Source organism: Saccharothrix isguenensis (genome assembly GCF_052936305.1).
On record NZ_CP193626.1, the window covers coordinates 2,971,755 to 3,086,740 of the forward strand.

Sequence of the window (114,986 nt, forward strand, 5' to 3'; positions counted from 1 at the left end):
CCCACAGTCTGCAACAGGATTTTGACGTCCAGCCACAACGACCAGTTGGCTATGTAGTAGTTGTCATATCGAGACCTGTCGACAATCGAGGTGTCCCCCCGCAGCCCGTGCACCTGTGCGAGCCCGGTGAGTCCCGTCGGAACCCGGTGCCTGGCCCAGTACAACTCGTGGATAGCCGAGAACTCGCGGACGAAACCCGGTCGTTCGGGTCGCGGCCCGACGATGGACATGTCTCCCCGGAGGATGTTCCACAACTGGGGGAGTTCGTCCAGCGAACTGCTACGCAGAAATCGTCCTACTGGCCCGACCCGGCGATCCCCGACCACCGACCAGGTGACTTGGGAATCGTCTTCGCCACTCATTCTCACGCTGCGCAGTTTGTAGAGCACGAATGGCTGATCATCCATCCCGACCCGGACCTGGCGGAAGATCACCGGTCGGCCGCTCTCCAGCAGCACGGCCAGCGCGCACAGCGCGATCACCGGCGCGAGCACGACCAGCGCCACGGCGGCCAGCAGCACGTCCATGCCGCGCTTGACCCACCAGCTCGGCCTGCTGGTCGGCGCGGTGCCCAGCCGCATCAGCGGGTAGCTGCGCAGCCGTTCGATGTCCGGCCCGTCCTGGTAGAGCTCGAACATCCGGGGCACGACCAGGGTGGTGCAGCCCAGCCGGTGCGCGGTGATGGCCGAGTCGACCACGGACGACTCGCGGGCGTGCGAGAACGCCAGCACCACCGTGCCGACACCCAACCGGGTGATCGCGTCGGCCAGGTCCTCGTCCAGCAGGTCGACCGGCAGGGCGGCGCGGTCGAGGGCGGGCTCCGGGTCGACGAACCCGACCGGGCGCAGGCCGAACTCCGGGTGCGCGATCATCGCGCCGACGAGGTCGCCCCCGACCTTCCCGGCGCCGACCACGATCGTGCGGTCGCAGCGGTGGAACTTGCGCCGGCACCAGCGGCCGAAGGCGAACACGCCGAGCCGGGCCGGTTCGCTCAGCGCGGCGAAGGCCAGCACCGACCACTGGGCCCTCGCGGTGGCGTCCGACGGTGCCTGGCCGATCAGCCCGACCAGCGTGACCAGGGCGAACGCCACGGCCGTCGCGCCGATCGAGCGCGGCAGGTCGTGGAACCACGACAGCCACAGCCGCCGCCGGTAGAGGCCGCACGCGCCTCGCACGCCGAGCAGCGCCGCCGCGACCACCGCGATCCACCGGGGGTCCGGTGAGAACCGGAGGGCCACCGCGACCACCGCCGTCACGTCGACGGCGACCAGCAGCACCGCCACCGCGTTCACCCGCCGGAGGAGGTCCGGCCGCGACACCGTCCGCGGCCTCGCGCGCCGCCACTCCGACTCCAGCGGCGAGGTCGTCGCCGATCCCACCCCGTTCACCTCGGACCGCCCTTGCCAGGGCCCGAGCTCGTCCCGTCCACGCCACACCACATTCGGACGACGTCCTTCCCAACCGCGAACTCGATATTGGTCACCCGTTCGAGACCATGCGAACGGGAATCTCTGCGCACTTCGTGTGCACCAAGCGTGATTCTTCGGTGTTTAGTTCACTCTTTCGATGAACAACATTCCTCCTTCCGGTGATCGTCGGGTCTGTTCTCCGTTCGAATTCATCCTGCCGTGCAGCCAGATACCGGCGGGGGTGGTCGAATCTAGTACCGGTGCACAGGCGAATAATTCTGGCCCGCCATCCACCATCCAGTGAAATGGGGTCCTTTGACCGTCGACGAAGGCGCTCTGCGCACCGCGTCGGAACAGGGCGGACCGGCCCTTTCCGACAGCACGCGCACACAGGCCCGAGCCCACATCGTGCTGCCCGCCTACAACGAGGCCGCCTCCCTGCCGCCGCTGCTGCGCCGGCTCGCGGAGGTCGCGCTCACCGAACAGCTCACCGCCTGGGTCGTGGACGACGGCTCGTCCGACGGCACCGCGGAGGTCGCCATCGCCGGGGTGCCGGGCCTCGACGTCCGGCTGGTCAGCCACCCCGTCAACCTCGGCCTCGGCCAGGCCGTCCAATCAGGACTGCGCGCCGTGCTGGCCGAAGCGGGGAAGGAGGACGTGGTCGTGGTGATGGACGCCGACGACACCCACGACCCCGACCTGATCCGGCAGCTGGAGAGCGAGATCGCGGCCGGCGCGGACGTGGTGATCTGCTCCCGGTTCGTGGCCGGCGGGGACGACGCGACCGCGCCCGTCCTGCGCCGCCTGCTGTCGCGCGGGGCCGCGGTGCTGTTCCGCCGCGTGCTGAGGGTGGACGGCGTCCGCGACTTCACCAGCGGCTTCCGCGCCTACCGGGTCAGCCTGCTGACGCGTGCCGCGGACCACTGGGGCGAGCGGCTGATCGAGGAACGCGGGTTCGCCTGCATGGTGGAGCTGCTGCTCAAGCTCCGGCACTGCCGCCCGGTGGTCACCGAGGTCCCGCTGACCCTGCGCTACGACCGCAAGCAGGGTCCGAGCAAGATCAGGATCGCCCGCACGGTCGGGCAGTACGTGAAGCTGCTGGTCCGCGACCGGCTCTCGCCCGCGCCGTACCGGGCGCTGTGATGGGACCGGTGGGCCACGGGCACGTGGTGGTGGTCGGGGGCGGCATCTGCGGCCTGGCCGCCGCCCACCGGCTGGTGCGCGCCGGCGTCCCGGTGACGCTGCTGGAGGGCAGCGACCAGCTCGGCGGTCTCGGCACGTTCTTCCCGTGGCGCGACCGCTGGGTCGAGCGCTTCTACCACTGCGTGATGCCGACCGACGACCACCTGCTCGACCTGCTGGCAGAACTGGGCCTGCGTGACTCGATCGGGTGGCGTCGGACCCGGATGGGCATGGTCGTGGACGGCCGGAGCTTCCCGTTCAACACGGCGCTGGACCTGCTCAGGTTCACCCCGTTGGGCGTCCTCGACCGGCTGCGGTTCGGCGCGGTCTCCCTGCTGCTGCGCCGGTTGGGCAAGGGCAAGGACCTGGACGGCACGCGCACCGAGGACTGGCTGCGCGGCCTCTACGGCGACCGGGTGTGGGAACTGCTGCTCGCGCCGCTGTTCGGCGCGAAGTTCGGCGCGCGCTTCGGCGACGTGCCCGCGCTGTACCTGTGGCAGCGCCTGGGGCGCGAGGGGGCCGTGGCGGTCCGCGGGTACCCCGAGGGTGGCTACCGGGCCGTCATCGACGCGTTGCGGGAGTCGATCGAGGACGGCGGCGGCGTGGTGCGGCTCGGCGCGCCGGTGCGGCGGATCGGGGTGGCCGACGGCGTGCGGGTCGAGCTGGACGGCGGCGAGGTCGTGTCGGCGGACCGGGTCGTGTCCACGCTGCCGCTTCCGTTGCTGCGGGAACTCGCGGACGACGACCTGGCCGACCGGCTGCCCGAGGTGCGGTTGCCGTACCAGGGGGTGGTGAACGCGCTGTTCTTCCTGCGCCGCCCGCTGTCCGGGCACTACTGGACGCCCGTGGTGCGGTCCGGCACGGAGTTCGACGGCCTGATCCAGATGACCCCGCTGGCGGGCGTGCAGCCCTACGGCGGGTGGCACCTGGTCTACGCGATGCGGTACACCGACCGGGAGTCCTCGCTGTTCCGGGAGGACGACGCGGCGATCGCGGCGCGGTGGACGGCGCAGCTGCGCGCGCTGCACCCGTCGCTGAGCGCCGCGGACGTGGACGACGTGCGGGTGTTCAAGGCGCCGTTCGTGGAGCCGGTGTACCCGCTCGGGTACCTGGCCCAGCGCCCGCCCGTGGTGGTCGACGGCACCCCGCTGCTGCTGGCGACCACCGCGCACGTCTACCCGGACGTCACGAGCTGGAATTCGAGTGTGGGACTCGCACGGCGGGTCGTCGCGATGCTGGAGGAGGCACCACAACGGGTTCCGCGCCCGGGGATCCCGAGCTGAGGGCCTCCGCACCGACGGCTTCCGCACCGACGGCTTCCACACCAAGGGGTTCGGCACCAAGGGATTCCGCGTCGAGCCGGACGTCCGGCCGACCGTGGACCGGCTCGCCGCCGACCAGCTGCCGCAGCGCGGCGGCGATCCGGACCGACGGCGAGCCGGTGCCGTACGGGGACGGGATGTGCTCCAGGCGCTCCCGGTGGCCGGGCACGTCGTCCAGCCACCGCAGCACTTCCGCGCCCATCCTCGGGCCGGGCGGGACGAGGGTGCCGAACGTGCCCTCGATCTCCGGCCGCTCGGTGCTGCGGCGCACCACGACCACCGGCCGCTTGAGCACGCTCACCTCCTCCTGGATGCCGCCGGAGTCTGACACGACCACGGCGGCGCACCGGGCCAGCGCCAGGAACGCCGGGTACGCCTGCGGTTCCACCACCCGGAGCCGGACGAGCAGGTTCGTCAGCCCGAAGCCGGACACCCGCTTGGCCGTGCGCGGGTGCAGCGGGAGCACCACGGGCAGCGGCAGCCGGTTCAGCTCGCGCAGGATCGTCTCCAGGTTGGCCGGGTCGTCCACGTTCTCCGGCCGGTGGATGGTGGCCAGCACGTAGCCGTCGCGCTCGAGCCGGTGCGAGGCCAGCACCTCGGCTTCCGCGTCCCGCCCCGGCAGCGCGGCGACGAGGGCTTCGACCACCGTGTTGCCGGTGATCGCGATCCGCTCCTCGGGGACGCTCTCGGCGAGCAGGTTGGTGCGGTTGAGCGGGGTCGCGGCGCAGCACAGGTCGGCCAGGTGGTCGATCGCCACCCGGTTGTGCTCCTCGGGCATCGCCCGGTCGAAGCTGCGCAGGCCCGCTTCGACGTGCACCAGCGGGACGTCGTTCGCGTTGGCGGCCAACGCGCCGGCGAGCGCGGACGTCGTGTCGCCCTGCACGATCACCGCCCGCGTCGGGTGCTGCGCCAGCACCTCGTCCACGGCGGCCACGGCCGCGCCCAGCTGCGCACCACGACGGCCACCGCCCACGTTCAGCTCGTGGAACCGGCCCGGACGGCCGATGTCCTGCCGGATCCGGTGGTACATGGCGGTGTCGTAGTGCTGTCCGGTGTAGACGACGGTCGCGTTCGCCCCGATGAGCCGGATCAGCGGAGCCAGCTTGATCAGCTCCGGCCTGGTGCCGCACACCATCGTCACGGCACCGTGAACTCCCTGGTCGATCGGACCCACCTCCAGTAGCGGATGACGCGCGCCCGGGCGCGATCGCGGTGAAGGCTAGAGCCAGCGCGGTCGATTTCCCTTGTCCCTCAATCGATCGAGTGAACTTGGCGGTCGACGTGCCGGTGTTGTCGGTGTCCTTGAGTAGGTTCGTCGGTGGATCACTCCGGCACTCGGCCGCCGTCACCCGACGACCGCCCGGGGATCGCACGGATTCGCAGGGCACATCACACGGCACACCACACGACACATCGGACGGACTGAGAACAATGGTGCGGAGATACGCGGCCCTGGTCGGCACGGCAATGCTCGTCGCGGTGTCGGTGGGGCCGTCGCACGCGCTCGCGGGGGAGACGGGCCTGCTGCCCGACCTCCGGCAGGCGCCGGTGGGGTGCCCGGGAGGTCACACCGCCAACCCGTCGCAGTGCGTCGCCTGGGACGTGTGCCTGGTCAACGACGCGTCGTCGCCCAGCAGCCCGTGCGTGGCGAGGGGGCCGGCCGGCGCGGTCCGGCTGCGCTTCACCACGTCGGTGGACAACGTCGGCGACGGCCCGCTGCTGATCTACGGCACCCGGAGTGACACGGGTCAGCAGCAGATGACGTCGCGGCAGGCGTTCCAGTCCGCCGTGGACGGTTCGATCCCGGCGTCGTACGAGCAGGCGCAGCACCAGTTGCCGGCGACGATGTACTACGAGTCGGCTCCCGCGCACCAGCACTGGCACATGCTCGACTTCGAGTACTTCCAGCTCCGCACCCCCTCGGGGGACACCGTGGTCACCGACCGGAAGAACGGCTTCTGCCTGGGCGACCGCTACCCGACGGCGGACCGGCTCAAGAACCGGCCCGCGAGGGACGGCAGCCCGGCCGCGGAGCTGGCGGAGGCGCTGCGGTCGAACCGGTGCGGCCACCACGCGCCGGACGCGCTGAGCGTGGTGCAGGGCATCTCGGTCGGATACGGGGACGACTACGTGCACACGGTCGACTTCCAGTGGCTGGACATCACCGGCGTGCGGTCGGGCGTGTACGACGTGGTGAACGTCGTCAACGGCGACCGGAGCCTGGTGGAGAGGTCGTACTCGAACAACGCCTCGTCGATGGCGATCTCCGTGCGGTGGCCGAGCGCCGACGGCAGCCCGCCCTCGCAGGTCATCGAGCCGCCGCAGGTGCGGCTGCTGAGGAGCTGCCCGGGGCAGGAGCGCTGCGCCGGCCGGATCTTCGGCTGACCGCCGTTCCCCCTGCTCCACGCAGTCGGCCCGCTTCGGCCGGGGGTTTGTCGACGCCCGACCGGGGGAATTCGGTGGCGTCCCGATCGGTGACACGAAGGGCGTGGCCATGTCGTTGACCACTGAGAACCGGGTGCTCGCCGGTCGCTACCGACTGGACGGCAAGCTCGGTCAGGGCGGCACGGCCGAAGTCCACCGGGGCTGGGACGTGCTGCTCCGGCGGTTCGTCGCGGTCAAGCTGTTCGACTTCCAGGACGACCCGGTGGGCGGCAGGCGGTTCGACAACGAGATCCGCACCCTGGCCGCCCTGTCGCACCCTGGCCTGCTGTCCGTCTACGACGCGGGCACGTGCGACGGCCGGTCGTTCGTCGTGCTCCAGCTGGTCGATGGAATCACCCTCCGCGATCGGCTGGTTCGAGGCGCGCTGGCGGCCGCGCACGTCCGCGCCCTGGGCCACCGGCTGGCCGACACCCTCGCCCACGTGCACGAACAGGGTGTCGTGCACCGGGACGTGAAGCCGTCGAACGTCCTCCTCGACCGGACCGGCGCCCCCTACCTGGCCGATTTCGGCCTCGCCCGCTCGCTCGGCGCGACCAGGCTGACCAACGCGAGGCAGGTCGTCGGCACCGCCGCCTACCTGGCCCCCGAGCAGGTCCGCGGCGACGAGGTGGGCCCGGCCGCGGACGTCTACGCGCTGGGCCTGGTCCTGCTGGAGTGCCTGACGGGCTACCGCGAGTACCGGGGCAACCGGCTCGACGCCGCGGTGGCCCGCCTGCACCGCCCGCCGGAGATCCCGCGTGACCTGCCCGGCGACCTGGTCCGGCTCCTGTCGCTGATGACGTCGCTGCCCGCCCGCCGCCGCCCCGCGGCCGCGCGGTGCGCCGAGCTGCTGCGCGCGGCCGGCCGCCCGGCGCCCGTGCGGCTGGAGAGCCGGATCCACCTCAGAGAGCGCTCAGGAACCGTTCCACCGCGTCGGTGAACTCGTCCGGCCGTTCGAGGTTCGGCATGTGCGCCGCGCCGGGGATCACGGTGAGCGTCGACCCCGGGATGGTCCGGTGCATCCGCTCGGCCACCGCGACCGGCGTGTACTCGTCCTCCTCGCCGACCACGACCAGCGTCGGCACGGTGACGCGGGACAGGGAGTCGACGTAGTCCGGCCGTTCCGCCCGCCCCCGGACAGCGGCGGCGGCGCCTTCCGGTGACGTGCCGCGCATCATCCGCAGCACGTGGGCGGCGACGGCGGGCAGGGCGCGGACGTTGGCCGGGGAGATCATCTTGTCCAGCACCTCGTCGGCGTAGGGCCCCATGCCCTCACGGAGGAAGCGCTCCGCCACCGAGTACCGGAACTCCCGCCCGGCGGGCGTCTCGGCCTCGGGCGACGTGTCCACCAGGATCAGCGCACGGACGCGTTCCGGGCGGGCGCGGTGCGCTTCCATGACGATCTGGCCGCCCATGGACAGCCCGCACAGGACCACTTGGTCCAGGTCGAGGCGGTCGAGGAGGCCGAACAGGTCGTCGGCGAACACGCTCAGCGGCGTCTTGCCTGGTACCACCGTCGTGTCGCCGTACCCCCGCAGGTCGGGCGCGATGACCCGGTAGCGGGAGCTGAGGCGTTCGACCTGGGGACGCCACATCGAGCGGTCGAACGGGTGGCCGTGCACGAAGACGACCGGCAGGCCGCCGCCCTTGTCGTCGTACGCGGTGTCGATCTCGTTCATCGTCCCCCCAGAGTCGTTGACCCGGGAATCCTATGTCGGGTGACGTGGCCCGGTTCCCCCAGGTCAGCGCTCCTCCTCCACGTACATCGCCTCGTGCTCCGGTCCCGCCGGGTAGCTCGTCCCGGCCTCGTCGGCGATGGCCGTCGGCTCCTCGTCCGTGAGGTCCCCGCCGCCGTCGTGCGCGGTGTACTGGGGTGCGGCGGCCTCGGCGGCGCGGTGCAGGTGGTGGTCCTGGCCGGTGTCGCGCCGGAGGTCCAGCTCTTCCTGCTGTTCGGACACCGCTCGTTCGTCAGCCATGGGTGACTCCTTCCGCTCGGACACCGACGGGTTACCCATCGCGCGGTCGGTATCCGCGTTCGGGCCCCGGTCGTTTGCCGCCGTGCGTGCCGGTCAACCCGGAAGGCATGGCGAGGAGCGGCACGATGGCGGTGTCGGTCGACGCGTGGGGAGTCGACCTGGCCGCTGACCTGGGTGTGCCCGACGAGCCCGCGGGCGTGGTGGTGTTCGCGCACGGTTCGGGCAGTTCGCGGCACAGCGGCCGGAACCGGGCGGTGGCCGGGTCGCTGCGCCGGGAGGGGTTCGCGACGCTGCTGCTGGACCTGCTGAACGAGCGCGAGGAGCGCGAGGACCGCGTCACGGGTCACCTGCGGTTCGACATCGGGCTGCTGGCGGAGCGGGTGGCGGGGGCCGTGGAGTGGACCTCGCGGCGCGAGGTGACGCGGGGGCTGCCGATCGGGCTGTTCGGCGCGAGCACCGGTGCGGCGGCGGCCCTGGTGGCGGCGGCGGGGACGTACCTGGTCGAAGCGGTGGTGTCGCGTGGCGGGAGGCCTGATCTCGCCGGCCGTGCGCTGGGCCGGGTGCGCGCGCCGACGCTGCTGGTGGTGGGCGGCCGGGATGAGCAGGTGCTGGACCTGAACGTGGCGGCGGCGGAGCAGCTGACGGCAACGCACCGGATCGAGGTGGTCGAGGGCGCCACGCACCTGTTCGAAGAGCCGGGCGCGCTGGAGGAAGTAGCCCACCTGGCCGGCTCGTGGTTCCGCGAACACCTGTGACGATCACGCCGGCCTTGTTTGTCCACCGTGGACTCGCACTTGGTCCTGACACCCCCGGTTGAGCCCTCGGTCGGACCTGGCACGGGTGCCGAGCAACCGCACGATCGGCGCATCCAGGAGGCGTGCACCTCTGACGTCCGGTTCGCAGCGCCGGAGGTGGCGGTCGAAATCCGGTGGAGCAGCACCGCTGTGCGCCGCTACCGTGCCGCTGAACCAAGTCGTCGAGGCAAAGGCGTGCCGTTGTACACCAAGTGAGACCTCCAAGCGCTGTTCAGTAGCGCGTCGCACCTGTGCGCCGCGCTACTCCTGCTGCAAACATCTCACTGGAACCGGTGTACTCCTGTGCTCAAGAACTGGATGGTCGTGCCCACCTGCCTGCCCCTTGTCCGGCGCCGTTGCCACGTGTGCGCGTCGGAGCGCTTCCGGGCGAGCGGCAAGTTCCGCGTCAACGCGAACCACAAGGTCCTCGACGCCTGGCTCCTCGTGCTCTGCACCGCTTGCGAGGACACGGTGAAGCTCGCGGTCCTGGAACGGGTGAACGTGCGTTCCGTGCGGCCTGAACTGCTCGACCGGCTGCACGACAACGACCCCGGCCTGACCGCCGAGCTGCTCCGGGACCCGGTCGTGCAGCACCGCAACCGCATCGCCCTCGACTGGGACGACGCCTGGCGGCTCGACACCGGTGGATCGGACCACCTGGACCGTGAGGTGATCGACATCGCGGTCCGCTTCGCGGCACGGATCCCGGTCCGGCCGGTGCGGTTGATCGCCGAAGGGTGCGGTCTTCCGCGGGCCGGGGTCGAGCGCCTGATCACGGCGGGGAAGGTCGTTTCGGCAGTCCGGCTGAGCGGCAAGCTCTCCGGCGACTTCACCTTCACGCTCAAGCGCTGAGCCTCCTCCGCCGAAGGGCCTGTCCGGCGTGGTTCGCCGGACAGGCCCTTGGCATTCGATCCGACGGGAGGCTAGCCGCGCCGCCACTTCTGGTTCGCCGTGCCGGCGCAGTCCCACAGCTGGAGCACCGCGTCGTTGTTCGGGTTCCAGTCCGCGATGTCCACGCACTTGTTCGACTGCGGGTTGACGAGGTCGCCCGCCGCGGTCAGGACGAACTGCTGCGCGGGGTTGCCGCTGCAGCGCGCGACCTGGACGGCCGCGCCGTTCGCGGTCGAGCCCCACGCCACGTCCATGCACATGTTGTTCTGCGTGCGGAACGTCCCGCCGGTCGACTCCCACTGCTGGTTCGTGCCGCCCGTGCAGTTCCACACGATCAGCCGCTGGCCGTCGGTGAAGTTCCAGTTCGGCACGTCGACGCACTTGCCGTGCCACGCGCTGACGATGCTGCGCGCGGGCGGGGGCGGGGGAGGGCCGCCCGCGCCGAACGGGGTCAGGATGATGCCCGCCGCGCGCGGGTCGCCGTCGTGCACCAACGACTCCTGCGCCTGCACGTCGTCGAACGCGAACCCGTAGGCCTTGCCGTCGACCATGTTCTGGTGGACCAACCGGGAGTAGTGGTTGGTGATCGCACCCTTGTAGAAGTCGGCCGGACCGCCACCCGGCTGGGTGTCGATCGTGCCGAGCGTGGAGCGGTGCAGCGCCGCGCACAGGGTGCGGGCGATCGGGCCGACCACCTGGTCGTTGGGCGCGTGCAGGGCGCCGTCGCAGCCCCACACGTTCGGCGTGGTCGGCTTGGCGAACGACGCGACGCGCTGGCCGGCGGAGTTGGTGAAGTTCATGGTGGTGCCCGAGGTGCGGCCGAAGTAGCGCACGTCGGGGCGGTCGGTGAACGGCACCACGGTCAACGTCTTGGTGGCGTAGGCGTTCCACGCCTGCGTGATGTACGGGTCGAGGTAGGCCCGGTCGAACAGGCCCACGTCGGCCGCCTTGCCCGGCGCGAGCACGCGCAGCACCGTGCCGTCGGACCGGGTGCGGACCGCGTTCGCCCAGCCGGCCTGGTTGCGCACGCCGTTGATCACGTTCTCTCGGCCGTTGTTGACCAGCTCGCCGGTCTTCTTCGTCACGCCGCTCGCACCCGTCACGGTGACGGCGTGCGGCACGGCGAACATGTCCACCTGGGAGCTGTTCAGCCACAGGCCCGAGTCGTTGTAGGTGAACTCGCTCCAGTCGAACAGGATGTTGTGGTTCGGGTCGCCGGAGGCCCACGGCGCGGGCTGCACCAGGCCGTCGGGCGTCAAGAAGAACTTGAGCTTCTCGCCGAACGACATGTAGACGCGGCCGGAGATGAACCGGGGGATGCGCAGGGTGACGTTGCCGCCGTTGCCCGGGCCGGCGATCGACACGTCCGGTGCGGGCACGGGCGGGTTGGAGCCGGGCGACCACGGGCTGAAGGCGCCCGCCTGGTTGACGTACCCGAGCCGCCCGTTGCGGATGTCGGTGCCCAGGACGTAGAGGTGGACGGCCTCCGAACGCCCGCTGTTGTTGGTGATGGTCATCGGCAGCAGGTCGGGGCCGATGGCCGCGGCCGGTGTGACGGCGGCGAGTGACACTGATGTGGCCAGCGCCAGGAAGGCGCTGAGCCATTTCGTTCGGGTGCGCATGGGTGCTCCTCGGTGCAGGGCAGTCTGATCCGTCCTCCCGGCCGGGTTCAGGGCGGCCGGAAGGCGAGCGCCACGGGCGGGCCGTGCCGGACGCGTCCGTGAGAGCGCTTCCACAAGAGTTGTCCGGTGGTCCGACCGATGTCAAGGGGGAACGTGGTCCGGACCACTGCGGTCCCACGGCGTCGATCAACGCCGACGCGGCCCGAACCTCATCCTCAGGTTCCGGACGCCGACGCTGATCAGCGGCCGGTGGGGCCGCAGCCACGACAGCGGACCGGCGGGGCCGACGCTCCACGTCGCCCGCAGCGGCGCTACGGAACCGGTGGCGCGCAACGGTGTCCGCGCCAGCCCGCGACCGAAGGCCTGCCACGTGGACGTCATCACCGGCAACCGCAGTCCGAACCGCCGGGGCTTCGCACGCACCGACGCGATCACGCCGTCCACGTTCCGCGCCGACGCGGTGAGCCCCGGATCCCAGTCGAACTCCGCCAGTTCCTTCGGGATGCCCCACAGCTCGCGCCCGCCGGCCCGCGAGGACGGGCTGTCCACCCAGATCCGCGCGATCGACACCCCGAGCCGCGCCCCGTGCCGCACCAGCACCGCCGCCGCCAGCTCCCGGTAGGCCATGCCGGGCGGCTGGTAGTCGACGAACACCGTGCCGACCAGCGCCCGTCCGAACAACTTCACCGGACGCACCGGCAGCGGTGGCAGCGCTGCCACCGGAACCGACCACACGGACAGGCACGCACGGCCGTGGAGCACCCACGGTTCGGGCGGATAGCTCACCATGGTCACCTATTGTCGGCCCGCGCACCGCATCCGGCCGGATGGGTCAGTGCCTCGCGCCCAGCCCTCGGCGTGGACGTGCGGGCGGCGGTGTCGGCGGTTCGGCGGTGGTGTTCAGGGTGGTGTAGGCGTCCAGCCAGCCGGTGGCGCGGTAGTCGCCGCGTCGGGTGAACACGGCGACCCCGGTCTCGGTCGGGTCGTCGTCCTCCGACGCCGGGTACGCGATGCTCGCCGACGTCGTGGGCGCCGTCCAGGTCCGGCCGCGCCAGGCGATCGCCGCGCCGCCGGTGCCGCCGGTGGCGGTGGCCTCGTCGTCGTGGGCGCCGAGGGTGTAGTTGGTGGTTCGTTCGCGTAGCAGTGCCGTGTAGCCGGCGTGGTCGAGCACGCAACCCGCCGGTGAGCGCCCCGGCTGCCAGTCCGGCGCGCGGACACCCCGTGCGACGGCCGAGCGCCACAGGTCCGGCACCACGTCCTTCAGGTGGGCACGGGTGGCCATCTCCTCGCACATCCACAGCAGCCGGCCCGCGCCACGGGGTGGCGCCAAAGCCCGCCAGCGGACGCGGTGGTCCAGGTCGGCGGCCACCACGGCGATCCACGGGTGGACCGTGCCCAGCACGCCCTGGGCGGCCAGCCACGCGAGGAACCGGGGCGCCTGCTCGTACACCGGGTGCAGGGTGGCCATCGGGATACCCCCGGCCACGCGCCGACCCCTGCCAGGTTTGCCCGGGTCGAACAGGTGCGGCGACCGGGCGGCCAGCAGCAACGCCGCCCAGGCCAGGTCACCGGGCGCGGTGGTCGTCTGCGAGCCCAGGCCCTTGACCGACGTCGTGCTGGTGATCTGCGACGTCTTGCCGCCCGCCTTGATCACGGTCGCCACCGCCGGCCGCACCGGCTCCGGCACCGGGATGCCCGCCAGGTCCCGCACCGCCACCGACAGCACGAGGCTCAGCGCGTTCTCCGCCTCGTCCGGGTCGTGCGGCACGGGCAGCAGGCCGAGCGTGCGGCGCAGCCGGTGCCCGGTGTGGGTGGACACCATCATCCGCGCGGTCAGCCGACCCAGCTCGGTGATCGCCAACCGGCCGTCGGTCAGGGTCAGGTGGCCCTCGTCCACCAGGAACTCCGCCGCTTCCTGCACCGGTTCCACGTCGTCGTCGCCCTGCGCGTGCGCCAGCGTCTCGACCCACCACGCCTGCGCGTCGTCCATCGTCCCGATCCGGCCTTGCAGCACCTCGGCCAGCACGTGGTCGGGCAGCGAGTCGCGGATCCGCGAGTACACCGAGTACCCGGCCACCAGCCGGGTCTGCCAGTCGGCGCGCTGCGTCTCGTCCACGACGAGGTACGACCAGCCCTCGGTCTCACCGGCCCCGATGCGGCCCGCCCGGCCGAACATCTGGAGCACGGTCGACGTGTCGATCGGTTCACCGCCGATCGAGACGTCCCTGACGATCACGGCGCGCGCGGGCAGGTTCACACCGGCCGCGACGGTGGACGTGGCCACCAGCACGTCCGCCTCACGTGCGCGGAACGCCCGTTCAGCGGCGTGCTTGTGCTCGTAGTCGGCGTAGTGGAGGCGCACGCCGACCTCCGCGCACACCTTGGTCAGGCCGTCGACGTCGTCGGCTGCGACGGTGTGCACGGGCGCGCCCCGATCGGCCGCGATCGCCATCGCGGTGGAGCGGACGTTGCGCTTGGAACCGCAGAACACCAGCACGCTGCCGCCCTCGGCGGTGTGCCGGTGGGTCAGGTCGAGCACGACCTGTTCGCGCAGGCGGTTGTTCGCGGCGAACCCGGAGGCGGCCGGGATGGTCGGCAGCTGCCACGTGACGCGGGACGGCCGCCACGTCGTGGCCACCAGCTCCGCTTCCAGCCACTCCGCGACCTCGGCCGCGTTCGACACGGTGGCGGAGAGCCCGACGATCCGGACCGGCGAGTCGGTGCCCCGGACCCTGGCCAGCAGCGCTTCCAGCAGCGCGCCGCGCCCCGGGCTGCCGAGCAGGTGGATCTCGTCCACGACCAGGCAGCCGACCTCGCCGAGGGCCGCCTGGAGCGAGCCGGCGCGGCAGATCGCCTCGAACTTCTCCGTGGTGGCGACCCACAGGTCAGCCGCTTTGACCGCTTCGACGTCGACGGAGTACTCGCCGGACAGCCGTTCGACCCGCAGCCCCTGGGTGCGCCACGTCTCGAGTTCGCGGTCGAGTTCGTCGGTGAGGGAGCGTTGCGGGACGAGCCAGGCGGCCTTGCGGCCCTCGTCCAGGATCGACTTCAGCACGGCGAGCATGCCCATCGCCGTCTTGCCCGCGCCGGTCGGTGCGGTGATCAGCACGTGGGAGTCGCCGTCCACCAGGTGGGGCGCGGCCTGCGCCTGCGCGGGGTTGAGCACGGGGAACGGCAGGAATCGCGCCCAGTCGGACGGGACGAAGCGGGTGACCGGCACCGGGTCGGGGACGTTGCCGGGGTCGACCGGTTCGTGCAGGTCCCACAGCACCTCGAAGGCCAGCCGGGCGGCACGCGCACCGTCACCGACCACCGCCTCGCAAAGCTCCGGCACCACCCCGCCGACCTCGGACAGCCAGGCCGACACGGCGCTCGTCGTCACTTCCTCCTGCTCCAGCCAGTGCCGAACGGCTCGGAACGGCACCCCGGCCCGATCGAGCCGTGCGCGCAACCCGTCGAACTCCGGCCGATCAGGCAACACCACCCGCGCGTCCACGTTCGGCGGCAGGTCCGGCACGTCCAGCGCCGGGTCCACCGTCTTGCACCACCACACGGGCCGCGACTCCAGCGCGGCCAGCGCCGGTGGCAGCACGGGCGCGCCCGCCGAGCGGGTAGCCGGGGCGACCTCCGAGCCGCTGAGGATCGACCGGATCCGCGCCGCCATCGCTACGGTCGACACCCGCCGCACTGCCCGCGCCGGCACCACCCCGGCCGCAGCCGCCCCGGGCACCACCTCAACGCCTGCCGGCCCGGCTGCCGGCACGGACTCGCGCTCCGGCACGGGCACAGGCGGGGTCGGATCCGACGGCGGCAAGTCCCGTTCGGGTTCGGGGGTGACGGGCTCGGTGCCCGTGGCACGTGCGGGGCGGGTGCGAGGCTCGCGAGTCGGCGGATCTCGGCGAGGCTGCCGGGGTGAGCCCTGGCCGGAGTCCTGAGTGGGGCGTTCGGGCCGCTCCGGCGACTGCGGCGGTCGCTGGGGCGGCTTCGCGGCCATCGGGCGGAGGGGGTCGGAGCGGCGGGCCAGGGCTTCCAGCTGGGCGTCCTCGGCCAAGCGCCGGGTCACGGCGTCGGGGCGCAGCTCGCCCAACACCGACCGCTGCGACAGCTTCAACTCCCGCAGCGTGAACGACGCGGGACACGCGGGGCACACGACGGCGGCTTGCAGCTGCTGCCGGCCACGGTCGGGATGGGCCCGGTACAGGCCGTGCAGCTCACCCTCGCAGGTCGGGCACCGGCGGTCGACGGGCACGGGGGACAGCTGCCAGCCCGGCTCGGCGTACCGCGCGATCGCGGGCTCCGGGCGGACGCCCCACCTGACTTCCGCGACCCCGGCGACCGACGTGTCCACGACGGGCGAGCCGTGCTCCACTCATCGCCTCCGTCCCGGTCGCCGGCCGTCGACCCCACTGGCGGGCCGACACGTGATGCTATGCGGAAGTGGGCGGATCAGGTGGCGACCAGCACCGGGATGTGCTGCTCCTCCTCCGTCAGCGAACCGTGGTGGCCCACGAACGTCGTGGCGTGCGCCTCGACCGTCGAGCGCACCACTGCCAGCGAACCCTTCGCCGCCACCACCACGTCCCCGATCCGGGGCAGCACGTGGTCCGCCACCCGAGGCCCGAACCAGCCCGCCGCGACCGCCTCCGAACGCGACACCACCCACGCCCGGTCACCCAGGCGCTCGGTCCACCGGTCGCGCACCCCCTCCGCGTCCGGCGTGTAGACGTGCCGGATCCGGGGCTCGCCACCGAGCACCCGCACACCGTCCCGCAACCCGGCGTCCGCGTCGAAATCCACCCGGTCGTCGGCGGTCACCATCCCGTGGTCGGCCGTCACCACCAGCGCGCCCCCGGGCGGCAACCCGTCCGCCAGCGCCGCCGCCAACCGGTCGACGAACCGCAGCTGCCACCGCCACGGGTCGCTCCCCGTCCCGTACACGTGCCCGAGGGCGTCCAGGTCGCCGTGGTACGCGTAGCAGAGGACCCGGTCCTCCGAGCGCATCGCCTCCGCAACCCGCGCCACCAGGTCGCCGAACCCGAGCACCGGCTGGAACCGCCCACCCCGCAGCACCGCCCGCGACAGCCCGCTGCCCTCGTGGTCGCGCGGCAGCACGAACCGCACCGCCACCCCCGCGTCGGACGCCGCCTCGAACGCCGTCCGCCGGGGCTGCACCTCCTCCGGCACCAGCACCGAGCGCAGGTCGACGTGCTCCGGCACCCCGTACCGGCTCCACCGCAACGCGTTCAGCACCTCGTCGCCGTCCTCGAACGAGTACCCGACCAGCCCGTGCTCACCGGTCGTCAGCCCGGTGCCCAGCGCCGCCAGGCTGGTCGCCGTGGTCGACGGGAACCCCGCGGTGATCGGCGACCCGGCCAACGAGGCCAGGAACGGCGCGTCCGAGGCGTGCTCCCGCAGCAACCGCCACCCGAGACCGTCCACCAGCAGGACGCACACCCGCGTCGAGCCGGAGATGCCCAGCACGTCCACCATCCCCGGCACCCCCAGCCCGGCGAGCAACGACGGCACGACGTCAGCGAGCGAACCGCCCCCGTACCGGGGCACCAGCGGATCCATGGGGAACGACCCTAGTCGGCACGAGGACCTGCGGGCCGTTCGAGTTTCGGACCGAGGTGATCAGAGCTAGCGTCGGGTGCATGGCGTCGATCAAGACGGACGACCTCGACCTGCTGGACGCCTACTGGCGTGCGGCCAACTACCTCTCCGTCGGGCAGATCTACCTGCTCGACAACCCGCTGCTGCGCGAGCCCCTGCGCCCGGAGCACGTCAAGCCGCGCCTGCTCGGCCACTGGGGGACCACCCCCGGGCTGAACCTGCTCTACGCGCACATGAACCGCGCGATCCGGCAGCGCGACCTGAACGCCCTGTACGTCACCGGCCCTGGTCACGGCGGTCCTGGGCTGGTCGCGAACGCCTACCTGGAGGGCACCTACAGCGAGGTGTACTCCGGCATCAGCGAGGACGTCGACGGCCTGCGCGCGCTGTTCCGGCAGTTCTCGTTCCCCGGCGGCATCCCGAGCCACGTCGCGCCCGAGACGCCCGGTTCGATCCACGAGGGCGGCGAACTCGGCTACGCCCTCCTGCACGCCTACGGCGCGGTTTTCGACAACCCGGACCTGCTGGCGTTGTGCGTGGTCGGGGACGGTGAGGCGGAGACCGGGCCGCTGGCGGCGAGCTGGCACTCGAACAAGTTCCTCGACCCGGCCCGTGACGGCGTGGTGCTGCCCGTGCTGCACCTCAACGGGTACAAGATCGCCAACCCGACGGTGCTGGCGCGCATCCCGGACGACGAGCTGGCGTCCTTGCTGCGCGGCTACGGCCACACGCCGCACTTCGTCGTCGGTGACGAGCCCAAGGACGTGCACGAGCAGCTCGCGTCCACTTTGGACCGGGTGCTGGACGACATCGCCGAGATGAAGCAGGCGAAGCAACGCCCGCCATGGCCGATGATCGTGCTGCGCACCCCGAAGGGCTGGACCGGGCCGAAAGAGGTGGACGGCCGACCGGTGGAGGGCACGTTCCGCGCGCACCAGGTGCCGCTCTCCGCCACCCGCACCGACGAGGGCCACCGCGCGCAGCTGGAGGAGTGGTTGCGCAGCTACCGGCCGGAGGAGCTGTTCGACGAGAACGGCCGGCTCGTGCCCGAACTGCGCGCCCTCGCGCCGACCGGTGACCGGCGGATGAGCGCCAACCCGCACACCAACGGCGGCCGGCTGCTGCGCGACCTCCGGATGCCCGACTTCCGCGAGCACGCCGTCGCGGTCGACCGGCCCGCCGCCGCGAGCAGCGAGGCGACGAAGGTGCTCGGCGCGTTCCTGCGGGACGTGATGCGCCGCAACCCGGACAACTTCCTGCTCCTGGGCCCGGACGAGGTGGCGTCCAACCGGCTGTCCGAGGTGTTCGACGTGACGGACCGCAAGTGGCAGGCGGCGACCGCGCCCGGCGACGACCACCTCGCGCCGGACGGCCGGGTGCTCGAAGTGCTGTCCGAGCACCTGTGCCAGGGCTGGCTGGAGGGCTACCTGCTGACCGGCAGGCACGGCCTGTTCACCAGCTACGAGGCGTTCATCCACATCGTCGACTCGATGCTCAACCAGCACGCGAAGTGGCTCAAGACGACCCGGGGGATCCCGTGGCGCGCGCCGCTCGCGTCGCTGAACTACCTGCTGTCGTCGCACGTGTGGCGGCAGGACCACAACGGGTTCAGCCACCAGGACCCCGGCTTCCTCGACCACGTGGTCAACAAGAAGGCCGAGATCGTCCGCGTGTACCTGCCGCCGGACACCAACACGCTGCTGTCGGTGGCGGACCACTGCCTGCGCAGCAAGCACTACGTCAACGTGATCGTGGCGGGCAAGCAGCCCGCGCTGACCTACCTGGACATGCCCGACGCGATCGCGCACTGCGAGCGCGGCGTGGGCATCTGGGACTGGGCCGGCACCACCGAGGGCGAGCCGGACGTGGTGCTGGCCTGCGCCGGGGACATCCCGACGCTGGAGACCCTGGCCGCCGCCAAACTGCTGCGCGAGCACCTGCCGCAGCTCAAGGTGCGCGTGGTCAACGTCGTGGACCTCATGCGCCTGGAACCGGACACCGAGCACCCGCACGGCCTGTCCGACCGTGATTTCGACGCCCTGTTCACCACCGACAAGCCGGTGGTCTTCGCCTTCCACGGCTACCCGTGGCTCATCCACCGCCTCACGTACCGCCGCACGAACCACGTCAACCTGCACGTTCGCGGCTACAAGGAGGAAGGCACCACGACCACCCCGTTCGACATGGTGATGCTCAACGACCTCGACCGGTTCCACCTGGTCATGGACGTGATCGACCGGGTGCCGTCGCTGGGCGGGGCGGCGGCGTCGTTGCGCCGGCGCATGTCGGACGCCCGGCTGTCGGCGCGCCAGTACACGCGTGAGCACGGCGAGGACGACCCGGCGATCGCCGACTGGACGTGGAGCTGACGTGCGGGTGCTGGTGGTCAACGCGGGCTCGTCCAGCCTGAAGCTGCGGTTGCTCGGTCCGGAAGACGAGGTGGAGCGCACCGCCGACGTCGAACCCGACCCCGCGCGCCTCGGTGACGTCCTGGAGGACTGGCCGACGCCGGACGCCGTGGGGCACCGCGTGGTGCACGGCGGCACCAGGTTCACCGATCCGGTCGTGGTCGACGACCTCGTCCGCCGGGCGCTGGTCGACCTGACGTCGCTCGCGCCCCTGCACCAGCCGAAGTCGCTGGCCGGTCTGGACGCGGTGCGCCGGCTGCTGCCGGACGTCCCGGCGGTCGCGTGCTTCGACACCGCTTTCCACGCCACCATCCCGGCTGCGGCTGCCACGTACGCCGTGCCCAAGGAGTGGCGGGAGCGGTACGCCATCCGCCGGTACGGCTTCCACGGCCTGTCCCACGCCTACTGCGCGCGCCGGGTGGCCGACCTGCGGGCGCCGCGTCGGCTCGTCACCTGCCACCTGGGTGCGGGCGCGTCCCTGGCGGCCATCGCCGACGGTCGGAGCGTCGACACCACCATGGGCTTCACGCCGCTGGAGGGCCTGGTCATGGCCACCAGGTCGGGCACGGTCGACCCCGGCCTGGTGCTCTGGCTGGAGGAGCACGAGAACCTGTCACCGCACGAGGTGGCGACCGCGTTGGAGGAGCGGTCGGGCCTCACCGCGCTGGCCGGCACCGGTGACATGCGGGAGGTCGACGCCCGTGCGGCGGCAGGCGACCGCGATGCCGTGCTGGCGCTGGACGTCTACACGCATCGGCTGGTGGCCGGCGTCGCGGCGATGACCGCCGCGCTGGGCGGTCTGGACGCGCTGGCGTTCACCGGCGGCGTGGGCGAGAAGTCCGCCACCGTCCGCCGCCGTGCCGCCGAACGCCTGGGCTTCCTCGGCGTCGACCTCGACCCCGACCGGAACGACCAGGCAGACGGCGACGCCGACATCAGCAGCCGGGACGCCGTCGTCCGGACGCTCGTCGTCACCGCCCGGGAGGACCTGGAGATAGCGCACGGCACGCGCGCCGCCTTGCGGCTCACTCGCTGATCGGCTTCCCGGAGCCGATGAACGGGTCGCGCCGGAAGACGAACCACGCGTACCAGAGCATCACCAGGAACAGGCCCGCGCCGCCGAACACCAACGCCTGCAACCCGCCGGCCGGCCCTCTCGGCACCTGGCTCAGCACCACGGACAGCACCGTCGTGTCGAGACCCGTGCCGCACAGCAGCCCGGTGGTGAGGTGGTAGGCCGGGCGGGAGTGCAGGTTCGTGCGCCCGGCCCAACCGGTGCACCTCGCCGAACCAGACGAACCACACGAAGGGCAGCAGCACCGGCGCCAGGCTGACGATGCCGGTCCGCACCGGCACGTTCGACCACGACGCCAGGAGACCCGAGCGGATGACCGCGATCGCGGCCGGCCCGTACGTCATCACGGTCTGCTGCGTCGCCACCGCCGCCACCAGCTCGGCCCGGATGGCGTTGTGCTCGCCGAGCAAGGGCGAATGCGAGAGCTCGGACGCGGGCACTCATGCGCGCGCGACCGGCCTCTACCTCGGCGTGATGCCGTTCAGCACGGCCGCCACCAGCTTCTCCACGTAGCCCGGCGGCACGTCGGCGGGCGTCGTCGTGCCGCGGTACAGGCGGGGGAGGAGGAGTTCGTGGCACGCGCCGATGACGAGCGTGGCCACGGCGTCGGGATCGGTGTCCGCCGCGACCCGGCCCCGTTTCTGCTCGCCGCGCAGGTAGTCGGCGAGCGCCGCGTGCAGCCCGCGCCCGTCCGCCGTCGGCTTCGGCAGCGCTTCGAACCGGGCGAACACCTCCGGCTGACCCACCAGACCGGCGAACGCGGGCAGGAACGCGGTGTGCACGGCCAGCGCGTGCGTGATGAACGCGTGCAGGTTCTCCGCGAGCGTCCCGTCCACCGCCGGGCGCCCCACCCGCTGCTCCACCGCGCGGACGTGCGCGTGCAGGGCCAGCGCGAGCAGCTCTTCCTTGTCCGCGAAGTGGTTGTAGAGCACGCCGACCGCGACGTCCGCCGCACGGGCGATGTCGCGGACGGTGAGCCCGGCGGTGCCGCGTTCGGCGATGAGGCGGGTGGCCGCCGCGATCAGGTGGTCGCGCAGGCTCACGTCGCCGTCACGCAGTGCTGCTGCTCGTCGCGGTGCCATCGCGGTGCATCGTAGGCGGTGCGTCGCGGCGGGGAGGGTCCGCGTCGTGTCAGGCCGTCGCCGTGACGAGTCGGGCGGTACCTCGCAGCCGCACCGCGTCCGGGCCGACGTGCGGCGTGAGCGCCCGCGCGACCGACTCCCGGATCTCGTCCTGAGTGGACGGTGAGGCGTCGCGCAGGGCGAACCGGACCGGCCCCCAGCCCATGATGAACTCGGTGGCGTCGGCGACGTCCCGGCCCCACACCCCCTGCGCGTCCACCGCCTCGGTCTCGACGTCCGTGAACCCGGCCCCGGTGAGCACGCGGTCGATCACGGCCGGGTCGGACAGCGACAACGGGCCTGCATCGGTGGACGCCGGTCCCGCGCCCAGCGCGGCGAACACCGGGGCGAACACGGGGGCGAGGTCACCGAGGTCGCGCATCGACAGGAACGCCAGCCGCCCGCCGGGCCGCAGCGCGCCCCGGACGTTGCCGAACGCCGCCACCGGATCGGCGAAGAACATGATCCCGAACCGGCTCAGCGCGACGTCGAACGTGCCCGGAGGGAACGGGAAGACCTGCGCGTCGCCCTGCTCGAACGTGACGTTGTCGACGCCCTCCTCGTCGGCCGACGCCCGTGCGCGGGCCAGCATCGGGCCGGACAGGTCGAGGCCGGTCGCGTGCGCGGCACGCCGGGCCGCCAGCCGGGTCACCTGCCCGTTGCCGCAGCCGACGTCGAGCACCCGGTGGCCCGGCCCGACACCGGCGGCGTTCAGCAGCACGTCGTTGAAACCGCTGTTCACGGCGTCGTAGCGGCTCTGGTTGTCGGCCCAGTGACCGCCTTCGTAGCCGTTCCACGCCTCGGCCTGGTGGGTGTTGACGATGGTCGCCACGGCTTTCCCCTCTCCTTATGAACATGCGTTCATGAACAACTGTTCACAACGAGGCCGGGTGTTGTCAAGGGATTCGGGGGTTTATCGTCGCGATCATGACCGTGGTCCGCTCGCTGGTGTTGTTCGCGCTGGCCGCGCTCGCCGAGATCGGCGGCGCGTGGCTCATCTGGCAGGGCGTGCGCGAGCACCGCGGCCTGCTGTGGATCGGGGCGGGCGTGGTGGCGCTCGGCCTCTACGGGTTCGTGGCCACGTTGCAGCCCGACCCGCACTTCGGCCGCATCCTGGCCGCGTACGGCGGGATCTTCGTGGCCGGATCGCTCGCCTGGGGCGTGGTCGTGGACAAGTTCCGGCCCGACCGGTGGGACTACGTCGGCGCGGCGATCTGCCTGGTCGGCGTGGCCGTGATCATGTACGCCCCGCGCCCGTAGGGGTCAGCGCCTGGTGCGTGGCCGGAGGCGCGCGGTCGGCATGGGCGGGGCGGGCAGGCGGTCACCGGCGTAGCCCTCGACCCGGCCGAACCGCTCCGACTCCTGCTGCCACTGCTCGCGGTACCGGACGATCTCGTCGTGGCCGCGGCCGACGAAGTTCCACCACATCACCAGGTCCTCACCGAGCGGCTCACCGCCGAGCAGGACCACCCGTGCGGGCGCGTCGGTGACGTTGACCAGGTCCAGCCCGGCCGCGCCGACACCGACGTGACCGAGCGTGCCGCGGGCGAGCGGTGTGCCCGCCAGCTCCACCTCGCCCACGTCGACCAGCACGCCGTGCTCGAACGAGGTGTCGACGTCGAGCGTCAACCGTGCGTCCGGTTCGAGCAGGACCTCGGCGCCCAGCAACGGCGTGAAGGTGCGCACCGGTGACGTCTCGCCCGCGACCGTGCCCAGGAACACCCGCGCAGTCGCGTTCGTCAACGCCACCACACCGGGCACGTGGTGCTCGAACGCCGGCGGCGTGTCGCGGTGGGCGTCGGGCAGCGCGATCCACAGCTGCACGCCGTGCAGCACGGTCGTGGTCGGGGTCGACACCTCCGAGTGGCAGATGCCGTGACCGGCCGTCATCAGGTTCAGCTCGCCCGGCCGCACCAGCGCGTGCGTGCCCAGGCTGTCGCGGTGCTCGATCTCGCCGCTGAACAGCCAGCTCGCGGTCTGGAGGCCGGTGTGCGGGTGCGGCGCGACGTCCATGCCGCCGCTGACCGAGACGTCGTCCGGCCCGTAGTGGTCGGCGAAGCACCACGCGCCGACCATGGACCGCTGCCGTCTCGGCAGGGTGCGCCGCACGGTCATCGCCCGCGGTCCACCCAGCGGGACGTCACGCGGGTCGAGCACCTCGACCGCGGCGACACCGGACGTGTTCTCGCAGATCAGCTCGGACGGGTCCGTCTCCACGTTGCTCATCGCGACCCCGATCGAACGGCCATCGGGCCATCGTAGGACCCGGCGGCGGTGGTCCGCGCTAGCGCGAACGCAGGTATTCCTCCCACGTCGGCTTCGGCGTGACCACCGGCCCGTCGTCGGGCGCGCGGTTGGCCAGCCCGTTGAAGCCGAGGTAGTAGTCGCCCGCCTGGTGCTGTGCGCCGGAGGACTGGTCCGGGTCGCCGAGCGCGATGGCGTGGATGTGGTAGCCCCAGTCGCCCTGCGCCGGCGTGCGGACCCAGGCCGCGAAGCCCACCTGCCGCAGCGCCCTCGCCACCGCGTTCCGGGTGGTCGCCGTCATGCCCGACACGGAGATGTCCAGCGCGCCGCCGCCGTCGTGCGTACCGGCCGAACCGGGCACGCCGCCGGGGTTGTAGCTGCCCTGGGTGATGCCCAGCGACCGGCCCAGCAGGCGTTCGGCCTCGACCAGCATCGCCCTGGTCCGGGTGTTCATCAGCGCGCTGTGGTACGTCACCCGGCTGCCCGCCGACACCGCGCGGACGACGCTGTACCCGGTCTCGCCGAGCAGTCGCAACGACGTGGGTCCGGGCAGGCCCGAAGCGTCGATCCCGGTGTAGCCGAGGGACCGCTGGTACGCCGCGTAGGCGTCGATGGTCTTGGTGCCGAAGTGGCCGTCCACGTACGTCGCCGCCAGGAACCCCTTCGCGTCCAGCGCACGTTCGACCCGCAGCACGCTGTCACCGCTGCCCGGCGTGATGGCCGAGTCGGCGCGGCGCGGGTCGATCTGCGCGGCCTTCAGCACGGCTTCCATGTCGACCGTCGGCAGTGCCACGGCCTGCGGTGGGGCCTGCGGCGCGGCAGTCGTGGGGGCGGCGAGGCCGACCGACGCGATCAGCGCAGCGGCCAGTGCGGCGATCCTGACGTTGACCACGTCCACCTCCGGTCGACACGCGGACGAACCGGGGGTCAGTCAAGCGTGAACCGGCCGTTTGTGGCAATGGTTCACTGCGGACGCTCGCAGTTGGTCAACGGGTGACGCCCCGCGGCGGTTCGGCTCCGCGGTGGGGGCCGGCGGGCGAAGTCGGCGGTTCGGCTCGGCGATCGGAGCGTCAGCGGTTCGAGGACGGGAACCGGTTGCCGGCGCTGCCCAGGGCGATCAGGTCGGTGTACTGGTCCTGCCACGACCGCTCGGTGGCCAGCAGGTCGGCCAGCCGCTGCACCCAGTCCACGTCGAGCGGCGGCGTCCCCGCGGCCAGGTGGAGCGCGGTCTCGTCGCGCGCCTTGAGCCACCCCGCCAGCGTGGGCGCGAGCGCCGGTCCACCCTCTTGTTCCGCCATACCGGGAACCGTACTTCGTGCGCGGGGGTGTCGGGGAGTAGAGTCCCCCTGGTTGGGGTACGAGTTGTCGGCATGAGGTCGGCACGGTCCCCTGCACAGTCCGGCCCGCGGTTCGCGGCCGGGGACGGGAGCACCGGCTTGTCGCCGGACCATCCGTTCACATCAGCTATCCCCACAGCCCGCGGGCACGCCGGACCGAACGATCACGCCTCCGACGCGCGGGATGATCTCCGCCGTCAGCGTGGTACGGCCCTGCCGGCAGGGGAGACGGGGTCGTCATGACGCAGACCAGACCTGGCCGTACACAAGGTGCCGCAGTGGGTTTCGCCGACGCGCGGGCCGCGGCCGACAGGGCCGAGACCGTCCAGCGCAGCCAGGCCGCCCGCACCGTCGCGGACAACTCGGTCGACGCGAACGACTGCCGAGAGCTGCTGCTCATGCTCGGCCTGCCGGACCCGCCCGCTGACGGCGCACCCGTGCGCACGCAGAACGAGCGGGCGCAGGACCAGCGTGCGGCCGAGCAGCGCGTGCCGGACTACGCGTACCCCGACCCGTCGTCCCAGACCTCCCCGTCGGACCCGCCCCACCGTCCTGGGATCTGATCCGACGCGGATGTGGCGCGCGTGTCGTGTCCGGACGGTCGTCCGACGTCGTCCCTGCTCAGCGGGCTGACTCGACCGGGTGAGTTGACGGTCGAATGGCTTCGGGGGCACCGGCCTCCGGGTAGCCCTCGCACAGGGTGTCCACGAGGGACACCTGTGTAGGAGGTCGAGCGCAGATGGGCATTGGCGACAAGTTCGACGACATCAAGAGCAAGGCCAAGGACGCTCTCGGGCAGCACGGCGACAAGGCCGACGAGGGCATCGACCGAGTCGGGCAGTTCGCCGACGAGCGGACCGGTGGCCGGCACTCCGATCGCATCCAGCAGGGCACGGATCGGGCCAAGGAGGGGCTGGGGACGTTCCGCGACCGGGACCAGTCCCTCGAACAGGACGAACCCCTGGGCCAGGGCCAGTACGTCGACCCGGACCAGCGGTAACCCCTCGGCGCGACGTACGGCTCAGCACGACGTGCGGCACGTACGAGAAGCATGACGGCAGATCAAGGGCCGCCCTCGCTCGAGAGGGCGGCCCTTCCCGTCTCGCGCGCGTCGCCCTAGGACCTGGCGAGGCGCGAGGCGAGCAGCTGCTTGCCCTGTTCTGCGCCCTTGCGGCTCTCGCCCTGGGCGCGGCGGAAGAACTCCGCCAGCTCGCTGTCGCCCGCGCGCTCGGCGTCCGCGATGTAGTTCTCCAGGCGTAGAGCGTTGCTCAAGCACGCTTCTACGAACCAGATGATGTTGTAGTCCTTGTCCTGCGTACCGGTCACCTGACCGGTTTCGGTCGTGGACACGTGACCTCCTCACTAGTCGGCGCACAGGGGATACCCGTTTTCCGGGCGCTGAACGTCGCCGGGCGGGTGAAGGTCGGGTGCGGCGGGTGCGGTCGGTGGAGCCATGGGCCGGCCATGGCTCCCGCCGCGGGTGCAGCCCCGTTGGGTGCAGCCGGTGGGTGCAGCCCGGTGGTGCAGCCGGTTCAGGCGGCGAGTTCGGCCCAGACGACCTTGCCGTCGGACGTCGGCTCGGAACCCCACGTCCGGCTCAGCGCGGCCACGATGATCAGCCCGCGACCGCGTGCGGAGTCGACCTGCACGGGTCTCGGCTGGGGCAGCGCGGGCGACCGGTCGGCCACCTCGATCCGCAAGCCGGACTCCGTACGGGTCACCGTCAGCCCCACCGGGCCGGCCGCGTGGTCCACCGCGTTCGACACCAGTTCGGTCACCACCAGGGCGGCGTCGTCCGCGACGTCCTCCGAAAGACCCCAGGCTGACGCCACCTCACCCACTACCCGCCTGGCACGCGCCGATGAGCCCGCCGAAGCGGGCAGCGTCACGGCCACCGGCGCCGCTGGCTCGTTGCGCACATCCGCTCCCGTTGATCGGCCGTTACCGCATCGTCGCACATCCTCCGTTCGCGGTACCGAGTGGTGGCGCTCACCGGTGCCGTGGCGGCGACGGACGGCGACGCGGTGACCAGCCCGGCTGTGGGGTATTTGTCTGATTGTTGTGCTTTGGGCAGCGGCGTGGCGGACGACGGGTGGCGGCATGAGCCGCATCGGGTGGCTAGGCTCGGGCACCATGGAGTTGCAGGTGCGCAGTGAGGTGCGGGGCGACTGGACGGTTGTCGCGGTGTCGGGCGAGCTCGACGCCGATACCGTCCCCGTGCTGTCCGACCGCCTCGAAGAGGGCACGGGCGCCCAGGTGGTGGTGGATCTGAGCGGGGTGCCGTTCATGGACACCACGGGTCTGTCCTTGATGCTCGACTGGCACCGGCGCCTGGACGGCGCGGGCGGCGAGTTCAGGATGGCGTCCATGCAACCGGCGGTGCACAAGCTGTTCCGGTTGACCGAGTTGACCGAGGTCATGCACATCCACGAGACCGTCGAGTCGGCAACCACGACCGCGCGGTGATCCGGAGAGCTCCGGGACACGCAAACTTCAGTGATCACTGTCACGCGGACCTGCCGCCGATCGAGACGACGTCGGTGCTGTCCGTGACGGCCTGATGACTCACCGTGCCCGCCTCGGCTCGCGCGCGTTCGACCACCGACCCGGCCCCGTCCACAACGCGTGAGTCCTATGTCCGGAACGGAGGACTCACGCGGGGTCAGTCCTGTTCCACGCCGAGGTAGAAGGCGATCAGGCGGAGCAGGTGTTCGGTGTCGACCGGCTTGGTGACGTAGTCGGTGGCTCCGGAGGCCAGGGACTTCTCCCGGTCGCCCTTCATCGCCTTCGCCGTCACGGCGATCACCGGCAGGTCGGCGTACCGGGACATGGCGCGGATCGCGGCCATGGTGGCGTTGCCGTCCAGCTCCGGCATCATGATGTCCATCAGCACCAGCGTGACGTCGTCGTACTGCTCCAACGCCCGCACGCCGGTGATCCCGTTGTCCGCGTAGATCACCTGCAACCCGTGCAGCTCCAGCACGCTGGTCAACGCGAACACGTTCCGCAGGTCGTCGTCGACGATCAGCACCTTCTCGCCGTGGAACCGCATGGGCGCGGGCGGCAGCTCGGACGGCGCCACCAGCGACTGCGGCGCCGAGTCGGCGGGCGTCAGCAGCTCCGGCAACGCGCCCTGCTCCACCGCGGCCGGCGGCACGAGACCCTGGTCGCCCAACGGCAGGTACAGCGTGAACGTCGACCCGATGCCCGGCTCCGACCGCACGTCCAGCCGCCCGTCCAGCAACGCCGCCAACTCCCGGCTGATCGACAGCCCGAGCCCCGTCCCGCCGTACTTGCGCGACGTGGTGCCGTCCGCCTGCTGGAACGCCTCGAAGATCACCGACAGCTTGTCGGACGGGATGCCTATACCGGTGTCCTGCACGTCGAACGCCACCGAGCCCTCGTCCACCCTGATCCGCAGCTTGATCTCACCGTCGTGGGTGAACTTCACCGCGTTCGACAGCAGGTTCCGCAGGATCTGCTGCAACCGGTGCTCGTCGGTGTGCAGGGTCGGCGGCACGTCCGGGTCCACGACGACCTCGAACGCCAACCCCTTCTCCGCCGCCAACGGCGAGGTCATCGCCTCGACGTAGCCGACCACGTCCGACACCCGCACCGGGTCCGTCTGCACCTGCATGTGCCCGGCCTCGACCTTGGTCAGGTCCAGGATGTCGTCGATCAGCTGCAACAGGTCCGTGCCGGACGAGTGGATGGTCCGGGCGAACTCCACCTGCTTCGGGTTCAGGTTGCCGTCCAGGTTGTCCGCCAACAGCTTCGCCAGGATCAGCAGGCTGTTCAACGGCGTCCGCAGCTCGTGCGACATGTTCGCCATGAACTCGGACTTGTACTTCGACGCCGACGACAGCTGCCGCGCGCGCGCCTCCAGCTCCACCGAACCGGCCCGCAGCTCCTCGGTCAGCCGCTGCGACTCCACCAGCAGCGTGTCCGTCCGGGCGTTGGCCAGCATGGTGTTCAGGTTGACGCCGATGTTCTCCTTCAGCTGGTCCAACAGGTCCAGGTGCACCTCGGTGAACTCGCCGAACGACCCCAGCTCGATCACGCCCAGCGTCTCGCCCTGGAACACGATCGGCAGGATCACCAGGTTGGAGGGCGGCGCGGACCCGAGCCCGGACCCGATCTCCAGGTACCCCGGCGGCACGTCGGTCACCAGCACCGTCTTCTTCTCCACCGCGACCTGCCCGACCAGCGACTCGCCGCGCACGAACCGCTTGGGCCGCTTCCCCCGCGGCGTGTAGCCGTACGACGCGGTCAGGTCCAGGGTGTGCGACTCCGGGTCCACCAGGAAGAACGCGCCGTGCTGCGCCGACACCAGCGGCGTCAGCTCGCTGATCACCAGCGACGCCATGGCGTTGAGGTCCCGGTGGCCCTGCATCTGACCGGACAGCCGGGCCAGGTTCGTCTTCAGCCAGTCCTGTTCCTGGTTGGCCCTGGTGGACGCGCGCAGGTTGCCGATCATCCGGTTGATGTTGTCCTTGAGGTCGGCGACCTCCCCGGACGCGTCCACGGTGATCTGCCGGGTCAGGTCGCCCGCCGTCACGGCGGTGGCCACCACGGCGATCGCGCGGACCTGCCGGGTCAGGTTCCCGGCCAGCTCGTTCACGTTCTCGGTCAGCCGCTTCCAGGTGCCGGAGACGCCCTCCACCTCGGCCTGGCCGCCCAGCTTGCCCTCGGTGCCGACCTCGCGGGCGACGCGGGTGACCTCCTGCGCGAACGACGACAGCTGGTCGACCATCGTGTTGATGGTGGTCTTCAGCTCCAGGATCTCGCCCCGCGCGTCCACGTCGATCTTCTTGGACAGGTCGCCGAGCGCGACGGCCGTGGTGACCTGGGCGATGTTGCGGACCTGGGAGGTCAGGTTGTTCGCCATGAAGTTGACGTTCTCGGTGAGGTCCTTCCAGGTGCCGGCCACGTTCGGCACCCGCGCCTGGCCGCCGAGGATGCCTTCGGTTCCGACCTCGCGGGACACCCGGGTGACCTCGTCGGCGAACGCGCGCAGCGTGTCCACCATGCCGTTGATGGTGTCCGCCAGCGCGGCGACCTCGCCCTTGGCCTCGACCGCGATCTTCTTGGACAGGTCGCCGCCCGCCACCGCCGTGGCCACCGCCGCGATCGACCGGACCTGGGTGGACAGGTTGTCGGCCATGACGTTGACGTTGTCGGTGAGGTCCTTCCAGGTGCCCGCGACCCCCGGCACCCGCGCTTGGCCGCCGAGTCGTCCGTCCGTGCCGACTTCTCGGGCGACGCGGGTCACTTCGTCGGCGAACGACGAGAGCTGGTCGACCATGGTGTTGATGGTCGACTTGAGCTCCAGGATCTCGCCGCGCGCGTCCACGGTGATCTTCTGGGACAGGTCGCCGCCCGCGACGGCCGTGGTGACCTGGGCGATCGACCGCACCTGCGCGGTCAGGTTGTTCGCCATGAAGTTGACGGAGTCGGTGAGGTCGCGCCAGGTTCCGGCGACGCCGGGCACTTGGGCTTGGCCGCCGAGTCGTCCGTCGGTGCCGACTTCTCGGGCGACGCGGGTCACTTCGTCGGCGAACGAGGACAGCTGGTCGACCATGGTGTTGATGGTGTCCTTCAACTCCTGGATCTCGCCGCGCGCGTTGACCGTGATCTTCTGCGACAGGTCTCCCCGTGCGACCGCCGTCGCGACCTGGGCGATGTTGCGGACCTGGGAGGTGAGGTTGCCGGCCATGAAGTTGACGGAGTCGGTGAGGTCGCGCCAGGTTCCGGCGACGCCGGGCACCTGGGCTTGGCCGCCGAGTCGTCCGTCGCTGCCGACTTCCCGGGCGACGCGCGTGACCTCGGCCGCGAACGAGGACAGCTGGTCGACCATCGTGTTGATCGTGGTCTTGAGCTGGAGGATCTCGCCGCGCGCGTCCACGTCGATCTTCTGCGACAGGTCCCCCTGCGCGACCGCGGTGGTGACCTGGGCGATGTTGCGGACCTGGGAGGTGAGGTTGCCGGCCATGAAGTTGACGGAGTCGGTGAGGTCGCGCCAGGTTCCGGCGACGCCGGGCACTTGGGCTTGGCCGCCGAGTCGTCCGTCGGTGCCGACTTCTCGGGCGACGCGGGTCACTTCGTCGGCGAACGACGAGAGCTGGTCGACCATGGTGTTGATGGTCGACTTGAGCTCCAGGATCTCGCCGCGCGCGTCGACCGTGATCTTCTGCGACAGGTCGCCCTGCGCCACGGCGGTCGCGACCTGGGCGATGTTGCGGACCTGCGAGGTCAGGTTGTTCGCCATGAAGTTGACGTTGTCGGTGAGGTCGCGCCAGGTTCCGGCGACGCCGGGCACTTGGGCCTGGCCGCCGAGTCGTCCGTCCGTGCCGACCTCGCGCGCGACGCGGGTCACTTCGTCGGCGAACGACGAGAGCTGGTCGACCATCGTGTTGACGGTGTCCTTGAGCTCCAGCATCTCGCCCGCCACCGTGACGGTGATCTGCTGGGACAGGTCGCCCTGCGCCACCGCCGTCGCCACCTGGGCGATGTCACGGACCTGCTTGGTCAGGTTGTCGGACATGAAGTTGACCGAGTCGGTCAGGTCCTTCCACGTGCCCGCCACCCCCGGCACGACCGCCACCCCGCCCAGCCGGCCGTCCGTGCCGATCTCCCGCGCCACCCGCGTGACCTCGCCCGCGAACGTGCGCAGCGTCGCCGTCATCGAGTTGAAGCTCTCCACCAGCGCGGCCACGTCACCGCGGGCGTCGACCACCATCTCCTGCGACAGGTCGCCCTCGGCCACCGCGGCGAGCACGCGGCTCAGCTCGGCGGTCGGCCGGGTCAGGTCGTCGATCAGGCCGTTCACCGAGTTCGCGGCGGTCGCCCAGCCACCGGTGGCGGTGCTCGGGCTCAGCCGTTCGTCGAGCCTGCCCTCCTGGCCGACCGACTGGCGCACCCGCACCAACTCGCCGACCAGCCACTGGTTGCGCTCCGCGATCTCGTTGAAGACCTCGGCGATCTCGGCTGTCACCCCCTCCCGGTGCCCGACCTTCTTGGGCACGACGAGGCGCCGGCGGAAGTTGCCGTCCTTCATCTCGCGCATGGCGGTCAGCAGTCGGGCCAGGGTCACGTCCGTGTCGTCCTGGGCGGTCGTCACACGAGCCTCCGATGTCAGCGGAACTGTGCCAAGCCTGCCACTGTTGGAGACAACTTGTCCGATAGGTTGGGTCGACCCGACACACAGGAGCCGTGATGGCCCAGGGCTACCGGCAAGGCGCCGACACGGGCCTCGACCTCGACGCGTGGCGTCGTGTGGTCGACGGCTTCCATGAGGCCGTGGTCGTGCTGGACCCCGAGGGCGTCGTCCGGCTGGTCAACCCGCTCGCGGCCGTGCTGATCCCGGACGCGCGGCCGGGCTCGACGCTGCCCGCGGCCCTCGACCACTGCCGGCGCCAAGACCTGGGCGGCGGGTGGAGCGCCTGGTACCGGGGTGTGGACGAGTACCTGGACGAGGCCGCGCGGCGGCTGTCGTCGCTCACGGAACGTGCCGACGCGTTGCGCGCGGTGGTCGAGCTGGCGCCCGGGAAGCACAGCGTCGTGGTGCTGCCCGGTGCGCGCGGACGCCTGGAGTGGTGGCGCCGCACACCGGCCGGTGACGTGGCCGTCGCCCGCACCACCCGGCAGGTCGCCGGCAGTGTGGCCGGTTTCACCGACGTGCTGGACGGGCTGGTCGAGCACGCGGAGATCACCGACCTGGGTGATGGGCCGTGGGGGACGTCCGGGGTCGGCCTGGCCGTGCCGCTCACCGAGGGCGGCGCGCTGGTGTGCTTCGACCGCACCTGGAACGTCGACCTGCTGAAACGCTTCGCGGCGCGGGTCGCGGCGGCGATGGAGGCGAGCGACCGGCTCAGCGAGCGGGAGCAGACCGTGGCGACGCTGCGGGCGAACCTGCTGCCCGCCACGCTGCCGGACGTGCCGGGCGTCCGGCTCGCCCGGGTCTACGAGCCCGCGCACCGGCGGGTGCTGGTCGGCGGCGACTTCTACGACGTCCACCCGCGTGAGGACGGCAGCGCGGCGTTCGTGCTCGGTGACGTGGCGGGCAACGGGCTGGAGGCGGCCGTGCACAGCGGCCGGGTGCGGCAGAGCCTGCACACGCTGCTCGTGGTCGAGCAGCGGCCCGCGCAACTGCTGCACCTGCTCAACGCCGCTTTGCGGGCTGCCGGCAGTCGTCTGTTCACCACCCTGGTCGTCGGCACGATGATTCCCGTGCAGGCCGGAGGGCTGCGCCTGACCCTCGCGGCCGGCGGCCACCCCGCGCCGCTCGTGCTGCGCGCCGACGGGCGGGTGGACGAGGTGGCGGTGCACGGCGGGATCGTCGGCGTGCTGGCGGAGGTGCGGTTCCACCAGACGACCGTGACGCTCGCGCCGGGGGAGACGCTGCTCCTGTACAGCGACGGGGTGACCGAGGCGCGCAAGCACGGCGACCGGGAGCAGCTGTTCGGGGACGTGCGGCTGAAGGCGGCGCTGGCCCAGTGCGTGGGGCTGCCCGCCGAGGCGGTGGCCCGACACCTGCGGCGGGTGGCGTTCGAGTGGCTGGGCGAGACGGAGCACGACGACCTGACCCTGCTGGTGCTCCAGTCGGAGCCCTAGCGCGCGCCGGTTCGGGCGCTGACCGCGACGGTGTGCGTTCGCCGGTCAGGTCACCTGAGCACCGCCGAACGCCTGCCGGCAGTGGACCAGGAGTTCGCGGGTCGCGGGACTGCGGGGACTTCGCCGGATCAGGGCGAGCAACGCCGGCGTCGTGACGTCGGCGATGGTGAGGGCGACGAGCCGGTCGCTGTAGTGCGCGGCCATCGACTCGCTGAGGATCGCGACGCCGAGGCCTCGGGCGGCGAGGTCCGCGATGGCGTCCGCCGCGCCGGCTCGGAGCGCGATCGACGGCCGAAGGCCTTGGGCCGCACACGCCTGGTCGAACACCGTGCGCAGACCGGTGCCGGTCGGCATGCACACGATCGGGTGGGAAACCAGGTTCTTCCACCGTGATCCGCCGCGATGTGGTCAACGGGTGGCCGGACGGGACGGCCGCGACCAGCGGTTCGCTGACGATCGTCAGCGCGTCCAGACCGTCCGGGGTGGCGCCCGCGGTCCCGACGAGGGCCAGGTCGACGGTTCCGTCGCGCACCGCCTGGACGAGTTGGTCGGAGTTGTCCTCCAGCAGCGAGACCTCCACGCCCGGACGTGCCCGGTGGAACGCGGCGAGGGCGTCGAACAGCGGGGTGACGGTGCAGCCGACGACCATCCCCACCGTGAGCGTGCCCCGGACCAGGTCGGCCACCTCGCCGACCGCCTGGCCCACGGCTTCGGCGGGGGTTGGCTGCGGCTGCTCGACCAGCCCGAGTTCGTGCCCCCGGACCACGCGGTGATCGTGGCTGGGATCGGGTGGTGAAGCCACCCACCGACGCCGTGGCGGAGGCGCACCGGCGTCTGCTCCGGGTGATCGCCGATCTCACCGACGTCCAGGTCGCGGAACCGTCGTTGCTGCCGGGGTGGACGCGGGGGCACGTGTTGGCCCATCTCGCGGACGCCGCCCGCGCTCGCAGCCGCGTTGTCGAACACGCGTCGCGCGGTGAGCGGGTCGAGCTGTGGGAGCCGGGCGAACGGGACGCGATCATCGAGGCCACCGCGTCGCGGAGCGCGGCTGATCACCGTGCCGCGACGGCCGAGCACTCGGAACGGCTGGAGCGGGCGTGGTCCAACGTGGTGGACTGGTCCCCGCCGACCGATCCCGATGTCGCCGACCCCGTTCCCGCCGTGTTCACCCGCTGGCGCGAGCTGTGGATCCACATGGTCGACCTCGACCTGGGCGTGCGGCCGGCCGAGTGGAGCGCCGAGTTCTCCTGCCACGTCATCGACGTCCTGCGACCACGCCTGCCCGATGACGTCTCGGTGCGCGCGACCGACGTGCCGAGGAGGTGGGGGAGTGGCACGGAGGTGAGCGGCGGCGTCCGTGACCTCGCCGCCTGGCTCGCCGGTCGCGTTCCGGACGAGCCGCCTACCTCGGCGTTGCCGGTGCTCGGCCCCTGGCCCGCGTACCCGGCCCGCCGCGCGGACCCGGCACAGCCCTGATCCCGCTCGGCCGGACCACCAGGCGAGCGGCGCTTCGCCTTGCCCCGTAACAACACCACGTCCCGTGGATCGACCAGCAGCCGCTGCGAGTACCGCACCGGACCCACCGAGCAGGCCAGTGGACCGGGCCGTGGCGCCGACCGCGGTCAACGCGGCGGCCACCTGGGTCGCGCGGCTGCTGGTGAGCGGTGTGGACATGCTCGCTCCCTTCCTCGGGTGCGCGGGCTGACATGAGCGATTCGTCCGCCGGGCACGGCCGGTTCGGAGGCCAGCGGTTCCGGGCTTCCGGTGAGCGGAAGTAGCCGTTGACCCCCGTCAGACGCGCTCAATAGCGTTCGCCGCACCACATCGCCGGTTCGGACCGCGCACAACGGGAGGTCGGGTTGGCCGCCATCGCACCCCTCGCGGAGGCCGTCGCACACGTCGTGCGCGATGGCGACACCGTGGCTTTCGAGGGGTTCACGCACCTGATCCCGTTCGCGGCGGGGCACGAGGTGATCCGGCAGGGCAGGCGCGACCTCACCCTGGTCCGGATGACCCCGGACGTGCTGTACGACCAGCTCATCGGCGCCGGCTGCGCGCGCAAGCTGGTGTTCTCCTGGGGCGGCAACCCCGGCGTCGGCTCGCTGCACCGGTTCCGCGACGCGGTGCAGCACGGCTGGCCCCGGCCGCTCGAACTGGAGGAGCACAGCCACGCGGGCATGGCGAACCGGTACGTGGCGGCGGCGTCCGGGCTGCCGTTCGCGGTGCTGCGCGGGTACACCGGCACCGACCTGCCCGGCCGGACCGCCAACATCTCGTCGGTGACGTGCCCGTTCACGGGTGAGGTGCTGACCGCCGTCGCCGCGCTGCGGTTGGACGCCGCGGTGGTGCACGCGCAGCGGGCCGACCGGCACGGCAACGTGCAGCTGTGGGGGATCACCGGCGTGCAGAAGGAGGCCGTGCTGGCGGCTTCCCGTTCGCTGGTCACGGTCGAGGAGGTCGTGGACGAGCTGGAGCCGCGGCCGGGCGCGGTGGTCCTGCCGTCGTGGGTGGTCGACTGCGTGTCCGTGGCGCCGGGCGGGGCGCACCCGTCCTACGCGCACGGTTACTCCGTGCGGGACAACGACTTCTACCAGGCGTGGGACGGGATCAGCCGCGATCGGGACAGGTTCGCGCAGTGGTTGGGGAGTGTCGCGTGACGGCCTACACGTCCGACGAGATGATGACGGTCGCGGCGGCGCGGGCGTTGCGCGACGGCGCGGTGTGCTTCGTCGGCATCGGCCTGCCCAGCACCGCCGCCAACCTGGCCCGCCGCACGCACGCCGAGAACCTGGTGCTGGTGTACGAGTCCGGCACCATCGGCGCGAAACCGGACCGGCTGCCGCTGTCCATCGGGGACGGCGTGCTGGCGGACACCGCGGTCAGCGTGGTGGGCGTGCCGGAGATCTTCAACTACTGGTTGCAGCCCGGCCGGATCGACGTCGGCTTCCTCGGCGCGGCCCAGCTCGACCGGTTCGGCAACATCAACACCACGGTGATCGGCGGCGACTACCGCAACCCCGGTGTCCGGCTGCCGGGTGCGGGTGGCGCGCCGGAGATCGCCGCCTCGTGCCGCGAGGTCGTGGTGGTGGTGCGGCAGAGCAAGCGGGCGTTCGTGGAACGGGTCGACTTCGTGACGTCGTTCGGCTTCGGGTCCGGCCCCGGGCAGCGGGAGGAGTTGGGCCTGAAGGGCGCCGGGCCGCAGCTGGTGATCACCGACCTGGGCGTGCTGCGGCCCGACCCGCGGACCTGCGAGCTGGTGCTCACGCAGCTCCACCCCGGCGTCGACCCGGAGACCGCGCGCGAGCGCACCGGGTGGGACTTGGCGTTCGCCGACGACCTGGGCCGCACCGAGCCTCCGACCGGTCGCGAACTCACCGTGCTGCGCGAGCTGACCCGCTAGACAATCCCTTCGGCACGACGAACAGGAGAACCCGGTGCCGACCTATCGGCAAGACACCGCGTCGCACCCGCCGGCGCAGTTCCCCGAGTACCGGTCCAACGTGGCCCGCGCGCCGCACCGGCCGCTCGTGCTGCTGCCGCAGCGACTGGGGGAGATCACCGGGCCCCTGCTCGGCGAGGGGCGCGTCGGCCCGGACGACAACGACCTGACCCTCGGCCACGACGGCGAGCCGCAGGGCCAGCGGATCATCGTGTCCGGCCGGGTCCTGGACGGAGACGGCCGGCCGATCGCGGGCACCCTGCTGGAGGCGTGGCAGGCCAACGCGGCCGGCCGGTACCGGCACGACGCCGACCGCCACCCCGCGCCGCTGGACCCGAACTTCACCGGCGTCGGCCGCACGATCACCGACGCGGACGGCCGCTACTCGTTCACCACCATCCAGCCCGGCGCGTACCCGTGGCGCAACCACGACAACGCTTGGCGGCCCGCGCACATCCACTTCTCGCTGTTCGGGACCGCGTTCACCCAGCGGCTGATCACCCAGATGTACTTCCCCGGCGACCCGCTGTTCGCCCAGGACCCGATCTTCAACTCGGTCCGCGACCCCAAGGCGCGCGAGGCGATGGTGGCCCGGTTCGACCTGGGGACCACCGTGCCCGAGTGGGCGCTCGGCTACCAGTGGGACATCGTGCTGCGTGGCAAGAACCCCACGCCGCTGGAAGAGGAGGACGACGATGAGTGAACTCCAGGCGACTTCCCGGACAACTCTTCAGACGACACCGTCGCAGACGGTCGGCCCGTTCTTCTCGTTCGGCCTGGTGTGGGAGGACGGGCCGTACGTCGTTCCCGAAGGCACGCCCGGCGCGTTCCGCGTCGGCGGCACGGTGTTCGACGGCGCGGGGCTGCCCGTGCCGGACGCGGTGATCGAGACCTGGCAGGCGGACCCGGACGGCCGGTTCGACCACCCCGACGACCCGCGCGGGCCGGTGCGCTGGAAGGATTTCCGCGGCTTCGGCCGCTGCGCCACCGACCCGGAGGGGAGGTACTCGCTGCTGACCGTCAAGCCCGGCCCACTGCCCGTGCCCGGGGGCGGGGTGGAGGCACCCCACCTCAACGTGTCCGTCTTCTGCCGGGGCATGCTGGTGCGGCTGGTCACCCGGATCTACTTCCCCGACGAGGAGGCCAACACCTCGGACCCGGTCCTGACCTCGATCGACCCGGCCAGGCGGGCCACGCTCATCGCCGAGAGCACCCCACCGGAGACCACTCCTCCCGGCTACCGCTTCGACATCCACCTGCAAGGGGAGCATGAAACCGTCTTCTTCGACCTCTGAGCACGGCGGCCGGGGCCGCTCGCTCTGGGGCACGCTGTTCACCGATCCGGACGTCGAGGCCGAGACCTCCGACCGGGCGTGGCTGCGCGCCATGCTGGACTTCGAGCGCGCCCTGGCCATCGTGCAGGCCAGGGCGGGCATCGTGTCCGAGGAGGCCGCCCGGATGGTGGTCACGGCCATCGACGTCGGGCACTACGACCCGGTCGCCCTCGGCGAGGGCGCCCTCACGTCGGGCACGCCGGTCGTGCCGCTGGTCCGGGCGATCGGCGCGCACGTCACCGCCGAGGGACGCGCGGCCGTGCACAACGGCGCGACCAGCCAGGACGTGCTGGACACGGCGTTGTCGCTGGTCGCCTTCCGGGCGCTCGGGCCGGTGCTGGACGGACTGCGCGGCGTCGCGGCCGAGTGCGAACGGCTCGCCCGGCGGCACCGGAACACGTTGATCGCCGGACGCACGCTGGCGCAGCACGCGCTGCCCACCACGTTCGGGCTGAAGTGCGCCGGGTGGCTGGTCGCGGTGGACGAGGCCGAGGCCGTGCTGGCGCGGGTGCGCACCCGGCGGCTGGCCGTGCAGTTCGGCGGTGCGGTGGGGACGTTGGCGGCGGTGCGCTCGGGCGGCGACCTGACCGGGCAGTTGGCCGCCGAACTCGGCCTGGCCGCGCCGGTGATCCCGTGGCACACCAACCGGACCAGGGTCGCCGAGCTGGCGTGCGCGCTGGGCGAGGTTTCCGGGGTGCTGGCCAAGATCGCGCAGGACGTGGTGCTGCTCGCCCAGACCGAGGTCGGCGAGGTGGCCGAGGCGGACGGCGGCACGTCGTCCACCCTGCCGCACAAGCAGAACCCGGTGCGCGCGGTGCTGGTGACGGCCTGCGCCCGCCGCGTGCCGGGACTGGTCTCCACGGTGCTGTCGGCGATGGCCCAGGAGCACGAGCGCGCGGCCGGGGCGTGGCACAGCGAGTGGCAGACCGTCACCGAGTTGCTGCGGCTGGTCGGCGGGGCCGTGCGGGGGACGCGTGAGCTGCTGTCCAGGCTGCGGGTCGACGCCGAGCGGATGCGCCGCAACCTGGACCTGACCGGTGGCCTGCTGATGGCCGAGAACGTGGCCGTTCGGCTGGCCGGGCGGATCGGCCGGTCGGAGGCGCAGGAGCTGGTGGCGGAGGTCTGCCGGACGGCGGTGGCGTCCGGTCAGCCGCTGCGCGACGTGTTGCTGGCCGACCTGCGGATCGGGTTGTCGGAGCAGGAGATAGACGACGCGCTGGACCCGGCCGGGTACGTCGGCAGCGCGGGGGAGTTCGTGGACCGCGCCCTCGCGGCGCACCGGGAGAGGGGGCGGCCGTGAAGCTGTACTACGAGTTGAGCGGGCCTCGGGACGCGCCGGTCGTCGTCCTGGGCAACTCGCTCGGCACGACGACGGCGTTGTGGGATCGGCAGCTGCCCGTGCTGCGGAAGCGGTTCCGGGTGCTGCGCTACGACCACCGCGGCCACGGCGGCAGCCCGGCCCCGGCCGGCCCGTACCGGATCGACGACCTCGCGGACGACGTGCTGGAGCTGCTGGACTCGCTGGGGTTGGCACGGGTGTCGTACTGCGGTGTGTCGATGGGCGGGATGGTCGGCATGTGGCTGGCCGGGCACGCGCCGGAGCGCGTCGAACGGCTGGTGCTGTGCTGCACGGCGGCCACGTTCGCCAGCTTCCAGCCGTGGGTGGACCGGGCTGCCGCCGTGCGGTCCGCCGGCACCGGCTCGATCGCCCCCGCCGCTGTCGGCCGGTGGTTCACGCCGGAGTTCCGCGAACGCTCACCCGAGGTGGTGGCCTCCTTCGAGGTCGGGCTGTCCGAAGTGGACGACGAGGGGTACGCGGGGTGCTGTGACGCGTTGTCGTCACTGGACTTGAGGTCGGTGCTCCCCGCGATCGAAGCGCCCACCGTCGTCATCGCGGGGGCGGACGACGAGGCCACGCCCAAGGAGTGCGGGCGTCTCATCGCCGAGGCGGTGCCCGGCGCTGCCTACCACGTCGTGGCCGGGGCGCACCTGGCGAACGTCGAGTCGCACGAAGAGGTTTCGGCGATCCTGGAGGCGCACCTGTGAGCTTCGACGAGGGCATGCGGGTGCGGCGCGAAGTGCTCGGAGATGCGCATGTGGACCGCGCGGTGGCGGGCACTGACGCGTTCACCGCGGATTTCCAGGACTTCATCACCCGGTACGCGTGGGGTGACGTGTGGAGCCGCCCGGGCTTGGACCGCCGGGTCCGGTCGTGCGTCACCCTGGCCGTGCTGGCCGCGCTCGGGCACGAGCAGGAGTTGGCGATGCACGTGCGCGCGGCGGTGCGGAACGGCGTGACGGCGGACGAGATCAAGGAAGTGCTGTTGCAGGTGGGTGTCTACGCGGGCGTCCCGGCCGCGAACCGCGCGTTCGCCGTGGCGCAGCCGATCCTGGCCGAGGGCTGACCCCGCTTCAGCGCAGCGACGTGAGCGCGGCGCCACAGCCGGCGCTCAGCAGCAGGCTCGCCGCCGGCGCGGTCGAGTGGTCCCGGTTGCCGGTCAACGCGCCGAAGCCCAGGGCGATCACGACGCCCAGCCCCGACCCGAGGCCCAGCCGACCGACCGGCCGACCGCACGCCGGCGGCGCCGATCCCAGGGGGTCGGCGCCGCCGGCGTGTCGGATTACTGGTTGCGAGCCTCGGACTTCACGTGGTCGCCGGACTCGCGGGCGTGCTGGCCGACCTCCTGGGCCGCGCCCTTGGCCTGCTCCACGGTCGTCTGCGTGGCGCCTTGGGCGGACTGCTTCACCTGGTCCGCGGCCTCGCCGACCATCGTGCTCGCTTCGTCCTTCAGCTTCTGCGCGGACTCGGTGACGGCCTCCTTCACCGGCTCGACGGCGCCGCTCGCGCGCTCGCTGAGTTCGCGGACGGCGTCCTGCTCGGCTCGGGTCGCCGGGATCAGGGTCGCCACCAGCGCACCCGCGCCGAACGCGATCAGGCCCGCTGCCAGCGGGTTGCCGCGGGCCTGCTGCCGGGCCTGCTCGGGCGCGGTCTGGACGGCCTGGGCCGCGTGCTGCGCCTTGTCGCTCATGGTGGACGCGGCCTGCTGCGCCTTGTCGCCAACGGTCGACGCGGCGTCGTGCGCGCGCTCACCGGCGGCGGACGCCATACCCGCCGCACGGTCCTGCACCGTGGAGGCGGTCTCCGGAACCGTGCCCATGACTCGCTCCTTCAAACTGCTCATGCGGTGCCGGACCCGGTCCACCCGGCGTTGCGCTACGTTGCGCGGCCTGGTGTGGTCGACGATCCGGTTGGCGTCGGCGACCAGCTCCGCGCGGGTGCGGTCGATGTCGTGCCTTATTTGGTCGGGTGACGGGCCCATTCCGCGTCCTCCTTCAACGTTTCGATGGTGCGTTCCGGCTTGGGCGACACCTCGCGCAGCCGCGCGCGGCCGGTGGAGAAGAGGATGGCTCCGGCGATGGCCCACAGCACCGCGACGACGAGCGCGGCCCAGCCCAGGCCCATGAACGACGCCAGGGCGAACACGAGCGCCAGGCTGAGCAGGACCGCGGTCATGTAGCCCGCGAACCCCGCCGCGCCCAGCATCCCGGCCGCCTTGCCCGCCTTGCCGGCTTCCTGCCGGATCTCGGCCTTGGCGAGTTCGAGTTCCTGGCGCATCAACCGCGACAGGTCACTGGTCAACTCACCGACGAGTTCCCCGAGCGACGGCTCGTCGCCGGTCTGCGGCGCCGTGGCGTCGACCGGGGTCGCGCCCGCCTGGGGCACGCCGGTCTGCGGCACGCGCGTGTGCGGCACACGGCGGGTCTCAGCGCTGGACATACGGCGCCCCCTCAGGCTGGTACGGCGCGCGCGGCGGCGGCGCCGGGTTCGACGGGATCTGCGGTGCCAACGTGCCGTACTCGGGCGAGGGCGTCGCCGTCCCGTACTCGGGCGAAGGCGTCGCGGTCGTCGGCGGCACGGCGGTAGGCGTGGTGACCGGGGTCGTCGGCATCTGGTCGGTGTACCCGCGCTGCGGCTGCGGCTGCGACTGCGACTGCGACTGGTTGGCGCCGCCCATGCTCTTCGCCGCACGGGCGACCAGGAAACCGGCCACGGCCGCGCCGATCAGGAACGTCCCCGGCTTGCGCCGGGCGAAGTCCTGCGCCGAGTCCAGCAGCCCTCGCGCGCCACGTTCGTCGAGGTACCGCGCGGCCTGCCGGCTGGTGTCGGCGACCTGGCGCAACGCGCCCGCCGTCAGCGACTCCGGACCCGAGTCGTCGGCCATCGTGCCCAACTCGTCGGCGATCCGGTTGATCTGCCGCGACACCCGCCGCGCCTGCTCCTCGGCCTCACCGGCGACCCGTTCCCGCATGTCGTGCGCCACCTGCTTGGCTTGGCCCGTCGCCTCGTGGGCCACCTGCCCGGCCTGCGCACGCGCGGTCGCGCCCACGTCTCCGGCGGCTTGCCTGGCGTGCTGCGCCATGGCGGTGCCCTCCTGCTGGGCGGTCTCGCGGACCGCGCCCACCTGGTTCTCGTCCACGGCTGACTCCTCATGTCGGCGTGCTCTCGCTTACCGACCTACCCACCTGGAGGCCGGCTAACCTCCTTCGCAACGACAACCATCCGGCGGGGAGGCGAGCCGGGCACAGGTGCCGGGGACAAGGGCGGTAAGCGTGCGGCGACCCCACGGCCGGTGCTCGGCCGCGGGGTCGGGTAATCCTCCGGTCGCGTGGTCAGAACGAGAAAACCGCGCCGGTCTCCTGCTCCATCACGCACCGGTTCGGGAATTCCTCGACGTACTGGACGGGCTCACCGCGCCACGAGCCGAACGCGGCTGCGGTGACGGGCCGGTAGTCGAACGTGCACAACCTCGGTTCCGTCCCGTCCAACTGGGTGAAGTCACCGCCGGCGGCGGCGATCTCACTGCACGCGGCCGGTGCCCGATCGTGCTCGCCGGCCGCCGGGTCGCAGGTCAGCCGCGCGCTCTCGACCCCGGTATCCTCCTGGTAGACGGCCAGGACGAGGTCGGTCTCCGGCGGTTCGGCGGACGCGGTGCCGGTGGCGATCAGCGGAGCGGCCAGCAGGCCCGACGCGAACAGGGACGCGATGAGAGTTCGTGTTCGTCGCATGGCCAAGGGGTGGCCGGATCGGGTCGGACGTATTCAATCCGATTGGCACGTCACCGGTATGTCGCAATCCCCGAATTCGCCTTTCCAATTCGCTCGGAATTGGTTCACCAAGTGGGTCGAGCGGTGATCCCACCGTCCACCACCAGGTTGTTCCCGGTGATCCACGACGCCATCGGCGACGCCAGGAAAACGCAGGCGTCGCCAACGTCCTCGGGTCGGCCGAGCCGGCCCAGCGGCGCGGCCCTCGTCCACCTCTCGACCCCGTCCGGCCAGTCGTCGGCGAGTCCCGGTCGGTCGACGAGTCCGGGCGAGACGGCGTTGACCCGGACGCCGCGCGGCCCGTACTCCAGTGCGGCCGACCGGGCGTACATGATGAGAGCGGCCTTCGACGCGCTGTAGTGCGCGTGCCCGGCGGCGGGGTGGATGCCCTCGACGGACGCGATGTGCGTGACGGACCCGCCCTCCGGCAGCACCTCGACCGCAGCCTGGGTCAACGAGAACGCGCTGGTCAGGTTCACGTCCACCACCGCACGCCACTGCGCGTCCGTCATGCCGGGGAGGCCCTGCACCGGTTGCACGCCCGCGCTGTTGACCACCGCGTCCAACTGCCCGCCCCAAGCCGCCGCCTCGTCCACCAGTCGACGGCACTCGTCCGCGGCCGAGAGGTCGGCCCGCAGGCCGGTAGCCCGAACACCCGCCGTAGTGATCTCCGCGACGAGTGCCCGCACGTCACCCCGCTGCCCGTGCACGACCACCGCCGCCCCTGCCTGCGCGAACCGCACCGCGATGCCGTGCCCGATGCCGCCACTGGCCCCGGCGACGAGCGCTACCTTGCCCGCGAGAAGTGCTGTCACGGACACGGAGAGTAGCGCCAGGTCGGTTCGGGCGCGGGGCGGCCGGCTGACCAGAGGCGGTGCGCCCGCCGGGGACGTGTTTCGATCTTCGGTATGACGCTCGAACTGGTCCACCCTCCGAAGGCCGGTCCGGGAGATCGCATCGCGGTCCTCTCACCGTCGTTCGCCGCCGCCGGGGCCTTCCCCGAGGTGCACGAGCAGGCGATGCGGCGGCTCACCGAGGTGACCGGACTCATCCCGGTCGAGTACCCGACGACGCGGGACATCGCGGCGACGCCCGCCGCGCGCGCGGCCGACGTCAACGCCGCCTTCGCGGACCCGCAGATCCGGGGCGTCCTCGCGGTCGTCGGCGGCGAGGACCAGATCACGGTGGTCCCGCACCTGGACGCCGACCTCGCCCGGGCGGACCCCAAGCCGTTCCTGGGGACCAGCGACAACACCAACCTGCACCACTGGCTCTGGGCGAACGGCATCGCGAGCTTCTACGGCGGCTCGTCCCAGGTCCACCTCGGTCCCGGACCTGCCGTGGACGACATCCACGCCCGGTCCCTGCGAGCCGCCCTGCTGACCGGCGAGCGACTCGAGATCACCGATCCGGGCGAGTCCGAGGACGTCGGTGTCGACTGGGCCGATCCGCGCGCCTTGGACTCCTTCGGCGACCGCGAGGCGACCGAGCCCTGGAGCTGGCACGGCCCGGCCCGATCGGTCACCGGCCGTGCCTGGGGCGGCTGCATCGAGGTGATCGAGTGGATCCTCACCGCAGGGAGGTTCCCGTTCCCGCCGGACGTCCTCCGGGGTGGCGTGCTCATCATCGAGACCTCGGAGAAACTGCTCCCCGCGCGCAACGTCGGGTGGATCGTCCGCTCCCTCGGCGAACGCGGCATCCTCGACGCCGTGGACGCGGTCCTGGTGGCACGGCCGCCGGTGTCCGACTTCACCCGCCGTCCGCCTGCCCGGGACCGGTCACGGCTGCGCGCCGAGCAACGCGACGCGGTCGTCGAGGTGCTGGGTCGCTACAACGCGCGGGCAGTCGTCTGCGTCGGCATCCCCTTCGGCCACACCAGGCCGCAGTGGATCCTCCCGCACGGCGGCGCGATCACCGTCGACGGCACCGAACGCCGGATCTTCGCCGACTACGCGTAGCGGCACGTGGGCGCGGACAGGGCGGGAAGCCGTACATGACAGCGGGGTGCTCACGTTCTAAGCTCGAACCCGCGGACAGGATCGATTTAGACGGATGGAAAGAGGCCGATGAACCCCGGACCCGTGATCGACCAGGACCCCGGTGAACAGGAGTGGGCAGGGCTCACCCGGTCGGCCCGCAAGCGCGAGCTCTTCACCGAGGACCTGTACTTCCGGGAGGCGTGGGCCGATGCCCTCAGCGTCTTCGGCGACCGCACCACCGCCGTCATGGGCGAGCTGGCGCTGCTGAACTTCAAGTGCGACGGGCTGATCGGCCGCCGGATCGGACCGACCCTGTCCTACCTGTCCGCCAACGGCTTCCAGGTCGTCGGCGTTTCGCCCATGCGGCACAACCGGCACTCGATGCGTGAGCTCTGGCGCTACAACTGGCACGTCTACACGATCGACCGGCTGGCGCTGACCACCGTGATGCACGACGCCACCGACACGATGCTGCTGATCCTGCGCGACACCCGCTACGACGGCGTGGTGCCCGGATCGGTGCGCCTGGCGGACATGAAGGGCTCGGCGAACCCGGCCGGCCGTGACCCGAACAGCCTGCGATCCGTGCTGCAGCCGCCCAACCGGGTGATCAACTTCGTGCACGTCGCCGACGAGCCCGCCGACATCGTCCGCGAGGTCGGCATCTTCCTCGACCGCGCGGAACGCCGTGAGCTGTTCGCCCAGGTGCGCGACCGGTTCACGACGGGCGCGGACGACGAGGCCGCCGCGCTGCGGGCGAAGCTGGAAGCCGAGTACGCCGAGAACGACTTCGACATCGGCAAGGCGCTGCTGCGCGTCGAGCAGACGGAGTCGGTGAGCGCCGAGGACATGGCCGAGCTGCGTACCGCGGTCGACAGCGGGGAATCGTTGAGCTGGGACCGGCTGCGGGCGATCTTCCCACCGGACTCGCCGGTCGACCGCTGGGACTTCGTCATGATCGCGACCGAGACGATGGTGCCCGAGCGCACCGGCGTGGTCGACCTGCTCCCGGCTAGCAGCCGCGCGGAGTGGGCCGGACCGGCCTGAGGTTCGAGAGGGGAGCGGCGGTCAGGCCCGTCGCTCCCCGCCGCACCGTGCTCGCAGGTCGGCCCACCGCGCGTCGGCGAGCGGCACGCTGATCCTCCCGACGTGGCGCAGCTCGCCGTGCCGCGCGGACCACGCCGGGTGCGCCTTGCCCTGAATCCCCAACGCCGCCAAGCGTTCCAGCGCTCCCCGGGGGTCGCGGTACAGCAGGTAGGGCAAGAACGGGGCGGCCTCCAAGTCAGGCTCCACCCCGGCCGATGCCAGCACGGCGTGCGCTTCGGGTTTGCGCGCCACCACGAGATCACGCAGCCGACCGGTCACGTCACCCAGTTCCAGCACCCGCCGTCCGATCCGCAGCGACAGCGACGACGGGTGCAGCGGCGCGACCACCGTCCGCACCGACTCCGTCGATGCCGGTGACGCGACGCAGTACCCGAGCCGCAGACCACCCAGCCCGTACGCCTTGGACAGACCCCGGACCACGACGAGGTTCCGCACCGCCTCCACCACGTTCACCGCGCTGTAGGCGGGCGGGTGGTAGTTCGCGTTGGACTCGTCCACCAGCACCACCGCGCCGAGTTCCGCCGCACCCTCGCACAGCGCCACCACGCGGTCCAGGTCGGCGAAGTCGTCACCGGTGATACCCGGCCGTTCCAGGAACAGCACCGCCGCGCCGCTGTCGGCGGCCGCACGCACGTGCGGCGTCACGGGATCCGCCGCGTCCCACCCGTCGGCGAACACGCACCGGCCACCGGCCTTGTCCACCCAGAACGGGAAATCGGGGTAGACATCGGACACCACGTGCACCGGCCCGCGCGAAGCAAGCGCGCTCAGGCAGTGCAGCAACGGCCCGACGCCCGCGCCGACTGTGGTGCTCGCCGACCACCTGTCCCGGCCGAAGTACCCGGCCACCGCGTGGCCGAGCGCCGCTTCACCGTATGGATCGCGCACCAGGTAGCTGTTGACGTGCGGCAGCCCCGAGGCGACCTCGTCGGCGAGTTCCCCGGACACCACCGCCGCGAGGTCCACGTCCAGCAGGTCCCGCTCGTCCTGCGTCCAGGCCAGGTTCAGCACGTCGGCGTCGTCGGCCAACGTGCCCAGGCCCGCGTAGGACCCGATCGCCAACGGCATGGAGCTCCCAGGGGTCGAGCGGACGATTCCTTCCCCGATCGAACGTACACGGGTCTTGTCCCCGTGTGGATCCGTCACGAGGATGGAAGCCGAGCCGAACGTGACGTGTTTCGGAGAACGGGGGAATCCGGTGACGGTTGTCGCGGACACCGCGGAGTCGCAGACCTGTTCGTTCTGCGGCAAGGGCGAGGACCGGGTCGAGCAACTGGTCTCCGGGCCGGGAGTGCGCATCTGCGACGGCTGCGTGGAGTTGTGCGCCGAGGCCATCGCGGAGGAACGGGCGGCGCCGCAGGGCGGCCCGGACCGCGTGCTGCCGAAACCCCGTGCGCTCAGGGCGTTCCTGGACCAGTACGTGGTCGGGCAGGACCGGGCCAAGCGGTCGCTGTCGGTGGCGGTCTACAACCACTACAAGCGCATCGCGCCAGCCGACCCGTCCGATCCCGACCGCGAGGTCGAGATCGCCAAGTCGAACATCCTGCTGCTCGGGTCCACCGGCTCGGGCAAGACGCTGCTGGCGCAGACCCTCGCCCGGATGTTGCACGTGCCGTTCGTCGTCGCGGACGCCACCGGGCTCACCGAGGCCGGGTACGTGGGCGAGGACGTGGACGGCATCCTGCTGAAGCTGTTGCAGGCCGCCGACTACGACGTGGCGAGGGCGCAGACCGGCATCGTCTACATCGACGAGATCGACAAGATCGCCCGCCGGTCGAACGGCGGTTCGGCGGGCCGCGACGTGTCCGGCGAGGGCGTGCAACAGGCGCTGCTCAAGATCCTGGAAGGCGCGGTCATCCCCATCTCGCCACAGGCCAAGGGCGGCGGCGCCCAGCCGGGCCGCAGTCGCAGCAACAACGACCAGATCAAGATGGACACCGGCAACATCCTGTTCGTCGCAGCGGGCGCGTTCCCCGGGCTGGACAAGGTCGTGGCGACCCGCCTGCGGCGCAAGGGGATCGGTTTCGGCAGCAGGATGGACCCCGCCGCCACCGCCGACGTCGATGGCCTGCTCGACAACGTCCTGCCCGAGGACCTGGTGGAGTTCGGGATGATCTCCGAGTTCGTCGGACGGCTCCCGGTGATCACCTCCACCCGCAAGCTCGACGAGGAATCGCTGTTGAGGGTGCTCACCGAGCCCAAGAACGCGCTCGTCCGGCAGTACCGCTGGCTCCTGCGCCGCGACGACGTCGACCTGGTGTTCGCCGACGAGGCGCTGGCCGCCGTCGCGGGCCGCGCCATCGAACGCGGCACCGGCGCCCGCGCGCTGCGGTCCATCCTGGAGGAGGCGCTGATGCCGGTGATGTACGACGTGCCGTCCATGGTGGAGGTGGCGTCCGTGCACGTCACCAGGGACACGATCCTGCACGGCGCACTGCCGGAACTGCGTGATGCCGAAGGCGACGCGGTCCCCTGGACCCAGGAATCCGTCCGATAGGAGACCTCAGTCGTCCGGGCCGACGTCGAGCACCCGGTGCACGACCAGCTGGTGGACCAGGTCGGCGGTGTCCGCGACGGCCTGGTCGACCGGCAGGTCGTAACGCTGTGCCAGGCGTTCTCCCAACTGGTGGACGGTGCGCGCGCCGTCGATGTCGCGGAACACGAACTCGGCCAACTCGTCCAGCTCGAACGCCTGATCGGCGTTCGCCACCAAGAGGCTGCCGCGGTACCTGCGCGCACGGCAGCCCAGCGCGCGGCGCGGCACCGCCTCGGCCGCGAGGGGCATCGGCAACGTCATCGGATCTCCACCTCCAGCGACAGGTCGCGGCACAGGGTGAGCACCCGGTCCAGCCAGACCTGCGGGGCGGTGGGGTCGTAGTCCCGCATCGTCTCCAGCTCCCAGTACTCCTGGAAGCTCAACTGGCGCGGCGCCGTCTCCAGGAGCCGCTTGGCCCGCCACTTCGGGATGCGCGAGCCGAAGTTGCCGCAGCTCTCCAGCAACGCGTCCACCGCGTGGCCCAACGCCTTGCGCGCGGACAGCACGGCGCTCGTGAAGTCCTGTTCCGCCGCCTGCCCCAACGCGTCCTCGACGCTGGAGTCCGTTTCGGCCAGTGAGGCGGTGACCAGGAACGCCTGGAACGCCGACTCCGACAGCTCGCGCCGACGTGCCGCCACCCAGTCCGCGCCGCTGGCCGGCACGCACGTGATCAACCGCTCCAGGAAGAGCTCTTCGGTGTCCACCAACACTTTCGTCGACGACGTGCCGCGCTCGAACTGGTCCCACGTGACCTTCGCCATCATCTGGTCGACCTGGGACACCGTCCAGTACTTGACCTCGCACCGGGATCCGGACACGGTCGCGGACCGGCTGGGCACCGTGCTGGGGCGCAGCGGGACCGGGAGCGTGCGGGAACTGCTGCCACGCCAAGGGCTTGTGGTGATCACGTAGAAGTCGTGGTCGCTGTGGGCGTTGGCCCAGCCCCGCGCCACCGAGCCGACGAGGCACACCGCCACGTGGTCACGGGGTACCAGACCGGCTGCCGTCAGCGCCTCGAGTGTGATCGCCCTTACCGGCGCGCTCGCGGTTCCCCACACGCAGCCTCCCCCAGAATCGGCCGTCGGGAATCCGAGTCCACCAGCTAAGGTGGGAGTCGTCAAGACCATGACAGGACAGTGGGGAGTCCAAGGTGGTCGAACACCTCGTCACCCGTTTCCTCCGCTCGGTCGACACCGCCCGGATGATGGACGATCTCCGGCGGATTGCCGGCTTCGACCGGTATCAGGCGTCCCTGGGGCTTGACGGGGCCGCCCGGATCGTGGCGGAGGCCGCCGTGGACGCCGGTCTGCGGGACGTGGCGGTGCACGACCACCAAGCGGACGGCAAGGCGCAGTGGTGGACGTTCGAGGCGCCGGTCTCGTGGACCCCGCTCACCGGGACGTTGCGGGTGACTGGTCAGGACGGTCCGGTGGTCGACCTGGATCACGTGGTTCACCCGTTTGCCGTGGCGACGTACTCCGCGGCTACGCGGGGTGTTGTCACCGTGCCGTTGGTGCGGCGGACAGGGGACCTCGAAGGCGCGCTGGTCGTCGTCGACCGCGACGAGTACCGCGACGGTGGCCTGCTCGCCGAGTTGGACGCCGCCGGTGCGCTCGGATTCGTCACCGACGCCACCAGCAAGGGCGACCAACGCGGGCGCATCGAACTGACCACGACCAGCCGGCTGCTGGCGTTCAGCCTCACCCCGGCGGAGTTCTCCCACATCGTGGACCTCCGCGGCTTGACGGGTCGGGTCGAGGTTGCCGTGGATCGCAGCGCCGCGATGCCCGTGGTGTCGGGGGTACTGCCCGGCGAGGGCGACGGGGAGGTCTGGCTCACCGCGCACCTGTGCCACCCCCGGCCCAGCGCGAACGACAACGCCTCCGGTGTCGCCGCACTCCTCGGCGCTGCCCGTGCGCTCACTGCGGTGCCCGGTCGACGTGCCGCCGTCAGGTTCTTCTGGGGGGCGGAGTTCGTGGGCACCGCCGCGATCCTGCACCGGCTGGCGGTCGAGGGCGGACGGCCGCCGCTGGCCGTGATCAACCTCGACATGGTCGGCGAGGACCAGGCGCTGTGCGCGTCGCCGTTCGTGGTGGAGCGCTCGCCGGACACGCTGCCGTCGCTGCTGACCCCGTTGGCGGAGAGGGTGGTGCACGAGGCCTTCGCCGCCACCGCCGACTCGCCCGGCACGTGGCAGTCGTCGCCGTTCCTCGGGTTCTCCGACCACGCGCTGTTCGCGGACCCGTCGGTCGGCAGCCCCGCGGTCCAGTTCTGCCATCCGGCCGACCGGTTCAACCACTCCGCCGCGGACACGATCGACAAGGTCTCGCCAGTGGAGATGACCCGCTCCACCGCCGCTGCCGCCGCGTTGGCGCACCTGGTGGCGTCGGGCGGTCCCGCGGCCGACGAGGTGGACCGGGTGCTGGACTGGTGGTGCGAGCGGGAGGTGGCGCGCGCCGAGGAAGTCGCGGCGGCGCACGGGGGAGAGTGGGGACGACGTCTGCGCGAGCACGTCGACCGGGGCAACGCGCGGCTGCGTGCGCTGGCCGTCGGGGCGGATTTCGACCGGATGGCAGATCAACCCGATGAGCAGCCGGTCAGCGGTGCGTGGGATGGGCCGCTGAACCTGCGCGCGATGACCGCCCACCTGCCCGAGGCGAGCAGGCACGAGCTGGGCAGCCTGATCGCTGCGGACAAAAACTGCCTCGCGGTCTTGTTCAACCTGGCCATCCGGGCGGACGGGCGGACCGGCCGGTCCGCGATCATCGAGGACACGTCGCTGGCGCTGGGCAGGCCGCTGGACCCGGTGGTGACGGGGAAGCTGTTCGACGCGCTGGAGGAGTCCGGCTGGGTGGTCCGGGCCTGACCTGATGGTCGGTTTCAGGCCCGGCGTTCAGCGGAGGGGGTCGCCGACGCCGAAGCCCGGTGGGCGGACGGTTGGGTGGCCCAGTGCGCGCTCCAGCGCCGTCGCCACCCGGAGAACCATCGCCTCGCCGAACGCGTGACCGACCAGCTGCACCCCCGTCGGCAAACCGCTGCCCGCCAAGCCGGTCGGCAGCACCAGCGCCGGATGTCCGGTGACGTTGAACGGGATCGTCTGCATTGCGGTCGCTGTCTTGGGTGGTGGCCAGTCACGTCCGAAGTCGGTGAACCGGGCCGCGGTCGTCAGCCCGGCCGCGGTGAGGAGGACGTCGTGCCCGTCGATCACGTGCTGCACCTGTTCGGCCAACTCGCGCCGCAACCTCAGCGCCTGCACGAAGTCCGCCGCCGTCAGCCCGGCGCCCGGCGCGACGCGGTGGTACGTGTACCGGCCGAACAGCCGAGGGCGCTCGCGCAGGTCCCGCTCGTGGATCGCGAACGCCTCCGCCGTCATGATCACCCGCCCGCAGGCGTTGAACAGCTCGAACGGCGGCAGCTCCACCTCCTCCACCACCGCACCCGACGACCGCAGCACCTCCACCGCCCGTTCGATGCCCGCCAACACCTCCGGCGAAGTGACGGCGTCGGCGGCGAACATGCCGGGGGAGTAGGCGATCCGCAGCCCGCGCACCCCCGACTCGAGGTCCGCCTCGAACCGCGGCACGGACCGGTCCACGCTGCTCGGGTCCTCCGGGTCGTGCCCGGCGATCACCCGCATGGCCAGCGCGGCGTCGTGCACCGTCCACGCCAGCGGGCCGCAGTGGTCCATCGAGTACGACAGCGGGAACACCCCGCGCCGCGACACCAACCCGTACGTGGGCTTCAACCCGACGGTGCCGCAGTGGTAGGCGGGTCCGCGCACGGAACCGCTGGTGTCCGAGCCGATCGCCACCCGGACGAACCCCGCCGCCACCGCCGCACCCGCCCCGGATGACGACGCACCGGTGAAGTGGTCGAGGTTCCACGGGTTGCGCGCGGGCGGGAACGGCAGCTCCGGGCTCGGGCCGCCGAGCGCGAACTCGTGGGTGGCCAGCTTGCCCACCATCACCCCGCCGCCCGCCAGCAGCCGCTCCTGCACGCCGCAGTCCCGCTCCGGCAGGTGGTCCACGGTCAGCCACGAGTGGTTCGTGGTGCGGATGCCCGCGGTGTCGAACACGTCCTTCAACGCGTACGGGATGCCGTGCAGCGGACCGCGGTCGACACCGATGGCGAGCTCCCCGTCCGCCTGCTCGGCGCGCGCCAACGCGTGCTCGTCCGTCACCGTCACGAAGGCCCGCACGTCCCCGTCGTGCTTGGCGATCCGGTCCAGCGCGTTCCGGGTCAGCTCCACCGACGACACCTGCCGCGCCCGCAGCAACGCCCCCGCCTCGGCGACCGACAGCGCGTGCAGCTCGGTCGTGGTCGTACCCGTCATCTGACGTCCCCCTCCGGCACCCGGAACACCGCGGCGGGCTCGCTCATCGCCGACCGCGGCCCGCGCAGCAGCTCTACCATCCGCAGCAACTCCCGGTAGCCGACCGCGGTGCCCGCGCGCAGTTCCTCGGGCACCTCCAGTCCGCCCCGTCGCATCGCGGCCTCGACCTCGTCATCCCACACTCAGACCACCTCCCGTTCCGGCCGGGGCAGCCCGAGGTGGTCCCGCAGGGTGGTGCCCTCGTAGTCCTCGCGCACCAGGCCACGCCGCCGCAGCTCCGGCACCACGTGGTCGACGAAGTCGGTCAGCCCGCCAGGCAGCTGCGGCGCCATCACGATGTAGCCGTCCGCGGCCTCCTCTCGCACCCACTCCTCCAGGTGGTCGGCGACCTGCTCCGGCGTGCCCATCACCTGGTGGTGCCCGCGCGACCCGGCCACCCGCAGCGCGAGCTGCCGAATCGTCAGCCCTTCCGCCCGCGCCACGTCCACCAGCAGCTCCTGCCGCGACCGGCCCGCGTTCGACGACGGCAGCGGCGGCAGCGGGCCGTCCAGCGGGTGGCCGGTGAGGTCGACGCCGCCCAGTTCGCTGGCCAGCAGCGACACCGCGATGTCCGGGTCGATCAACTGCTGGAGCTGCTCGTACTTCGCCACCGCCGCATGCTCGGTGTCGCCGACGAACGGGGACACGCCGACCAGGACCCGGACGTCCTCCGGGTCACGGCCGAACTTCCCCGCCCGCGCCTTCACGTCCGCGTAGAACGCCTGTGCCGACGGCAGCGACTGCTGCGCGGTGAACACGACGTCCGCCGCCCGCGCCGCCAGGTTCCGGCCGGGCTCGGACGACCCCGCCTGGATGGTCACCGGGTGCCCCTGCGGCGACCTGGGCAGGTTGAGCGGCCCGCGCACGGTGAAGTGCTCGCCGCTGTGGTCCAGCACGTCCACGCCGCCGGGGTCGAAGAACCGGCCGGACGCCTTGTCCCGCAGGAACGCGTCGTCGGCCCAGCTGTCCCACAGGCCCTTCACCACGTCCGCGAACTCCTCGGCCCGCGCGTACCGCTCGTCGTGGTTCTGCTGGGCGGCGAACCCGAAGTTCAGCGCCTCCTGCGGGTTCTGCGACGTCACCAGGTTCCAGCCCGCCCGGCCGGCGCTCATGTGGTCGAGCGACGCGACCACCCGCGCCACGTGGTACGGCTGGTTGTACGTGGACGACAGGGTCGCCGTCAGCCCGATCCGCTCCGTCACCGCCGCCAGCGCGCCCAGCAGCGTCATCGGTTCGAACTGCGCCACGTACCGGATCGCCGCGCGGCTCAGCGCGTCGAGGTCCGTGCCCCGCACCCCGGCGCTGTCCGGCAGGAACAGGAAGTCGAATCCGCCGCGCTCGGCGGTGCGGGCCAAGTCGGCGTAGTGCCGGAAGTTCACCCCGGCGTCGGCGGGCACGTCCGGGTGCCGCCAGGCCGCGAGGTGGTACCCGGTCGGGTACAGGAACGCGCCCAGTGCCACGTGCTTTCGCGTCATCGGGTTCCTCCAGCGGCGGTCGGTTCGGGCTCCCACACGGTGAACGGCGTCAGCAGCTCGTCGTCGGCGTCCGACCCGTGGTCGTGGGTGTAGGCGGGGTCGGTCAGGAACATCTCGCCGTCCGCGACCAGGCTCACCGGGCCGACCCGGGACCTGGCGAGCGAGCCCGGCGGGAACAGTTCGTCGGAGTCCACTACCCGGATCGACGGTGGCAGCGCGCGCTCCAGGTCGCGGACGAGCGGGTGGATCGCCGGGCCGTACAGCCACCGCACCCGACCGGCGCCGCCCATGCGCGCGCCGTGCCGGGCGAGCAGTTCGTCCAGCAGGGCCTGGAGGTCCGGGTCGTGGCGGGTGGGCACCAGGCCGTGGTCGGAGTGCGCGACCACCACGGTGCCGCCGTCGGTGAGCCGACGTGCCAGCTCGCCCAAGCCGTCCAGCGCGGCGAGCGTGTGCTCGTCGTAGCCGTGGTGGTGCACGTGCCGGTCCAGCTCCACGAAGCACCAGACGAACCTGGGACCGGGGCGCCCCAACGCTTCCCCGATCGCGTTGCCCACGTCGGTGACGACGGTGGCGGGATCGCGCGGCGAGTACGGGCTTTCGCCGAGGGTGTAGAAGCGGTGGCCGGGAACGACTTCGGCGTGGCGCAGGAGCTCACCCCGCCAGCTGCACGGGTAGGCGTCCAGGTCGGCGGGCACGGCCAGCGGCCGGTACCCGAGACCGACCGCGTCACCGAACACGCTGGCGTCCGCGGTGGTCAGCCGGTCGCCCTGGTAGGCGAACGCGTTGATCAACGCGTCGGAGCCGTCCGGGTCCGCGAACACCACGCCGGGCACGCCGTGCTCGCCCGGCGTCAGCCCGGTCAGGCTGCTCAGCCAGGCCGCGGACGACGTGGTCGGCAGCACCGACGTCAGCGGCTCGGTCACCGCGTCCGGCCAGCACTGCTCAGCGAGCCGGTGCGGCAGACCGTCGACGGCCAGCACGACCACGTCACGCGGGTGGACCCGCTCCAGCAACGCGGCGACCCGGCCGCGGAACGAGGTGATAGACGTGCGATCCGGTGCCGGGGCGGTCATCGGCGCACGCTCCGCGCGACGGCCCGCACGGCCCACGACGCCGCGTTGTTCAGCACCGCGCTGTTGGACCCGGGCCGTGCCGCGGTGAGCTGGAAGACCCGCAGCCCTTCCGCCGGCGCCCCCAGGAACGTCAACGCGTCCTCCACCGACCCGTCCGGCCGCACCGGGTGGAAGTCCTCGGTCAGGTCCAGCGCGCCCGGGATGTAGTCGGAGGTCCCGTCGGCGGAAGGGTTGCGCCACTGGCGGACCAGACCGCGCCGCAGCAGGTTCCGGTAGAGCGGTGACGCGTCGTGCCACGGGTCGAACGGGTGCACCCGCGCCTCGACCGCGACCTCGGCGGCACGCACCACGCCCGTGCGGCGGCCCTCGACCAGCAGCCCGGTGCCGTGCGCGCGCACCACCGGGTCCGGCCCGACCGACAGGTCCACCAGCCCGGCCTCCACCAGCGCCAACAGCTTGCGCATCGGCTCGATCCCGGCGCCGTTGGACAGCCGGTTGTAGTGCCGCAGGTGCACTTCGGTGAAGCGGCGGTGGGACTCGGGGGTGAGGCCGCCGTCGTCCACCGCGGCCGAGAACACGGCCCGCAGGTCGCGCCAGACCCCGTCGCACGCTGCCTTCACCGGGTTGGCCACGTTCCCCTCCCGGCACTCGGCCAGGTCCCGCGCCAGACGGGCCCGTGCCAGGTCGTGCCAGTCGACGCCGGGCCGCGCCAGGTCTGCGGGCAGGGGGTCCAGCGCCGCGCGCCAGTCGAAGTCCCCGGCCCGCGCCGCGTGCAGCAGGAGGTCCGCGCCCTCCTCGCCGTGGGGCAGGGAGCCGGACAGGAAGCGCTGGTACGCGTCGTCCACCCGGTCCCGCAGCTCACGGCCCGCCTGCTCGCCGTGCAGGGTGCGGTGGTGAACGTACGCCATCTCCAGCACGACCAGCGGCAGCAGGTGCAGCTCGAAGTCCAGCCGGGGACGCCGGCCGCGCGGGTCGGGAAGGCCCCGGGACAGCCGCAGGCGGTCGACCGCCGTCTCGGTGAAGAACACGCTGCGGTGCTCGAGCGCCGGGTCGTCCAGCTTGTCGTTGCGCGGTCGGCCGCTGCCCGGCACACCGCTCGGGCTGATCCCGATGATCCGCGACGGCTCCCGGCCGCTGGGCAGGTACCGCAGCAGACCGGGGTCGTCGGGCGACGGCGTGAACCTGCCGCCGCGCCCCTCGGTGAGGTGCAGGACCACGTCCAGCGCGGTCAGCCCCAGCCCACGCACCAGCACCGGCCGGCCCGGTGGCACGGACCGCTCGGTGACCCTGACGTCCAGCGGGTACGCGTACGGCACCCAGCGCGGGTCGTCGATGTCCGAGCCGGGGTAGCGGTTCCACGAGTGCCCGGTGGCGAACAGGACGTCGTCGGCGGGCACGGCCACCGCCGGGTCCTCGGTCCGCAGCAGGAACCGGTGGCCGTCGTGGTTACCTGGCACCACGTCGACCACCGCGCACGCGTGCAGGTCGACCTCGACACCGGGCGTCGCGCGCAGCCGCCCCACGAACCGGTCGAACACGTCCCGCAGCGCCAGCCCGTGCACGTACCGCCGGGGCACGTCCTCCGGCCGCAGGTCGAAGTCCGGGTCGCCGGTCTCCGCGTGCCGCGTTCGGCACCACTGCAGGAACGTCGGCCGCAACGCCGGTGGCAGCAGCCGCACCGGTGGCCGCGCCGACTCGTCCGGCGCGAACGTGATCTGCCCCGCCACCCGGTTCAGGTAGCTGGTCCTCGGCTGCCGGTCGCTGTGCACCTCGCCTGCCCCGAACCGGCCGCCGCCCTCGAAGACCACCACGCGCACACGGCCGGCAGCCGCCTCGTGCGGCAGTTCGGCGGCGAGCTGCGCCAGCGCGTACGTCCCCATCGGACCCGCGCCGACGATCGCCAGGACGCGCCGGCGCTCCCCGCCGGTGGCGCCGACAGCGGACCGGTGCCCGCCGTCGGCTGCCGCGGTCCCGAGGGTCACGTCGTGGGCACCGCGTCGCTGAGCATCTTGCGGAACCGGCGCAGCAGCGGGAACGGCACGCTGCGCTCGACGTGGAACCCGAGCTCCTCGTGGAACGTGTACTCCACCGGCTCCTTCAGGCTCAGCGCGGACATCCCGCGCGCAAGCTGCTCCAGGTAACCGGGGAACTGCGACTGCATCGCGTAGACGACGCTGTAGTAGAGGTTGCGCCCCAACGAGAAGCACGGGTAGCGGGCGTCGTAGTTCTCCAGCGAGTACTTCGGGAAGCAGCCGTCGATGATCCGCTTGGGACACATCCACAGCGGCAGCACCAGGGTCACGTCGCCGATGGGGCGCACCGGGAAACCGGCGGGCTTCATGCCGTTGGAGACGCGGAACAGGTTCTCGCAGACGATGTCCTCGAGGTTCACGCCGGTGCAGATGTACGGCGTGTCGAGGTCGCGGGCCGCCTTCGACAGGGCGAGCCTGATCAGCAGGGTGCCCAGGAACTCGAAGTCGTCGCCCTGGAACTCGCGCTCGAACCGGTCGATCAGCGCCACCGAGTCGCGCGGGATGCCAAGCAGCTCCTTGACCTCGTCCGCCTCGATCACGCGCAGCGGCAGGCCGTACTTCTCGCACAGCGCCTGCGCCCGCGGCACGCCCGCGTCCCAGTCCGGGATGCCCTTGAGGATCACCGGGTGCACCGTGACGCCGTGGTCGGTCAACTGGCTCAGCCCGTAGAGCAGCGCGTTGCTGTCCCCGCCGCCGCTGACGCCCACCACGATGTCCGCGCCCGCCGGGACGTGCGCCCTGATCGTCTCGCCGACCCGGTCGGCGATGATCGACTGGCACTCCTCGGGGCTCAGCTTCTTCAGGAACGCCTCGGCCGACCCCTGCTCGTTGTCCATCCGCTGGTACACGTACTCCGTCGCGCCGGGGCCGTCGCTGTCGATCGTGGCGAAGTCGTCGATCGAGAACAGGAACGGGTTCACGTTCCGGTTGAAGTAGAGCAGCACCTCCGCCGCGTCCTCGAAGTCCTCCAGCCGCTGGTCCAGGCACGGCGTCAGGCGCGGCTCGCCACCGGAGGCGGGCAGCACGTACACCGCGACGGCCGACCACGGCACGTTGTTCCGGTTCAGGATGTCGATCAGCCGCTCGTCACTGGAGCCGGTCAGTTGCTGGCGGCCGTGGGAGGTCACGACCGACACCGTGGGGACGCTGCGGAAGGTGGGGTTCGTCGGCATGGTCAATTCCTGTTCGGCCGTCGGGACGAGTAGTAGGGAACGGGCGGGCCGCCCGGAGACGGCCCGCCCGCCGGGAACTACTGGGCGCCGGTCTCGCAGCTGGCGCCGCAGATCGTCTCCAGGCCGTGCTTGGAGGCCGGGACGGACAGCCCCGCCACCCGGAACGACTCCAGCTCACGGACGCTCATGACGACGCGCTCGGCGACGCCACCGGTCGGGATGAGCTGCACAACCTCGTTCTTGAGGTTGAAGTTGCCACTCTGAATGGCAGGAGAAAATGCGTGCTGCATGTCTCTGCTCCCTTATTCGAGGCGGGCGAAAGGTACCCGCAGCACAAGCCTACAATCGCCTCCGATCATTCTGTCAAGTATTCCGAGACTGGTCCGAAGTGACTTTGTCTCACGTGGACGGGTGTTTTTATTCGAATTCTTCGAATGTTGTCTCACGTGATGACGGCCGACCGTGGGAGGTGCGCCACCGGCGCGGGCCGAACAACTGCTCCACGAAGCCGCCGCTGAACTGCCGCTTGATGTAGGGCCTCGGCGCGGGCGCCTGCCGGCCCGCCGCGTCACCGCGCGCCTCGCGCAGCCGTTCATCCGCCGTCTTCGCCAGCGTCCGCGCCCACTCGGCCAGATCACCGGCGGACTGTCCGCGAGACCCTCGCTCGTGGGAACCGTCCCCACGGGACTCGGCCGCTACCGCGGCGTCGACCAGTCGCCGCCACAGATCCGCTTGGCACCACTGCGTGAAGCGGCGGTGCGTGGTCTGCCACGACGTGCCGAACACCTTGGGCACCTCGCGCCACGCGGACCCGCTCGCGAGCACGTAGACGACCGCGCCGAACACCGCCTCGTCGTCGGTCCGGCGGGTGCCGCCGCCCTGCGGACGGGCCACCGGCCGCGGTATCAGCGGCCGGGCGAGAGGCCACAGTGACATGGGGGCCAACCACTCGAATTTTGACCGCACCTCGACATGATGCGCGGGACTGTGGACAATGTCACGGGTCGCTGTCGCACAACTGGCGCCAAATGGAACGCACTCTATGGGGGCCCTGCCAACGTGAACACTCTCCCGTCGTTGACCCGGCTGCCGCTCAAGGCGGAGTTGTACCAGCGCGAAACGTACTTCCGAGAGGGCTTCAGCGACGCGGTGGAATCCTGCGGGCCCGCCGTCGGCGAGCTTCTGCACCGGTCCGCCCTGCTCATGATGAAGCCGGACGGGCTGGTCGCGGCCAAGCTGCGCGCCGTCGTGGAGTACCTGGCTGAGCACGACTTCGAGATCGTCGCCGCGCAGCCCCTGTCGTTCACGCCGCACAGCTGGCGCGAGCTGTGGCGCTACCAGCTCACGTCCGCCACCCTCGACCGCCTCAGGGTCAACGAGCACGTCCTGTCCCGTCCCGGTCTGCTGCTCCTGCTGCGCAGCGGCGAGGGCCACGAGGTGCCCGGCACGGTGCGGCTCAGCGGCCTCAAGGGCTCGGCCACGCTGTCCGCGCAGCGGCCCGGCACCCTGCGCAGCCTGCTCGGCCAGCCCAACCGGGTGCTCAGCTTCATCCACGTCGCCGACGAGCCCGCCGACCTGGTCCGCGAGCTCGGCCTGCTCTGCGACCGCCCCACCAGGCTGCGGCTGCTGACCGCGCTCGCGGACGGCCGGCTGTCCGTCGAGGACCGCGCGGTGCTCGACGAAGAGCTGCGCCGCTGCGACGAGGGCGGCTTGGACCTGTCACCCGGCCCGGCTGTCGAGCGGGTGGCCGAGGCCGTGCGCGGGTGCCCCCGGGCGGACGACCCGGCGGTCGGCTGGCTGTTGGAGCAGCTGGCGGCGATGTCCCGTGGCGAGCGCGTGGCGTGGCGGCCGTTCGTCCGCGAGCTCGAACGCCTCGACCTGGAACTGGACCACTGGGACCTGGCCGTGCTGGGCACCAGCTTCATCGCCTACGACGAGCCGGGGTGGCCCAAAGTGCTGGAGAACCCCCCGCCCGGGGCGTGGCTGACGCCGATGGCGGGCTCCGACCACCGCTCGTGAAGGACTTCCGTTAACAGCACGTTAACGGCGTCCACGGGCCGTGGGTCGCCCAGCCGCGCACCCCTTGGTCACCGAGGGTCGAACCCGCCGCTGTGACATGATTCAGGCGGGCGGGAAACATGTTGATGACAATCGAACCGCGCTCGGCGGGGATGCCACAACGGCGTGGTCCTCAGCCGCCTGTGGTTATCCAGAGCCGAGGAGTGAGATGACTGCCATTGTCCGAGTGGTCGGCAGGGAGATCGTCGACAGCCGGGGCAACCCCACTGTCGAGGTCGACGTGCTGCTGGAGGGCGGTGCGCGAGGTCGGGCGGCGGTTCCCTCGGGGGCGTCTACCGGGACCAACGAGGCGGTCGAGCTGCGGGACGGCGACAAGAGCCGGTTCCACGGCAAGGGCGTGCGCGCGGCGGTCGACGCCGTCAACGGCGAGATCTCCAAGACCATCCTGGGGATGAGCGCCGAGGCCCAGACGGACCTCGACCGCACGCTGATCGAGCTGGACGGCACCCCGAACAAGGCGCGGCTCGGCGCGAACGCGACGCTGGGCGTGTCGCTCGCGGTGGCCAAGGCCGCCGCCGCGCACCACGACGTGCCGCTGTACCGCTACGTGGGTGGCGTGTACGCGCACCTGCTGCCGATGCCGATGATGAACATCATCAACGGTGGCGCGCACGCGGACAACGCGATCGACTTCCAGGAGTTCATGATCGCGCCGGTCGGCGCCAAGACGTTCGCCGAGGCCGTCCGGGTCGGTTCCGAGGTGTTCCACACGCTCCGCAAGGAGCTGCACGCCGCCGGGCACAACACCAACGTGGGTGACGAGGGCGGCTTCGCGCCGAACCTGAACTCCGCCGACGAGGCGCTCCAGTTCGTCGTGGACGCGATCGAGAAGACGGGCTACACGCCCGGCGACGACGTCGCGATCCTGCTGGACCCGGCCGCGTCCGAGTTCTACGCGGACGGCGTCTACGACTACGCCGGTGAGGGCCGCAAGCGCACGGTGGAGGAGCACGTCGAGTACCTGGCCCAGCTGGTGGCCAAGTTCCCGATCGTGTCCATCGAGGACGGCATGGCGCAGGACGACATGAAGGGCTGGAAGCTCGTCACCGACACCATCGGCGACCGCTGCCAGCTCGTCGGCGACGACGTGTTCTGCACCAACGTGAAGCTGCTGACCGAGGGCATCGAGGCGGGTATCGCCAACTCGATCCTGGTCAAGGTGAACCAGATCGGCACGCTCAGCGAGACGCTGGCGACGACCGAGAAGGCGCACCGGGCGGGTTACTCGGTGGTCATGTCCCACCGGTCCGGCGAGACCGAGGACACCACCATCGCCGACCTCGCGGTTGCGATCAACTGCGGTCAGATCAAGACGGGTTCGCTGTCCCGTTCGGACCGCACGGCGAAGTACAACCAGCTCATCCGCATCGAGGAGGAGCTGGGCACGGAGGCCCGCTACGCGGGTCGGTCCGCCCTCAGCCGGGGCTGATCACCGAGCACCGCCGGGGTGCCCGCTCGTCCCACTCGGGACGGGCGGGCACCGCGCTGTCAGGGCGGTGTCAGTCGCCAAACTCGATGGAGCCGTCCCGTCGCCCGCTCTCCGCGAAGTGTCGGAACGCGAAGCCCGCGACCACCAGCCAGCCGGTCGCCACGCACAGCTCCAGCGCCGCGCCGCCCAGCACCACGCCCGCGGGCGCGCCGGACAGCAGGTCCCGCACCGCACCCAGCCCGTGGGTCAGCGGCAGCACCTCGGCCAACTGCGGGAACGGCGCGGGCCAGAACGTCGTCGGCACCTGCACCCCGCACAAGAGCATCAGCGTCATCGAACTCAGCCCGGCCACCAGGTTGCGCAACTCCACCTTGCGCAGCACGAACGCCGACAGCAGCAGCCCGAAGCAGTAGGTCGACCACGACACCAGGGCGATCAGCGGCAGCGCGAGCAGCGCCCGCGGCATCGACAGCGGCAGGCCGAACAGCGGCGACAGCACGAACAGCGCGATCGACGCGCACAGCGTCCCGTCCAGCAGCCACTGCGCGCTCCGCCCCACGAACAGCGGGAACGGGCTGGTCGGCGCGGCCACCAGCAGCGGCAGCGTGCCGGCCTGCCGTTCCCACGCGGTTGAGGCGCACACCAGCAGGGACACCAGCGCCGCGATGAACACCGCGTTGCCGACGAGCAGGTAGTGGGTGCGTTCCGCCGACCCGAGAAGCCGCCCGATCACGGCGTAGAACGCCACCTGCGCCAGAATCCGGGACAGCCAGGCGAACGACCAGGTACGCCACGTGTAGATCGCCCGCAGGTCGGCCAGCGCGCTGACGAACGCGGCGGCCAGCACCCTCACGTTGTCGCGGATCACGCGAAGCTCACCGCCCCCGTCGTGCGGACGCGCACCAGGATGCGCCGCAGCACCCACACGCCCGCCGCCATCGCGGCCAGACCCAGCCCGGCCACCACGCCCAGGCGTGCCAAGGCGTTCGGCACGGCCTCCGGGCGCAGGCAATCGCGGACCAGGTCGGTCGACCACGACAGGAAGATCACCTTGGTCAGCGGTTGCAGCCACTCCGGCAACAGCGGCGCGGGCACGACGGCTCCGCTGAGCAGGTAGAAGGGGTAGGACAAGGCGTTCTGGAACGTCCGCGCGGACCGCGACAGCACGAAGATCCCCGCCATCGCCGATGCGGTCATCGCCATCGCCATCGCGGTCAGCGCCAGTGTCGCCGCGAACAGGCCCACGTGGTGGACGTCCACCACCACGCCGAACGCGAGGCGGGCCACCACGATGCTCTCCACGAGCGACAGCAGGCTGATCACCGTCACGGTCGTGGTCCGGCCGAGCACCACCAGCGCGAGCGGCGCGGGCGTGCTGATCAACGCTTCCAGCGTGCCCTGGCCGCGGTCCGCGTCGATGATGTCGCCGGACTCGTTGATCGCCATCTGCCACACCGCGATCACCGTCGCGCCCACCACCGCGTACGGGGCGAGGTCCGCCCGCCCGGAGTGCACCATGATCGCCACCAGCGCGAGGGTGAACAGCGGGGTGTTGACGAGCGCGCTCAGGTTGGCGATCCGGCGCATCTGCAGACCCTGGAACCACACCGCGGCACCGAAGACCGTGATCACCGCACCACGCTGCCCCGGTCGCCGATGACGTGCAGGTAGACGTCCGCCAGGGACGGCTTGCCGGTGGAGATCCGGGCGACGCCCGCCTTGACCAGCAGCTCGACCACCCGTGCCGCCGCACCCGCGGCGTCGGTCTCCACCACCAGCGAGCCCTCGGCCCGGGTGGCCTCACGCACGCCCGGCACCGCCCGCACGGACACGGCCACGTCCTCGGGAACGTCCTCCGCGACCACCCGCTCGTAGGTGCTCAGCCAGTCGCCGATCGTCTTGGGGTTCTCGGTGGCCACGAGCCTGCCCTCGTCGATCAGCGACACCCGGTCGCAGATCGCCTCGGCCTCCGCCATGTCGTGCGTGGTGAGCAGGATCGTCCGACCCTCCGCGCGCAGTTCGCCGACCAGGGCGCGGAAGTCCCTGGCCGCCACCGGGTCCATGCCGATGGTCGGCTCGTCCAGCACGAGCAGCTTGGGGTCGCCGATCAGGCCCCTCGCCAGGTGCAGGCGCTGCTTCATGCCGCGCGAGAACGTTTCGACGCGCTCGTCGGCCCGGTCCGCCAGGCCCACCCGCTCCAGCAGCGCGGCGGCCCGCTTCCGGCCATCGGATCGCGGCTGCCGGTACAGCGCCGACCAGTAGCGCAGGTTCTGGCGCGCGGTGAGCCTGCCGTACAGGCCGCGCTCGCCGCCGAAGACGATGCCGAGCAGGCGTCGCACCGCGGCCGTGTCGGTGACCACGTCGTGGCCGAAGACCTCCGCCCGGCCGCCGGTCGGCAGCAGCACGGTGGACAGGATCTTGCACAGGGTGGTCTTGCCCGCGCCGTTCGGTCCCAGCAGCCCGTGCACCTCGCCCACGGCGACGGACAGGTCGATCCCGTTCAGCGCGACGCGCGGCTCCTGCCGCTTGCGCTCGTAGGTGCGCCGCAGCCCTTCGACCACGACGGCCGACCCGGTCGGTTCACTCATTCGTCCCCACCGTCCAGTCCGACGCCGTCCAGGTCGATGACGTCGAGCTCGACGAGCGCCCGCTCGTACTGCTCCTGGGTCACCTCGACCTGGTCCACCATCAGGTAGTCGCCGACCGGCGTCACCAGCAGGACACCGCCGTCGTACCGGTGCACGCGGGACCGCGCCATGTCGTCGCGCCTCGCCTCGCGCAGCAGCAGACCGCCGACCTGTCCGCCGGCGGCCAGCGCCGCCGCGATCGGATCCTCCGGTGGTTCCGGTGGCGTCCAGGCGAGCCGCCGCTCCCGCTCGCGTTCGGCTGCGGCGCGCAGCGGCACGACCGCGTCGGCGAGTCCACCCAGGTCGATCCCGGGCGCCGCGAGTTCGAGCAGTTCCAGCAGTTCCGGCGCGAGGTTCCACTCCTCGGCCGCGGCCACGACGTCCGTGCCCGAGGCGACCAGCGGGGCGAGCGCGGCCACGTCGACCAGGTCCTTGACGGTGAAGGGGCGTTGGAACCGCTCCTCGGCCACCGCGAGCAGGTCGGAGGTGACCGGGTCCTCAGGCTGCGGCGCACGCACCGGAACCGGCCCCTGGTCGCCGGGGAACGCCGCGGTGGACAGCTCCACCAGGTGCTCCTTGTCCAGCAACGGGTCCGCGCCCGGCCAGGACAGGCCGACGATCAGGTGCTGCTCGGGGTGGCCGTACACCGACACCCCGACCGACTCGACCGGGCACAGCTCCAGCACCGCCCGCACCGCGCGCCACAGCGTGGCCTCGTCGGCGACCACGAGGTCGAGGTCGCCGACAGCGCGCACCAGCCCGTCCGGGTAGTGCCGGGCGATCGACGGTCCTTTGAGGACATTGACCGGGACCCGCGCGGAAAGCTCGGCGAGAGCCGAGGCGTAGAGCTCCCGGCGTGCCTTGGTGCGGTTCAGCTCGTCCGAGGAGCCGCTGCCCAGTGCCATGCCCTCGTGCGCGAACGCCGACAGCACCAGTGCCGGGAAGGACCAGCCGTGGTCGCGCGCGGCGCGCACCAGCACGTCGGGTGTCTCGTCGTCGTCCACTTCCAGCAACCGGTGGAAGAGGGCGAGGTCGATCCCGGTGGCGGTGGTGGTCATGGGGTGGTCATCCTCCGGCTCGTACCACTGTCGTCAGGTTTGCCAGCACGTCGGCGGCGGCCTCGGCGATCGCTCCGGCCGTCACCGCGGTCAGCGCCGCCAGGTCCGCGTCTGCGGACCACGGAACGCTGCCCGCACGGGACCGGACGCCGGCCAACTTCGCCAGTTCCACCGGGTTCTCGGTCCGGAGCAGCAGCTGGACCTCCGCCCGGCGCTTGGCCGTGCGCAGGTCTTCGTCCTCGGGTCCGCGATCGGCGAGTTCGCCGAGCAGTCCGCGCACGATCCGCTCCACCCGGTCGCCGTTGCCGTCATCGACGCCCACGAGCATCCGCCACGCGCCGGCCTCGGTGTAGCCGCGGTCCCACGTGTCGAACGCGTAGCCGAGCGCGTGCTCGTCGCGCAGCCGCTGGTACAGCAGGGACGCGGGACTGGAGTCCAGCAGGAGCGCCAGCAGGTCGTACGCCGGTCGCGCCGGGTCGCCCATCGCGGGGGAGCGGACGCCGTAGCACAGCCAGAAGTAGCCCTCCGGCCAGGTGATCGGGTCCCGCCGCACGGGCGTGAGCGGATTGCGGTCGTCGGGCGGACGGTCGCCGGCGAGGTCCGCGATCACGTCGGCGGGCAGCGCCGGGATCTCGGGACCGACCACGGACAGGCTCACCGGACGGCTCAGCACCGCGCCCGAGTGGTGCGCGCGCACGTGCCCGGTGGTGATCGCGCGGATGCCCTCCGGTGTCCCGCCGACCGGCGCGCCGAGCGGGTGGCCGGGGAACAGCGCTTCGAGGATGGCGTCCTGCGCCTGCTCGCTCGGATCGGCCGCGCCACCGGCCAACTCCTGGAGCACGACGTCCTTCTCCCTGGCGACGGTGGCCTCGTCGAAGTCGAGCGCGAACACCGCCTCCAGCAACAGATCCAGCACCTCTGGCGCGTCCTGCGCGTGCACCTGGGCGTAGAACTGCTGCTCTTCCAGGCCGGTGTGCGCGTTGGCCGTGCCGCCCATCCGCTCGGTGCGCCGGCTGAACGACTCGCCGCCGCGCAGCGGTGCGGACATCACCAGGTGCTCCACCAGGTGGGTCAGGCCGCCGAGGCCCTCCGGGTCCGAACGCGAGCCGCACGTGACGGTGAGGCAGAAGCTGGTGGTTCGCAGACCGGGTTGGACCGTGGGCAACAACGTCAAGCGGCGGTCAGCCACCGGGAACCACCTCCGAAGGCCGGGGGAGCGAGGACAGTGGGAGGGACCAGTACGTCGTGTCCTGCCGCCAGCCCTTGGCCAGCAGCGCGCCGTAGACCGCGTCCGAGCCGGCGTCACCACCGGACACGTAACCGCGGAGCGGCAGACCGGCCTGCCTGGCGTGCTCGACCGCCGCCGACGTGAGCAGCGACCCGGCGGGCGTGCCGTGCGCGCGGGGCAGCACGAACTGGTCGAACAGCTCCAGGCGGTCCTGCCCGGTCAGGTCGTCCTGGTCGGGCAGCACGGTGGCGTGGCCGGTGAAGCCGTCGGCGTCGTGCGCGACGAACACCGCACCCGCTTCCAGCGCCTGGTCGAACAGCCCTGCGGCGTACTCGTCCACTGTGGACTGCTCGGTGGTGGCGCCGGCCACGCCGTAGCCTTCGACCAGCGCGGCGGCGAACAGCGGCACGACGTCGTCGGCGTCGGCCGCGGTCGCCCGCCGTACCTGCCAACCGGGGGCCGGACGCGCGGTCACGAGCTGGTCGGTGGCGAGCACGTAGCGCATGTACGCCGCGCCGCCAGGTGTCGTGGGCGGCTCACTACCAGGGGGCAGCACCAGCACCAGCCGGTCGGTCTCCGGGTGACGTGCCGCCGCGGTGGCGGCCAACTCTTCCACCAGCTCCGGTCGGGTGCGGACAGATGGCGTGAGGAAGGTGACCAGAGCACGCGACTCGCCCGTGACCTGGTCCACCTCCGGGGTGATCACCACGAGGTGGTCCGCTACCCGGGCGAGCACGTCGGACTCGACCAGCAGTTCGGCGACGTCGGCCGCGACGCCCAGCGCGCGCAGCTCGGCGGTGTCAGGACGCGACGACATGCGTGTAACCCTCCAACACCCGTGCGGCCACGGCGCGGACGTCACCGTGGTCCACTCCGGCGATCAGGCGCCTGACGGCGTCGACCGGCGGTTCACCGGAACCGGCCAGGGGCAGCCACGCGCAGTTCAAGTGGGCCAACGCGACCGGATCTTCGTTGTCCAGCAGCACGGAGCCGACAGCCTGCCGTTTCGCGGCGTCCAGGTGCTCGCCGGCCAACCGGCCGGACGCCACGGCTTCGAGGCAGTCGTGCACAGTCCGCTCCACCAGGGCGACGTCTTCCGGTGGCGCGCCCACGACGACCGACCACGAGCCGACGTCGCGGTAGGCGGTGTGGAAGGACTGGAGTTGGTAGCCCATCCCTAGTTCGCCGCGCAGCCGTTCGTACAGCGCCGAACCAGGGGTGCCGCCGATCGCCGCCGCGAGCACTTCGGCCGCGGCCCACTGCACGGTGGAGCGGCCCGCGCCCGGCCCACCCGCGACCACGTAGGCGTAGTCGGCGTCCGGGTCGACCTCCGGGCTGGGTGGTTCGGTCGGCGCCCAGTCGGGCAACGGGGGTGCGTCGGTCCGCTCGATCCGGGCCAGTTCGCCGTCGGTGAGCGCGGCGAACGCCTCGGCGAGCAGGTCCTGCGGGCCCACCAGGCTGATGCCGACCGGGTGCGCGGCCAGGGTTCGCCGGTGTGCCCGGAGCACGTCCTCGGCTGACAGTTCGGGGAAGTCGTCGGCGCAGCCGCCGACGGGTCGGGCGAACGGGCCGCCCGCGAAGAGCCTGCTGTGGAACGATTCCCTGGCCACGTCGATCGGATCGGCCGCGGCGGCGAGGAGTTCCTGCAGGACGACCGAGCGCTCGGAGGCGCACAGCTCGTCGGTGATCCGCGGCTGTGCGATCGCGCGGTCCAGGCGCCGCACGCACTCGACCGCGGCCTCCGGGGGCACGCGGGCCCAGAACACCACTGCCTCGTGCGAGGTGGAGGCGTTGGACTGGCCGCCGACGGAGTCCGCCCACTTGCTCAGCGAGGTTTCGCCGTCGCAGGGCGCTTCGAGCAGGAGGTGCTCGACCAAATGAGACAGTCCACTCTGGTCTGCGGAATCGTTTGCCGCACCTGCGCCTAACGAGACGCACGCGGTCACGCTGCGAACCCCGAGCGAGCCGTCGAGTGCCACGTGGACACCGCTGCCCAGGGCCTTCACCACGAACATTCCGCTCCCGTGGGTGTTGCGGTCCGAAAAGGAGAGCGGGGGCGGGGTCCGGAGACACCGCCCCCGCTCCGGGTCACCTACTTGCCCTTGCCCTTGATCACCAGCTTCGGACGGAGCTGCGCCCTGTGGTTGCGAGTCATGTGAACCTCCCTTCAACATGGCCGCCGGTCGCCGCGAGGGCGATCGGAATGGTGCTGGGCCAGGAGATCGCGAGACGGCAACGAGGCCGGATTCCCGCGGTTCCCCCTGTCGCGCGTCGCCGCCGCTGATATTCCAAGGCAGCGCCGCCAGCTCAGGCTACGTGCGGTGAGTGAGTGGTGACTATGGATCATGAACCTGGTGTGGTGACGATGGTCACATTGCATTGCGCAAGTGATCTGGATATGGCGATGACTTCGGACTCGCCGTGCGGATTTACCGGGTTTCGGCCCTGTCGGTGTGCCCGGAGCGCAGGATCTGCGCCAACGCGGCCTTGGTGTCGTGGAACCGTTCGGCACCGACCGCACGGGCGCTTCGGTCTTCCAGTTCCGCGAAGTACCGCTCCGCGGCGGTGGCCGCGGCCGCGCCCCGTTCGGCGAAGATCACGACCCGCGCCCGTCCGTCGGTGGGGTCTGCGACCCTTCGGACGTAACCGGCCTGCTCCAGATGCGCGACCATCTCGCTGATCGCCTGCGGGGTCATGCCGGCCCGCTGCGCCAGGACGGTCGGCCTCGTGCCGTCGCACTCGATGTGGCGCAGCACGTTGACGACGTGGGTCGGCCTGAGGTCGGCAAAGCCGCGACCGGCCAGGTGTTCGGCGAGTCCGGCCACCACCCAGTCCAGCACCTGGCTGACGAGTTTGGGCAGTGACGTCGGGTCCGTCGATGTCATCGGGTGCCCTCCAGGGTCGAGGCGTGGCGCCGGACCCACTCGGTGATCACCTGGGTGAAGGTAGCCGGTTGGCACAGGTTCGACGGGTCGACGGCGTCCTCGATCAGCCTGGACTCCGACGCAGGCAGGGCTTCGTGGACCCTGCGCATCATCGCCGCACCCGTTGGCATGGCGTCGCCGGCCACGCAGAGCGCGGGTGTCGAGCAGTGCCGCAGGCGGTCTTCGAGCCTGATCGCGTTGACGGCCCGGCGTTGCTTCACCAGGTCGTCGCGGCGTGAGTTCAGCACGGCGTCCGCCACCGCCTGCCCGGCTTCCGGCCACCGGCGGTAGACGCGCCGCTCCAGGGCGGCGAACCAGCCCTTCGGCAGCCGGTAGAGGAGTGGCTGGACCTTCGCGCTCGCCATCAGCAGGCGCTAGGGGAGGCTGCGGGGCCGCATGCGCACAGGCTGTTGCAGATCACCGCGGACGCGACGCGTTCCGCGTGCTCCAGCACGAGCGTCTGCACCACGACACCGCCGTACGGGATGCCGACCACGTGGGCGGATTCGATCCCGCGTTCGTCCAGGGCGTCGACGACGTCCTGCGCCTGCACTCGCAGGACATCGTGCTCCGGGACGCCGTCGAGCGTGGGTGACGCGCCGCAGCCGCGCAGGTCTACGGCGAGACGGCGGAACCCGTCCCGCAGCGCCTCGACCTGCGGTGCGTACATCCGGTGGTCGCTGCCCATCATCGGGATCAGCACGACAGCCGGACCGCTGCCTTGGTCGAGCACGAACATGGTGGGCCTCCGCGCCGTTCCGACCCGGACCGGGTGGTTCGGGGCCCTGATAAAGCTATCTACTAAGGCTACCTGAATAAATTGTCGGTAAGACTTCGCGAGGTCGCGGCGATATGCCCAGTGCACGACTACTGGGGACGACGGTGAAAGATCATGGATGACGAGTTGAACCACCGGGCGCGGGCCCTGCTCCGCGCGATCGCGGCCGGACGGGCCGAGGTGACCCGCAGCAGCGAACCGGACCTGAAGGTGGACGGCCTGCTGTGCTGCGACCAGGGCGCCGCCCGTGAACTGGCCCACGCCGGACTGCTCCGTCCGGCCCAGTCCGGGCCCATCGGGCCGTGGGTGCCGGCCGAGCTGACGCCCGCCGGGCTCGCGATCCTGGCCTGACCACGCCGAATCCCGCCTGACGACTCTTGACGCTGCGTGCGCGCAGCGGGTTGACTGCGTGTCCGTAACCGGTTTCGGTACCGGTTACGCAGCCGCTTCCAGTGGGTTAGCAGCCGAGGAGTGTCGCCGTGCGGGTCACGATCGCCGAAGTCGCCCAACGCGCCCAGGTGAGCAAGGCGACCGTGTCCCGCGTGCTCAACGGCAAACCCGACGTGGACGCGGCCACGGCGGCGCGGGTGCGGCAGGTGATCGCGGACGTCGGCTACGTGCCCAGCGCACGGGCCGTCGGCCTCGCCCGTGGCCGCGCCCGCACCGTCGGCATGCTGGTGCCGTCGCTGACCTGGCCGTGGACCGGCGAGGTCGTGCAGGGCGCCGTGGACGAGCTGGAAGCCGAGGGGTACGGCCTGCTGCTGTACACGGTGAACCGGGGCGCGGAGTCGTTGGCGCAGTTCGCCAGCCACGTGTCGGCGAAGGCGTTCGACGGGCTGCTGGTGATCGAGCCGCCGGACACGTTGAGCTACATAGAGACCTTGCACGACCAGGGCCTGCCGGTGGTGATGATCGACGACCGGGGCAGCCGGCCGGGGTTCCCGTCGGTGACCACCACCAACCGGGAGGGCGCGCAGCACGCGGCGCAGCACCTGGTGGCGGCCGGGCGCACCGCGTTCGCCGTGGTGACGGGGCCGTCGAACTTCGGCTGCGTGCGCGAGCGGCTGGACGGCTTCCTCGACGCCCTGGGCGACGCGGGCGTGCACGTCGACCCGAGACTGGTGGTGGAGGGCGATTTCGGCACCGACCGCGGTGCCGAGGCGACGGAGAAGATGCTGGCCACCGGGCTGCGCTTCGACGCGGTGTTCGCCCACAACGACCTGTCGGCGCTGGGTGTCATCCGGGCGTTGAACGCGGTCGGCCGGACGGTGCCGGACGACGTCGCGGTGGTCGGCTTCGACGACGTGCCGATCGCCGCGCACGCCGAGCTGACGACCGTGCGGCAACCGATGCGGGAGATGGGCGAGGCCGCCGCACGGCTGCTGCTGTCCCGGCTCGAAGGCGCGGTCCTGGCGCCGGAGCCGGTCGTCCTGCCCACCGAGTTCATCGTCCGCAGGTCGGGCTGAGGCCGGGCCCGTCCCGGACGGGCCCGGCCGTGGCGCGTCAGGGACGGGCCGTGGCGCGTCAGCGGAACAGGCGCAGCGGGATGGCGTCGGCCATCGCCTCGTTGCCCTTGTCGTTCGGGTGCAGGTGGTCGCCGCTGTCGTACGCGGGGTGGAGGCGGTCCGGTGCGGCGGGGTCGCGCAGCGCCTGGTCGAAGTCGATCACCGCGTCGAACGCGCCGCCGGTGCGGATCCACCGGTTCACCTCCTGCCGGGTGGCCTCGTTCTCCGGGCTGTAGAAGCCGAACGCGTCGTCCCGGAACGGGGTGATCGTGCCGCCGTACACCTTCAGCCCGCGTTCGTGCGCCCGTGCGATGAGCTGCGAGTGGCCGGCGATGATGTCCGCCGCGGTGACCTTCTCCGACGCGGGCGCGGTGGGCGTGCCCGGGTGGCCGATGTCGTTGACGCCCAGCAGGACGATCACGTAGCGCGCGCCCGGCTGGACCAGCACGTCGCGGTCGAACCGGCGCAGGCCGCTCTCGCCGAACAGCGCCGCGTAGCCCTCGGCCGGCGACCCCGCCGGCGGGTTGGGGTCGTGCAGCAGGCGGTTGCCCGCGATGCCCTTGTTCAGCACGCCGAGCCGCGGCGCGCGCCGGGCCAGGTAGTCGGACCACCGGTTGTTGGCGTTGAGAGAGGTGCCGGCGGTGATCGAGTCGCCGAACGCCACCACGGCCGACGCCGACGACCGCACGCCCACCCCGGACAGGAAGTACCACCGGTCGGTCGTGCCGGTCGGCGTGATGTCGGCGCTGCCGGTCACGTTGCCCGCCGCGACGTAGTTCTGCTGGTACGCGAACGCGCTGGTGGTCGTGCCGGGCGTGTGGTTCGGCAGGTGGAGGCTCACCAGCAGGTCCACCCGGGCCTTGAGCCGCAGCGGGATCGGGTCGCTCAGCGCGGGCGCGCCGGGCGGGATGGTGACCGACGCACGGCCGCCGAACGTGACCGAACGGTCGGTCGACGGCACGGCCCGGGCACCGGAGTCGCGGAGCGCCACGTGCGTCTCGCCGACGACGAGCGGTGACGTGCCGAACTCGTTGGACAGCCGCACGCGCACCGAGTCGCCGCCGACGCTGGTCCGCACGACCTGCCGGATCGTCTGGTCCTGGAACGCGGTCGAGTCGCCCGCCGGCACGGTGGTGACCGCGCCGGACCACGTGCCGACCCACCGGTCGGGGGAGGCCGTCGCCGGGGCGACCCCCAGCAACGCCAACACCAGTGCGGCGACCAGAGCTCTCACGGCGGCACTCTCCTCAGCACGTCGACAGAAAGTTTCGATCGAGTGCTCGATAGTTAAAGCCGTGCGCGGCTCCCGGTCAAGAGTGGATCGCCGTGGCCGACGCACAGGACGTCAGGTCCGAGGTCCAGCAGGCGCCGCACCGAGTCCAGCAGCAGCGGGCGGTCGAGGTTGAAGACGCCGGGGATCGGCGCACCCTCCCACATCGCCACCGTGTCGCCGGTGAACAGGACCCCGGCGTCGGGCAGGTGGATCGCGATGCTGCCCGGCGTGTGCCCCGGGACCGACAGCACCCTCGCGCCGCCGCCGAAGTCCAGCACGTCGCCCTCCTCCACTTCGCGGTCCACCGGGGAGTGCGGGGCGACGGGCACGCCGGGCGTGACGCGGTCGTACAGTTCCCGTTCCTCCGGTGGGACGACCGGCGGCGGTGCGGGGACGTCGCCGCGGATGAACGGGGCCTCCAGCCCGTGCGCGTACACAGGCGCATCCGTCAACGCGCGCAGTTCCGCCGCCGACCCGATGTGGTCGTCGTGGAAGTGCGTCACCACGATCCGCTCGATCCGCCCCAGCCCGGCGATCCGCTCGGCGTACCCGGCGATGCCGGTGTCGATCACGGTCAGCGCGTCGCCTTCCTGCCACACGTACGCCTGCCCCACCGGGAACCGCAGCATCCGCAGGCCTGGCACCACATCGATGATCTCCACGCCACCCACGCTAAGCGGCCTCGACTCGGCGGTGCACCCGCTTTCGCCACGGGCATACCGAACCTCGATCGCGATCACGCGGAGGTGTCCGGAGCGCCGGTCCTGGGTATTGCTGGAGTCGACACGGTAAACGACACGACGTTGGGATCCGACATGCCCTGGGTTGAGCGACACCGTCGCCGCGTACCGCACAGTTGGTTCCGCACGACCACGGTGAACAGGCACTACCGCAGGTCGCCGGCCACCATCCCGATCGTCATCGCGGTGATCCTCGCGATCATCCTGCTGATCGTCCTCTTCTAGTCCTCTTGGCGTAACGGCCGCACGGGCCGGGCGATCCCGAGGTGTGCGCCTCTTGTTCGGGCCGGTGGAAGAGGCCAACGGGGTGGTCGTCGGGAGGTCCTCGCGGGCCTGAACGCCCGTGCGGCCATGCCCGGTGTCGAGGCGGTGGTCCGGGAGTTCAAGCCGGACCTCGTCGTCCGTGAGACGGCCGAGTTCGCGGACGACGATCGGGACCTGCGGACCATGCCGTTGTCGACCTTGTGCCGGAGTCGCTGGACCCCACCGACGACCTGCCCGCCCGGCCGGTCCACCGCTTCCGGTGCGAGCCGCCACCGGCGACGGCACGCGGTCTGCCGGAGTTCCCGAACCCGGACCGCCCGCTCGTGCACGCGAGCCCGGGCGTCCGGGTCGAACGGTTCCGGCCGCAGCAGGACGTCATGCCACACGCCGACGCCGTCATCGGGCACGGCGGCTTCGGCACCACCATGACCGCGCTCGCGGGCGGGGTTCCGCGAGTCGTGGTCCCGCTGTTCGCGCTGGACCAGTTCCACAACGCGCGGGCGGTCGAGCGGGCCGGGGCGGACGCGGTCACCGACACCCCGGCCTGACCGCGCTGTCCCGACCGCGCCGGAACCAACGGTCAGGCTCGGGTGCCCGACCAGGCCGACCACAGCACGGCGTAACGACCGCCGGCGGCCAGCAACTCCTCGTGAGTGCCGCTCTCCACCACCCGACCGGCCTCCATCACGACCACGCGGTCCGCCGTCACGGCCTGGGTGAGCCGGTGCGCCACCAGCAGCCCGGTCCGCCCGTCCAACGCCCGCGCCGCCGCCGCCTCCAACTCCCGCGCCCCCGCACTGCCCGCGTCCGCCGTCGCCTCGTCCAGGATCGCCACCGGCGGATCGGCGAGCACGAGCCGGGCCAGCGCCAACTGCTGCGCCTGCGCCACGGTCAACCGGTGCCCGCCCTCGCCCACCACCGTGTCGAGCCCGGACGGCAGCGCCGACACCCAGCCCCGCGCGCCCACCCGCTCCAACGCGGCGAGGACGTCGGCGTCGGTGGCGTCGGGCCGGGCCAGTCGCAGGTCGTCGGCCAGGGGTCCGGCGAAGACGTGCACCTCCTGGGTGATCAACGCCACCGACCGCACCGCCGACCCGAGGTCCACCCCGCCCAGGCTGATGTGCCCGCTGGTCGGTTCGTGCACCCCCGCGATCAGCTTGGCCAACGTCGTCTTCCCCGCACCGGACGCCCCGACCAGCGCCACCCGCTCACCGGCGCCCAGCTCCAGGTCGACGTCCCGCAACACCGGGTGTCCGTCCACGTAGGAGTAGCCGACCCCGGCCAGCTTGACCGTCGTGTCCACCGGCCGGACCCGCCCCTCCAGCACGGGCATCGGCTCGTCGGTCACACCCACCAGCCGTGACAGCGACGCCGTCGCCGCCTGCACGTCGTCCGCCAGCGCCAGCGCCGCGTTGATCGGGTTGAACAGCCCGTGGAAGTACAGGGCCGCCGCGGTCGCCGTGCCGACCGAGGCGGAACCCGCGCCCACCAGCAGGAAGCCGGTCACCAGCACACCGGCCAGGCCGATGAACTCGGCCAGGTTCAGCCGCCCGTAGAACCGGGTCAGCAGCCGGATGCCGCGCAACGCCAGGTCCACCGCCTCCTGCGACCGCGACCGCACCCGCGCCACGTGCGACGCCGCCAACCCGAACGTCCGCACGGTCGCCGCACCGCCGATCGAGTCCAGCAACTGCTGCTGCTGCACACCGACGGCGACCCGCTGCGCCGCGTACAGCCGCACCGCCCGGCCCCCGTACCAGCGCACGGTGTGCACGTGGATCGGCAGCGCCAGCAGCACCGGGATCAGGAACCGCCAGTCCAGCACCGCGATGCCCACCACGGTCAACCCGATGGTCAACGCCGACCGCGCCATCACCGGCAGCGCGTTGCGCACCGCGTCACCGATCACCTGCACGTCCCGCGTCACCCGCGAGGTCAGGTCACCCGCGCCCGCCTTCTCCACCCGCTCCAACGGCAGGTGCAGCGCGCGCTCGACGAACTTCTCGCGCAGGTCCGCGAGCATCCCCTCGCCCAACCGCGCCACCAGGGACGTGCCGAACGCCGTCGACACGCCTTGGGTGATCGCGACCAGCACCAGCACCACCACGGGCCAGGTGAGGGCGGACGACCCCGCGCTCACGAGGTCGACGATCCGCCCCAGCACCGGCGCGGTCACCAACCCGACCGCCGTGCCCGCGAACAGCACCAGCAGCGCACCCCACGCCAACGCGCGGCGCGGTCGCACCAGCTCGCCCACGGCGGCCCAGGTCCGCGCGCCGGACGCGGTCGCCAGCAGCTCGCGCATCAGCTCAACACCACCAGTCGGTAGTCCTCGTCCGCCACCAGGTCCGCGTGCGCGCCGGACGAGACGACGACACCGGAAGCCAGGAACACCACGCGATCCGCCGCGGCCAGCAAGGCCGGGCTCGTCGCCACCACGATCGTCGTCAGCCCCGCCCGCACCCGCTTGATCCCGGCGGCCAGCGACACCTCCGTCACCGCGTCGACCGCTGTCGTCGGGTCGTGCACCACCAGCACCGGGGGAGCGGCGGCCAGCGCGCGCGCCAGTGCCACCCGTTGCCGCTGACCGCCCGACAACGACCGGCCGCGCGCCGAGATCACCGTGTCCAGCCCTTCCGGCAACGCCCGCGCCACGTCGTCCACCCGTGCCGCGTCCATCGCCGCGTCGGCTTGCACGCCACCCGCGTTCGTTCCCCCGGCTGACACGTTGTCCCGCACCGAACCCTCGAACAGGTCCGCGTCGTGCGCCGCGACGAGCACCGCCGACCGCAGCGCCGATCCCTCTACAGTGGACAGGGGAAGCCCGTCCAACGCCACCGCGCCGGAAGCCGGGTCCACTTCGCGCGCCAGCAGGGCCAGCAACGACACCGCGTCCGCCGGGTCACGGGCCACCACGCCCAGCAGCTCACCGGGCGCGGCCGTCAACGACACCCCGCGCAGCGACCCGGACACGACATCCGCCAACTCCACCCGCCCGGCCACCGAAGGCGGCAGAGGGGACGAACCCGGTGGCACGGCAGGGGGAGCGGACAGCACTTCGGCCACCCGCGCGGCCGACGCCCGACCCTGCGCGAGGAGCCCGTTCACCCACGCGAAGATCGACAGCGGCCACAGCAGGAACTGCGCCAACCCGACCGCGGCCACCAACTGGCCGACGGTGATCGACCCGGACGCCGCCAGGTGACCGCCGACCAGTGCCACGATCGCCAGGAACACGCCGGTCATGGCCAGCATCGACCCGTCCAGCCAGGCCCGTGACCGCGCCGCCCGGATCGCCGCCTCCATGGACGACCGGCTGGTCACCCGGTACCGCTGCGCGGCCGTCGCCTCCGCGCCGATGCCCTTCAACGCCCGCAGCCCGGCGACCAGGTCGGCCGCCACCCCGGACGCCAGCGCGGCCCGGTCCTGCTCGGCGTCACTGCGCCGTTCGAGTGGCTTGCCCAGGAAGTGCGCCAGCCCCAACAGCACTGGCGCGGCCACGAGGACCAGCAGCCCCAGCACCGGCGACACCCGCAGCAACGCCACCGCGCCCACCAGCACGCCGATCACGGCGCTGAAGGCGATCGGCAACGCCAGGTTCACCTGCCCGACGCGTTGCGCATCGCTGGTGGCGATGTTCGCCAGCTCGCCGGACAGCCGGCCGTCCGCCACGCCGCCGTCCGCCGACAGCACCCGCGCGGCCAGCTTGGACCGCACCTCGTGCGCGGCCTGGTGCGACGCCTTCTCCCCGTTGCGCAAGGAGAACCGGAAGCTCAGCGACAGCGTCACGAACACCGCGGCCAGCACGCCGACCCAGAACGCCAGCCGTCCCCCGGCTCCGGTCCGCACCGCCTCGTCGATCACCACGCCGATGAGCAGCGGGATCGCGGCCTCACCGGCTTGGTGCGCCGCGCCGAGCGCCGAAGCGAGGGTCACCGACTTCCACTGCCCGGTCACGGCGTCCCGCAGCACGGCGGTCCTGGGGACGGCCCGGGGGACAGCAGTCTTCAGGACGGGTTCCACCCGATGCCGCCTTCCGCTGGTTTGCTAGGTGAGGCTAGCCTAAACAGAAGAGAGGCCTGGATCACTCCCACCGGGGATCAACTTAGGTTAGGCTCACCAAAGTTCGATCACCTGTTGTCGCACCGATGGGACACCCATGCCACAGCCACCGGTCTTCGACGTCCTCGGCGTCGGCTTCGGGCCCTCCAACCTGGCCCTCGCGATCGCCGTCACCGAGCACAACGCCGCCGCGCGTCCCGAAGACGTGGTGACCGCCCACTTCCTGGAGCGCCAGCCGGAGTTCGGCTGGCACCGGGGCATGCTGATCGAGGACGCCACCATGCAGGTGTCGTTCCTCAAGGACCTGGTGACCCTGCGGAACCCCAACAGCACCTTCACCTTCCTCACCTACCTGCACGACCGGGGCAGGCTGGTCGACTTCATCAACCACAAGAACCTGTTCCCGCTGCGGGTGGAGTTCCACGACTACTTCGAGTGGGCCGCAGGTCGCGTGGACGACCTGGTGTCCTACGACCACGACGTGGTGGGCGTCCGGCCGGTCACCGAGCACGGCGTGGTCACGCACTTCGACGTCACCTCGCGCACGTCGTCCGGTGAGGTGGAGGTGCGTCGCGCCCGGAACCTCGTGCTGGCCACCGGTCTGCGCGCGGCCCTGCCCGACGGCGTCCGCCCGTCCGAGCGGGTCTGGCACAACCGGGACTTCCTGCACCGCGTCGAGTCGCTGGCCGACCCGCGCCGGCTGGTCGTGGTCGGCGCCGGGCAGAGCGGCGCCGAGGTCACCGCGTTCCTGCACGAGAGGTTCCCGTCCGCCGAGGTGTGCGCGGTGTTCGCCCGCTACGGCTACAGCCCGGCCGACGACAGCCCGTTCGCGAACCGGATCTTCGACCCGGACGCCGTCGACGACTTCTTCGCCGCACCCGAGCAGGTCAAGCGCAAGCTCATGGACTACCACGGCAACACGAACTACGCGGTGGTCGACAACGACCTGATCGCCGAGCTGTACCGGCGGGTCTACCGGGAGAAGGTGGTGGGCGAGCAGCGGTTGCGGCTGCTCAACCTCTCCCGCGTCGCCCACTTGGACGACCGCCCGGACGGCGTCACGGTCACCGTCGAATCGCTGGGCTCGGGCGAGCGCGAGGTGCTGGAGGCCGACGCGATCGTCTACGCCACCGGGTACCGCGAGGCCGACCCGACTGCGCTGCTCGGCGACCTCGCCGACCGCTGCGCGCGGGACGAGCACGGCCGGCTCGGCGTCGGGCGCGACTACCGCCTGGACGCCGACGACCAACTGCTCGCCGGGCTGTACCTGCAGGGCGGCACCGAGCACACGCACGGCATCTCGTCGTCCTTGCTGTCCAACACTTCGGTGCGCGTCGGAGAGATCCTCCAGTCCGTGCTCGACCACCGTGAACCCGCGGTGCCGGTCCAGTCGGCCGAGCCCGTGCGGTCCGATTTCGCGATCAGCGTCTCACCGTCCCGCTGAAGATCCTCGCCATATCCAAACCTGACTGGTACTGCGGCGCGTCGCCGCGCCTTCGAAAGGGAAACCCTGATGTCCACGAAGTTCAGGCTGGCCGCGGTCGTCTCGGCCGCAGCGCTGGCGTTGGTCGCCTGCGGGGGCGGCGGCGACGCCGGCTCCGGGGCGACCCCGACCGGAGCCGCCTCCTCCTCCGGCGCGTTCCCGGTCTCGGTCGAGCACAAGTACGGCACCACCGAGATCAAGGCCGAGCCGACGAAGGTGGTCACGCTCGGCCTGTCCGACCAGGAACCCGTGCTGGCCCTGGGCGTCAAGCCGGTCGGCGTCGTGGACTGGTTCAAGGAGCGGCCGTTCGGCAACTGGCCGTGGACCAGGGAACTCTGGGGCTCCACCCAGCCCGAGATCGTCGGCGAGCGCGACGAGTACAACCTGGAGAAGGTCGCCGCGCTCAAGCCAGACCTGATCATCGCGGTCTACTCCGGGATGAACGAGGAGCAGTACGAGACGCTGTCGAAGATCGCGCCGGTGGTGGCGCAGCCCAAGGCGTTCCCCGACTACGCCGCGCCGTGGCAGGACCAGACCCTGCACATCGGCAAGGCGCTGGGCAAGGAGAAGGAGGCCCAGGCGCTGATCGACGGCGTGGCCGAGCGCTTCGCCGACGCCAAGGCCGCGCACCCCGAGTGGGCCGGCAAGACGATGGTGGTGGCCGACAGCTTCAAGCCAGGCCAGTACTCCGCGTTCGCACCGACCGACCCGAAGGCCATCTTCATGAGGGAGCTGGGCTTTACCCTCGTGGACGAGATCGGCGCGCTCGCCGGTCAGAAGAACGTCGCCGAGTTCAGCGAGGAGCGGTTCGACCTGCTCGACGCCGACCGGCTGGTGTGGCTCATGTTCGACCAGACCGCGTGGGAGCGGGTCAAGTCCGTGCCCGCCTACCAACGGCTCGGCGTCGTCGGCGACAAGCGCGACCTGTTCCTCACCTACATGGACCCGCCGATCGGCGCGGCCATGTCGTTCAACACGGTGTTGAGCGTGCCCTACGGCATCGAGCAGGTCGTCCCGCTGCTCGAAGCGATCAAGAACTAGGTCGATCCCGGGGTGGGGGTGCCGGCGCGCATCCCCACCCCGGGTGTGCGCGGGAGAAGTCGGGAAGAAGCGGGAGAGGTTCGTGACCATGGCGCTGCCCTTGACCGGTGCGCAGACCGGTGTCCGGCTGGCACAGCAGCTGGAGCCCGACAACCCCGTCTACAACATCGGCCTGTACGTCGAGCTGCGCGGCGCGGTCGACCACGCCCGGCTGGACGCGGCCGTCCGGCAGGCGCTCGGCGAGGCCGGCGCGCTGCACGTCCGGTTCACCGACGAGGGCCAGGTCCAGACCCCGGTGACGACCGACGTCACGCACCTGTCGTTCGACTCGGCCGTCGATGCGCGGGCGTGGATGGACGCCGACCTCGACCGGGTGACCGACGTCGAGAACGGCCCGATGTTCCACCACGCGCTGCTGCGCGTCACCGACGACCACGTGGTCTGGTACCAGCGCTACCACCACCTCGTGCTGGACGCCTCGGGCATGGTGCTGATCGCCCGACGCGCCAGCGAGCTGTACGCGGCTTCCGACGAGCCTCGGCCCAAGCCGTTGCAGGCCTTGGTCGACGTCGACCTCGCCTACCGCGAGTCCCCGGCGCGGCAACAGGACCGGGAGTTCTGGCACGCGAAGATGGCCGACCGCCCGGAGCCGGTGCGGCTCGTGCCGCGCGCCGCCGGCCAGGTGCGCCGCGTGGTCCGCCGCACCGTCGAACTGCCGGACCGGCTGTCGTCACGCCAGGCGATCGCCGCGATCGCCACCTACACCCACCGCGTGACCGGCGCGTCCGACCTGGTGCTGGCCATGCCGGTGACCGGTCGGCGGGACGAGGCGAGCCGGGTCACGCCCGGCATGGTGTCCACCGTGCTGCCGCTGCGCGTCACCGTGCGGCCGGACAGCACCGTCACCGGGTTGGTCGCGGACATCGACCGGGAGATCCGCGAGGTCGTGTCCCACAGCGCTTACCGGGGTGAGGACCTGGCCCGCGAACTCGGGCTGCGCGACGGCATCGCCGAGCTGGTCGGGCCCACGGTCAACTACCTGGGGTTCACCCGCGAGGCCCTGTTCGACGGCCTCGACCTGACGTTCGACATGCTGTCACTGGGGCCGGTCAACGACCTCGCCACGTCGTTCCTCCCGCGTGCGGACGGGAGCATGGCCGTCACGTTCGAGGCGAACGCCGCCGTCTGCACGCCGGCGGAGCTGGCCGACCACGAGCGCCGGTTCCTGCGCGTCCTCGACGCCGACCCCGACCAGCCGGTCGCGCTGATCGACCTGGTGGACGACGCGGAACGCGCGCGCCTGCTGGACTTCGGCACCTCACCGCGCGAGGTGGACGAGGTGACGTGGCCTGGCGCGTTCGAACGCCAGACCCTGCGCGCGCCGGACGCCGTCGCCGTGGTGTGCGAGGACGTCCAGCTCACGTACGCGGAGCTGAACGCCGCGGCGAACCGGCTCGCCCGTGCCCTCGTGGCTGAAGGCGTGGAGCCCGAAGACGTGGTGGGCGTGGCGTTGCCGCGCTCGGCCGACCTCGTCGTCACGCTGCTCGCGGTGATGAAGGCGGGCGCCGCGTACCTGCCGCTGGACCTCGACCACCCGCGTGACCGGGTCGAGTACATGGTGGCCGACGCGGGCGCGAAGCTCGTCATCACGCCGGAGACGCGGTTCGACCTGCCGTCCGACGGTTCCGACCTGGGGCTGGACATCGCGCTCGACCAGGCCGCGTACGTGATCTACACGTCCGGGTCGACCGGTCGGCCCAAGGGCGTCGTCGTGACGCACGAGGGCATCGGGAGCCTGATCGCGACCGCGGTGGACCGGATCGGGATCACCGCGGACAGCAGGGTCGTGCAGTTCGCCTCGGTCGGTTTCGACGTGGCGGTGTGGGACCTGTGCATGTCGCTGGGCGTCGGCGGGCGGGCGATCGTGGTGCCGTCGCACCGGAGGGTCGCGGGGGAGGCGCTGACGTCGTACATCGCCTCGAACCAGGCGACGCACATGATCCTGCCGCCGTCCCTGGTCGCGGCGCTGCCGGCGGACTGCGAGCTGCCCGAGGGCGCGGTGCTGGTCGTCGGCACCGAGACCGTGCCGACCGAGCTGATCGCCCGGTGGGCCCGGCGGCTGCGCGTGGTCGCCGCCTACGGGCTCACCGAGGCCACGGTCAACTCGACCCTGTGGGCGGCGCAGCCGGACTGGACCGGGCCGGTGCCGATCGGTGTGCCTGACCCCAACACGCGGTGCTACGTCCTCGACTCGGCGCTGCGGCCCGTGCCGGTGGGGGTCGAGGGCGAGCTGTACGTCGGCGGCCGGGGGCTCGCGCGTGGCTACCGGGGGCAGGCGGCGCTCACGGCGTCCCGGTTCGTGGCCGACCCGTTCGGGGCACCTGGCGCCCGCGTGTACCGGACGGGTGACCGCGCCCGGTGGCGGGCGGACGGCACCCTCGACTTCCTGGGGCGCGCGGACGGTCAGGTGAAGATCCGGGGGTTCCGGATCGAGCCGGGCGAGGTCGAGAGCGTGCTCATGGGGCACCCGGCCATCGCGCAGGCCGCCGTGCTGGTGCGGGAGGACCACCGGCGGGTGAAGCGGCTGGTCGCGTACGTGGTCGGCTCGGCTTCCCCCGCGGAGGCGCGGGAGCACGTCGCTTCCGCGCTGCCCGAGTACATGGTGCCGTCGGTGGTGGTGCCCCACGCGGGCCCGCTGCCGTTGACGCCGAACGGCAAGCTGGACCGGGCGGTGCTGCCGGAGCCCGACTGGACCGCTCTGAGTGGTGACGCGCCGGCGACGAACCCGGCCGAGCAGGCGTTGGTGGACTTGGTGGAGGCCTTGCTGGGCCTGACGCCGGGTATCCACGACAACTTCTTCGAGCTGGGCGGCGACAGCATCACCGCCATGCAGCTGGTGTCACGGGCGCGCGCCGCCGGTCTGGTGATCACGCCGCGCGAGGTCTTCGAGCACCGGACGGTGGCAGGGCTGGCCCGTGTCGCCCGTGCCGCTTCCCAGGTCGCCGACGTGACCGGTTTCGACGGCGCCGTGCTGCCCGTGTCGCCGTTGCAGGAGGGTTTCTTCTTCCACGCACAGTACGACACGGACGACTCGTACGTGGTGCAGGAAGTGCTGACCCTGGACGTCGGCCGGGAGGACGTCCAGGGCCTGCTCGACCGGCACCCGTTGCTGCGGGCCGGTTTCCGGCAGACCGGGCGCGGGCGGGTCGAGCAGGTGATCGCCGAGGCGGTGACGCTGCCTTGGCACGAGTACCCGGCGGCCGTCGACCTCGAAGACGTGCTGGCCGCGGAGCGCGCCGAAGGCTTCGACCTCGCCGCGCCGCCGTTGATGCGGGCGGCGCGGCACGGCGACCGGCTCGTGCTGACGGTGCACCACATCCTGGTGGACGGCTGGTCGGTCGGGCTGCTGCGGCGCGAGCTGGTCGGTGGCCGGGTGGGTCCGGTCGACCACCGGCGCTACTTCGCGTGGCTGGCGAGCCAGGACCGGGATGCCGCGCACGCCGCCTGGCGCGCCGCGCTGTCCGATGTTGACGAGCCCACCAAGGTTGTCGGACCCGGCCGGCAGAATGACAGCAGGGGGCACCTGGCAGGGGACCTCCGCGAAGCGTTCTCGTCGGCCGCCAAGCCGTTGGGCGCGTCGGAGGCATCGCCCCGGCACGGCCGGCACCGCGTGCGGCTGCCCGTCGAGCTGAGCGCCGCCCTGGTCGCCGAAGCACGACGCCGGGGCCTCACGCTCAGCACGGTCCTCCACGGCGCCTGGGGTCTGCTGCTCGGCGCGCTCACCGGTCGCGCGGACGTCGTGTACGGCACGACGGTCGCCGGCCGCCCGGCCGAGGTTCCCGGCATCGAGGACGCGGTCGGCCTGTTCATCAACACCGTTCCGGTCCGCCAGCGCTGGCAGGGCGGGGACAGCCTCGCCGCCGTCTTCCAGCGCTTCCAGGACGAGCAGACCCGCCTGTTGGACCACCACCACCTGGGCCTGGCCGAGATCCAGCGGGTCACCGGGCACGGTGAGCTGTTCGACACCCTGGTCGTGGTCGAGAACTTCCCGGACGTGGTGGACGACGTCGAGGTCCGCGACCAGGTCCACTACCCGCTCGCCCTCGTCGTCCTGCCCGGTGACCGCATCGAACTCCGCCTCAAGCACCGCCTCCCGGACGCCGAGGTGGCCGCGCTCGCGGACCGGCTGGTCCGCCTGCTGACCGCGTTCGCCACCACCCCCGACCGCCCGGTGGCCCGCCTCGACCTGGTCTCAGCCCAGGAATCCGAGTGGTTCGCCGACCTCAACGCCACCGCCGTCGACGTCCCCGCGGGCACGCTCGTCAGCCGGATCGAGGCCCAGGCGGCCCGCACCCCGGACGCCGTCGCCGTGATCTACGACGGCACCACCCTCACCTACGCCGAACTGGACCGCCGCGCCACCGCGTTGGCACGCAGGCTCCGAGCCGACAACGCCGGTGACGTCGTGGCAGTGGCCGTACCCCGGTCGGTCGAGCTGGTGGTGGCACTCCTCGGCGTGCTCAAGTCCGGCGCGGCCTACCTGCCGCTCGACCTCGACTACCCGGCCGAGCGGATCGAGTTCATGCTCGCCGACTCCGGCGCGACGACCGTCGTGTGCCCGGAGGACTGCACCGAAGACTGCCCCGGCGAGACCGCACCGGACGTCGAACTGCCCACCCCGCACCCGGACCACCCCGCCTACCTGATCTACACCTCCGGCTCGACCGGACGGCCCAAGGGCGTCGTCGTCACGCACCGCGCCATCGTGAACCGCCTCGCCTGGATGCAGCACGAATACGGCCTGGCCGCGGACGACCGGGTGCTCCAGAAGACCCCGTCGAGCTTCGACGTGTCGGTGTGGGAGTTCTTCTGGGCGCTGTGCGAAGGCGCGGCCGTCGTCCTCGCCGAGCCGGACGGCCACCGCGACCCCGCCTACCTCGCCGACCTCATCCGCCGCGAGCGCATCACCACGCTGCACTTCGTGCCGTCGATGCTGGCCGCGTTCCTCGGCGCCCCCGAGGTGCACGAGAGCGCGCGGTGGTCGGCGAGCCTGCGCCGCGTGTTCAGCAGCGGCGAGGCGTTGACCGGTGACGTCGCCTTCAGGTGGCTGGAGCTCACCGCCGTCCCGCTGCACAACCTCTACGGCCCCACCGAAGCCGCCGTGGACGTCACCTACTTCGAGTACGACGCCGCGCCGGACCCGGCCGTGCCGATCGGCCGCCCGGTCTGGAACACCCGGCTGCACGTGCTCGACCCGTTCCTGCGACCCGTCCCCACCGGCGTGCCGGGTGAGCTGTACCTGGCGGGGGTCCAACTAGCCCTGGGCTACCACGGCCGGACCGGGCTGACCGCCGAGCGCTTCGTGGCCGACCCGTTCGGCGAGCCCGGCTCCCGCATGTACCGCACCGGCGACCTGGTCGTGCGCCGCCCGGACGGCGTGATCGCCTACCTGGGGCGGACGGACCGCCAGGTCAAGGTGCGCGGCAACCGGATCGAGCTGGGCGAGGTCGAGTCCGCGCTGGTCAAGCTGCCAGGCGTGCACCGGGCCGCCGTGATCGCACGGGACGGCCGGCTCCTCGGGTACGTGACGCCGGCGGGCGTCGACCTGGACGCGCTGAAGGTCGGGATCGCCCAAGCCCTGCCCGCCGCGATGGTCCCGCACGCCCTGGTCGCGCTGCCCGACTTCCCGCTCACCCCCAGCGGCAAGCTCGACCAGGACGCGCTGCCGTCGCCGACCGCCACCACGACCGGACGACGTGCCCCGCGGACCGACCGCGAACGCCTGCTGTGCGGCGTGCTCGCCGACGTGCTCGGCGTGCCGGAGCCGGGTGTGGACGACGACTTCTTCGGGCTCGGCGGCGACAGCATCACGTCGATCGCGGTGTCCAGCCGGGCCCGCGAGCTGGGCGTCGGGATCAGCCCTCGTGACGTGTTCGAGCACCGCACCGTCGCCGCCCTCGCCACCGTGGAGGCCGTCGACCACCACGTCGAAGACGCCCCGCTGCTCGTGCTGACCGACGACCAGCGCCGCGCCCTGCCCGAAGCCGAGGACGTCTGGCCGCTGTCGCCGTTGCAGGAGGGCCTGTACTTCCACTCCACCTACGACACCGACGCGCTCGACGTCTACCTCTCCCAGGAGACGATGGACTTCGCCGGCCGCCTGGACACCGACCGGCTCCGCCGCGCCGGAGCCGCCCTCCTCGACCGAAACCCGAGCCTGCGCGCCGGGTTCACCGGTGAAGGCGTGCCCGGACTGGTGCAGTTCATCGCGCCCGGCGTGGAGATCCCGCTGCGCGTGGTCGACCTGGCGGACGAGGCCGAAACCGCCGATCTCCTGGCCGCCGACCGCCGCGAGCGGTTCGACCTGGCCGCGCCGCCGCTGTGCCGGTTCCTGGTGCTGCGCCTGCCCGACGGCCGCGACCGGCTCGTCATCACGCACCACCTCATCCTGTGGGACGGCTGGTCGGCGTGGCTGTTCCTGGAGCAGCTGCTGGAGCTGTACCGCGACCACCAGGCCGAACTGCCGCCCCCCGGCTCCTACCGCGACTACCTCGCGTGGCTCAAGTGCCAGGACCACGACGCCGCACGTCAGGCGTGGCGCACCGCGCTCTCCGGCCTGCGCGAGCCGACCCTCGTCGCGCCGGTGGACCGGTCCCGCGAACCGGTCATCCCGGCCGAGTTCCACCAGGAGCTGACCGAGGACCTGACCGACCGGATCCGGGCACGGGCCAGGCAGCACGGCCTGACCGCCAACGCCGTGTTCACCGTCGCGTGGGCGCTGGTGCTGGCGAGCCAGGTGGGCCGGGACGACGTGGTGTTCGGCACCGCCGTCGCGGGCCGCCCGGTCGAGGTCGAGCACGTCGAGCACGTCATCGGCATGTTCCTCAACACCATCCCCACCCGGATCGCGGTCGACCCCCGCGAGACCGTGCTGGACCTGCTCCGGCGTGTGCAGGCCGAGCGGACCGCGCTGATGTCCTACGAGCACGTCGGCCTGGGCGAGATCCAGCAGGAGGCCGGTCACCGGCAGCTGTTCGACACGCTGTTCGTGCTCCGCACGGGTGACGGCGAAGACCGGCAGGCCGAGCTGGCACGGGCGCACGGCGTGCTCGACGTGTCCAACGTGGACGGCACGCACTTCCCGCTGACGCTGGTCATCACGCCGGGCGCCCGCACTCGCGTCACGCTCGCGTCCCGGCCCGACCTCTTCACGGCCGACGCCGCCGAAGCCCTCCTCACCCGCTACACGACCGTCCTGGAACGGCTGGTCGACGCGCCGGAGGCACTGCTCGGCGCGCTCGACGTCCTGCCCGACCACGAGCGCCGCGCGTTGGCCGCGGAATGGGACGCCGCCGCCGACTCCATGGTCGAGGACACCATCGCCGACCTGCTCGTCGCGCAAGCCCGGAAGACGCCGGACGCGACCGCGCTGGTGTTCGGCGACCAGCGGCTCACCTACGCCGAGTTGCGGGACCGGATCGACGCGCTCGCCCGACTGCTGATCAGCCGGGGCGCCGGACCCGAACGGGTGGTCGCGCTGGCGTTGCCGCGCACGACCGACATGGTGGTGGCGTTGTTCGCGGTCCTGCGCACCGGCGCCGCCTACCTGCCGCTCGACCTCGACCACCCGGCCGACCGCCTGCTGATGATGATCGAGGACACCGAGCCGCTGTGCGTGCTGTCGACCACGGCGGTCGGCCTCGTGCCGGACGCCCTGTGCCTGGACGCCCTGCGACTGGACCTGCCCGCATCGCCGGATGACGTCGAGTGGCCGAGGTTCTCGCTCGAACACCCGGCGTACGTGATCTACACGTCCGGCTCGACCGGCCGCCCCAAGGGCGTCGTCACGCCGTACCGAGGCCTGACGAACATGCAGCTCAACCACCAGCAGGCGATCTTCGCACCGGCCATCGCGGCGGCGGGCGGGCGGCGGCTGCGCATCGCCCACACCGTGTCGTTCGCGTTCGACATGTCGTGGGAAGAGCTGTTGTGGCTGGTGGAGGGCCACGAGGTGCACGTGTGCGACGAGGAGTTGCGCCGTGACGCGGCGGCCCTGGTCGCGTACTGCGACGACCACCTGATCGACGTGGTCAACGTGACCCCCACCTACGCCCAGCTGCTCATCGAAGAGGGCCTGCTGGACCACCACGTGCCCGCGCTCGTGCTGCTCGGCGGCGAGGCCGTGCCGGAATCGGTGTGGCAGCGGCTGCGGGACACGCCCGGCACCTACGGCTACAACCTGTACGGGCCGACCGAGTACACGATCAACGCGCTCGGCGCGTCCACTCAGGACAGTGAGACCGCGACCGTCGGCAAGGCGATCCGCAACACGCGGGCGTACGTGCTCGACGCGCACCTCCGGCCGGTGCCGCCCGGTTCGCCCGGCGAGCTGTACATCGCGGGCGTCGGCCTGGCCCGCGGCTACCACGACCGGTTCGGCCTGACCGCGCAGCGGTTCGTCGCCGACCCGTACGGCCCGCCCGGCACCCGCATGTACCGCACCGGTGACCTGGTGCGCGCCCGCCGCGACGGAAACCTGGACTTCCTCGGCCGCACGGACGACCAGGTCAAGATCCGCGGCTACCGGGTGGAGCTGGGCGAGGTCGAGTCGGCGCTGGCCGCCCGACCGGGCGTGACGCACGCCGCCGTCGTGGTCGACGCCGGCCCGGGTGGGGTGAAGAGGCTCGTCGGGTACGTGGTGTCGTCCGTCGACCCGGCGGTGCTGCGCGCCGGGCTCAAGTCGAGCCTGCCCGACTACATGGTGCCCGCGGCGATCATGCCGGTGGACGCGTTGCCGCTGACCGTGAACGGCAAGCTCGACGTCCGCGCCCTGCCCAAGCCGGTGGTTGCCGGTCCGGCATCGTCCCGGGCCGCCGCCACCCGCGAAGAGCACGTGCTGCGCGGGTTGTTCGCCGACGTGCTCGGCGTGCCCTCGGTGGGGGTGGACGACAACTTCTTCGACCTCGGCGGCCACTCGCTGCTCGCCACCCGGCTGATCAGCCGGGCCCGCTCGGCGTTGGGCGTCGACCTGGCGATCCGAGACCTGTTCGACGCGCCCACGGTCGCCGAGCTGGCGTCACGGGCCGGTGGCGGGCTGGCTCCGACCAGGCCGCCGCTGGTGCCGGTCGAACGGCCCGCCGAGCTGCCGCTGTCGTCGGCCCAGCAGCGGTTGTGGCTGATCCAGCAGATGGAGGGCACGTCCGCCGCCTACAACTTCCCGCTGGTGCTCAAGGTCCGCGGCCCGCTGGACGTGCCCGCGCTCACCGCCGCGGTGGGTGACGTGGTCGACCGGCACGAGGCGTTGCGGACCGTGTTCGGCGAGCACGAGGGCACGCCGTTCCAGCGGGTCCTGCACGACGTGACGCCCGTGGTGGTGGTGCGCACGGCGACCGAGGACGACGTGCCGGACATCGTGCGCGACGAGGTCGAGCGGCCGTTCGACCTGCGCACCGAGCTGCCCTTGCGGGTGACGGTCACCCGGCTCGACTCCGACGTGCACCTGATCGTCATCCTGCTGCACCACATCACCACCGACGAGTGGTCCGACCGGCCGTTCCTGCGTGATCTCGCGTCGGCGTACCGGGCGCGGCGCACGGGTGGGGCTCCGCAGTGGGCGCCGCTGCCGGTCCAGTACGCCGACTACACCGTGTGGCAGCGGGACGTGCTCGACATCGTCGGCGAGGAACAGCTGGACTTCTGGGCGCGGACGTTGGCCGGTGCGCCGGAGGAGCTGGAACTGCCGGTGGACCGGCCGCGCCCGGGACGGCCGACGTTCCACGGCTCGGACCTGGAGGTCGTGCTCGACCCGGAGCGGGCGGACGGGCTGCGGGCGCTCGCGCAGGCGTCCGGCGCGTCGATGTTCATGGTGTTGCAGGCCGCGGTGGCGGCGCTGCTGGGTCGGCTCGGCGCGGGTGACGACATCCCGTTGGGCGCGCCGGTCGCGGGCCGCGCCGACGAGGCGTTGGACGACCTGGTCGGGTTCTTCGTGAACACGCTGGTGCTGCGGGCCGACCTGTCCGGCGACCCGAGCTTCGCCGAACTGGTGGCGCGGGTGAAGGAGACCTCGCTGGCCGCGTTCTCGCACCAGGACGTGCCGTTCGAGGCGGTGGTGGACCGGCTCAACCCGACCCGCTCGGCGGCCCGGAACCCGCTGTTCCAGGTCATGGTCGGCTACCACAGCCGGGGTCGTGACGCGGGGGAGTTCGACGGCCTGCCGGTGACGTGGGTCGGCCACGAGACCACGACGGCGAAGTTCGACCTGGTGTTCAGCTTCACGGACGTGGTGGACGGGCCGGTCGTGTGCCGGGTGGAGTACGCGACCGACCTGTTCGACCGCGTGACCGCGGAACGGCTCGGCGTGCGGCTGACCACGTTGCTGGACGCCGTGCTGGCCACGCCGTCCGCGCCGGTGAGCGCGGTGGACCTGCTGGCCCCCGACGAGCGCCGCCGCGTGGTGGGCGAGTTCAACCGGACCGCCCGGGTGGTGCCGGAGGAGACGTTCCCGACGATGTTCGCCCGGTGCGTGGCCGCGACACCGGACGCGGTGGCCGTCGTCGACCGCAACCGCTCGGTCAGCTACGCGTGGTTGGACGCCCGGTCCAACCGGATCGCCCGACTCCTCGCCGCACGCGGGGTCGGCCGGGAGTCGGTGGTGGGCATCGCGGTGCCCAAGTCGGCGGACATGGTCGCCACCGTCGTGGCCACCGTGAAGCTCGGCGCGGCCTACCTGCCGCTCGACCTGTCCCACCCGGCCGACCGGATCGCGTACATGATCGGGGACTCGGCGGCCTCGGTCGTCGTGACCACGTCCGACGCACCCGTTCCGGTGCCTGCCGTGCTGCTCGACGCACCGGACGTGGCCGCGGAGCTGGCCGCGCTGGACGAGTCCGCTGTGGACGGTGGGCCGGCCGGGCTCGACTCGGCCATGTACGTCATCTACACGTCCGGTTCGACCGGTCGGCCGAAGGGCGTGGTGGTGCCGCACGAGGGCATCTCCAGCCTGGCCGCGACCGCGATCGACCGGATGGGGCTCACGGCGGAGAGCCGGGTGCTCCAGTTCGCGTCGGTCGGTTTCGACGTGGCCGTGTTCGAGCTGACCATGGCCTTGTGCGTCGGCGGACGGCTGGTGTTCGCGCCGGACGAGGTGCGCGTCGCCGGGCCGGAGCTGACCGACTTCCTGCGCGACCGGCGGATCACCCACATGATCCTGCCGCCGTCGCTGGTGTCCGCGCTGCCGGCCGACTGCGAACTGCCGGAGGGCTCCACCGTCCTGGTCGGCACCGAGACCGTGCCGCCGGACGTGATCGGCCGTTGGGCCGGACGGCTCAACCTGCTGGCGGCCTACGGGCTGACCGAGGCGACCGTCAACTCGACGCTGTGGAAGGCGGCGCCCGAGTGGGACACCGCCGTGCCGATCGGCGTCCCGGACCCCAACACCACCGTGTACGTGCTGGACGACCGGCTGCGGCCGGTGCCGCCCGGTGTGGTCGGCGAGCTGTACGTGTCCGGACGCGGTCTGGCCCGTGGTTACCTGGGCCAGTTCTCGCTCACCGCGTCGCGGTTCGTCGCGTCCCCGTTCGGCCCGCCAGGGGCACGCATGTACCGCACGGGCGACCGCGCGCGCTGGCGTGCCGACGGCAACCTGGACTTCCTCGGCCGCGTCGACACCCAGGTCAAGATCCGCGGGTTCCGGATCGAGCCGGGCGAGATCGAAGCCGCGCTGGCCCGACACCCGGCGGTCGCGCAGGCCGCCGTGGTCGCCGACCGCGCGGGTGACGTCACCAGGCTCGTCGGGTACGTCGTCGGCTCGACGGAGGACGACCTGCGGGCGTTCGCCGCCGAACGGCTCCCCGAGTACATGGTCCCGGCGACGGTGGTCTTCCTCGACGGACCGCTGCCGCTGACCCCGAACGGCAAGCTCGACCGCCGTGCCCTGCCGCAGCCGGACTGGTCCGCACTGGCCGGGGACGACCGGCCGGTGACGCCCGAGCAGAAGGCGATCGCGGAACTGTTCACCGAACTCCTGGGCGTGTCACCGGGCATCCACGACAACTTCTTCAGCCTGGGCGGCCACTCGATGGCGTCCATGCGGCTGGTGGGCAGGATCCGGTCGGTGTTCGGGGTGGACATCGCGCTGCGTGACGTCTTCGACTCGCCCACGGTCGCCGGGCTGGCCGGGCGGCTGACCGGCGCCACGTCGGCCCGTCCCCGGTTGCGCCGGTTCGACCGGCCGGTGGACCTGCCGTTGGCGCCCGTGCAGCGCGGCCGTGCGTCTTCGTCGTGGGACCACGCGCTGGCGTTGCGCGCTCGGACCCCGTTCGACGTGCCCGCGCTGGTCGCCGCGTACGCCGACGTGGTCTCGCGCCACGAGCCGCTGCGCACGGTGCTGGACGGTGACGTGCAGCGAGCCGTTGCCGTGCCGCCGCTGGAAGTCCTGCCGGTGGTGGCGCTGGACGAGGCGTTGCCCGCGCTCGCCGCCTCGTCGGCGGAGCCCGGCACCCCGCCCGTCCTGGCCCGCCTGGTCGAGGACGCGTCCGGTGCGCAGGCGTTGCTGCTGACCATGAGCTACCTGGCGGTGGACGAGTGGTCCGTCGTGCCGCTGTTCCGGGACCTCCAGCACGCCTACGCGGCCCGTCGGTCCGGTTGCGCTCCACAGTGGACAGCGCTGCCGGTGACCTACGCCGACTACACGCTGTGGTCACTGGAGGTCGTGGAGGCGGTGGGGGAGGAGCAGCACGCGTTCTGGCGGGAGACGTTGCGCGACCTACCCGTCCTGGCCCTGCCCCACGCCGACGAACCCCGACCCGGACGGCACCCTGCCGACGTGATCCCGTTCGAGCTCCCGGCGTCACTGCACGCGTCCATCGACCGCTTGGCGGCGGGCACCGGGACCAGCATGTTCATGGTCGTGCAGGCCGCGCTGGCCGCCGCGCTCACGCCGTACGGGACGGACGTCCCGATCGGCACGATGGCCGCCGGGCGGACCGAGGAGGCTTTGGCGGGCCTGGTCGGCTCGTTCTTCAACCGGATCGTGTTGCGCACCGACACCGCCGGCCGGCCCAGCTACACCGAGCTGCTGTCCCGCATCCGCGCCACGAACCTGGCCGCGCTGGACAACGCCGACGTCCAGGTGCCCGCCGACCCGCAGGTCATGATCGTCCACCACGAGAAGGCCGTCCTGTCGACCCTGGAGGCGGACACCGGCTCCCTGGAAGCCATCCCCACCGGCACCACACCCGCCGACCTGACCCTCAGCTTCTACGAACCGCAGGACGACGGCCCGGTGCCGTGCTACCTCGTCTACGCGACCGACCTGGTCACCCCGACCACAGCCCACCACCTGGCCGACGCGGTGCTGCGCCACCTGCACGCCGCGACGACCGACCCAGACCGGAGGATCGAGCCGTGACCAACCCGTTCGAAGACCCCGAAGGCCGCTTCCACGTCCTCGTCAACGAGGAGGGCCAGCACTCCCTGTGGCCGTCGTTCGCCGACGTCCCGGCCGGCTGGACCAGCAGGTTCGGCCCGGACACCCGTGACGCGTGCGTCGCCTACGTGGAGGAGCACTGGACCGACCTGCGTCCCCTCAGTCTGCGCGGCTGACGCTCGGGAGGACGGCGGCCCGGATCGGTACCGTGCCCGCCATGGCAGGGGGACCGATTGACCACGAGAGGTGGAACTCCAACGCCAGGGCGGTGTTCGGTGCGTCGGTGGCATTGAGCCCTGACCTGCACCCGGCTCAGTTTTCGCCGGCATCGCGTGACCGGAGGGACCGCGGGAGTCGCACCACGCCGTGGTCCTCCAGGTCGACGCGGAGTGGCGGTGCGCCTTGGCTTCCTCCTCCCGCACCGTCTCCACCGCGTCCACGCCATCCGACCGGTCGGCGGAGCGTGGTTGTCCCGGGCGCCTCGTGGGGTCGTCCCACCAACCCCACGAGGCGCCGTCACGCGGATGACCCGGTTCAGGCGATCCGGTAGGCGTGGATCACCGTCTGGCGCACCGTGTTGCCCTTGCTGTCGGTCGCGCCGATCCGCAACGAGGCCCACGCGCCGGACTGACCGGTGTTGCGGACCAGAGCGGTGCGGCCGACGACGGGCGCCTTCGACCACGTCGTGCCGTCGTCGAACGACACCTCGACGTCGATCCGGTCGATCCGGCCGTTGTCCGCACCTCGCTGCTGCTCGACCACCAGGGGCACCGGGAGGACTCGACCGGCCGGAGCCGCGCCGCTGTCGTCCAGCTCCGGCGTGAACCGGACGACCGACAGCGGCAGCGGTCGGACCTCGCCGCCGGGGACGGTGCCCGAGCGGAACGTCCACGCGCCGCTCACCCTCGTGGCGAACGGCGAGAGGGCGGCGGAACGCACCGCCTCGCTCTCCAGCCGGTACTCGGCCGGCCCCGCCGGCACGGGGAACCGGCCGAAACCGGTCAGCGGCGTCTCGCCGACCTGCTCCCCGTCGCGGAACAGCGTCGTGCGCGCCTTCTCGACCATCGAGTCGCCCAGGTTGCCCGCGCGGTCGCCGAACAGCCACAGGCCGGCGGTGATCTCGTCACCCCGGCGGGACAGGTAGGCGTCGGGCGATGCCGGCGCCGAGATCCCGAACACCGGATCGTTGAACGACTTCCGGTACGACCGACCAGGACGGTGGACCTCGGGCGTCGAGAGCAGCAGCGCCTCGGGTCCGGCCGCGTTCTCCTGGTAGAACGTCCACTCCCACTGGACGTCGCCCGTCACGTAGTCGATCGCGCTGCCGAGCGGGGCCACCGGGCGCATCCCCGCGATGCCACCCAGCAGGCCACCGGGCAGGCGCGCGTTGCCGCCGTGCGTGTACTGCTTGCCCGGCAGACCCGGTCCGAACCGGCTCCGCACCTCGGCCAGCTCACCCTTGGCGGGAGCGCGCACGAAACCGGTGGGCGCCCGGCCCTGCTCCACCCACGACAACCGGTACGACACCGGCGTGGCGCCGACCGGCGCGCCGTGGAACTCCGTGCCGACCATCACCGACACCTCGTCCGCGGGCACCTCCGGCCCCGCGTGACCGATCGCCATCCCCGCCGGGAAGCCGGACGGGTACAAGCCTCTCAGGGAGTCCTGCGCACCCTGGTACGTCCTGTTGATCAGCACGAAGGCCAGGCCGGTGGTGGCGGACGGGTCGGGCGGGGTGATCCGCACGGGTTTCGCCGTCCGCGCGTCGAACGTGACCGCGGTGTCGCCGGCGACCTCCAGGTGCGGTCGGATCAGCACCGTGTTGTCGGCTCCCGTCGCGTGCATGTCGGACAGCGCGTGGTAGTCGCCCTTCGGCAGCCGGGTGGTGACGGTGCCGTCCGTGCCGCTGAGGAATCTCGACCGGTCGTTGGAGAGGCCGAAGACGAGCGTGAGGAAGTGCGGCTCGGGGTTGCCGGCCCGGTCGAGGTGGGTGAACGTCACGTCGTAGCTCTCGACCTCGCGGTACAGGCCCAGCGGTGTGCGCAGGACCTCCGCGTCCGCCGTCGCGACGAGCGATCCGGAGTAGGCGCCGTCGACGGCGCCGAGCCCGGCGTCACCGGTGACGGTCACCTTCGCCTCGCCGCCCGCGGGCACCGTGACGGTGGCCGGGTCGACGCTGAAGACGCGGGTCGGCTCCCCGTCCGGCCCGGTGGCCTCGACGCGCAGGTTGAGCGTCACCGGGGCGGTGCCGGCGTTGCGGTAGGCCAGTTGCTCGCTGACCGGGACGTCGTCGTCGTGCGGCCACAGGTGCGCACCGAGACCGACGCTCGCAGGGTCGCTGGTGAGCGTCGTGGTGATCGCCTCGGCCAGGTCGACGCGGCCCGCGCCCTGGTCGAACACGGTCAGGGCCGGGTTGGGCTTCGCCGACGCCATCAGCGCGGCCTTGAGCTGCGCGCCGGTCCACTCCGGGTGCTGCTGCGCGAGCACGGCCGCCGCTCCCACCACGTGCGGGGTCGCCATGGAGGTGCCGGACAGCGCCACGTGCCGGTCACCCACGGGTGTGCCGATGACGCCGTTCGCCGACTTCGCCGCGACGACGTCCACGCCGGGCGCGGTGATCTCCGGTTTGACCGCGCCGTCCCCGACCCTGGGACCACGGCTGGAGAAGGACGCGATGTCGTCGTTCCGCTCGACCGCCCCCACGGCCAGCGCGGCGTCGGCGCTCGCGGGCGAGCCGACGGTCTCCGAACCGCTGCCGCTGTTGCCCGCCGAGACGACGAACAGCGTGCCGTGGCGCGCGGACAGGGTGTCGACCGCCTCCTCCAGGAGGTCGACCTCCTCGGTGTCCGTGCCGCCCAGGCTCACGTTGACCACGTCCGCGCCCTGCTCGGCGGACCAGCGCAGGCCTTCCAGGATCGAGGACTCCCGGCACCCGTCGCTCTCGCCGCACACCTTGGCGTCGAGCAACCGCACATCCGGCGCGACCCCTCGGTACGGCGTGCCGCGGCTCGCGATGGTCGCGCCGATGTGGGTGCCGTGGCCGATCAGGTCAGCGGCATCGGGGTCGGCGGTGAAGTTGTGCTCGGCGATCTCCCGTCCGGCCAGGTCCGGGTGGTTCCCGTCCACACCGGTGTCCACCACGGCGACGATCACCCCGGCGCCGGTGTACCCGGCGGCCCAGGCCGCCGGCGCGCCGATCTGCGCGGTGCTGCGGTCCAGCGTCGGCTTCCGCACGCCGTCCAGCCACACCTTGGCCACGCCGGGGTCGGCGAGCAGCGACGGCCAACCGGCCGCCGCGGTGGCCTTGGGCGCCTCCGCCGCGACGGAGGCCACGGTGGAGAGGTCGCGGGTGATCCGCAGCGTCGACACCCGCGGCGACCGGTCGCCGGAACGCGTCACGATGAGTGGCACGCCGTCACGGCGGGCGTCGTCGTAGCCCGCCGCGACCAGACCGGTGACGTCGAACAGCCTCAGGTCGAGCCTGCCCTCGGCCAGCGGGCGGATCGCGTCTCGCGGGACGACGTGCACGTGGCCGCCGCGCTGGAACGTCTGGAAGGTGGTGCTCCCGCGACCGGCGCCCGGGGTGACGGAGACGACCCGGTCGCCGTCGAGCTGGACGCGGTCACCCGTGACCAGGGTGACCGCGTGGCCGCCGACGTCCTGGCCGCGCCCCTGACCCTGGTCGGGTACGGCGGACGCCGGGGGAGAGGCGGTGGCGCCGGTGGAGGCGGCGAGCAGCCCCACCACGATCGCGGCGGCCTGCCAGGCCACCGTTCTGGATCTCGATCCGGAACCGGACACGATTACCTCCGTGGTCGTTCGACTCGGAAAACCCGGCACGCACCTCGATCGGTCGTTCGACGGAATCTGGGTGGCGGCGAATACCCGGCGGTGTGGAATTCGTCGGTCCGGGGCTCGGAGGTGTTGACGCTAGTGCGCCCGGGTTTGTTCAGTGTCGGCATCGATCCGGTGAACAGCATTGTGTGGACAACCGGTCATGTCGAAGGGTGGATGCGGTGCCGCGACGGGAAACCCCTTTGGCGTCGGAGGGAACGGTCCTGCTGAGCTTCGCCGGTGACCTCCGCCGGCTGCGGGACAAGGCGGGCCGGCCGACCTACCGGGAATTGGGTCGGCGCGCGAACTACTCGGCGGCGGCGCTGTCCGCGGCGACCGCGGGTCGAAAGCTGCCCAGTCTGGCGGTGACGTTGGCATTCGTCCGCGCCTGCGGCGGTGATGTCGACGAATGGCGTGCGCGGTGGTCCGGGATCGCCGCGGCCGACGCCCCGCCCTCGATCCCGGGCGATACGCCCTACGTCGGGCTGGCGAGTTTCCAGACCGGCGACGCCGATCGGTTCTTCGGCCGGGAGGCGCTCACCGCGACCCTGGTGGACCTGGTGCGCCGGCGGCGGTTCACCGGCGTGTTCGGCGCGTCCGGCTCGGGCAAGTCGTCCTTGCTGCGGGCCGGCCTGGCGGCGCGCAGCGACGATCCGGTCGTCATCATCACCCCGGGGCGCGACCCGGTGGAGGAGTGCGCGGTCGCGCTCGCCGGGCTGACCGGTGAGTCGCCGGTGGCGGTGAAGGCGGACCTCGCGGCGGCGCCGGGGAATCTGCACCTGTGGATCCGCAAGGCCATGGCGGAGCGGGACCTCCTGCTCGTGGTGGACCAGTTCGAGGAGGTCTTCACCCAGTGCGCCGCGGCGGACCGTGAGTGGTTGGTGCGGGCGCTGACCCTCGCCGCGAACGCGGACAACAGCCGCGTGCGGGTGGTGATCGGCGTCCGCGCCGACTTCTACGGGCACTGCGGCAGGCACCCCGAGTTGCCGCCCGCGCTGCACGGCAGCCAGGTGCTGGTCGGCCCGATGTCGGCCGACGAACTGCGGCTCGCGATCACCGGACCCGCGGCGGGAGCGGGCGCGACCGTCGAGACCGCGCTGGTGGTCAGGCTGGTCGCCGACGTGACCGGGCGGGCGTCCGCCCTCCCGCTGGTGTCCCACGCCCTGGTCGAGACGTGGTTGCGGCGGCGGGGCATGACCCTGTCGCTGGCCGGGTACGAGCAGGCGGGCGGGGTCGAGCACGCCATCGCCCGCACCGCTGAAGAAGTCTTCGGCGCGCTGTCCCCCGGGGGGCGACGCGACGCGCGGTCGGTCCTGCTGCGGCTCATCGCCCTCGGTGACGGCACCGAGGACACCCGGCGGCGGGTGCGGCGGCACGAGCTGGAGGTCGACCAGGCGCTGTTGGACCGACTGGCGCGGGCCCGGCTGATCACCCTCGACGACGACACCGTGGAGCTCACCCACGAGGCGTTGATCCAAGCCTGGCCGCGGCTGCGGGGCTGGATCGCGCACGACCGGGACGTGCTGCGGCGGCACCGCGAGCTGACCGATGCCGTCGACACGTGGGAGGCGCACGGCCGCGATCCCGACGGGCTGTACCGGGGCGCGCGCCTGGAGCAGGCACGCGTCCTCCGTGACCGGCTCTCCAGCCGTGAACAGGACTTCCTCGACGCCTCCGAGGCCGCCGAGAACTCCCGGCACGCGGTCGAACGCCGACGCACCCGCCGGCTCAAGCAGTACGTCGCGCTCCTCGTGGGCCTGGCGGTGGTCCTGGCCGGCACCGCCGGCTACGCCGCGGTCGCCGAGAACAGCGCGGACCTGCAACGCAACAGCGCCCTGTCGCTGCGGGCCGCCGATGCCGCCCTGCGCCTGCTGCCGGACCGACCCGGCGACGCGGTCCGGCTCGCGCTCACCGCCTACCGGGTGTCGCCGACCGCCGAAGCGCTCAACGCGGTGCGGGTGGCGTGGGCCGGGATGAACGCCGCGGAGTTGATCCTGCGACCACCGTGGCGACGGCTGTCGGTGGCGCCGGAGGGCGACGTCGCGATCTCCACGGAACCGGAGGCGCGGTCGTTCACGGTGTGGCAGGTCGAGGTCGACGACGGGACGGCCCGGCGCCGTGCCGACGTGCCGGCCGAGGGCCGGGTCGCCCTGATCAGCGGCGACAGCGGCGTCTTCCTGCTGGAGAGCGACCGGGGCCCCACGAGGGTGTGGAGCATCGCCGACCCGGACGAGCCGCGCCTGGTCGCCACGCTCCAGCAGGTGATCGTCCAGACGATGAGCCGCTCCGGCTCGGTGCTGGCGGGCGTCGGCGAGCGCCACGAGCCCCAGCGCTTCGACCACCCGGAGAACGTGTTGTCCGGCACCGGGGTCGCCTCGCTGTGGCGGTGGGGCGACGACGGCGCGGTCACCGAGGTCCGGTTGCCCGGTGAGCGGGTCGAGAGCGTCGCGCTGCGGGGCGACGGCCGGGTCGCGGCGACCGTGCGGCTGGGCCCCGACTACTTGCAGCGCTACGTGGAGCTCTGGCACGTCGACCCGGCGGGTCCGGTGACACCCGCCGGCCCGCTGCTGATCGAGGAAGGCCAGGTGCGCGCGGTGTTCAGCCCGGACGGCAGGGCGCTGGCCGTGGTGAACGAGACCACCAAGATCGTCGACGTGCTCGACGTCGCCGACCCGTCGGCTCCCCGGCACGTGGCCCACCTGGAGGACCTGCCACTGTCCGAGCCGACCGTCGGCTTCGCCGCCGACAACCGGGCGCTGTTGATCCACGGCCGACCGGAGTTGGTGCAGGTGTGGGACATCACCGCTCCGGGAGCGCCCCGCCAGGTGGCGTCGATCGAGGGGCACCCGGCCACCGTGGACTTCTCGCGCTACCGACCGGACGAGCGTGAGCTGGTGGTCTCCGACCAGCAGGGCGACCTGCTGCGGTTCGACCTCGACGACCGGCGGCTGCTGGCTGACACCTGCGAGTGGCGCGGCGCGGACGAGGACCGGGTCGACTGGGCGCGGTACTTCCCCGGTGTGCCGCGACAGCGACTGTGCCCGTGAGTCGCACTGCGCCCGTGAGTCTTGTCGGTGGTGGGCCGCGTCGGTCGTACGGCCTCGTGGGGTGGAGAACCCACCCCACGAGGCCTCCTGACGCGGTCAGTACACGAAGCACTCCGTGCTGCTGCCCGTGAAACCGGCCGCACGCACGTCGGCACCGGCCGTCCGCGTGCCCGCGAACCGGCGGTCGACCTCGGCCCGCTCCGCCGCGTTCGGCAGGTCGTTGCGGCACGAGATCGGGGCGCTGGAGCCGGACATCAGGTCGGCGCACAGGCCGGTCCGCCGGTCCGGCAGCCCGAGGATGTGCCCGATCTCGTGGGTGGCGATCCGGGGCCGGTAGTAGCCCTGCTGCACGGCCTGGCGTCCCATGTAGACGGTGCCGTTGCCGAGCGACGAGACGTACGCCCGGGGCCAGCCGTTGTCCGCGTAGATGCGGATGTTGGTCGGCGTGCCCGCGGACCGGCGGGCCAGCTTCACGTTGGACACGGAGTTGTTCCAGTTCACCGCGGCGCGATCCCAGTCCGCGGCGAACTCCTGGGCCTGGCTGACGTCGTAGTACAGCGTGCGCACCAGCGCTTGCGTGTCCGCCGACGCACTGGGTGCGGCAACCGCGACCAGCGGAAGCAGCAGGCCCAGCACGCCGGCGACGACCCACGCGGCCTTTCGTACGAACATCGTTGGTCTCCTTGGGGGCAGGGAAGTGCGGGAGCCGGTGACAGGGAGGCTCCCGTACCCAACGAACCAGCCGTAGCCGGATGTCACCAGCCCCATACGTAGGGTTGTGCGTCCGGAACGGCGACGGATCGCGCTCGCCGGTGGCCCGCGTGAGGGAATGCCATGAGCAGTCGCCGGCTACCCGTGGCCCTCACGAACCGCGCCCCGGGACTGTGGCGTTCGAGGCGGGACCGAACAGCCAGGTGACCGCCCCCACCCGGGCGGTGCGCGTCGACACCGCGCCTGCGGTCGACTGAGGCGGCGGGGTCGCGCCGTCATCGCCGCGCCGCCTCCGCGGGAGACCCGGAAGCGGTGAGCAGGAACGCGGGCGACCACCAGTAGTCGTGCAGCGGCGTGACCCGGACATCGGTGAACCCGGCCCGTTCCACCTGGGAGGCCCACCGCGACGCGGGCTGCTCCCAGGTCGCCCGGGTGGCGCCCGGCACCAGCTGCCCGGTCAGCACCGGCATCAGGAAACCCTGCGCCACCAACGTCCGGTCGGCGTCGTACTCCGCCAACCCGCGCTCGTAGGCCTCCGCCAGGAACCGCCGGTGCTCCGGACTCCCGTGCACCAGGTCGGGCACGTCGAACTCCACCACCGCCAGCACCCCGACGTGCCCGACCAGGTCCGCCAACACACCGTCACGCACCTCGTGCGGCACCGCGTGCAGGGCGAACGTCGCCTGGGCCACGTCGAACACCGCGTCCGCGGGCAGTTCCGCCGCGAACGGCTCGACCCGGCTGTGCCGCGCGTCCACCTCGAACCCGTCCAGCGAGCGCACCGCCGCGTCGAGCAGCGCCGCCGAAGGCTCCACCAACGTGACGGCCACGTCGGAAGCGGCCAGAGCCCGCAACGCCCGACCGTCTCCGCACCCGACGTCCAGCACGCGGGACGGCCGGGTCCGCGCGTAGACCTCCGCCAGCGCCGAGGTCACCGCCCGGTAGAGGCCGATGTTGCCCCCACCGTCGATGAACGCCTCGAACGCCGCCGGCTGGTCGTACACGGACCCGTCCCGCCCGGCGCCCAAGTACGAGGCCAGCGCGTCCAGCAGCGGTGTTCCGCCGCCGCTCACCGCCTCCCTCGCCCGATCGCGGTCTCCGGCCGCCAACGCCTTCAGGGCTTCGTCGATGTAGTCGCTCACCTCACGAGCTAACCAAACGCGGGGGTCGGCGGTCCTGCGGTCACCGACCGGGACTGCGCATCAGGACGAGGTCGCCGTGCCCGCCGTAGCCGAGCACCGGTTCGGCGTACTGCGTGCCGTCGAACGTGATCATCCACCACTCGCGCCCCACCTGGAGCAGCATCGGGTGCGGGATGTTGGTGCCGTACGGCGCGTCCAGCGTTCCCCGCCTGCGCATCGACAGGTCGTACACGGGGTACTCGCGGGCGTCGCCGTCACTGGCGAAGACGTACCACTCGCGGCCCACCTTCTGGATGATCGTGCCCTCGGTCTGGTCCAGCGAGGTGTCCGCGCCGACCAGCCGCAACGACTCCGAGTAGTCCGCGCCGACCGGTCCGACGGCGAGCGCCGGGTGGAACACGAACGCGGGCTGCTGCGCCTCGCTCTCCACGAACGCCACGTGCCAGCGGCCGTTGATGCGGGTGATGGCCGGGTCCCAGGAACTGACGGCGGTCGGCAGCGCCAACCTGGTGGTGGGCAGGACGTGCACGCCCTGGAGCACGTTCGCGGTGGTCGTGGTGTGGCGGATGTGGACGCCCTGGAACGCGAAGTCGCCCCACGAGCTCATCGACAGGATGAACCGGCCGGTGCGGTCGTCGTACACGATCTGCCCGGCGTGGTCGCCCAGCACGACGCCGTCACGTTCGAAGAACAGCACCGCGACCTGCTCCAACCGGCTCGGGTCGGCGAGGTCGATCGTCCACACCGCCCAGTGCGCCTGTTGGAAGAAGCCCAACCCGGCGTTGGTCAGCGTCAGGTAGAGCTTGCCGTCCCGGATGAACGGCCGGCCGTCCGCGTGCTGCACCACGTGCGGATCGCGCACACCGGCCTGGCCGAAGTAGCCCGCGCGCACCCGACCGAGCCGCACGTCGCCGCGCCCGCCGTAGGCGTAGTCGAGCCGACCCAGGACTGCGGGAACCCGCAGGTCGACCAACGCCCGCACGCCGTCGCGCTCGGTCAGCACCGGCTGCCACCCCGCGCCCGTGCCGGTCGTGTCGACCAGGACGGTGACCGCGTTCTCGTTGACCACCACGGCGAACCGGAACGCGCCGGCCATGGCCCGCACCTCGGCGGACTTCACCACGGTGGTCGCGCCGCCGACGGTCACCTCGATCGTGGCCCGCCCGGTGGTCGCGTCGAGCGTGCCCAGCACGGACGTGCCGCCGCCCGCCAGCCCGGCCACCACGACACCCGTGGCGCGCTGCACCTCCACCAACACCGACCCGAACGGCGCACGGGGACGGACCCCGGTGCTGACGAGCGTGTCGGACGACGTCGCCCGAGGGGTGACGGCGCTGTCGTACTGCACGAACCGCGGTGCGATCAGGTCGAACGGGCGGTACTTGTGCGACACGTCGAAGTGCAGGTCGAACGGGGTCAGGGACGTCTGGGCCATCGCGGGCACCGTACCGAACAGCGCCGACACCGCCCCGACGGCACCGGCCGCCCCCGCGCTGCGCAGCAACCCGCGTCGACTCATGTCCCGTGCCACCATCGGTCCTCCTCGGACGCCTGCCGGTAACTTTGTCACCAACGTGTTACAGGGAGTGGTGACCAGGTGTCCAGGGGTCGTTCGGTTCACCCGAAGTGCGTCGCCAACGCGTGTCTCACATGGTGCGCGAGCAGATCAGCGGCGCACCGCGCCAACGTTCCACCACAGTGACCTCGCGGACGGCACCCTCCAGGCGCAACCCGCTGTGGAACCGCGAAGTGTCGTCCACCTCCGGCACTTCGGTCGGCACTACGGCTCGCAGGTCACGTCCGACGGCGAGCAGCACACCGGCGTCGAGCACCACGATCGCCCTCGACGCCACGAACTCGACCCCGGTCGCGACGAGCCGCAACCCGCCCGCCGTCCCGGGTTCCCCCGACTTCGACGGGAATCCGGGCCGTCCGACCTGGTCCGGTCGAGTTCGGCGCCGTCCACCTCACGCCGTCAGCACGATCTTCCCGCGCACGTGGCCGCCGTCGCCGAGCCGGTGGGCCTCGGCGGCATCGCCCAACGGGAACGTCGCCGCCACGGTGGTGCGGAGCTCGCCGTGCACCGCGAGGTCGGCCAGTTCGGCCAGGCGCTCGGCGGACCGCCGCTGTGGACCTCCGGTGAACACCACGCCCAGTTCGCCGGCCGCGTTGTCGGCGATGGTGACGATGCGGTCCGTGCCGCCGCGCAACTCGATCGAGGCCGGCAGCGCGCCCTTGCCCGCCACGTCGAACACCGCGTCGATCCCCTCGGGCGCCAACGCCCGCACCCGTTCGACCAGGCCATCGCCGTACGTGGTGGGCGTGGCGCCGAGGGCGGCGACGTGCTCCTGGTTGTCCCGGCCGGCGGTGCCGACGACCCGCAGGCCGGCCGCCACGGCCAACTGCACCGCCACCGTGCCCACACCGCCCGCCGCGCCGTGGACCAGCAACGTCTCACCGGGCCGGACGTCCAGCAGGCCCAGCACGCGGTCAGCCGTCTCACCGGCCACGGGCAGCGTCACGGCGTGCTCCCACGACAGCCCTTCGGGCTTCCGCACGACCGAGGAGGCCACCGCGTACTCGGCGTAGGAACCGGAGTCGGCGAAACCGAACACGGCGTCCCCGACCGCGATGCCGGTGACGTCCGGACCGACCGCGTCGACCACGCCGGCGACCTCCGAACCGAGGATCGTCGGCAGCGACGTGGGGAAGACGGCCTTCATCGACCCCGAGCGGACCTTCCCGTCGAACGGGTTCACGCCCGCGGTCCGCACGTGGACGCGAACCTGCCCGGGGCCGGGCTCGGGGCGCTCCACTTCGGACAGGTGCAGCTCTTCCGGTCCACCGAAGCGTTCCAGCACAACGGCTTTCATCGTGGCGTCTCCTCGTTCGGGTGGGTGTGCCGGTGGGCGATCGCGTGTTCGATCGCGCCGGCGAGCCGGATGAAGGTGTCGACCTCGTCCTGGGTCAGGCCGCGCACGGAAGCGCGTTCCAGTGTGGACCACAGTCGGGTCAACGGCTCGCGCATCGCACGGCCCTTGTCGGTGAGCCACACGTGCAGCACCCGGCGATCCCGTTCGCTCGGTTCGCGGGTCAGCAGCCCGGCTTCCTGCATGCGCCGCAGCGACTTCGACACCGTCGAGTGGTCCAGGCCGACGTGGTCCAGCAGCTCCGACTGCGTCTGCCCGTCCTGGTCGAACAACCGCATCAGCAGCAGTTCCTGGCCGGGGTGCAGACCCAGGTCGCGCAGGAGCGCGGTGGCGAAGCCGCGATGCGCGCGGGCCAGCGTGAAGATCGCGTAGCTCAGCCTGCCCGAGTCTGCCGTGCTCGGCTGTTCCACCATCGCCTCCCAGTCATGTGGCTGACCACGTGAACCTACCGCACAATCAGTTGGCTAGCCACATAACGACCTCCGCGACGAGCCCGATCCTGGACAAGACGTTCGAGCGCGTCTCCCACCCGTACCGCGACCGGCACACCCCGGGTTCGGACGAGAACATCCCGCTGAGTGACGTGCGCGCAGGCCGGGCGGTCACCAAGGCGTTCAAGGCGACTTCCGGTGCGACGCACGACGGCCGCAGCTTCGTCGAGACCGACACGCCGGTGGGCGGGCCGATGGACTTCCGCGTCTACAGCCACTACGCCAGGGCGGCGTGACGTCCCCGCGTGCAGCGGCTCAGGGCGGTGAACGCCTCCCGGACGTCCTCGGGGCCGAACAGCCGTGCCGGCGGGGACAGGACGTAGTGCACCGGTTCGTACGACAGGTCGCCCCACGGCTCACGGCGGTGGGCGCGGCTGAGCGTCCGGGAGCAGTGGGCGCACGCGATCGACGGGACGACCACCAGGTCGGCCGACTGAAGGGGGACGTCGGCCAGAGGTTCGCCGTCCCCGATCAACCGCACCGTGCCGCCGTCCCGCGACCGACATGCCCGAGCGTCGGTTAGCCTTACCTAAACTTCCGGGAGGTTGGGGTGTCGCGCGAAGCGGTGCGAGGGGTCGGCCTGCTGGTGTCGATCGGACTGCTGGGCCTCGTCATCCTCCTCAGCCTCTGGATCGGCACCAAGAGCATCCCGTTCGCCGACACGTTCGCCCTCCTCCTCGCCGACGACGGCACCGGCGACGCCGCGATCGTGCGGGACGTCCGCGTCCCCCGAGCCGCCCTCGGCGTGCTGGTCGGCATGGCCCTCGGCCTGTCCGGCGCGGTCATGCAGGCGTTGACGCGCAACCCGCTCGCCGATCCCGGCCTGCTCGGCGTGAACATGGGCGCGGCGGCGGCGATCGTGTCCGCCATCGCGTTCTTCGGCATCACCAGCCCGCTCGGCTACGTCTGGTTCGCGCTGGCGGGCGCGGCCGGCACGGCGACCGTCGTCTACGTGCTCGGCGCGGCAGGTCGGGGCACGCCGACGCCGGACCGGCTGGTGCTCAGCGGCGCGGCGCTGACCGCCGTCCTCTTCGCCTACGTCTCGGCGATCCTGCTGCTCTTCACCCACACGTTCGACTCGTTCCGGTTCTGGAACGTCGGTTCGCTCGCCGGCCGCGACTTCGGCCTCGTCGGTCGGATCTCGCTGTTCGTCGTGCCCGGCATCGTCATCGCCTTCCTCCTCGCCCGGAGCCTGAACGTGCTGGCCCTCGGCGACCACACCGGCAAGGCGCTCGGCGCGAACGTCAACCGCATCCGCGCGTTCGGCGTCCTCGCCGTCACGCTCATGGCGGGCGCCGCGACCGCCGCCGCCGGACCGATCTCGTTCGTCGGCCTCACCGTCCCGCACGTGGCCCGGATGATCGGCGGCAGCGACCAGCGGTGGGTGCTGGCGTTCGCCGCGGTCCTCTCGCCGATCCTGCTGCTCGGCTCCGACGTCGTCGGCCGGGTGGTCATCGCGCCGCAGGAGATGGAGGTCGGCATCATCACCGCGTTCATCGGCGCACCCGTGTTCATCGCGCTGTGCCGGCGGCGGAAGCTGGCCACGCTGTGAAGACCATCCGGACCCCCGCCTTCTCGCTCCGGGTCAGCGAACGCGCCGTCCTCGTCAGCACGGCCATCGCCGCGCTGACCGTGGTCGCCGCCGTCGCCACCATGGTCAGCGGCGACTTCCCGCTGACCGTCGGCGAAGTGCTGGCCACGTTCCTCGGCCGAGGCGACGGCTACGCCGAGTTCGTCATCTTCACCCTGCGCCTGCCGCGCCTGCTCACCGGACTGCTCGTCGGCGCTGCGCTGGCGCTCAGCGGCGCGATCCTGCAGAGCCTGTCCCGCAACCCGTTGGCCAGCCCCGACATCATCGGCTTCACCCAGGGCGCGGCCACCGGCGCGATCGCGGTGATCGTGCTGGCGCAGGGCGGCATGGCGGCCACCGCGCTCGGCGCCACCGTCGCCGGCCTGATCACGTCCGTCGCCGTCTACCTGCTCGCCTTCAAGCAGGGGGTGCAGGGTTTCCGGCTGGTGCTGATCGGCATCGGCGTGAGCGCCATGATGCTCGCGGTCAACTCCTACCTGCTCACCCGAGCCACGCTGGAGAGCGCGCTCGTCGCGCAGACCTGGCTGGTCGGCGGCCTGAACAACCGGGGCTGGGACCAGGCGCAGGTGGTCGCGGCGGTGCTCGCCGTCCTCCTGCCGTGCGCGCTGGTCCTGGGACGACGTCTCGCGTTGCTGGAGATGGGCGACAGCGCCGCGACCGGCCTGGGCGTGAACGCCGAGCGCACCCGGCCGGCGTTGCTCGCGGTGAGCGTCGGCCTGGCAGCCGTGGCCACCGCCGCCGCCGGACCGATCACGTTCGTGGCACTGGCCGCGCCGCAACTCGCCCGCCGCCTCACCGCCGCCTCGGGCCCCGGCCTGGCCGCGTCCGCGCTGATGGGCGGTCTGCTGCTGGTCGTCAGCGACTTCGCGGTGCAGCGGCTGTTCCCGACGACCCCGCTGCCGGTCGGCATCGCGACCGGCGCGATCGGCGGGCTCTACCTGGTGTGGCTGCTGGCTCACGAATGGCGGAAGGGGAGCACGACGTGACGATGCCCGGGGCGGAGCCGACAACCGGACGACTGCGTGGTTCGGACCTGACGCTGTCCTACGACGAGCGCGTGGTCGTGTCCGGGCTGGACGTGGAGATCCCGGACGGCTCTTTCACGGTCATCGTGGGCCCCAACGCCTGCGGCAAGTCCACCGTGCTGAAGGCGTTGGCGCGCATGCTCAAACCGCGCCACGGCACCGTGTACCTGGACGGGGAGGCGATCTCGTCGTACCGGTCCAAGGAGGTCGCCCGGCGGCTCGGCCTGCTGCCGCAGTCGTCCATCGCGCCCGGCGGCATCACCGTCGGCGAACTCGTCGCGCGCGGCCGTTACCCGCACCAGCGGCTGCTGCGGCAGTGGTCGGTGGAGGACGAAGCGGTGACCGCCGAGGCGATGCGGCTGACCGGCGTGCACGACCTGGCGGACCGGCTGGTGGACGAGCTGTCCGGTGGGCAGCGGCAACGGGTGTGGCTGGCGATGGTGCTGGCGCAGCAGACGTCCATCCTGCTGCTGGACGAGCCGACCACGTTCCTCGACATCGCGCACCAGGTCGAGGTGCTGGACCTGTGCGCGAACCTGCACGAGGACGGCAACCACACGCTCGTGGCCGTCCTGCACGACCTCAACCAGGCGTGCCGCTACGCCACCCACCTGATCGCCATGAAGCCCGGCGTCGGCGTCGTCGCGCAGGGCAGGCCGAGCGACATCGTGACCGCCGAGCTGGTGGAGGACGTGTTCGGCCTGCCGTGCCGGGTGATCGCCGACCCGGAGACCGAGACCCCGCTGATCGTGCCGCTGCGCCGGCAGCGCGTCACACTCGCCACCTGACGCGGCTCCGCCGCCGCCGTGCCGCAGTACATGGTGCCGAGCACGTTCACCTCGACCACCGAGCGCAGCACGTCCGGCTCGTCGACCCACGGCTCGCCGAAGTGGGTGATGCCCGCGTTGTTGACCAGGCAGTCCACCTGCCCGAACGACGACGCGCACAGGTCCACGAGCGCCGTAGCGGTCGACGGGTCCGCCACCGACCCGGTGTGCGCCACGGCCCGACCGCCGGTCGACGTGATCGAGGCGGCGACCTCCTCCGCGCCCTCGACGTCGTTCACCACGACCCGTGGTCGTCCTGCGCGAGGTGGGCGCCGATCACGTCACGTAGGCGTGGGCGGCTCCGGCGTGGGCGGGATGGGCGGCTCCGTCCCCGGTGAGGGCTCAGGTCCAGGTGGTTGCGGCACCGGTTCCGGCACCGGCACGGGTTTCGGCTGGGGCGGTTGAGGCTGAACCATGACGACCTCCTTCCCGCTGGGCTACCCACCCCCACTAGATCGTGAACGCGCGACTCGCGGTGCGGGAGTGGAGGACTCGCGGGGTGGGTGGTCAGGATGCGGGCCGGCGGGCGGCGGTGGCGGGGGAGGGGATGAGGTTGGGGAGGACTTCCCGGCCGAAGAGGCGGATCGTGTCGAGCACCGCCTGGTGCGGCAGGCCGCCGATGTCCACCATCACCAGCTGCGCGTCCAACCCCAGCAGCTCGGTCAGGCCGTTCAGCCGTTCGGTCACCTCCGCCGGATCCCCGCACACCGCCGCGCCCTCCATCAACGCGTCCACGTCCACGTCGCCATCCCCGCGCCACGGGTCGGCGAACTCCGCGTACGCGGCGAGGTGCGGGCGCCAAGCGGCCCGTGCCCCGGCAGCCGTCGGTGCCACGAAGACGTGGCTCGGCAACGCCACCCGGCCGCCACCGCCGATCGCCGCCCGGTAGCGCTCCACCACCCAGCGGTGCGTGCTCGGCTCGCGCAACGTGCTGGGCAGCATCAGCGGCAAGCCCAGCTCGACCGCCAGGTCGGCCGACACCGCCGACCCGCTCCCGATCCACACCAACGGCCGCGGCTGCTGCATCGGGCGTGGCGTCGTGGTGACGTCCACCAGCGGACTCCGGTACTTGCCCTGCCACGTCACGCGGGGCTCTTCCAGCAGTCGCAGCAGCAGCCGCAGGTTCTCCTCGAACCGCGCCCGCAGGTCGTCCTGCACCCCGAACGCCACGTCCGTCCGCTGCGACACCCCTCGCGCCACGATCAGCTCCGCCCGACCCCCGGACAGCACGTCCAGCGTGGCCAACTCCTCCGCCACCCGCACCGGGTCGTGGTGCGCCAGCAACGTCACCCCCGTGGACAGCCGCAACGTGGAGGTGCGCGCGGCGATGGTGGCCAGCAGCAGCTCGGGCGCGGACACGATGTACCGGGCGAAGTGGTGCTCGCCGATCGCGACCCCGGTGAACCCGGCCTCCTCCGCCACCACCGCCTGGTCCACGATCGCCCGCAACCGCTCGCTCTCGGTGACGACGGTCCCGGTGCGGGGATCGGGCAGGTGGTCGCCCAGGATCAGCAGGTACACGTCCATCCGGCAATCTTGCACGGCACGGCTACCGTGGCACGCGGGAAGCCCGGACAGGGGCCGCGAGAAGACCAGGAGCCGACCGTGACCGACGTGTCCGTGTCCGAGAACCCGGAGCAGTCCCGCTACGAGGTGCGCCTGGACGGCGAGCTGGGTGGCGTCGCCGAGTACACGCTGGCGGACGGCGTCATCACGTTCACCCACACGGAGGTCGGGATCGAGGGCGAAGGGCTGGGCAGCAAGCTGGTCCGGCACGCGCTGGAGGACGTTCGCGCCAAAGGGCTGACCGTGGTGCCGCAGTGCCCGTTCGTGCGCGGCTACTTGGAGAAACACCCGGAGCTGAAAGAAGCTACCGACAAGTAGTATCCGGGGATGGAGTGGACCGAACCCGGAGTCTTCGAGGTCGCGCCCGGTGTGCACCGGATACCGCTGCCGCTGCCCAATGACGGACTGCACACGGTCAACGTGTACGCGATCGAGGACGGCGACGGCCTCGTGCTGATCGACTCGGGGTGGGCGCTAGACGCGGGCGAGACGGCCCTGGAATCGGCCCTGGACACCCTCGGGCACGGCTTCGAGGACGTCCACCGCTTCCTCGTCACCCACGTCCACCGCGACCACTACACGATGGCGGTGGCGCTGCGCCGCCGGTTCGGCACGAAGATCGCGCTCGGCGCCGGCGAGCAGCCGTCGTTGACCAAGATCATCGCGCGCGGCCGGGACAGCCAGGCCCGCGACCTGACCACCTGGGGCGCCCCGCACCTGGCCGAGCAGTGGCGGGCCGTGATGGCGTCCGTGGGCGAGGACGCGTTGCGCGACTACGAAGAGCCCGACGAATGGCTCGACGACGACGACCTGGCCCTGGAGAAGCGCGTGCTGCGCGTCCTGCCGACGCCGGGCCACACCCGGGGGCACGTCGTGTTCATCGACGCCGACTCGTCGCTGCTGTTCGCGGGCGACCACGTGCTGCCGCACATCACCCCGTCGATCGGCTTCGAACCAGTCCGCCCCGCGCTCCCGCTCGGCGACTACCTGGACTCGCTGCGCCTGGTCCGCGACTTCCCCGACCTGCGCCTGCTGCCCGCGCACGGGCCGGTCACCGAGTCCAGCCACGCGCGGGTGGACGAGCTGCTGGCCCACCACGAGGACCGGCTGACGGCCACCCTGGACGCCGTGGGGTCCGGCACCGGCACCGCCTTCGAGACCGCCCGCAAGCTCGGCTGGACCCGGCGGCACCGCCGGTTGGCCGAGCTCGACGTGTTCAACCAGGTCCTCGCCACCGGTGAGACCGCCGCGCACCTGGACGTGCTCGTCCACAGGGGCCTGCTCACCACGTCCACGGTCGACGGCGTCATGCTCTACGAGGTCGCGTCCGGCGGGACAAGTCGGCAGGAGTTGGTCTGATGGGGGGACTCCGATGGGTTCGTTCGACGTGCCGCTGGACGACGAGCGAACGCAGCTCGACGCGTTCATCGAGGACTACCGCAGTGCCGTGGAGGCGACTCTCGACTCCCTCACCGAGGAACAGGCCCGCCGCCGGCTCGTCCCTTCGGCGACGACGTTGCTCGGACTGCTCAAGCACGTCACGTGGATGCAGCGGGTGTGGTTCGAGGAGTGCGTCGGTGGCACGTCCCGCCGGGATCTCGGGCTGGTGCAGGGGCCGGACGACTCCTTCCGGCTCTCCGACGACGACACCGTCGCCTCGGTCACGGCAGCGCACCGGGAAGCCTGCGCCACCGCCCGGACCACGGTCGCGGGCCTGCCGCTGGACGCCGTCGTGACCGGCCACCGGTCCGGACCGCGCACGCTTCGCTGGGTGTACCTGCAAGTCCTGCGGGAACTGGCCCACCACTGCGGGCACGCCGACATCCTGCGGGAACAGGTGCTCGCCGACTGAGCCCGGTGGGACCGGCGTCCCGGATGGGCGGCGGGTCAGGCGGGGAAGCGGCTGAAGTGCTCGGTCAGGACGGGCGCCAGGTCGTCCGGGGCGATGCCGTGCCACTCGCCGTCCAGCGTGCGGCGGCGGGCGTTCGGCAGCCGTTCGGCGACCCCGTCGGCCCAGCCGCGCAGGCGCTCGTCGCTGCTGCTGCTGGCCGGCACCAACGTCGGTGCCTCGATCGACGCCAGGTCCGGGGGAGTGGCGGTGATCGTCAAGTCGTAGGCGGTCGTGTGGGCCAACGCCTCCAGCACGGGCCAGTTCGGCGACTCCCGCATCCCGGCCGTGAACTCCTCCGGCACGCCGCACGCCACCTGGAAGCGGATCATCGCGTCACCACGTCGACCGGCGGCCACC

General features: G+C 72.0%; 102 protein-coding genes and 2 pseudogenes (2 of these 104 cut by a window edge). 43 read left to right on the forward strand and 61 right to left on the reverse strand.

Annotation, left to right across the window (positions count from 1 at the left end; genetic code table 11):
• Positions 1–1,379, reverse strand: the 5' portion of a protein-coding gene (locus ACRAKI_RS14025; protein ID WP_447007510.1) for a sugar transferase. 28 nt of this gene lie to the left of the window's left edge; the window shows 1,379 of its 1,407 coding nt (coding positions 1–1,379); it begins with the start codon at positions 1,377–1,379; its stop codon lies beyond the left edge, outside the window.
• Between the two features lie 345 nt (positions 1,380–1,724).
• On the opposite strand from ACRAKI_RS14025, the gene ACRAKI_RS14030 reads away from it, so the two are divergent.
• The gene (locus ACRAKI_RS14030; protein ID WP_447007511.1) at positions 1,725–2,552 is read left to right on the forward strand and encodes a glycosyltransferase; all 828 of its coding nucleotides are present in this window, start codon (positions 1,725–1,727) and stop codon (positions 2,550–2,552) included.
• Positions 2,552–3,874: an FAD-dependent oxidoreductase gene (locus ACRAKI_RS14035; protein ID WP_447007512.1), complete on the forward strand. Its 1,323-nt coding sequence runs from the start codon at positions 2,552–2,554 to the stop codon at positions 3,872–3,874. The genes ACRAKI_RS14030 and ACRAKI_RS14035 overlap by 1 nt, the downstream gene beginning before the upstream one ends.
• Here the strand turns inward: ACRAKI_RS14035 and wecB are convergent.
• Positions 3,777–5,048, reverse strand: a complete 1,272-nt coding sequence (gene wecB / locus ACRAKI_RS14040; protein WP_447008419.1) for a non-hydrolyzing UDP-N-acetylglucosamine 2-epimerase — start codon at positions 5,046–5,048, stop codon at positions 3,777–3,779. The two genes, ACRAKI_RS14035 and wecB, sit on opposite strands and share 98 nt — an antisense overlap.
• A gap of 296 nt (positions 5,049–5,344) precedes the next feature.
• On the opposite strand from wecB, the gene ACRAKI_RS14045 reads away from it, so the two are divergent.
• Positions 5,345–6,298, forward strand: coding sequence for a lysyl oxidase family protein (locus ACRAKI_RS14045; protein WP_447007513.1), 954 nt, complete (start codon positions 5,345–5,347; stop codon positions 6,296–6,298).
• 109 nt (positions 6,299–6,407) lie between these two features.
• A complete protein-coding gene (locus tag ACRAKI_RS14050) occupies positions 6,408–7,277 on the forward strand; it encodes a serine/threonine-protein kinase (protein ID WP_447007514.1) in 870 nt (289 codons plus the stop codon).
• Here the strand turns inward: ACRAKI_RS14050 and ACRAKI_RS14055 are convergent.
• Both ACRAKI_RS14055 and ACRAKI_RS14060 read right to left on the reverse strand, forming a co-directional pair.
• Positions 7,240–8,016: an alpha/beta fold hydrolase gene (locus ACRAKI_RS14055; protein WP_447007515.1), complete on the reverse strand. Its 777-nt coding sequence runs from the start codon at positions 8,014–8,016 to the stop codon at positions 7,240–7,242. The genes ACRAKI_RS14050 and ACRAKI_RS14055 overlap by 38 nt on opposite strands.
• 63 nt (positions 8,017–8,079) lie before the next feature.
• Positions 8,080–8,313, reverse strand: a complete 234-nt coding sequence (locus tag ACRAKI_RS14060) for a hypothetical protein (RefSeq protein ID WP_447007516.1) — start codon at positions 8,311–8,313, stop codon at positions 8,080–8,082.
• A 125-nt stretch (positions 8,314–8,438) separates the two neighbouring features.
• On the opposite strand from ACRAKI_RS14060, the gene ACRAKI_RS14065 reads away from it, so the two are divergent.
• On the forward strand, positions 8,439–9,068 hold the full coding sequence (locus ACRAKI_RS14065; protein ID WP_447007517.1) for a dienelactone hydrolase family protein: 630 nt from the start codon (positions 8,439–8,441) through the stop codon (positions 9,066–9,068).
• A gap of 342 nt (positions 9,069–9,410) precedes the next feature.
• A complete protein-coding gene (locus tag ACRAKI_RS14070) occupies positions 9,411–9,959 on the forward strand; it encodes a DUF1062 domain-containing protein (protein ID WP_447007518.1) in 549 nt (182 codons plus the stop codon).
• A gap of 71 nt (positions 9,960–10,030) precedes the next feature.
• Here the strand turns inward: ACRAKI_RS14070 and ACRAKI_RS14075 are convergent, their stop codons facing one another.
• The 4 genes from ACRAKI_RS14075 to ACRAKI_RS14090 all read right to left on the reverse strand — a co-directional run bounded on the left by ACRAKI_RS14075 (position 10,031) and on the right by ACRAKI_RS14090 (position 17,194).
• A complete protein-coding gene (locus ACRAKI_RS14075) occupies positions 10,031–11,620 on the reverse strand; it encodes a glycoside hydrolase family 64 protein (protein WP_447007519.1) in 1,590 nt (529 codons plus the stop codon).
• A gap of 186 nt (positions 11,621–11,806) precedes the next feature.
• Positions 11,807–12,409, reverse strand: coding sequence for an acetoacetate decarboxylase family protein (locus ACRAKI_RS14080; RefSeq protein WP_447007520.1), 603 nt, complete (start codon positions 12,407–12,409; stop codon positions 11,807–11,809).
• A 43-nt stretch (positions 12,410–12,452) separates the two neighbouring features.
• Positions 12,453–15,989: a DEAD/DEAH box helicase gene (locus ACRAKI_RS14085; RefSeq protein ID WP_447007521.1), complete on the reverse strand. Its 3,537-nt coding sequence runs from the start codon at positions 15,987–15,989 to the stop codon at positions 12,453–12,455.
• A 77-nt stretch (positions 15,990–16,066) separates the two neighbouring features.
• Positions 16,067–17,194: an alkaline phosphatase family protein gene (locus ACRAKI_RS14090; protein WP_447007522.1), complete on the reverse strand. Its 1,128-nt coding sequence runs from the start codon at positions 17,192–17,194 to the stop codon at positions 16,067–16,069.
• Positions 17,195–17,274: 80 nt separating this feature from the next.
• Here ACRAKI_RS14090 and ACRAKI_RS14095 point away from each other — a divergent pair, with 80 nt between their 5' ends.
• On the forward strand, positions 17,275–19,602 hold the full coding sequence (locus ACRAKI_RS14095) for a phosphoketolase family protein (RefSeq protein WP_447007523.1): 2,328 nt from the start codon (positions 17,275–17,277) through the stop codon (positions 19,600–19,602).
• Between the two features lies 1 nt (position 19,603).
• The gene (locus ACRAKI_RS14100) at positions 19,604–20,677 is read left to right on the forward strand and encodes an acetate/propionate family kinase (protein WP_447007524.1); all 1,074 of its coding nucleotides are present in this window, start codon (positions 19,604–19,606) and stop codon (positions 20,675–20,677) included.
• Here the strand turns inward: ACRAKI_RS14100 and ACRAKI_RS14105 are convergent.
• Entirely contained in the window at positions 20,667–20,819 is a 153-nt protein-coding gene (locus ACRAKI_RS14105) for a hypothetical protein (protein ID WP_447007525.1), read from the reverse strand. The genes ACRAKI_RS14100 and ACRAKI_RS14105 overlap by 11 nt on opposite strands.
• A 158-nt stretch (positions 20,820–20,977) precedes the next feature.
• Between ACRAKI_RS14105 and ACRAKI_RS14110 the strand changes: the two genes are divergently transcribed.
• Complete coding sequence (locus ACRAKI_RS14110; RefSeq protein ID WP_447007526.1) at positions 20,978–21,229, forward strand: hypothetical protein; 252 nt, start codon at positions 20,978–20,980, stop codon at positions 21,227–21,229.
• Here the strand turns inward: ACRAKI_RS14110 and ACRAKI_RS14115 are convergent.
• Positions 21,178–21,798: a TetR/AcrR family transcriptional regulator gene (locus tag ACRAKI_RS14115; protein ID WP_447007527.1), complete on the reverse strand. Its 621-nt coding sequence runs from the start codon at positions 21,796–21,798 to the stop codon at positions 21,178–21,180. The genes ACRAKI_RS14110 and ACRAKI_RS14115 overlap by 52 nt on opposite strands.
• 49 nt (positions 21,799–21,847) lie before the next feature.
• Positions 21,848–22,669, reverse strand: a complete 822-nt coding sequence (locus ACRAKI_RS14120; protein ID WP_447007528.1) for a class I SAM-dependent methyltransferase — start codon at positions 22,667–22,669, stop codon at positions 21,848–21,850.
• A 95-nt stretch (positions 22,670–22,764) separates the two neighbouring features.
• Here ACRAKI_RS14120 and ACRAKI_RS14125 point away from each other — a divergent pair, with 95 nt between their 5' ends.
• Complete coding sequence (locus ACRAKI_RS14125) at positions 22,765–23,097, forward strand: YnfA family protein (RefSeq protein ID WP_447007529.1); 333 nt, start codon at positions 22,765–22,767, stop codon at positions 23,095–23,097.
• 3 nt (positions 23,098–23,100) lie between these two features.
• Here ACRAKI_RS14125 and ACRAKI_RS14130 read toward each other — a convergent pair whose 3' ends face one another.
• The 3 genes from ACRAKI_RS14130 to ACRAKI_RS14140 form a co-directional block, all read right to left on the reverse strand.
• Entirely contained in the window at positions 23,101–24,063 is a 963-nt protein-coding gene (locus ACRAKI_RS14130) for a pirin family protein (RefSeq protein WP_447007530.1), read from the reverse strand.
• A 58-nt stretch (positions 24,064–24,121) separates the two neighbouring features.
• Positions 24,122–24,973: a peptidoglycan-binding domain-containing protein gene (locus tag ACRAKI_RS14135; protein ID WP_447007531.1), complete on the reverse strand. Its 852-nt coding sequence runs from the start codon at positions 24,971–24,973 to the stop codon at positions 24,122–24,124.
• 178 nt (positions 24,974–25,151) lie between these two features.
• Positions 25,152–25,379: a hypothetical protein gene (locus ACRAKI_RS14140; RefSeq protein WP_447007532.1), complete on the reverse strand. Its 228-nt coding sequence runs from the start codon at positions 25,377–25,379 to the stop codon at positions 25,152–25,154.
• A gap of 317 nt (positions 25,380–25,696) precedes the next feature.
• Here ACRAKI_RS14140 and ACRAKI_RS14145 point away from each other — a divergent pair, with 317 nt between their 5' ends.
• Together ACRAKI_RS14145 and ACRAKI_RS14150 are read left to right on the forward strand one after the other, a co-directional pair.
• Positions 25,697–25,981 carry a hypothetical protein gene (locus tag ACRAKI_RS14145; RefSeq protein WP_447007533.1) on the forward strand — a complete coding sequence of 95 codons (285 nt, stop codon included), beginning with the start codon at positions 25,697–25,699 and terminating at the stop codon, positions 25,979–25,981.
• 176 nt (positions 25,982–26,157) lie between these two features.
• Complete coding sequence (locus ACRAKI_RS14150) at positions 26,158–26,418, forward strand: antitoxin (protein WP_447007534.1); 261 nt, start codon at positions 26,158–26,160, stop codon at positions 26,416–26,418.
• A gap of 116 nt (positions 26,419–26,534) precedes the next feature.
• Here ACRAKI_RS14150 and ACRAKI_RS14155 read toward each other — a convergent pair whose 3' ends face one another.
• Both ACRAKI_RS14155 and ACRAKI_RS14160 read right to left on the reverse strand, forming a co-directional pair.
• Positions 26,535–26,768, reverse strand: a complete 234-nt coding sequence (locus ACRAKI_RS14155) for a hypothetical protein (RefSeq protein WP_447007535.1) — start codon at positions 26,766–26,768, stop codon at positions 26,535–26,537.
• 182 nt (positions 26,769–26,950) lie between these two features.
• Positions 26,951–27,337, reverse strand: coding sequence for an ATP-binding protein (locus tag ACRAKI_RS14160; RefSeq protein ID WP_447007536.1), 387 nt, complete (start codon positions 27,335–27,337; stop codon positions 26,951–26,953).
• A 181-nt stretch (positions 27,338–27,518) separates the two neighbouring features.
• On the opposite strand from ACRAKI_RS14160, the gene ACRAKI_RS14165 reads away from it, so the two are divergent.
• Entirely contained in the window at positions 27,519–27,884 is a 366-nt protein-coding gene (locus ACRAKI_RS14165) for an STAS domain-containing protein (RefSeq protein ID WP_447007537.1), read from the forward strand.
• Between the two features lie 196 nt (positions 27,885–28,080).
• On the opposite strand, the gene ACRAKI_RS14170 is transcribed toward ACRAKI_RS14165, so the two are convergent.
• The gene (locus ACRAKI_RS14170; protein ID WP_447007538.1) at positions 28,081–32,538 is read right to left on the reverse strand and encodes a HAMP domain-containing protein; all 4,458 of its coding nucleotides are present in this window, start codon (positions 32,536–32,538) and stop codon (positions 28,081–28,083) included.
• Positions 32,539–32,633: 95 nt separating this feature from the next.
• On the opposite strand from ACRAKI_RS14170, the gene ACRAKI_RS14175 reads away from it, so the two are divergent.
• Entirely contained in the window at positions 32,634–34,031 is a 1,398-nt protein-coding gene (locus ACRAKI_RS14175) for a PP2C family protein-serine/threonine phosphatase (protein ID WP_447007539.1), read from the forward strand.
• A 45-nt stretch (positions 34,032–34,076) separates the two neighbouring features.
• Here the strand turns inward: ACRAKI_RS14175 and ACRAKI_RS14180 are convergent, their stop codons facing one another.
• Entirely contained in the window at positions 34,077–34,385 is a 309-nt protein-coding gene (locus ACRAKI_RS14180) for a LysR substrate-binding domain-containing protein (RefSeq protein ID WP_447007540.1), read from the reverse strand.
• An 85-nt stretch (positions 34,386–34,470) separates the two neighbouring features.
• Positions 34,471–34,680 (reverse strand): annotated as a pseudogene (locus tag ACRAKI_RS14185) (LysR substrate-binding domain-containing protein); the annotation flags it as partial.
• A gap of 143 nt (positions 34,681–34,823) precedes the next feature.
• On the opposite strand from ACRAKI_RS14185, the gene ACRAKI_RS14190 reads away from it, so the two are divergent.
• The 8 genes from ACRAKI_RS14190 to pcaC all read left to right on the forward strand — a co-directional run bounded on the left by ACRAKI_RS14190 (position 34,824) and on the right by pcaC (position 41,209).
• Positions 34,824–35,507: a maleylpyruvate isomerase family mycothiol-dependent enzyme gene (locus ACRAKI_RS14190; RefSeq protein WP_447007541.1), complete on the forward strand. Its 684-nt coding sequence runs from the start codon at positions 34,824–34,826 to the stop codon at positions 35,505–35,507.
• Between the two features lie 383 nt (positions 35,508–35,890).
• Positions 35,891–36,688: a CoA transferase subunit A gene (locus ACRAKI_RS14195; RefSeq protein ID WP_447007542.1), complete on the forward strand. Its 798-nt coding sequence runs from the start codon at positions 35,891–35,893 to the stop codon at positions 36,686–36,688.
• A complete protein-coding gene (locus ACRAKI_RS14200) occupies positions 36,685–37,431 on the forward strand; it encodes a CoA-transferase subunit beta (RefSeq protein ID WP_447007543.1) in 747 nt (248 codons plus the stop codon). Before ACRAKI_RS14195 ends, ACRAKI_RS14200 begins: the two co-directional genes overlap by 4 nt.
• Before the next feature lie 34 nt (positions 37,432–37,465).
• Positions 37,466–38,173, forward strand: a complete 708-nt coding sequence (pcaH, locus tag ACRAKI_RS14205) for a protocatechuate 3,4-dioxygenase subunit beta (protein WP_447007544.1) — start codon at positions 37,466–37,468, stop codon at positions 38,171–38,173.
• Positions 38,166–38,765: a protocatechuate 3,4-dioxygenase subunit alpha gene (pcaG, locus tag ACRAKI_RS14210; RefSeq protein ID WP_447007545.1), complete on the forward strand. Its 600-nt coding sequence runs from the start codon at positions 38,166–38,168 to the stop codon at positions 38,763–38,765. Before pcaH ends, pcaG begins: the two co-directional genes overlap by 8 nt.
• Positions 38,740–40,104 carry a 3-carboxy-cis,cis-muconate cycloisomerase gene (pcaB, locus tag ACRAKI_RS14215; protein ID WP_447007546.1) on the forward strand — a complete coding sequence of 455 codons (1,365 nt, stop codon included), beginning with the start codon at positions 38,740–38,742 and terminating at the stop codon, positions 40,102–40,104. Before pcaG ends, pcaB begins: the two co-directional genes overlap by 26 nt.
• A complete protein-coding gene (gene pcaD / locus ACRAKI_RS14220) occupies positions 40,101–40,850 on the forward strand; it encodes a 3-oxoadipate enol-lactonase (RefSeq protein WP_447007547.1) in 750 nt (249 codons plus the stop codon). Before pcaB ends, pcaD begins: the two co-directional genes overlap by 4 nt.
• Positions 40,851–40,864: 14 nt before the next feature.
• Positions 40,865–41,209, forward strand: coding sequence for a 4-carboxymuconolactone decarboxylase (gene pcaC / locus ACRAKI_RS14225; protein WP_447008420.1), 345 nt, complete (start codon positions 40,865–40,867; stop codon positions 41,207–41,209).
• Between the two features lie 216 nt (positions 41,210–41,425).
• Here pcaC and ACRAKI_RS14230 read toward each other — a convergent pair whose 3' ends face one another.
• The 5 genes from ACRAKI_RS14230 to ACRAKI_RS14250 all read right to left on the reverse strand — a co-directional run bounded on the left by ACRAKI_RS14230 (position 41,426) and on the right by ACRAKI_RS14250 (position 44,725).
• Positions 41,426–42,124, reverse strand: coding sequence for a DUF3618 domain-containing protein (locus ACRAKI_RS14230; RefSeq protein WP_447007548.1), 699 nt, complete (start codon positions 42,122–42,124; stop codon positions 41,426–41,428).
• Complete coding sequence (locus ACRAKI_RS14235) at positions 42,100–42,582, reverse strand: phage holin family protein (protein WP_447007549.1); 483 nt, start codon at positions 42,580–42,582, stop codon at positions 42,100–42,102. Before ACRAKI_RS14235 ends, ACRAKI_RS14230 begins: the two co-directional genes overlap by 25 nt.
• The gene (locus ACRAKI_RS14240) at positions 42,569–43,282 is read right to left on the reverse strand and encodes a hypothetical protein (RefSeq protein ID WP_447007550.1); all 714 of its coding nucleotides are present in this window, start codon (positions 43,280–43,282) and stop codon (positions 42,569–42,571) included. Before ACRAKI_RS14240 ends, ACRAKI_RS14235 begins: the two co-directional genes overlap by 14 nt.
• Before the next feature lie 193 nt (positions 43,283–43,475).
• On the reverse strand, positions 43,476–43,871 hold the full coding sequence (locus ACRAKI_RS14245; RefSeq protein ID WP_447007551.1) for an SSI family serine proteinase inhibitor: 396 nt from the start codon (positions 43,869–43,871) through the stop codon (positions 43,476–43,478).
• Between the two features lie 104 nt (positions 43,872–43,975).
• Entirely contained in the window at positions 43,976–44,725 is a 750-nt protein-coding gene (locus ACRAKI_RS14250; protein WP_447007552.1) for an SDR family NAD(P)-dependent oxidoreductase, read from the reverse strand.
• A gap of 93 nt (positions 44,726–44,818) precedes the next feature.
• Between ACRAKI_RS14250 and ACRAKI_RS14255 the strand changes: the two genes are divergently transcribed.
• Both ACRAKI_RS14255 and ACRAKI_RS14260 read left to right on the forward strand, forming a co-directional pair.
• Positions 44,819–45,868, forward strand: coding sequence for an LD-carboxypeptidase (locus ACRAKI_RS14255; RefSeq protein WP_447007553.1), 1,050 nt, complete (start codon positions 44,819–44,821; stop codon positions 45,866–45,868).
• A gap of 108 nt (positions 45,869–45,976) precedes the next feature.
• Entirely contained in the window at positions 45,977–46,936 is a 960-nt protein-coding gene (locus tag ACRAKI_RS14260; RefSeq protein WP_447007554.1) for a hypothetical protein, read from the forward strand.
• Between the two features lie 21 nt (positions 46,937–46,957).
• Here the strand turns inward: ACRAKI_RS14260 and ACRAKI_RS14265 are convergent, their stop codons facing one another.
• Entirely contained in the window at positions 46,958–48,064 is a 1,107-nt protein-coding gene (locus ACRAKI_RS14265) for an aminotransferase class I/II-fold pyridoxal phosphate-dependent enzyme (RefSeq protein ID WP_447007555.1), read from the reverse strand.
• A 130-nt stretch (positions 48,065–48,194) separates the two neighbouring features.
• Here ACRAKI_RS14265 and clpX point away from each other — a divergent pair, with 130 nt between their 5' ends.
• The gene (clpX, locus tag ACRAKI_RS14270; protein ID WP_447007556.1) at positions 48,195–49,493 is read left to right on the forward strand and encodes an ATP-dependent Clp protease ATP-binding subunit ClpX; all 1,299 of its coding nucleotides are present in this window, start codon (positions 48,195–48,197) and stop codon (positions 49,491–49,493) included.
• 6 nt (positions 49,494–49,499) lie between these two features.
• Here the strand turns inward: clpX and ACRAKI_RS14275 are convergent, their stop codons facing one another.
• Entirely contained in the window at positions 49,500–49,793 is a 294-nt protein-coding gene (locus ACRAKI_RS14275) for a PqqD family protein (protein ID WP_447007557.1), read from the reverse strand.
• A complete protein-coding gene (locus tag ACRAKI_RS14280) occupies positions 49,790–50,509 on the reverse strand; it encodes a hypothetical protein (RefSeq protein WP_447007558.1) in 720 nt (239 codons plus the stop codon). Before ACRAKI_RS14280 ends, ACRAKI_RS14275 begins: the two co-directional genes overlap by 4 nt.
• A gap of 173 nt (positions 50,510–50,682) precedes the next feature.
• Here ACRAKI_RS14280 and ACRAKI_RS14285 point away from each other — a divergent pair, with 173 nt between their 5' ends.
• Positions 50,683–52,398 carry a DUF4910 domain-containing protein gene (locus tag ACRAKI_RS14285; RefSeq protein WP_447007559.1) on the forward strand — a complete coding sequence of 572 codons (1,716 nt, stop codon included), beginning with the start codon at positions 50,683–50,685 and terminating at the stop codon, positions 52,396–52,398.
• A gap of 27 nt (positions 52,399–52,425) precedes the next feature.
• On the opposite strand, the gene ACRAKI_RS14290 is transcribed toward ACRAKI_RS14285, so the two are convergent.
• The 8 genes from ACRAKI_RS14290 to ACRAKI_RS14325 form a co-directional block, all read right to left on the reverse strand.
• Positions 52,426–53,865, reverse strand: coding sequence for an amidase (locus ACRAKI_RS14290; protein ID WP_447007560.1), 1,440 nt, complete (start codon positions 53,863–53,865; stop codon positions 52,426–52,428).
• Positions 53,862–54,047, reverse strand: a complete 186-nt coding sequence (locus ACRAKI_RS14295; RefSeq protein WP_447007561.1) for a hypothetical protein — start codon at positions 54,045–54,047, stop codon at positions 53,862–53,864. The genes ACRAKI_RS14290 and ACRAKI_RS14295 overlap by 4 nt, the downstream gene beginning before the upstream one ends.
• Positions 54,048–55,379 (reverse strand): LLM class flavin-dependent oxidoreductase, encoded by a 1,332-nt coding sequence (locus ACRAKI_RS14300; RefSeq protein WP_447007562.1) that lies wholly within the window; start codon positions 55,377–55,379, stop codon positions 54,048–54,050.
• The gene (locus ACRAKI_RS14305; RefSeq protein WP_447007563.1) at positions 55,376–56,452 is read right to left on the reverse strand and encodes an alkaline phosphatase family protein; all 1,077 of its coding nucleotides are present in this window, start codon (positions 56,450–56,452) and stop codon (positions 55,376–55,378) included. Before ACRAKI_RS14305 ends, ACRAKI_RS14300 begins: the two co-directional genes overlap by 4 nt.
• Positions 56,449–58,434: an FAD/NAD(P)-binding protein gene (locus ACRAKI_RS14310; RefSeq protein ID WP_447007564.1), complete on the reverse strand. Its 1,986-nt coding sequence runs from the start codon at positions 58,432–58,434 to the stop codon at positions 56,449–56,451. The genes ACRAKI_RS14305 and ACRAKI_RS14310 overlap by 4 nt, the downstream gene beginning before the upstream one ends.
• Positions 58,431–59,657: a hypothetical protein gene (locus ACRAKI_RS14315; protein WP_447007565.1), complete on the reverse strand. Its 1,227-nt coding sequence runs from the start codon at positions 59,655–59,657 to the stop codon at positions 58,431–58,433. The genes ACRAKI_RS14310 and ACRAKI_RS14315 overlap by 4 nt, the downstream gene beginning before the upstream one ends.
• Positions 59,658–59,734: 77 nt before the next feature.
• Positions 59,735–59,887 carry a hypothetical protein gene (locus tag ACRAKI_RS14320; RefSeq protein WP_447007566.1) on the reverse strand — a complete coding sequence of 51 codons (153 nt, stop codon included), beginning with the start codon at positions 59,885–59,887 and terminating at the stop codon, positions 59,735–59,737.
• 187 nt (positions 59,888–60,074) lie between these two features.
• Positions 60,075–60,593: a transposase gene (locus ACRAKI_RS14325; RefSeq protein WP_447007567.1), complete on the reverse strand. Its 519-nt coding sequence runs from the start codon at positions 60,591–60,593 to the stop codon at positions 60,075–60,077.
• A 123-nt stretch (positions 60,594–60,716) separates the two neighbouring features.
• On the opposite strand from ACRAKI_RS14325, the gene ACRAKI_RS14330 reads away from it, so the two are divergent.
• Both ACRAKI_RS14330 and eno read left to right on the forward strand, forming a co-directional pair.
• A complete protein-coding gene (locus ACRAKI_RS14330) occupies positions 60,717–61,676 on the forward strand; it encodes a nucleoside-diphosphate kinase (RefSeq protein ID WP_447007568.1) in 960 nt (319 codons plus the stop codon).
• 208 nt (positions 61,677–61,884) lie between these two features.
• Positions 61,885–63,165, forward strand: coding sequence for a phosphopyruvate hydratase (eno, locus tag ACRAKI_RS14335; RefSeq protein ID WP_447007569.1), 1,281 nt, complete (start codon positions 61,885–61,887; stop codon positions 63,163–63,165).
• A 70-nt stretch (positions 63,166–63,235) separates the two neighbouring features.
• Here eno and ACRAKI_RS14340 read toward each other — a convergent pair whose 3' ends face one another.
• The 10 genes from ACRAKI_RS14340 to ACRAKI_RS14385 form a co-directional block, all read right to left on the reverse strand.
• A complete protein-coding gene (locus tag ACRAKI_RS14340) occupies positions 63,236–64,033 on the reverse strand; it encodes an ABC transporter permease (protein WP_447007570.1) in 798 nt (265 codons plus the stop codon).
• Positions 64,030–64,797 (reverse strand): ABC transporter permease, encoded by a 768-nt coding sequence (locus tag ACRAKI_RS14345; protein ID WP_447007571.1) that lies wholly within the window; start codon positions 64,795–64,797, stop codon positions 64,030–64,032. The genes ACRAKI_RS14340 and ACRAKI_RS14345 overlap by 4 nt, the downstream gene beginning before the upstream one ends.
• Positions 64,794–65,753 (reverse strand): ATP-binding cassette domain-containing protein, encoded by a 960-nt coding sequence (locus ACRAKI_RS14350; RefSeq protein ID WP_447007572.1) that lies wholly within the window; start codon positions 65,751–65,753, stop codon positions 64,794–64,796. The genes ACRAKI_RS14345 and ACRAKI_RS14350 overlap by 4 nt, the downstream gene beginning before the upstream one ends.
• Positions 65,750–66,850: a nucleotidyltransferase family protein gene (locus tag ACRAKI_RS14355; RefSeq protein ID WP_447007573.1), complete on the reverse strand. Its 1,101-nt coding sequence runs from the start codon at positions 66,848–66,850 to the stop codon at positions 65,750–65,752. Before ACRAKI_RS14355 ends, ACRAKI_RS14350 begins: the two co-directional genes overlap by 4 nt.
• A 7-nt stretch (positions 66,851–66,857) precedes the next feature.
• Positions 66,858–68,039: a M16 family metallopeptidase gene (locus ACRAKI_RS14360; RefSeq protein ID WP_447007574.1), complete on the reverse strand. Its 1,182-nt coding sequence runs from the start codon at positions 68,037–68,039 to the stop codon at positions 66,858–66,860.
• On the reverse strand, positions 68,032–68,895 hold the full coding sequence (locus tag ACRAKI_RS14365; protein ID WP_447007575.1) for an N-acetyltransferase family protein: 864 nt from the start codon (positions 68,893–68,895) through the stop codon (positions 68,032–68,034). Before ACRAKI_RS14365 ends, ACRAKI_RS14360 begins: the two co-directional genes overlap by 8 nt.
• Positions 68,879–70,252: a M16 family metallopeptidase gene (locus ACRAKI_RS14370; protein WP_447007576.1), complete on the reverse strand. Its 1,374-nt coding sequence runs from the start codon at positions 70,250–70,252 to the stop codon at positions 68,879–68,881. Before ACRAKI_RS14370 ends, ACRAKI_RS14365 begins: the two co-directional genes overlap by 17 nt.
• A 255-nt stretch (positions 70,253–70,507) precedes the next feature.
• On the reverse strand, positions 70,508–70,963 hold the full coding sequence (locus ACRAKI_RS14375) for a MarR family winged helix-turn-helix transcriptional regulator (RefSeq protein WP_447007577.1): 456 nt from the start codon (positions 70,961–70,963) through the stop codon (positions 70,508–70,510).
• Positions 70,960–71,367, reverse strand: a complete 408-nt coding sequence (locus ACRAKI_RS14380; protein ID WP_447007578.1) for an alpha/beta fold hydrolase — start codon at positions 71,365–71,367, stop codon at positions 70,960–70,962. Before ACRAKI_RS14380 ends, ACRAKI_RS14375 begins: the two co-directional genes overlap by 4 nt.
• Positions 71,367–71,741 (reverse strand): alpha/beta fold hydrolase, encoded by a 375-nt coding sequence (locus ACRAKI_RS14385; RefSeq protein ID WP_447007579.1) that lies wholly within the window; start codon positions 71,739–71,741, stop codon positions 71,367–71,369. The genes ACRAKI_RS14380 and ACRAKI_RS14385 overlap by 1 nt, the downstream gene beginning before the upstream one ends.
• 153 nt (positions 71,742–71,894) lie before the next feature.
• On the opposite strand from ACRAKI_RS14385, the gene ACRAKI_RS14390 reads away from it, so the two are divergent.
• The gene (locus tag ACRAKI_RS14390; protein WP_447007580.1) at positions 71,895–72,131 is read left to right on the forward strand and encodes a hypothetical protein; all 237 of its coding nucleotides are present in this window, start codon (positions 71,895–71,897) and stop codon (positions 72,129–72,131) included.
• Between the two features lie 128 nt (positions 72,132–72,259).
• Positions 72,260–73,246: a LacI family DNA-binding transcriptional regulator gene (locus tag ACRAKI_RS14395; RefSeq protein WP_447007581.1), complete on the forward strand. Its 987-nt coding sequence runs from the start codon at positions 72,260–72,262 to the stop codon at positions 73,244–73,246.
• Positions 73,247–73,304: 58 nt separating this feature from the next.
• On the opposite strand, the gene ACRAKI_RS14400 is transcribed toward ACRAKI_RS14395, so the two are convergent.
• Together ACRAKI_RS14400 and ACRAKI_RS14405 are read right to left on the reverse strand one after the other, a co-directional pair.
• Positions 73,305–74,519 carry an SGNH/GDSL hydrolase family protein gene (locus ACRAKI_RS14400; RefSeq protein ID WP_447007582.1) on the reverse strand — a complete coding sequence of 405 codons (1,215 nt, stop codon included), beginning with the start codon at positions 74,517–74,519 and terminating at the stop codon, positions 73,305–73,307.
• 53 nt (positions 74,520–74,572) lie between these two features.
• A complete protein-coding gene (locus tag ACRAKI_RS14405) occupies positions 74,573–75,220 on the reverse strand; it encodes an MBL fold metallo-hydrolase (protein WP_447007583.1) in 648 nt (215 codons plus the stop codon).
• Between the two features lie 542 nt (positions 75,221–75,762).
• Between ACRAKI_RS14405 and ACRAKI_RS14410 the strand changes: the two genes are divergently transcribed.
• Positions 75,763–76,110, forward strand: coding sequence for a glycosyltransferase (locus ACRAKI_RS14410; protein ID WP_447007584.1), 348 nt, complete (start codon positions 75,763–75,765; stop codon positions 76,108–76,110).
• Positions 76,111–76,142: 32 nt separating this feature from the next.
• Here the strand turns inward: ACRAKI_RS14410 and ACRAKI_RS14415 are convergent, their stop codons facing one another.
• On the reverse strand, positions 76,143–77,870 hold the full coding sequence (locus ACRAKI_RS14415; protein ID WP_447008421.1) for an ABC transporter ATP-binding protein: 1,728 nt from the start codon (positions 77,868–77,870) through the stop codon (positions 76,143–76,145).
• Complete coding sequence (locus ACRAKI_RS14420) at positions 77,867–79,585, reverse strand: ABC transporter ATP-binding protein (protein ID WP_447007585.1); 1,719 nt, start codon at positions 79,583–79,585, stop codon at positions 77,867–77,869. The genes ACRAKI_RS14415 and ACRAKI_RS14420 overlap by 4 nt, the downstream gene beginning before the upstream one ends.
• A 136-nt stretch (positions 79,586–79,721) precedes the next feature.
• On the opposite strand from ACRAKI_RS14420, the gene ACRAKI_RS14425 reads away from it, so the two are divergent.
• From ACRAKI_RS14425 to ACRAKI_RS14440, 4 genes are all read left to right on the forward strand, one after another.
• Entirely contained in the window at positions 79,722–81,068 is a 1,347-nt protein-coding gene (locus tag ACRAKI_RS14425) for a lysine N(6)-hydroxylase/L-ornithine N(5)-oxygenase family protein (RefSeq protein WP_447007586.1), read from the forward strand.
• Between the two features lie 69 nt (positions 81,069–81,137).
• On the forward strand, positions 81,138–82,148 hold the full coding sequence (locus tag ACRAKI_RS14430) for an iron-siderophore ABC transporter substrate-binding protein (RefSeq protein WP_447007587.1): 1,011 nt from the start codon (positions 81,138–81,140) through the stop codon (positions 82,146–82,148).
• An 88-nt stretch (positions 82,149–82,236) separates the two neighbouring features.
• Complete coding sequence (locus ACRAKI_RS14435) at positions 82,237–95,556, forward strand: amino acid adenylation domain-containing protein (RefSeq protein ID WP_447007588.1); 13,320 nt, start codon at positions 82,237–82,239, stop codon at positions 95,554–95,556.
• Positions 95,553–95,750, forward strand: coding sequence for an MbtH family protein (locus ACRAKI_RS14440; protein ID WP_447007589.1), 198 nt, complete (start codon positions 95,553–95,555; stop codon positions 95,748–95,750). Before ACRAKI_RS14435 ends, ACRAKI_RS14440 begins: the two co-directional genes overlap by 4 nt.
• 358 nt (positions 95,751–96,108) lie before the next feature.
• Here the strand turns inward: ACRAKI_RS14440 and ACRAKI_RS14445 are convergent, their stop codons facing one another.
• Positions 96,109–99,345 (reverse strand): S8 family peptidase, encoded by a 3,237-nt coding sequence (locus ACRAKI_RS14445; RefSeq protein WP_447007590.1) that lies wholly within the window; start codon positions 99,343–99,345, stop codon positions 96,109–96,111.
• Between the two features lie 245 nt (positions 99,346–99,590).
• Here ACRAKI_RS14445 and ACRAKI_RS14450 point away from each other — a divergent pair, with 245 nt between their 5' ends.
• A complete protein-coding gene (locus ACRAKI_RS14450; protein WP_447007591.1) occupies positions 99,591–102,455 on the forward strand; it encodes an nSTAND1 domain-containing NTPase in 2,865 nt (954 codons plus the stop codon).
• Positions 102,456–102,551: 96 nt separating this feature from the next.
• Here the strand turns inward: ACRAKI_RS14450 and ACRAKI_RS14455 are convergent, their stop codons facing one another.
• The 6 genes from ACRAKI_RS14455 to ACRAKI_RS14480 all read right to left on the reverse strand — a co-directional run bounded on the left by ACRAKI_RS14455 (position 102,552) and on the right by ACRAKI_RS14480 (position 107,651).
• Positions 102,552–103,127 carry a snapalysin family zinc-dependent metalloprotease gene (locus ACRAKI_RS14455; RefSeq protein WP_447007592.1) on the reverse strand — a complete coding sequence of 192 codons (576 nt, stop codon included), beginning with the start codon at positions 103,125–103,127 and terminating at the stop codon, positions 102,552–102,554.
• A gap of 314 nt (positions 103,128–103,441) precedes the next feature.
• Complete coding sequence (locus ACRAKI_RS14460) at positions 103,442–104,308, reverse strand: class I SAM-dependent methyltransferase (RefSeq protein ID WP_447007593.1); 867 nt, start codon at positions 104,306–104,308, stop codon at positions 103,442–103,444.
• A gap of 40 nt (positions 104,309–104,348) precedes the next feature.
• Positions 104,349–105,842: a hypothetical protein gene (locus ACRAKI_RS14465; RefSeq protein ID WP_447007594.1), complete on the reverse strand. Its 1,494-nt coding sequence runs from the start codon at positions 105,840–105,842 to the stop codon at positions 104,349–104,351.
• Between the two features lie 112 nt (positions 105,843–105,954).
• A complete protein-coding gene (locus ACRAKI_RS14470; protein WP_447007595.1) occupies positions 105,955–106,191 on the reverse strand; it encodes a hypothetical protein in 237 nt (78 codons plus the stop codon).
• Between the two features lie 84 nt (positions 106,192–106,275).
• On the reverse strand, positions 106,276–107,181 hold the full coding sequence (locus ACRAKI_RS14475) for an NADP-dependent oxidoreductase (RefSeq protein WP_447007596.1): 906 nt from the start codon (positions 107,179–107,181) through the stop codon (positions 106,276–106,278).
• Positions 107,178–107,651: a MarR family winged helix-turn-helix transcriptional regulator gene (locus ACRAKI_RS14480; protein ID WP_447007597.1), complete on the reverse strand. Its 474-nt coding sequence runs from the start codon at positions 107,649–107,651 to the stop codon at positions 107,178–107,180. The genes ACRAKI_RS14475 and ACRAKI_RS14480 overlap by 4 nt, the downstream gene beginning before the upstream one ends.
• Before the next feature lie 47 nt (positions 107,652–107,698).
• Here ACRAKI_RS14480 and ACRAKI_RS14485 point away from each other — a divergent pair, with 47 nt between their 5' ends.
• On the forward strand, positions 107,699–107,965 hold the full coding sequence (locus ACRAKI_RS14485) for a hypothetical protein (RefSeq protein ID WP_447007598.1): 267 nt from the start codon (positions 107,699–107,701) through the stop codon (positions 107,963–107,965).
• Here the strand turns inward: ACRAKI_RS14485 and ACRAKI_RS14490 are convergent.
• On the reverse strand, positions 107,947–108,210 hold the full coding sequence (locus ACRAKI_RS14490) for a hypothetical protein (RefSeq protein ID WP_447007599.1): 264 nt from the start codon (positions 108,208–108,210) through the stop codon (positions 107,947–107,949). The genes ACRAKI_RS14485 and ACRAKI_RS14490 overlap by 19 nt on opposite strands.
• 69 nt (positions 108,211–108,279) lie before the next feature.
• Here ACRAKI_RS14490 and ACRAKI_RS14495 point away from each other — a divergent pair, with 69 nt between their 5' ends.
• Genes ACRAKI_RS14495 through ACRAKI_RS14505 form a run of 3 tightly spaced genes read left to right on the forward strand, consistent with a single transcriptional unit; the run spans position 108,280 to position 111,133 of the window.
• The gene (locus tag ACRAKI_RS14495; protein ID WP_447007600.1) at positions 108,280–109,281 is read left to right on the forward strand and encodes a FecCD family ABC transporter permease; all 1,002 of its coding nucleotides are present in this window, start codon (positions 108,280–108,282) and stop codon (positions 109,279–109,281) included.
• On the forward strand, positions 109,278–110,306 hold the full coding sequence (locus ACRAKI_RS14500; RefSeq protein ID WP_447007601.1) for a FecCD family ABC transporter permease: 1,029 nt from the start codon (positions 109,278–109,280) through the stop codon (positions 110,304–110,306). Before ACRAKI_RS14495 ends, ACRAKI_RS14500 begins: the two co-directional genes overlap by 4 nt.
• Positions 110,307–110,308: 2 nt before the next feature.
• Complete coding sequence (locus ACRAKI_RS14505) at positions 110,309–111,133, forward strand: ABC transporter ATP-binding protein (protein WP_447008422.1); 825 nt, start codon at positions 110,309–110,311, stop codon at positions 111,131–111,133.
• Between the two features lie 65 nt (positions 111,134–111,198).
• On the opposite strand, the pseudogene ACRAKI_RS14510 reads toward ACRAKI_RS14505, so the two are convergent.
• Positions 111,199–111,414 (reverse strand): annotated as a pseudogene (locus tag ACRAKI_RS14510) (SDR family NAD(P)-dependent oxidoreductase); the annotation flags it as partial.
• A 265-nt stretch (positions 111,415–111,679) separates the two neighbouring features.
• Complete coding sequence (locus tag ACRAKI_RS14515; protein WP_447007602.1) at positions 111,680–112,699, reverse strand: LLM class flavin-dependent oxidoreductase; 1,020 nt, start codon at positions 112,697–112,699, stop codon at positions 111,680–111,682.
• Between the two features lie 78 nt (positions 112,700–112,777).
• Here ACRAKI_RS14515 and ACRAKI_RS14520 point away from each other — a divergent pair, with 78 nt between their 5' ends.
• The 3 genes from ACRAKI_RS14520 to ACRAKI_RS14530 are packed head-to-tail and all read left to right on the forward strand — an operon-like array spanning position 112,778 to position 114,590.
• Positions 112,778–113,056 carry a GNAT family N-acetyltransferase gene (locus tag ACRAKI_RS14520; RefSeq protein WP_447007603.1) on the forward strand — a complete coding sequence of 93 codons (279 nt, stop codon included), beginning with the start codon at positions 112,778–112,780 and terminating at the stop codon, positions 113,054–113,056.
• 9 nt (positions 113,057–113,065) lie between these two features.
• Complete coding sequence (locus ACRAKI_RS14525; RefSeq protein WP_447007604.1) at positions 113,066–114,097, forward strand: MBL fold metallo-hydrolase; 1,032 nt, start codon at positions 113,066–113,068, stop codon at positions 114,095–114,097.
• A 13-nt stretch (positions 114,098–114,110) separates the two neighbouring features.
• Positions 114,111–114,590 (forward strand): DinB family protein, encoded by a 480-nt coding sequence (locus ACRAKI_RS14530; RefSeq protein WP_447007605.1) that lies wholly within the window; start codon positions 114,111–114,113, stop codon positions 114,588–114,590.
• Positions 114,591–114,625: 35 nt separating this feature from the next.
• Here ACRAKI_RS14530 and ACRAKI_RS14535 read toward each other — a convergent pair whose 3' ends face one another.
• Both ACRAKI_RS14535 and ACRAKI_RS14540 read right to left on the reverse strand, forming a co-directional pair.
• The gene (locus ACRAKI_RS14535) at positions 114,626–114,958 is read right to left on the reverse strand and encodes an alpha/beta fold hydrolase (protein WP_447007606.1); all 333 of its coding nucleotides are present in this window, start codon (positions 114,956–114,958) and stop codon (positions 114,626–114,628) included.
• Positions 114,955–114,986, reverse strand: partial view of an alpha/beta fold hydrolase gene (locus tag ACRAKI_RS14540; RefSeq protein WP_447007607.1) — the end only. Its footprint extends 325 nt past the window's final position; the window shows 32 of its 357 coding nt (coding positions 326–357); its start codon lies beyond the right edge, outside the window; its stop codon occupies positions 114,955–114,957. Before ACRAKI_RS14540 ends, ACRAKI_RS14535 begins: the two co-directional genes overlap by 4 nt.

Bases quoted from the DNA above. Each gene is read 5' to 3' on its own strand.
- ACRAKI_RS14035 (WP_447007512.1), top strand. From the start codon at position 2,552: ATGGGACCGGTGGGCCACGGGCACGTGGTGGTGGTCGGGGGCGGCATC.
- wecB (WP_447008419.1), bottom strand. From the start codon at position 5,048: ATGGTGTGCGGCACCAGGCCGGAGCTGATCAAGCTGGCTCCGCTGATC.
- ACRAKI_RS14045 (WP_447007513.1), top strand. From the start codon at position 5,345: ATGGTGCGGAGATACGCGGCCCTGGTCGGCACGGCAATGCTCGTCGCG.
- ACRAKI_RS14050 (WP_447007514.1), top strand. From the start codon at position 6,408: ATGTCGTTGACCACTGAGAACCGGGTGCTCGCCGGTCGCTACCGACTG.
- ACRAKI_RS14055 (WP_447007515.1), bottom strand. From the start codon at position 8,016: ATGAACGAGATCGACACCGCGTACGACGACAAGGGCGGCGGCCTGCCG.
- ACRAKI_RS14060 (WP_447007516.1), bottom strand. From the start codon at position 8,313: ATGGCTGACGAACGAGCGGTGTCCGAACAGCAGGAAGAGCTGGACCTC.
- ACRAKI_RS14065 (WP_447007517.1), top strand. From the start codon at position 8,439: ATGGCGGTGTCGGTCGACGCGTGGGGAGTCGACCTGGCCGCTGACCTG.
- ACRAKI_RS14075 (WP_447007519.1), bottom strand. From the start codon at position 11,620: ATGCGCACCCGAACGAAATGGCTCAGCGCCTTCCTGGCGCTGGCCACA.
- ACRAKI_RS14080 (WP_447007520.1), bottom strand. From the start codon at position 12,409: ATGGTGAGCTATCCGCCCGAACCGTGGGTGCTCCACGGCCGTGCGTGC.
- ACRAKI_RS14090 (WP_447007522.1), bottom strand. From the start codon at position 17,194: ATGGATCCGCTGGTGCCCCGGTACGGGGGCGGTTCGCTCGCTGACGTC.
- ACRAKI_RS14095 (WP_447007523.1), top strand. From the start codon at position 17,275: ATGGCGTCGATCAAGACGGACGACCTCGACCTGCTGGACGCCTACTGG.
- ACRAKI_RS14110 (WP_447007526.1), top strand. From the start codon at position 20,978: ATGCCGGTCCGCACCGGCACGTTCGACCACGACGCCAGGAGACCCGAG.
- ACRAKI_RS14115 (WP_447007527.1), bottom strand. From the start codon at position 21,798: ATGGCACCGCGACGAGCAGCAGCACTGCGTGACGGCGACGTGAGCCTG.
- ACRAKI_RS14125 (WP_447007529.1), top strand. From the start codon at position 22,765: ATGACCGTGGTCCGCTCGCTGGTGTTGTTCGCGCTGGCCGCGCTCGCC.
- ACRAKI_RS14130 (WP_447007530.1), bottom strand. From the start codon at position 24,063: ATGAGCAACGTGGAGACGGACCCGTCCGAGCTGATCTGCGAGAACACG.
- ACRAKI_RS14140 (WP_447007532.1), bottom strand. From the start codon at position 25,379: ATGGCGGAACAAGAGGGTGGACCGGCGCTCGCGCCCACGCTGGCGGGG.
- ACRAKI_RS14150 (WP_447007534.1), top strand. From the start codon at position 26,158: ATGGGCATTGGCGACAAGTTCGACGACATCAAGAGCAAGGCCAAGGAC.
- ACRAKI_RS14165 (WP_447007537.1), top strand. From the start codon at position 27,519: ATGAGCCGCATCGGGTGGCTAGGCTCGGGCACCATGGAGTTGCAGGTG.
- ACRAKI_RS14175 (WP_447007539.1), top strand. From the start codon at position 32,634: ATGGCCCAGGGCTACCGGCAAGGCGCCGACACGGGCCTCGACCTCGAC.
- ACRAKI_RS14180 (WP_447007540.1), bottom strand. From the start codon at position 34,385: ATGCCGACCGGCACCGGTCTGCGCACGGTGTTCGACCAGGCGTGTGCG.
- pcaG (WP_447007545.1), top strand. From the start codon at position 38,166: ATGAGTGAACTCCAGGCGACTTCCCGGACAACTCTTCAGACGACACCG.
- pcaB (WP_447007546.1), top strand. From the start codon at position 38,740: ATGAAACCGTCTTCTTCGACCTCTGAGCACGGCGGCCGGGGCCGCTCG.
- pcaC (WP_447008420.1), top strand. From the start codon at position 40,865: ATGCGGGTGCGGCGCGAAGTGCTCGGAGATGCGCATGTGGACCGCGCG.
- ACRAKI_RS14230 (WP_447007548.1), bottom strand. From the start codon at position 42,124: ATGGGCCCGTCACCCGACCAAATAAGGCACGACATCGACCGCACCCGC.
- ACRAKI_RS14235 (WP_447007549.1), bottom strand. From the start codon at position 42,582: ATGTCCAGCGCTGAGACCCGCCGTGTGCCGCACACGCGCGTGCCGCAG.
- ACRAKI_RS14245 (WP_447007551.1), bottom strand. From the start codon at position 43,871: ATGCGACGAACACGAACTCTCATCGCGTCCCTGTTCGCGTCGGGCCTG.
- ACRAKI_RS14255 (WP_447007553.1), top strand. From the start codon at position 44,819: ATGACGCTCGAACTGGTCCACCCTCCGAAGGCCGGTCCGGGAGATCGC.
- ACRAKI_RS14260 (WP_447007554.1), top strand. From the start codon at position 45,977: ATGAACCCCGGACCCGTGATCGACCAGGACCCCGGTGAACAGGAGTGG.
- ACRAKI_RS14265 (WP_447007555.1), bottom strand. From the start codon at position 48,064: ATGCCGTTGGCGATCGGGTCCTACGCGGGCCTGGGCACGTTGGCCGAC.
- ACRAKI_RS14275 (WP_447007557.1), bottom strand. From the start codon at position 49,793: ATGACGTTGCCGATGCCCCTCGCGGCCGAGGCGGTGCCGCGCCGCGCG.
- ACRAKI_RS14290 (WP_447007560.1), bottom strand. From the start codon at position 53,865: ATGACGGGTACGACCACGACCGAGCTGCACGCGCTGTCGGTCGCCGAG.
- ACRAKI_RS14300 (WP_447007562.1), bottom strand. From the start codon at position 55,379: ATGACGCGAAAGCACGTGGCACTGGGCGCGTTCCTGTACCCGACCGGG.
- ACRAKI_RS14305 (WP_447007563.1), bottom strand. From the start codon at position 56,452: ATGACCGCCCCGGCACCGGATCGCACGTCTATCACCTCGTTCCGCGGC.
- ACRAKI_RS14315 (WP_447007565.1), bottom strand. From the start codon at position 59,657: ATGCCGACGAACCCCACCTTCCGCAGCGTCCCCACGGTGTCGGTCGTG.
- ACRAKI_RS14325 (WP_447007567.1), bottom strand. From the start codon at position 60,593: ATGTCACTGTGGCCTCTCGCCCGGCCGCTGATACCGCGGCCGGTGGCC.
- eno (WP_447007569.1), top strand. From the start codon at position 61,885: ATGACTGCCATTGTCCGAGTGGTCGGCAGGGAGATCGTCGACAGCCGG.
- ACRAKI_RS14350 (WP_447007572.1), bottom strand. From the start codon at position 65,753: ATGAGTGAACCGACCGGGTCGGCCGTCGTGGTCGAAGGGCTGCGGCGC.
- ACRAKI_RS14355 (WP_447007573.1), bottom strand. From the start codon at position 66,850: ATGACCACCACCGCCACCGGGATCGACCTCGCCCTCTTCCACCGGTTG.
- ACRAKI_RS14365 (WP_447007575.1), bottom strand. From the start codon at position 68,895: ATGTCGTCGCGTCCTGACACCGCCGAGCTGCGCGCGCTGGGCGTCGCG.
- ACRAKI_RS14370 (WP_447007576.1), bottom strand. From the start codon at position 70,252: ATGTTGAAGGGAGGTTCACATGACTCGCAACCACAGGGCGCAGCTCCG.
- ACRAKI_RS14375 (WP_447007577.1), bottom strand. From the start codon at position 70,963: ATGACATCGACGGACCCGACGTCACTGCCCAAACTCGTCAGCCAGGTG.
- ACRAKI_RS14380 (WP_447007578.1), bottom strand. From the start codon at position 71,367: ATGGCGAGCGCGAAGGTCCAGCCACTCCTCTACCGGCTGCCGAAGGGC.
- ACRAKI_RS14385 (WP_447007579.1), bottom strand. From the start codon at position 71,741: ATGTTCGTGCTCGACCAAGGCAGCGGTCCGGCTGTCGTGCTGATCCCG.
- ACRAKI_RS14390 (WP_447007580.1), top strand. From the start codon at position 71,895: ATGGATGACGAGTTGAACCACCGGGCGCGGGCCCTGCTCCGCGCGATC.
- ACRAKI_RS14425 (WP_447007586.1), top strand. From the start codon at position 79,722: ATGCCACAGCCACCGGTCTTCGACGTCCTCGGCGTCGGCTTCGGGCCC.
- ACRAKI_RS14430 (WP_447007587.1), top strand. From the start codon at position 81,138: ATGTCCACGAAGTTCAGGCTGGCCGCGGTCGTCTCGGCCGCAGCGCTG.
- ACRAKI_RS14435 (WP_447007588.1), top strand. From the start codon at position 82,237: ATGGCGCTGCCCTTGACCGGTGCGCAGACCGGTGTCCGGCTGGCACAG.
- ACRAKI_RS14455 (WP_447007592.1), bottom strand. From the start codon at position 103,127: ATGTTCGTACGAAAGGCCGCGTGGGTCGTCGCCGGCGTGCTGGGCCTG.
- ACRAKI_RS14465 (WP_447007594.1), bottom strand. From the start codon at position 105,842: ATGGTGGCACGGGACATGAGTCGACGCGGGTTGCTGCGCAGCGCGGGG.
- ACRAKI_RS14475 (WP_447007596.1), bottom strand. From the start codon at position 107,181: ATGAAAGCCGTTGTGCTGGAACGCTTCGGTGGACCGGAAGAGCTGCAC.
- ACRAKI_RS14480 (WP_447007597.1), bottom strand. From the start codon at position 107,651: ATGGTGGAACAGCCGAGCACGGCAGACTCGGGCAGGCTGAGCTACGCG.
- ACRAKI_RS14505 (WP_447008422.1), top strand. From the start codon at position 110,309: ATGCCCGGGGCGGAGCCGACAACCGGACGACTGCGTGGTTCGGACCTG.
- ACRAKI_RS14515 (WP_447007602.1), bottom strand. From the start codon at position 112,699: ATGGACGTGTACCTGCTGATCCTGGGCGACCACCTGCCCGATCCCCGC.
- ACRAKI_RS14525 (WP_447007604.1), top strand. From the start codon at position 113,066: ATGGAGTGGACCGAACCCGGAGTCTTCGAGGTCGCGCCCGGTGTGCAC.
- ACRAKI_RS14530 (WP_447007605.1), top strand. From the start codon at position 114,111: ATGGGTTCGTTCGACGTGCCGCTGGACGACGAGCGAACGCAGCTCGAC.
- ACRAKI_RS14535 (WP_447007606.1), bottom strand. From the start codon at position 114,958: ATGATCCGCTTCCAGGTGGCGTGCGGCGTGCCGGAGGAGTTCACGGCC.